A 115,343-nucleotide genomic window follows, 5' to 3' on the forward strand; every position below is an offset into this window, starting at 1 on the left:
TACTTCGCCGCGACGGAAGTGGAGATCATGCTGTCTCTTTTGCGCGTGATCGACAATCCGTTGCAGGACATCCCTCTGGCGGGAGTATTGCGCTCGCCGCTGGTAGGGTTGTCCGAGGAGCATCTCGCCCAGATTCGCATGCAGTACCCGGCAGGCACATTCCATCAGGCAGTGCTGCAATACGCCGAGGAGCAGCCCGTGAGGAATCAGTGGGAGCGCAGGCTGCGCACGTTTATGCGGCAGTTGGACGACTGGCGGACGCAGGCGCGGCGAGGAGCCCTGTCCGAGCTGATCACCAGGCTGTACCGCGATACCGGGTATTTCGACTATGTGGCGGCGCTGGAAAACGGCCAGCAGCGGCAAGCCAACCTGCAAGCGCTGTACGACCGGGCCAAACAGTACGAATCCGGCTCGTATCGCGGACTGTTCCGCTTTTTGCGCTTTGTGGACAGGTTGCAGGAGGCCGGCAACGACATGGGCGAAGCCCGAACGATCGGGGAAAATGAAGATGTCGTTCGGGTGATGACGATTCACAAAAGCAAAGGCTTGGAGTTTCCCGTCGTCTTTGTCGCCGGGATGGGCAAACAATTCAATACGATGGATTTGAAAAGCTCATTTTTGTTGCACAAGGATCTCGGGTTTGGACCGCTGGCAGTCGATCCCGACAACCAGGTGCGGTATCCGAGCCTCGCAGCATTGGGAATCCGTCAGCAGCTTCACCGCGACCTGCTGGCCGAAGAAATGCGCGTCCTCTACGTGGCGTTGACGCGGGCGAGGGAAAAGCTGATTTTGCTCGGTTCTGCCAAAGATTTGGCCAAGAGTGTCGGCGACTGGGGCGTGCAAGGGGACGGCGAACGCCTGGCTGACGAAGAACTGATCCGCGCCAGAGGGTATCTCGATTGGGTCGGCAGAGCGCTTTTGCGCCATCCGCAAGCCTCTCCGCTGCGTTCCTACCCGCATACGCGCGGTACGGGAGAGGAGGTTCGGGTCCGTACTGTAGTGGATGATTCGATCTGGTCGTTTCATTTTTATCAGGCGGAGGAGCTTCGCGCCCTGACCGAGCCGTCAGCGGATGAGAGGCTCGTCTGGGAGAAGCTGACCCGGCGCGAGGAAGTCGCTGACAGGCCGGTGGATGAAGCGGCCAGAAGGGTGATCGAACAGCGGCTGGGCTGGCAGCATCCAAATCCGCTGACCTCCCAGGTAGCCGCCAAGTGGAGCGTCAGCGAGCTGAAACGACGCGCCAGCGCAGGAAAGGGCGGTCGTACGTACACACTGCCTGCGATCACGGACAAACCGAAATTTCTGTCCGCAGATCGGACTCATCGGCTGAGTGGAGCAGAAAAAGGGACAATTACCCATCTGATCATGCAGCAGCTCGATTTGAGCCGACCGCTGGATGAGGCGGATATAGCCGAGCAAGTGGCTTCACTGGGCGCCCGCCGCTTTTTGACCGAGGAACAGATCCAGGCTGTTGACCAGGTACAGATTGCCCGTTTCTTTGCCAGCCCGCTGGGGCAGCGAATACTGCGGGGCAGGCAGGTCCACCGCGAGCTGCCGTTTACGCTGGCGATCCCTGCGCATGAGGCCGAGCCGGAGCTGGGGACGGACACGGACGAGCAGGTAATTGTGCAGGGCGTGATCGACTGTCTCGTGGAGGAGCAGGACGGAAGCCTGCTGCTGATCGATTTCAAGACGGACTGGATCGCGCAAGAGCCTTCGCCCGAAGTGGTCGAGGAGCTGACCCGCCGCTACGAGGAGCAGATTCGGCTGTACGCGCGGGCCGTACGAGAGCTTCTTCAGACAAGCCAGGAGCTGGAGTGCTGCTTGTACTTGCTGACAGGCGGCTTTTCCATCCAGATCAAATAGCGCCATGCATGAAAAAAAGTCGGTCAGGTGTGGCCGGCTTTTTATACAACAGCCATGTACAACTTGCAGACGCCCAACGCAGCCGTGGCTGCCGTGAGCGTGGCGGTTTCTGTTGTGGTACAATGGTGGGGTAGATTGGCGCTATGCCAGTTCGAGTGGAAAATGGTATAATAGCAAGCAGTTTTTGCTGAAATTCATGGAGGAGAGTAAATCATGCATCGATTGTCAGAGAGAGAATGGCTGGCGTACAAGCAGAAAAACAAGGATCGGGCGCGCATGCTGATTTCTTGCGAGGATCGCCCGGGAATCGTAGCCGCTGTTTCTCATTTTCTGTTTGAGCAGGGAGCCAATATCGTTCAGTCCGACCAGTACACGACCGACCCGGAAGCAGGACGCTTTTTTATGCGTATCGAATTCGACCTGATCAATTTGACCGAGCGTCTGGATGCGATCAAGTCTTCGTTCGCACCGGTGGCGCACAGCTTTGGCATGGAGTGGTCGCTGGTAGAGGCGAAAAAACGGAAAAAGGTAGCCATTTTTGTCTCCAAGGAGGATCACTGTCTGCTGGAGCTTTTGTGGCGCTGGAAAGCAGGCGAGCTGCACGCGGACATCGCCATGGTCGTCAGCAACCACCCGGATATGAGAGAGACTGTGGAGACGTTTGGCATCCCGTACCACCATATTCCGGTGACCCGGGACAACAAGGAGCAGGCGGAACAGGAGCAGCTGGCTGCTTTGGCTGATGGCGTGGACCTGATCATTCTCGCCCGCTACATGCAGATTTTGTCGCCGCGTTTCCTGAAGGACTACCAAATGCGCATCATCAACATCCACCACTCGTTCTTGCCCGCTTTCGTCGGGGCCAAGCCGTACGAGCAGGCGTACCGCCGCGGTGTGAAGCTGATCGGTGCAACAGCTCACTACGTCACCGAGGAACTGGACGCAGGCCCGATTATCGAGCAGGACGTGCAGCGCGTGACCCATCAGGAAGACGTAGAGACATTGAAGCAGTTGGGTCGCCAGGTGGAGCGTACCGTTCTCGCCCGTGCTGTCGGCTGGCATCTGGAGGACCGCGTTCTGGTGTACGGCAACAAGACGATCGTCTTTCCGTAAAATACGGTACGGATCGGAGCAGCACATGCAAAAAAAGCAGGGAGCCTTTGCAAAACAGGCTTCCTGCTTTTTTGTGCTTTAATCCGGATAGGAAATGACGACGCTTAGGCGGGCCAGGGAGTCGCCCGTATTGGTATATTCGTGGACGCGGTCGGATTTGAAGCGGATGGAGTCTCCCGTCTGGAGGGGATAGTCTCTGCCGTCGATATGGACCGTCAGCTCACCTTCAAATACGACCAGGAACTCTTCCGTTTCCGGGCTGTGCGGATCTGAATGGACGCGCAGTCCAGGGTCGACCTCGACGGAATACATCTCAAAGCGCCTTCCTTCCTCAAAAGGAAAGTAAGGGTACACTCGGTATTTGCCTTCATTGCTCTGGAACTGCCGGACGTCATTGCGGGTGACGACAACCGTATCGGGCTGCGTCTGGTGGACCAGGGAGGTGAAGGAGACGCGCAGACCGCTGGCGATTTTCCAGACTGTCTGAATGGTCGGGCTGGACTCGCCGCGCTCAATTTGCCCCAGCATCGCCTTGCTGACCCCTGTCAGTTCAGCGACCTTGTCCAGACTGAGCTTTCGTTTGGTCCGCAGCGCTTTCAAATTTTTGGCAAGTACAAGATTGATCGGTTCCATAGCGGAAAACCTCCCATTTTTCGTGCGTTATAGTATACAAGTATTGCAACATCACACTCTTGTGCGTTATTATTTTGTTGTGTGCGTTATAACATACAAAGGAGTTGGTCGCTTTGCAATGGGTTCCGTTTTTGCTCTATGTTTTTGTCACATCGTTTACGCCGGGCCCAAACACGATGATGTCGATGGCGTATGCGAGTCAGCTCGGGTTTCAGAAAACGCTCCGCTTTATCCTCGGCGTAACTTTGGGAACGACTATTTTATCGCTTGTCAGCAGTTATTTCAATCTCGTGCTGCATCACTACATCCCGCAAATTCAGCTCTGGTTGAGCATCGTCGGTATCGCCTACATGGTGTACCTCGCTGTCAAAATCATGCTGAGCAAGCCGGGCGAAAAATCGAATGAACCGGGAAACAAAACACTGTTTTTGTCGGGCGTACTGATCCAGTTTATCAACCCAAAGGCGATTTTGTACGCAATCACGGTCATTCCGATGTTTGTATTGCCCACCTACGCTTCGTACGAAAGCCTGTTTTTGTTCGCGCTGTTTTTTGGCTTCGTCGGTTTTATGTCCTGCACGAGTTGGGCCGTTTGCGGCGCATTGTTCCAGCGGTTTGTTAACCGGCACCAACGTGTGCTAAATGTGGTGATGGGCCTCTTGCTGATGTACAGCGCTTTTTCCATGCTTCCGGAATAGAGTTTCGGCTGTTTACAGAATCATCTGCAAAAAGCGCGAAACAGCGGGCGAGAGGGGGCTATCCTCATCGCGCTGGCAGAGGTAGACCGGACGTGTGATTTCGATGCCGGGGAGAAACACGCGACCCACTTCGCCACGTTCGACCCATTCGCGGACAGCCAGCTCGGGAGCCAGCATCGTGCCGTAACCGGCTCTGACAGACTGGATCGACTCGACCAGACCGTGATAGCGCAGACCGACGCGCGGCTGGTTGACCCCGTGCTCACGGCACAGCGCAACGAGAAGCTCTCGTGTCGAGCTGCCCTGTTCGCGCAGCAAAAACGGCTCCTGCACCAGCTCTGAAAGCGAGACTTCCTTTCCGGCGAACGGATGTCCGGCTGGCACGATAAACCAGTAGGCGAGAGTGGCGATATGGTGGCGGCGAATCGGGCGGCTATCCCATGATTCGTTGGTGATGATGGCGAGGTCTGCCTGGTAGTGCAGCAGACGCTCGATCGATTGCTGGGAGTTGCCGGTGCGGACCTCGACATCTACATGCTCGAACTGCTTTTTGTACGCAGCCAGCCATGAGGGGAGCAAGTAGTGGGAAGGCATGTAGGTGGAGGCGATCCGCAGTTTTCCGTACTCGCCGTGTTTCAGTGCTTCCAGTTGCTTTTCGATCTCCTGCTCGATATCGTAAATTCGCCGCGCCCGTTCGTACAGAAACTTTCCCTCGGAGGTGATCGCGATGCCCCTGCCCCGCGCCTCTACCAGGGAGATGCCGAGCTCGCTCTCCAGCTTGCGAATCTGTGCCGTGACAGCGGGTTGGCTGATCGACAAGGCGGCGGCAGCAGCGGTTACGCTTCCCCGTGCAGCGACTTCGCTGAAAATGCGCAACGCATGCAGATTCATACCGTCTCTCCATTCATAAGGATTAGTGATGATTGCGGCAATAAAATGTATTGGAAATGATGATTTCTCCTTTTGTACTGTATATACCATAGAAACCGATCAGTGCAAAGGAGCAGGTCATGCAAATGGATGAGAAGGATCGTGGCAAAAGACAGGTAATCGCCGTAGCGCTCGTGACCGCATGTTGCCTGCTGGGAGATTCGATGCTGTACGTCGTGCTGCCGATTTATTGGCGGGAGGCAGGGTTGTCATCGCTGTGGGAAGTGGGGGTATTGCTTTCGGTCAATCGACTGGTGCGTATTCCGCTGGGGCCGCTCATCGGACTTTGGATGCAGCGAATCGAAGGGCGCACAGCTCTTGTCATTGCCGTCGCGCTCGCATGTATGACGACGTTTTCCTACGGTTTTCAAGGCTTTTGGCTATGGCTGGCGATGCGCTGTCTGTGGGGGATCGCCTGGACGATTTTGCGCATCGGCGGCTTGTCCCTGGTCGTCTCCGCTTCGACAGGGCACAATCGCGGTGAATGGATGGGATTGTACAACGGGTTGTACCGCTTGGGAAGTCTGGGGGGAATGCTGGTTGGCGCCGTACTGGTGGCGGTGTACGGCCTGGGGACGACCTCGCTTCTGTTTGCTCTTTGCGCCTTGCCCGCACTTGTGCTGATTTACGCGTACATCCCGCGTTCCTTCCTCTCCGGTCGGCCGGGTGGCGCTCCCGCCGCAGCAATGCGGACGCCCATCTGGAAAAAGGGGAGAGTACGGCTGACGCTTGCGACCGGACTGTTGCTCGCACTCACGTACCAGGGCGTGTTTGCCTCCACAATCAGCCGGTTGTTTGAGGAACGCCCACCTGTCATGCTCATGGGCGGGATTGTGATCGGCGCTGCCGTCATGGCGAGTGTGCTGCAGGGAGTACGCTGGGGATGGGAGCCATGGGCTGCTCCCTGGTGCGGCAGGTGGGCAGACCGCTACGGGAAAAAAGCGATCTTCATCGGGACGATGGCTGCGGCCTCCTGCCTGTTTGCCTTGCTGCATGTCCCTGTCTCCCTCGCCATCTGGCTGGGGATGCTGGTGGTGCTGCAAATGACGGCGACGATCTTGACGACGGTCATGGACACATGGGCGGCGGATGTAGCGGCGCGCCACTCCAATCGTACGGAGGTGATGACGATGTACACCGTCATGTGCGATGGCGGCGCGGCGCTGGGACCGCTGCTTGCATACTGGCTGGATGGACAGTTTGGCCTGCCGGTCGTCTATGTCGGCATGGCTGTTATCTTGATGCTGCTGGCGATCGTCTGGATGCGCGTGTCCGAGAGCGTATCCCTTAGCAGAGACAATACGTTTTGATGGTCTTGCGAATATCTTCGATCGCCGCCTCTTTTTCCGGGCCGAAGAGGAGCAGGTGATTGGAGCGTTCATACCAGTTGATCTGCACCGTTTCCGCCTTTTGTATGCGTTCGGCGAACAGTTCTGCACTGACTGCATGCGTGGTGTCGTCCAGCTTGGACTGCAGCAGGACACAGGGAACGGAGATGTGGGGAAGCAGGGATTTGGTTTCCGACAGAAGCAGTCGAAACTGGATCGCGCTGCGAAACGGAATTCTCCCGATGCCCTGCAAATAGCGGCGTGCGTGCGTAGTAAAATCGTCGCGCAAATAGCGCATGGCCTGTCTGACGTTCCAGTATTTGTAGGGGGCATTCATCGTGATCACCAGTTCTACCGGATAGACGGCTGTCAGGTGAAAAGCGAGCAAGCCTCCCATCGAAAAACCGATGATGACGATTTTGTCTGCACGCTTTGCCAGGCGCTTGTACGCTTCGTCTACAGAGCGCAGCCAATCATGGCGTGTGCTTTTCGCCAACTGGCGTCGAGTTGCTCCATGTCCTTCCAGAGTGGGACACTCCACTTGATAGCCGTCCTCGCGCAGCGTTTTGGCTAGCGGCAGAATGTCAGTAACATCTCGTGAAAAACCATGTATAACGAGGCAACCGACCCGTTGAGACATGATGCAATGATGCTCCTTTCTGAAAAAATGTTTCTTTATTTATTATATAACGAAAAAAAGCAGGAAGCGAACAGGCGAAAGGCTTGCAAGTGTCTGCCGCCAGCGCAGTAAACGCAAAAAAAGCAGTCGGACGGGAACGCTCCCGGCACGACTGCCTTTTGTGTTTGCTTACAGTTGAATCGTCTTCAGGTGAGGAGAGACGATCAGCTTCGGTTCTGTACATGCCTGAATATCTTCAGCGGTATAGCCTTCCGCTACTTCGACGAGAAGCAGTCCCTCTGGCGTGACGTCGAGTACAGCGCGGTCCGTGATAATCCGGTGCACGACCTTCTTGCCCGTGAGCGGCAGCGAGCATTGATTCAAAATCTTCGTCTCGCCGTGCTTGTTGACATGGTCCATGATGACGACGATTTTTTTCGCGCCGTGGACGAGGTCCATTGCACCGCCCATTCCTTTTACCATCTTGCCGGGGATCATCCAGTTGGCCAAATCTCCTTCGGCGGACACCTCCATCGCCCCGAGGATGGCCAGATCGATATGACCGCCGCGAATCATGGCGAACGATTCGGCGCTGGAGAAGTACGCAGCTCCCGGGATCGCGGTCACGGTCTCTTTGCCGGCGTTGATCAGATCGGGATCAAGCTCGTCTTCGTTCGGGTAGGGGCCGATGCCGAGCAGCCCGTTCTCCGATTGCAGTACCACTGTTTTTCCTTCGGGAATGTAGTTGGCGACCAGTGTCGGCATCCCGATTCCCAGATTTACATAGAAGCCGTCCTCCACTTCTTGGGCGGCGCGAATGGCGATTTGTTCACGCGTCAGCGACATTTTTGCGTTTCCTCCTTTGTAAAGGTCTTTCTCGAAAAGATGGACAACTAGGAGCGGATGGTTCGCCGCTCGATCCGTTTTTCAAACGAAGGAGCTTGAATCACGCGCTGCACGTAGACGCTTGGCGTATGGATCTGATCCGGATCAAGCTCGCCTGTTTCGACGATTTCCTCGACCTCGACGATGGTAATTTTGCCGGCCGCAGCCATCATCGGATTGAAGTTGCGCGCCGTTTTGCGGTATACGAGGTTGCCCATTTTGTCCGCCTTCCACGCTTTGATCAAGGCAAAATCGCCGGTGATCGCATGCTCCAGCAGGTAATCCTTGCCGTCGAAGGAGCGTACTTCCCGTCCTTCTGCGATTGGCGTGCCGACGCCAGCCGGCGTGTAAAAGGCGGGAATTCCTGCTCCGCCGGCGCGGATGCGCTCTGCCAGCGTACCTTGCGGAGTCAGCTCGACCTCCAGCTCGCCCGCGAGGAATTGGCGTTCGAATTCTTTGTTTTCTCCCACGTAGGAAGAGATCATTTTCCGGATTTGCTTCTCGCGGAGCAGAAGGCCAAGTCCCCAGTCGTCGACACCACAGTTGTTGGAGACGACAGTGAGATTGCCAACCCCTTTGTCGCGCAGGGCGATAATCAGGTTTTCCGGGATTCCGACGAGTCCGAATCCGCCGACGAGCAAGGTAGCGCCATCGTGAATATCGGCTACGATGTCCGCGTAAGATGAGTAAATTTTTGCCATGACGTTCACTCCCACCATGAAAAAATGATGATGCACAGTGATTTGTAAGCGCTGACAAAGGAATCGTCAGCAGCCATAAAGATTTCTTCTTATGCACTATCATACCGGAGCGGAGTTACAAAGGAGATACAGAATTGCAAACTTTAACGGTTGGGCGTTTTTTCGCAAAAAATAAAATCAAATAAAAATGACAGAAAAATGATACAACTCTATCAATTTTAAGTAAAATATATTTTGTCAATCAGAAAGACAAGAATAGCCTGTTGCAGGAGTTGAGGGTATGAAGCGCAGGGTCAGTCTGTTGCTGGCTGTTTTGCTGGTCACCGGATGCCAAAATCTGGACGGCAAAATCAATCAGCTTCGAAAACTGGAAGAAGAGACATATATCCAGGTGAAAACAGTTCAGGCATATACAGTGGCAGCCAGCCGGGAAGGAATCAGGCTGGAGGTGGCGGGGGTGGTTACGCCGCGCCGGGAATTGCCGCTTTCCTTTGGTACGGCTGGGAAAATCGCCCGTATGTACGTCGAAAAAGGGGAGGCTGTCGCGGCAGGACAGACGCTTGCCACGCTGGAGGCGGAAGTCTGGCAGCAAGGTGTGAGGGCGGCCGAGGGGCAAATCGCCAGTGCCGCGATTCGCAGAAGCCAGGCGCTGCAAGGGGCGGAGCGACACGAGATCGAAACGCAGCGGCTGCAGGTGGAAAAAGCGCGGCAGACAGCGGAAAAAGCTGAGCAGGAGCATCAGCGGGCGCAGACTCTTTATGCCAACGGAGCGATCTCCCGGGACGAACTGGAGGGGGCGGCGCTGGCACAGCAACAAGCGGCGCTTAGCCTGCGGGAGCAAGAGGTGGCGTACGACAGGCTGTTGCAGGGGACAGATCAGCTCGATGTGGAGGCGGCCAATGCAGTCGTCGAGGAAGCACAGCTTCAGTTGGACCGGGCGCGACAGGAAGCGTCTGCGGCTGTGCTGAAAGCCCCGTTTAGCGGTGTGGTAGCCGCGATCGGGCAACGGGAAGCTGAACAGACCGGGCCCGGAGCAGAGGTCATTCGGCTGGTCGACACGTCCCAGTGGCTCGTACAGCTTCAGTTGGACAGCGAACAGGTTGCAAGCTGGCAGCAGGGGGCTGTCGTGACGGTAAGAGCGGCGGACGGGACAGAGGCAGAAGGCAAGGTCAGCTTTATCTCGCCCGTCGTCGATCCGGCGACAGGCGCCTTTCCGGTCGAGGTGACCGTCACCGACAGTACGTTGAACTGGCGTGGCGGGATGACGGTCTCATGCGAATACACGCTGCAAAAGGACGATGCCCTGCTCGTTCCCGTGACCAGCGTCGGCGTCTCCGAGGAAGGCTACTACGTCATGCGGATCGGGGAGACAGCAGTGCAAAAAGTGCCGGTACAAGTCGGAGCGCTGCACGGTGCCTACTACGAAATTGTCGACGGCTTGCAGCAGGGGGATGTAATCGTCCGTTCCGGGCTTTCATACGTGGTGGACGGCGAGGCGGTGAACGTACACCATGACTAATCGCACATGGCTGTCCATATTGCCCACGCTGGCGCGCATAGGCGCTCTGCTATGCTGCCTGTTGACAGTCGGGGCGCTACTCCGCATGGATGTCGTGAAGTTTCCCGATCATCCTGTGCCTGTGTACGTCATCCGCCTGCTCGCTCCCGAACTGACGTCCCAGCAGGTGGATGAATCGATCACACTGCCTGTCGAGGCTGCCGTGCGATCATTGGGCACTGCCGGCAGCAAGATCGTCTCGGAATCGCGTCCCGGAATGGCGACGATCACAGTAGAAACATCGGATCTGCTTGACCGGGACTTCCGGGAAAAACTGGAGCAGACGCTGGAAACATCAGCCGCGATGCTGCCGGTCGGGGAGTGGAGCATCAGCCAGGACAATCAGGCAGATCAGCGAATCGGGTACTTTCTGCTGCACGGTGCAGATGTCCAGACGTTGGCTGATGTAGCGCGGCATACTGTCTACGAAACCTTGATCAGCCTGCCCGGTGTGGCCCGCCTGGAGATCGAGGACGACGTGGTGCGGCAGGAGGTGCAACTCGTCTTTCGTCCTTCTGCGCTGCAGGCATACGGGTTGACCCCGGGTGATGTGCTGGCCCAGCTTCCCCCGGAAGCCGCAGCGGAGGAAGTCGGCACGGTTGGGCGAGGAAAGGAGCAGACCTCGATCCAGTGGCACAGCCAGACAGAAGGTCCGCAAGCTCTGGGCAGCAAGATGATCGCAAGCGAAAAAGGATACGTGCCGCTGAAGACACTGGCTGAGATCCGCGACCTGCGCGGAACAAAAGGCGAGCAAATTCAGGTCTATCAGGGTGAGCCTGCGATTGGCATCACTGTATTTGCCGCACAAACCGGACAGCTCCCCGCGGCTCGCGAGGTCGTGCTTGAGACTGTCGATGCCTTGAACCAAGCAGCAAACGGACGCTACCGGATGGACCTGTTCGCTGATGATGCGGCACCGCTGACGGGGGCGATCGGACAGATCAGCTTCCTGCTCGGCCTGGCTGCTGTCCTCTGCGCTGCATGGATTGGCTGGAGGCAGAAAAGCAAATTGACAGCGCTCTTGTCTTTGCTCGCAGTCTTGCTCGCCGCGGGTGCCTTGCTCGGCGGGATGTGGCTGGGGGGAATTCCGCTTTCCCTTTCGACGATTGGTCCGTACTCGCTGTTTGTGCTGCTGGGCATCGGAGCCGGGCCATTTCTCTTCCAGCGGGTGAGCCGGCAAATGGAGATGACACCACTCACTTGTCTGCGTCAGTCCTGGGGGCTGATACGACCGCTGCTTGTGACGATCCTCGTTCTCACGGCAGGCTGGTTTGCTGTGCTCGTGACAGATTATGTGGAGCCGGTCGACCGGAGCTTTCTGCTTGCAGCCTGGCCCATTTTTCTTCTGGGAACGATCACGCTGCTTTTTGTGTACGGATTTGTCATACCGGTACTGGCTGCAAGCTGGGGCGTAAAAAAGCCGTCCCCTCTCACGGCAGATGCAATCCCTTTGGCAAAGCGGCCGACGATCCGGTGGGCTGGCTACGTGCGCGGGCGCTGGGAACAGACCGTGCGCAAAGGGTTTCTCCCCTACGCGGTGCTGCTGGCTGTATCGCTTGTCACGAGCATGCTGCTCCATCCGTTTCTGGACGTCGACTCCTACGAAACAACGGCGGCGGAAGAAAAAAGCCTCAGCCTGGCCATGGTGCGTGGCAGTACGGTCGACGATGCGATCCGTGCGGCGCAAATTGCCGAACAACGCCTGCGCGGCATCCCCGAAGTCCGGGATGTGTACACGGTAGCGGAGCGTGAAGGGCTGACATTTCATCTGCTCCTCCACGACATCGGGAAGTGGACCCGGACGCGGTACGAGCTGGAGAAAGAACTGGATCGGCAATTGCGCGATATTCGCGGGACCGATCCGTACGCCTTTGTCGTCAATAAGGAGCAAAAGTTGCGGCTGGAGTTTACCGTGAGAGGACCATCGCGGCACATGACCGAGGAAATCGCGCAAAACGTGCTGACCATGCTCCAGGAAGTGAGAACCCGCGACGAGAAAGGAAGAGAAATGATCACCGACGAACGCATCGGGGACGAGCGGAGCGGGACGTATCTGGACATTCGCCCGAGACAGGAAATGCTGCTTCGCTATCGTGTTTCGGAAGCGGAAATCAAACGTCAACTCGCCAGCTATCTGGGAAATCAGCCGGTGGGCAGCGTCAATTGGAATGGTCGCGAAGTGGCTGTTCTGGCCCGTTTTCCGGAAGGCTGGATGGAGCATGAAGACCAGGTGAAAAACACGATGATTCGTACGCCGCAAGGGATGGCTCGCCTGCGCGATCTGGTTGATGTTTCATACGGGACCCAACCGACCGTCTACAAGCGCGAGGATGGCTGGTACGTCATGCAAGTCAGCAGTGCGGTCTCTGACCCCGGGCGCATCGAAACGCTGTCCTATGCGCTACCGTTGCAAATGAAAGAACGGATGACCATGCCGGAAGGGTACCAGGTGCTCAACGCCAACGAATGGGAAAAGCTGAAGGAAGCCGAAGCGATTCGGGCGGATGGGAGCGGGCGCCTGTTGACGATTGCCGGTCTGGCTGCTTGTATCGTTGTGGGCAGTGTGCTGCTGCAAGCGCGAACGAGGGACGGATGGATCGCCATTGCCTTGCTGCCGCTGACCGCAGGTGCAGTGATCGTCGGCCTGATGGCGACAGACCGGCCGATGAATCTGCTGGGATTCTACGGAATTGCGGCTGCGATCGCACTCATGGTGCAGCAAGCGCTCTTCCACCTGGATGAGATCGTACAGACGAACGATGAGGACACACCGCTCTGGCAGCGGGTTGTGCGTGGTTCTGCCAGCGCCGTATGCAGTCTTTCCGGCGCATTTGCAGCCGTGGCGGTAACCAGTCTGCCGTTCGCCGCGGGCTGGCTCGGTGGCGGGTATACGGCGTCGTACACGAGCAGTCTGTTCTTCGGCATCCTGCTCGGCGCTTATGCTGCGATCGTCCTCGTGCCGGGCATGCATTACGCCATCGAACTGCGACATGCGCAAAAGGCAGTGATTACCCTACCCATTGTCATCGAAAAGCTGCGCGTCTGGTGGGAGAATGAACAGGTCCGCCGCCAGGATCGTCGAGCAGACAGGATGAAGCGTGCCAGCACAGCGGGGAAAACGCAGGAAAAAGAAGCGATGTCCGCTGCTGGCAAGAGCATCGAGAATTTGTCCAGCGAGGATTTCCTGCCAATCGCCGCCACGGAGCGGGACGGGGCACAGCACTAAGCGTCTGCAGAACGGCCACGGCTTTACATGCAGCCGCTTCTCTAGTACCCTTGCAATCAGGAAACGAGGCGAAAGGAGCGAGCGGGTAGGCGTGTTCAAGAAGTGGTTGCACATCATGTTGCTGGCAGCGATGCTGGTCGGGCTGTACATCTCCTCATCGCAGCCGTACGAGGATCAGGACATGCGCGGTTCCATCTCCGACATGGTCGATGAAGGCAAATGGAAGGAGCGGCTGCAAGACGTGAAGCTGGAATACGGAGGCAGGGAGATCAGCCTCGATGAGCGCGGTACGGCGGGAGTCATTGAATTTTTTGTTCGCAAAGGGGTTCATGTTGTCACCTTCGCTGCTCTCGCACTCTTGTGGTATCTCGTGCTTCGCCATTGGCTTGCTGCGTCGGCTGCTTTGCCCTGGAGCGGTTTTTTGAGCGTGATGACAGCCGTATTGGACGAATGGCACCAGACATTCACCCCGAACCGGACAGGGCTGGTCCACGATGTTTTGCTGGATGCCTGTGGAATTGTCGCGATGATGGTGCTGATCGGACTGTCCAATATGTGGTCAGGCAAGAAAAAGCGTGATAAAATAAGAGCAAGTGATCCATTCTGATATATGAAAGGATGGAAGATAAACGAAACGAATATGTTGCACCCTCTACAAAGAATAGGCTTTTCAGTATTTGATTCTCTCTGCTATACTTAGAGAATGAGGCTTCTGTTGGAGGTTCTCACCATTTTTTGGAAATCATAAAAGGAGTGCAAACTGAATGGCAGTACAAGTGGGAAGCATCATCGAGGGAAAAGTGACAGCAATTAAACCGTTTGGGATGTTTGTCGCAGTCAGTGAAACGGAACAGGGGCTCGTCCATATTTCCCAAGTAGCAAACGGTTTTGTAAAAGATATCAACGATCACTTTTCCGTGGGAGAACAAGTAAAGGTAAAGGTGCTCTCCATTGATGATGCAGGAAAAATCTCGCTTTCGGTTCGCGCCGCACTCCCAGCGCCTGAGCGTCCTGAGCGTGAAGAGCGTCGTGGTGGTGGATATCGTGGAGGCGACCGTGGAGGGAACGCAAAACGCGACAGTGCGTCTTCCTTCGAGGACAAACTGAAAAAATGGTTGAAGCACAGTGAAGAGAACCTTGCTACGATCAACAAAAAGAATGCAAAACGCGGCTACTAAGCCTTGTGATAACTAAAAAGGACGGGGAAACCCGTCTTTTTTGTTGCCGTTTGCTGCTGTGTCGCAAGGAAGGCTTTTCGCCGCTTGTCCATACTATGTGAGAAAGAAGTGCAGGCGTTATCGCTTTTTCCGTACGAAGTAGCGCATCATGCCAGAAAGGAGGAGGAATGTGAAGACGATTCATCTGGACCCGAAGCCGTTTTTGGATATAGTCCCAATACCCGCGTGCCAGCCGGATGTCGCCTTGTACACGGTAAGCTATTTGAGCCAGGGGCTGGTTGTCAAAGCGATGCTCGCCGTACCAGAGGGACAGGCTCAGGAGCTTGTACACGGTATGCCAGCCCTTCTCTACTGCCGTGGCGGGATCCGAGGTGTGGGCAAGGTGAGGGCGGAGCGAATCAGCCAATTGGCGTCCTTCGGCTACGTCGTACTTGCGCCGCACTATCGCGGCAACGAAGGCGGAGAGGGAAGGGACGAATTTGGCGGCGAGGATCGTCACGACGTCTTTGCCGCTTACGAGATGCTGCGCCAGCTTCCGCAAGTGGATGCCGGCCGGATCAGTGTCTACGGGTTTTCCCGCGGCGGGATCATGGCCTTGTTTGCGGCGATAGAATGTCCGGGCATGCTCGCTGCCGTCATCTGGAACGGGGTGAGTGACATGTTCCTCACTTATGAAGAGCGGGTCGATTTGCGCCGGATGCTGCGGCGGATCGTCGGCCATCCGCGCAAGCAGGCGGAGGCGTACCGGATGCGCACGCCGCTGTACCGTATCGCGGAAATCGCCTGTCCCGTACTGATTATCCACGGGACAGAGGACCAGAACGTGGGAGTCGAACACGCCCATAGGCTGGCCAAGGCGCTGGAGCGAGAGAACAAGCCGTATGACTTCTGGCTGGCAAAAGGAGCGAGCCATCTGTTTGCAGGCCAGGACATGGAAGTATATACGAGGAGCATGTTTGGCTGGCTGGACGAACAAGGAAAGCGGATTCGTGCCGACTAGACAGGCTGTGGCTGCCGCGGCAGCGAGATCGTGATCTGCGTTCCTTCTCCCACCTTGCTCGCAACCTCCAGATTTCCCCCGTGATTTTCCACCATGCGACGGGAGATGGGCAGTCCCAACCCCGTCCCGTTTTCCTTCAACGAGAAAAAAGGATCAAAAATCCGGATTAAATATTCGGGAGAGATGCCAATCCCGGTATCCCGGACGGTGATGTATACATAGCTTCCGTCGATCTGGCTCTCGATCGTCAAAATGCCTCCCTCGCTCATCGCTTCGATGCCGTTTTTCATCAGATTGAGCAAAATTTGCTTGAACTGCTCCATATCGACGTGAATTTTCGTCTCCGGCGAACAGCGGTTGACGATCTGTACCCCGTGCAACGTCGCCTCAGCGTTCATCAGCGGCAGGATGGAGTGCAGCAGGTCGCTCAAGTACACTTCCCGGTAGTTCGGGATGGAAGGCTTGGAGAGCATCAGCATTTCGTTGACGATGTGATTGACGCGGTTAATTTCTTCCAAAATCAACGGCAAATAGTAACGGTCGCGCTCCTTTTCGGGCAGGTGCTGCTGCATGAGCTGAATAAAACCGTAGATCACAGCCAAAGGGTTGCGAATTTCATGTGCCGCTCCGGCAGCCAATTGCCCGACCATGGATAGCTTTTCGGACTGATTGAGGAATTCTTGCACCTTTTCCTGCTCGGTTATATCCAAAAAGGAGATCATCCAGCCGGTCCCCTGGTTTTGCTGATGGTACAGCGGCACATAGGACACCAGTGCGCTAAACGGCGTGGAGTCGTGCTTGTACAGTTTCATTTTGCGATTGACGAACCAGTTGTCCTCATCGGTTTGGGTGATGACCGGAGTGTCGTCTGGTGCAAGCGGGAATCCTTTGCTGTCCAGCTTCACCGTGTCTTGCGCCAACCGGTTTACGTGAATCTCTGCCGCAGGGTGGGGAGAGGTGATGATCCCGACCGGAAGCGAATTGAGAATCTGCTCCCGCAAGTTTTTCTCTTCGGTCAAAATTTGCCGCTGCTTCTGGTCCTGCTCGAACAGGATGGCGATGTTGCGCGACATCTTGTTGAATTCATCTGCCAGTTCGCGGAATTCATCCTTGTTTGTATAGACAATTTGCTGCCCGAATGTTCCGCTCGAGACATCCCGCACCTGCTCCATCAAGGACTGGATCGGGCGCAGCAGCTCTCTGCGGAAGTAAAAGGTGCAAAACGATCCGAACAAAATAGCCGCAATGGAGACGGTATAGGTCACGATGAGCGATACCATCGTGTTTTTGGCTGTCTGCTGAAACTCCTGGTTTGTCTTGTCTTCGAGGTGATCCAGTGAAAAGGACAGGTCGCGTTCGATCTGGTTGATCAGCGGCTGCACCTCGTTGGAAAGAACGTAAGTAACGGCAGTTACATTTTCCGCCTCCAGCAGCGGATTGATCTTGTTGAGGAACAGAAAATCAAGCTGACGGATCGAATCAATCGTCGAAAACAGGACGCTGTTCTCCGCCGAGGGCGTCAAACCGGCGAAGCTGGAACTGTCGATCGGATTGGTATAGTACTTGTCGAGATAGGAAGCGTCCCGGGTCAGCGTGTACATTTTCAATGCGTTCGTCTTGGTGTAGACCTGATTTTTCAACTCGAACAGCGCGCTCGTCTGCGGGAGCAAGGTCTGGGTCAAATACATCTCGTCGGCAGTTACCTTTGTCATGTGGTAGGAAAACATCAAGGTCACGCAGCCGATCAAAAGCATCATAACGAGGAAGCTGAGCATGATTTTATTTTGAAAACCGAGGTTGCGAAAAGGCGACATGATTATTTTCCTCCATGCAGATCGGGTTGCTGGATAAGCCGTTGCAACTCTTGTCTGATTTCGTCACGTATCTCCTGCGGGACCATGGGACCAAATGGACTGAAGTAGTTGACGCCTTCGGACAGACCGTACATGACGGTTCCCGTCGGGAGATTGCCTTGCAAAAACTGCTCCATAATCGTTCGGTAGCATTGGTCCACATCCTGGATGAGAGAAGCGAGCACGTAGTCAGGGGCAATGTAGCGCTGATCGGCGATATACCCGATCGTGTACACTTTGGATCGTTGGGCTTCCGTGATGACCTCCAGATTAAAGCTGTCTCCGGTGGTGTATATCACATCAATATCAGAGGCGATCATTTCTTTGGTGACTGTTAATGCGGAGGGAACATCGTTAAAGTCGGGGACATACCCGACGGAAACCTGGGTTGTCGGTGAATGAACCATGACACCCTGAAGAAAACCCTCGATCTGGTCGATCTCGGGTGGCTTGTCTACTGCGATGTAGCCTACTTTGCCTGTTTTGGACATGCGTGCGGCAAGAAGCCCGACGAGGTATCCGGCCGGTTTCATGTCATAGCGGATCGTCGTCTGGTTCGGGTGATGCGCCTCTCCGTTAAAGGACACAAAGCGAGTCTCGGGGTAGTAGGGGGAGACCTGTGTGAAAGGCTCCGAAAAAATAACGCCGTGTCCAAGCAGCAGGTCGTATCCGTTGGAAGCGTAGGTGCGTGCGACGGTAGTAATTTCCTCGGGTTTGAGATTGCTGGCGATTTCCAGAGAAAAGTTATGTTCTTGCTGCAGGGCGATCAGACTTTCCAGAGCAGTGATATTCCAGCCCTGATCGTACGTTGGACCTTCCAAAAGCAATGCGACACGCTGTTTGTAAAGCGACTGCCCTTTTTCTTGAAAATCTCTGACATGCTGCAGGCTGGTCAAATACTGGTTGCTGATGAGAACCAGCATACCGATGACCAGGCATGTGAACAGAGCCGGGAAAAGTTGCAGCTTGAACATGGGAAAACTCCTCCATAACGAATGTGCCAAAAGCAAAAAATTCGCTATTGTAGTCAAAAAATCCTGCTTGTTAAAAAATAAAACAGGAATCCAGCAGGATAGCATCCCGAACGAATGTCTGAGTTGCTTCAGGGGAAGATAAGCAGGAGAAATGTGATGGAAGGGAGGGACGTGACATGGAAAAAGACATGGTAGAAATGCCGCAGATTGAAATTCCCGATGAGGTAAGGCAGGTAGAGATCCCCGAGATCGGCGAAACAACACCCCATCCCAAGCCGGAGAGTCCGCTGGCGACGTATACTTCATCAGAAGGACTGGAGCAAGAGGAGTCGGAAGCAGAACGGATCGGCTTTTTCTCCTGATTTTTCGTTTCGACAAAACTAGTCATAATCTCTCGTGGACAAGCCCGGCTATTTCTGCAAAAGTAAGAGGTAGATTGAGGTGTAAAGCGAGGGGATTGTGTACACCATGGCCCGACTCCTGATTGTTGACGATGCGGCATTTATGAGGCGTATGCTGGCAGATATGGTGGAAGGACATCACGAGGTTTGCGGGGAAGCGAGCAATGGTCTGGAAGCGATTGAAAAGTACAAGGAGCTGCTTCCTGACATTGTCACGATGGATATTACCATGCCTCACATGCATGGAATCGAGGCAATGCGCGAAATCCTCGACTACGATGGAAATGCCAAGGTGCTGATCTGTTCGGCGATTGGCCATAAACAAAAAGTATTGGAAGCGATGAAGACAGGAGCGCGTGATTTTGTCGTAAAGCCGTTTCAAAGAGAGCAGCTTCTGGATGCAATCGCGCGGTTGGTGTAAAGGACGTGTTCTACAGCCAGCTCGATACGGAAATCCACCGTTGTCGGGCTGGTTTTGTTGTGTGCAAACCATGCTTTTTGCACTGCTTTTCCGGTATAATAAAAGGAATCATACTGCTTCTGTGAGGTGGCCAGCATGTCGATCGATCCCAACTATTTTCAAAAGTACCAGCATGCTGATGTGGATGAGCTGGCGGACATAATCGGAGACTTGCTGCAAAATCCGATTACGATTGAAGACTCGGACCACAAGCTGATCGCATACAGCTCGCATACGGACAGCACTGATCCCGCCCGCTGGTCTACCATCATGGGGCGCAGAGTCCCGGAAAAAGTGCTGACTCGCCTGTGGAAAGACGGCGTGTTCCAGGAGCTGTGGACAAAGGGGGACCCGGTGCACATCTCGGCCAAGGATGAGATCGGATTGGGCAAGCGGGTCGCGATCGCAATCAGACGCGGTCAGGATATTCTTGGCTATATATGGGCCCAGGAAGTAAATCGGGCGTTTACCGAAGAAGATGATGAAATATTGCGACAGGCGGCGCGCGCAGCGGCATCCCGGCTCGTTCAGCGCCAGGGCAAACGCAAGGCCGAAGAACAGCGCCGCAGGGACTTTTTGTGGGAGCTGCTGCTGGGAACCTTGAACAGCGAAGCGGCGATCCGGCAAAAGGCTGAGAGCCTTCACATGCAGATGTCTGCTCCCTATCTGATTTGCATCGTAGAGGCGCCGGAAGCGAGGCTGGACCAGTACCTGTACCCGCTTCTGATGCGCGACAAGCTGTACTGGGTGATGGACGGCTCGCAGCTTGTGCTGTTGATCAGCTTGCAAGGGGGAGCGAAGGCAGATCGCGACGAGCTGATTCGCAAAGTGGAGCTTTTTTTGTCGGACTCGCTCGGCAAGCTGGTCGCCCATGTCAAGGAAGGGCAGGTCATCGCCGGCTACGGTCGCCCGTACAAAGGATACACGCAGCTCGTCAAAAGCTATCGCGAAGCGCTGCACGTGCTCAAGGTGAAAAAATTGTTTGCACGTGAGACCGAAGACATATACGGCTACCATGAATTGGGCATCTACCGCTACCTGCTGCAAATCAAGCAGTGGGGGGATGAGACGGGTTACGAGAATGAACGGCTCGAACGGCTCAAGCAGTACGATCGGGAAAACCAGACAGCTCTTTTGGAGACGTTGGAAACATTTCTGGATGCGGCGGGCAAAATGAATGTAACGGCTCAAACGCTCCACGTGCATATCAATACACTCAGCTACAGGCTGAGACGGATCGAAGAAATCATGCAGGTAAATCTGGAAAATATGAATCAGCGAACTGCGCTGTATTTGGAGTTGAAAATGGACAAACTAGACAAGGAACATTAGTTCGTTTGTGGGTTTTCACAAATGGATTCAGATAGGATTAGAGGGAATCTCCAAGGTAGGAACGGGAAAAACACGATACAATGACAGTAATACTAAAAACGGCCTTTCCAAGGAGGACTTGCCTGTTATGATCGTAGGGATCCCAAAAGAAATAAAAAACAATGAGAATCGTGTCGCCATCACTCCAGCCGGCGTGGCTGCCTTGGTGCAACATGGCCACACCGTGCGGATCGAAAGCAATGCAGGACAGGGCAGCGGTTTTACCAACGACGACTACACCGCACAAGGAGCGACAATCGTCGAGACTGCAGCAGACGCATGGGCTGCCGATATGGTGATGAAAGTAAAAGAGCCGCTTCCGTCTGAATACGGCTATTTCCGCGAAGGGTTGATCCTGTTCACCTACCTGCACCTGGCGCCGGAGCCAGAATTGACGAAAGCGCTGATGGACAAAAAAGTAGTCGCGATCGCCTATGAAACGATCCAGCTCGACAACGGAGCACTGCCGCTCTTGATGCCGATGTCTGAGGTTGCAGGACGCATGTCTGTGCAAATCGGCGCGCAGTTCCTGGAAAAACAATACGGCGGCAAAGGTGTATTGCTGGGCGGTGTTCCGGGCGTACCAAAAGGAGAAGTTGTCGTCATCGGCGGCGGTATCGTCGGTACCAATGCAGCGAAGATGGCGGTAGGTCTCGGTGCCAACGTAACGATCGTCGACGTCAACGCAGATCGCCTGCGCCAACTGGATGATCTCTTCCAGGGACGCGTGCAAACACTCATCTCCAACTCCTTCAACATCGCCAACGCAGTGAAAAAAGCAGATCTCGTGGTTGGCGCTGTACTGATTCCGGGTGCGCGCGCTCCGCGTCTGGTTACGGAAGCGATGGTAAAAGAGATGTCTCCGGGTTCGGTTATCGTCGACGTGGCGATTGACCAGGGCGGTTCGATCGAAACAGTAGACCGGATCACCACGCATGACCAGCCTACGTACGAAAAACACGGTGTCATCCACTATGCGGTTGCCAATATGCCGGGTGCCGTAGCGCGTACTTCCACGCTCGCCCTGACGAACGTGACGGTTCCGTACGCATTGCAATTGGCGGACAAAGGATACGTGCAAGCGATCCGCGACAACCGCTTCCTGGCCAAAGGGGTAAACGTCATCGACGGAAAAATCACCTACAAAGCGGTAGCTGACGCCCACAACCTGCCGTTTACGCCAGTCGAGGAAGTCCTTCTGGTAAAACAGTAAAACAACCAGTACCTAGAAGAAAGCTGTCCCAGCCTTGGGGACTGACCCCATAACGTGAGACAAATTAAAACACCTTCAAGTGAACGGAACCATGTCGTAAGATATGGAAAACAACTTGGAGGTGTTTTTGCGTTGGCAACACGAGTTAGTTACCCCGTAGAAGTGAAAATGCAGGCAATTAAAATGAGATTAGCAGGAATTCCGGTAAAGGTGGTCATGGACGAGCTAGGGATCAGGAATGTAACACAACTGAAAGTTTGGATGTCATGGTATCGTAATGGTGAGCTTCATCGGCTGGGGCAGCCTGTCGGTAAGCAGTATAGCTTTGGGAAAGGTCCTGAGTTTGCCTCAGAGCTTGAACAAGTAAAGGCAGAAAATCGTTACCTGAAACAACAGCTAGATGTACTAAAAAAGTACAAAGAATTGGAGAGGAGGTGTCACCAGAGGCCGTAGTCGCCTGGATGGAATCTATTCGAGATGAAATGTCGGTCACGCAAGCTTGTGAACTGCTAGGGGTTGCTCGTGCAACATACTATCGCTGGAAAGCAGCTTTTGCCACAAAACAAGAAAATCTGCTCGCCGAGAAGATTCGTCAGCTTTGCACCCTTCATAAATTCCGCTATGGTTACCGGAAGATTACTGCGCTGCTTCGAAAAGAGCAGTCCATTAATCACAAACGTGTGCAGCGAATCATGCAACGTGAGGGACTACAGTGTCGAGTCAGGGTAAAGAAGCGCAAGCCAACAGGACAGCCAGCCCATGTAGCGGAACATCAGTTACAACGTCAATTTGAGGCGAATGCACCGATGCAAAAACTCGTGACGGATATCACCTATTTACCGTTTGGAGGAAAGACGTTGTACCTGTCGAGCATTTTAGACTTGTTTAATGGGGAGATCGTGGCGTACAGTATAGCAGATAAACAAGACACAGCATTTGTATTAGATACGCTGAATCAGCTGCCTCTCACAGAAGGTTCAATGCTTCACAGCGATCAAGGCAGCGTCTATACGTCACAGGCATATCAAGAAGCGGTAAAAGAAAAAGGGATTATCATGAGCATGTCCCGTAAGGGTACGCCTGCTGATAATGCCCCCATCGAATCGTTCCATTCCACACTAAAGTCTGAAACGTTCTATCTCGAAGGTTTGACCTGCACAACGACTGCAATCGTTGAGCAAACCGTTCGAGACTACATTCACTACTATAACTCAATTCGCATTCAAACGAAACTAAACAACCAGTCGCCGATGGATTACAGGCGACTGGCAGCTTAACTTGAAAGGTGTTTTGATCCCTGACTCACAAACGGGGGTCAGTCCCCTTGTGCGGGGGACAGCTTTTTTGTTGTGCGAGGAAAGACCTGGTGAAACCCGTACGTGATCCGTCACCCTCGACCCGACAAGCTGCTTATAGAATTTGACAGCAGCGGTGGAATTATGTATCGCGGATAGAGGTTACCCTTTCGCGAAAAGTGTGGTATTCTACTAGGCAGAATAAAAGGTGTTAGGAGTGCAGCCGAAGATGTATCAGCTTGTGCGAAAGTACCTCTTTAAACAGGACGCGGAAGAAATCCATGAAAAAACGGTGCATGCCTTAAAACAGGCGCAAGATTCACCCTGGGGGAAGCGCACGCTGAAAGCCATGTATCATTTTCAGGACGAGCGTTTGCAGACAAAGCTGTGGGGACATGTTTTTCCCAATCCGGTCGGGCTGGCGGCAGGTTTTGACAAAAACGCGGAAGTCTACCACGCTCTTGCAGCGCTGGGCTTTGGTTTCATAGAGGTCGGGACGATTACCCCGCAAGGGCAGCCGGGAAATCCGAAACCGAGATTGTTTCGTCTCCCCGCACACGAGGCTGTTATAAACCGCATGGGATTCAACAATCAAGGTTCCTTCCTGGTAGCGAAAAACCTGGTGGACTACGCCTATGCGGATGTACCGATCGGGATCAATATCGGCAAGAACAAGGCGACGCCAAATGAAGAAGCGGCGTCTGACTACAGCAAGTGCATGGATTTGCTGTATTCGTACGGGCATTATTTCGTCATCAATATCAGTTCGCCAAATACTCCGAATTTGCGTGATTTGCAGGAAACGCAAAGCCTGCGTGCGCTCATCCGCGCTGTCAGGGAAAAGGCTCGGGAGCTGGAGATGCGCGGCATCAAGCAAAAGCCAATCCTGCTCAAGGTCGCTCCCGACATGGCGGACGAGCAGATGCGCGATGTCGTCCATGCAGCCGTCGAGGAAGGCATAGCCGGTATCATCGCCACCAATACGACGCTCTCCCGTGAGGCGGTACAGGATCACCCATATGCGGAAGAAGCAGGCGGATTGAGCGGCAGGCCGTTGACCGGGCGCTCTACGGCGTGGGTGAAGGAGATTTACCAGGAAGTCGGAGACAAGGTGCCGATCATTGGCGTGGGCGGTATCTTTACCGGTGAAGATGCGTATGAAAAAATTCGCGCCGGCGCGAGCCTGGTCCAGGTGTATACGGGAATGATTTACCAGGGACCGGGGATTGCCAAGCAAATCAACAAAAAACTGCTGCAGCTTATGGCTCGGGATGGCTTTTCCCACATCAGCCAGGCGATTGGCGCAGATGCGAGCAAGTAGCGGGGTGCAGGGATTGTTCACATGTCCGGTGGGGCGGGTGAGCAATCCCTGCTTTATTTTTTTGGCGGATCTGGTTTATAATGGAATCGGACAAGTCAGAGTTGTCCGATAATTGAACAGGATGGCATTAGGTGCCCATATGGTTAATACATCCATAAGGGATAACAGGGAATCGGGTGAAAGTCCCGAGCGGTCCCGCCACTGTAACCAGGGAGTTCTCTTTGCGTGTAGTCCACTCATCCATACAGATGGGGAAGGAGCAAAGAGCGCGATGATCTGGAAGCCAGGAGACCTACCTAACTGCTGCACCAAAAAATCCTTCGCGGAAAGGAGAGGTGGCAAACAGGAAATTCGGCTTCCAGCAAGTCGATTGTTTTCGTGTGCGCATTTCCCATCCGTACGTTCGGGTGGGATATTTTTGTTCTATCACAAGAAAAGGAGGAGCAGGTGCATGAATAAGAAGCGTTCCCGCATTGTCTCCAGCGTTTTGCTCGTCGCCGGATTCGTATTGTACTTTCTCGTGAACGAACCGCAGACCGGTCATGCCATGCATATCATGGAAGGCTATCTGCCTTTTGGTTGGGCGATGTTCTGGTGGGGATTGTTCCTGCCGTTTTTCGTCATCGGCTTGCGTTCGATACGCAAAGTCATCGTGCAGCATCCCGAGGTGAAGCTGTTGGTGGGAGTGGCTGGCGCGTTTGCCTTTGTCTTGTCGGCATTAAAAATACCTTCGGTGACAGGCAGCAGCTCCCACCCTACCGGAACGGGGCTGGGATCCATTTTGTTCGGGCCCTTTGCGATGTCGGTGCTGGGCAGCATGGTCCTGCTGTTTCAGGCGTTGCTTTTGGCGCATGGCGGGCTGACTACGCTGGGAGCGAACGCGGTTTCCATGGCAGTCGTCGGCCCCTTGGTCGCTTACGGAATCTATCGCCTGATTAGCAGTGCCAACGGCGGAAAGCGGCTCGCGGTTTTTGCTGCTGCCGCGACAGCGAATCTGGCTACGTACGTTACGACCTCCCTGCAGCTAGCGCTCGCCTTTCCCGCGGAAACGGGCGGAGTGATGGCGTCATTTGCCAAATTTGCCGGCATTTTTGCTGTTACACAAATACCGTTGGCAATCTGTGAAGGATTGCTGACCGTGCTCGTCTGGAACTGGCTGCAAGCCTACAATGCCAAGGAACTGGTTCAATTACGGCTGCTGAAACAGGAGGAATCGCTGTGAAAAAAGGGATGAACTGGCTTTTGCTCGCAGGTGTTGTCGTGCTGGCGATCATTCCGTTATTGATCGTCAGCGATTCCGAGTTCGGAGGGGCGGACGGAGCTGCAGAAGAGGCGATCGTGGAAATCGCGCCCGCGTATGAACCGTGGTTTGAGCCGCTGCTCGAACCGCCGGGCGGGGAGACGGAGAGTTTGCTGTTCGCCGTTCAGGCTGCTCTTGGCGCCGGAGTGATCGGGTATGCCGTCGGGTTTTACAAAGGTCGGTTGGGCAGACAAAAGTAATGATGTGGCAATGGCTGGACACCTATTCCTACCAGAACCGGTTGCGATTTTTGCCGCCGTTGCAAAAAGCCATGCTCGGATGTATTGTGTTGCTTTTTGCCATGCTGGGCCATGTGCTCGTACAAGCCTTGGTCTTTCTCTGGATGGGGTTGTGGGTGGTAGGATACGCCCGCATCCCCGTGCGGCTTTATTTGCTCTTTTTGCTCGTTCCCATGGGTTTTTTCGCGGCAGGAATGCCGGCTTTGCTGATTGACGTGACGCTTCACGGGGCCGATTCCGGTACGGTGCATCATCCTGTTTTGGCGTGGACGGTCGGAGCGGTTCAGTTTTCTGTCTCGCAAGCGGCTATTGAGCAAGTAGTGACGCTGTTTGCAAGGACACTCGCCAGCCTTGCCTGTTTTTCCTTTTTGCTGTTTACGACGCCGTTTACGGAGATTTTGCAGCTCATCCGCCGCTTGCGAATACCTGTGTTGGTATCCGAGCTGGCGATGATTATGTACCGCTTCATTTTTATTTTGCTCAAGACTAGTCACCAGCTCTGGGTCGCACAGAAGTCGCGCGGCGGCTTTCAAGGATTCCGGGCCAGCTTGCGCGATGCGGGATTGCTCGCTTCTCAGCTTTTTGTCCGGTCGATGAACAGGTACGAGATGCTGCAACGAGGCATGGCAGCGCGGGGAATGAGCGATGAGATTCAGGTGCAGAGCAGAGGCAGTCATGTCCGTTCCCGGCGGTATGAGTGGGAGTCGGCAATCGGCTGTCTCGTACTGGCGGGAATCCAGTGGTGGATGGAGGGAGTGCGGCTTTGACGACGTATGTGATGGAGTTTTCCGATGTGTACTACACCTATCCAGGCAGCAGGTCACCGGTATTGCAAGGGGTGTCGCTGGGGATTCCGGAGGGGAAGAAATGCGTGCTGCTCGGGCGCAATGGCTGTGGGAAGTCGACGCTGTTTTTGCACGCCAACGGGATTTTGCAGCCGCAAAAAGGGACGGTGTCCTGGAGAGGGTCAGCGTTTGTCTACCGGCGCTCTTTTTTGCAGGAGATGACGAAAACAATCGGGCTGGTGTTTCAGGACCCGGAGCATCAACTGATCGCCAGCACTGTGGCAGAGGACATCTCATACGGGCTGTTGAACCGCAAACTTCCAGCGGAGCAGATTCGCGCCAAGGTCGATCTCATGCTCGATGCGTTTGGGCTGAGGGAGCACGCGGATTCCCCGATACATCACCTCAGTCTGGGACAAAAGCGGCGTCTCGCTCTCGCCGGGGTGATGGTCATGGAACCGGAATTGCTGCTGCTGGACGAACCTACGGCATATCTGGACCGCGATCAGACGAAAAGCCTTCTGCGCAGGCTCGATCACATCCATGCCAACGGCACGACAGTCCTGATGGCCACGCACGATCTCGACATTGCGTTCGAATGGGCGGAGTGGATCTGTGTCATGGATACAGGCAGGATACTGTTCACGGGCCTGCCTGAAACTTTGCTGGCGAATCGAGAATTGTTGCAGACACTCGAGCTGGGTCTCCCTCTCATCGCGGAGCTGTGGGAGAGCCTGCCGGATTCGCTCAAGGAGAGCTGGGGTGGGAGAGCTCCACGCTCACTGGCGGAGTGGAAGGAGCGCGTGCGCACCGACCCGGCTGCGTTTCACGTCAGCAACTAAGGAGTCCCCACCCGATTTCAAGCGGATCGGATGGGGACTTTTGCTGTGTTACTCCATTACGGCTCACTCTTCAAGGATTCCAGCCAGTCTGCGTAACAAGTGTCACACAGTAGCTCGTCACGCTCTTCTGTTCCCTGGAAGAACGTGATCATATGAACCGATTCCGTCTCATGCTCGCAGTAGTAACAACGATAGTGGGACGACATGGCGCTCCTCCTAGTTGAGTGTTTCAGACGAGTAACGATATGTATTGTGCCCGAATGCGGAATCTTCATGCAGGAGGCCGCCTTGGGCAAAAGAACCCTGGCGAACAGCGGGAATAAAATGCTTCATGCCGTCCATGCGCCATAGACCTTCGCTGAGCCGATCCAGGTTATCAACAAGCGAAAGCTGGAAGAGTTGTCGCCAATTCCGCTTTTACCTTTCCTGGCGATTTTACAAACATTTGAAACTCTATCCTGTTGTGAAAGGCAGTGGATCCGAAATGTATAGCCCAAAAGAAGTTTGGGCATGCTTGCATATGTACACTGTTAACAACCTTTTTAGGGCCCTCGCGAGATAGCGAGGGTTTTTTTCTTATTCCTCCCAGGGTTATCCAGAGGAGGGGGTTTCTATGGACGGAAAATCGGGAAAACCATTATTAATTTTGTTAAAGCGATTTCAAATCATAGTATTCCTATGTTCATATGTATTAAAATTGGGAATACAATCATATTTTACATAGGACTGAGGAGGCATCTTATGAATCTAAGCATCGGTAAAAAATTGATGGGGGCATTTTTGGTAATTGCCCTGCTGTTAGGGATATCGAGCAGCATTTCTTTTTACTATTTGAAAAAGATTAATGATCTGGACGCCGATCTGATCTCAAGGAGAGCTGTCATTTTAGCGAATGCTCAGGAAATTCAGGTAGAAGCGGCTAAGCAATCGGGTCGACTGCGGGCATATCTGCTCGTACATGATCAAGAATTCCGGGATAACATGCAGGTGTCAAATGACAATATTAACCGGATTATTGATGAAACCTACGGAATGATCCGACGGCCGGAAGAGCAGGCAAAGTTGCAGCAGCTGCGAGAACTGAATCAGCAGTTTAAACAAGAAGCCGATAAATTGATGCAAATGTTCGACGCCAATCAGCTTTCCCAGGATGTCATGGATTATTACACAGATGTTCTCCTCCCGGTCGGAAGGGCGATGGACCCGTTGGCAGAGGAAATTGCAATCAGTCAAAAGGAACATATGGAGCAAGGCAGGGAAGAAAATACAGTGCTGACCAGCCAGGCAACGACGTACATCCTGGTTACGAGCGGGTCTGCGCTGATTTTGGCGCTTTTGATCGGGTACTTTGGTTCCCGGATGATCGCAAGACCGATTGTTGCAGTGGCGAAGGCGGCAGAGGAAATCGCGGCAGGCAACCTCGTGGCAGAACCGATTCGGGTGAAAAACAACGATGAGATTGGCAGCCTGGCTCAGTCCTTCAACAACATGAAGGAAAATCTTCGGACGATGGTTCAGCAGATTCAAAGCAGCTCCCAGCATATCGCTTCTTCCTCGGAGGAGCTGACAGCCAGTGCCGAGCAATCGAGCCAGGCGTCGGAGTTGATTGCCACCACGATTCAAGGGGTTGCCACACGAGCGGAAAAACAAGCGCATGATGTAGACGGAGGTGTACGCGCAATCAACGAATTGTCGTCAGGGGTGCAGGAAATCGCATCAGGTGCGCAAACGACGGCATCTTTGTCGACGCAGACCGCAGACAAAGCAACAGAAGGAAATCAGGCTATCCAGGTTACGATCAAGCAGATGGATTTGATTCACACGACGATGAATCAACTCGCTGGCGCAGTGGGACAAATGAACGATCATTCCAAGCAGATCGGTCAAATCGTCGATGTGATTGCGGATATCGCCAACCAAACCAACCTGCTCGCACTCAACGCAGCGATTGAAGCGGCAAGGGCAGGCGAGCACGGACGAGGATTCTCGGTAGTAGCCGAAGAGGTGCGAAAACTGGCTGAGCAATCCTCCCAACAGGCCGTACAAATTACGCAATTGATTGGAATCATTACCGACCATACTGAACAGGTCGTACAGTCGATGGACCAGGGTGTCAAAGAAGTGGACGAGGGCATTCATGTCGTCAATACGGCAGGCCAACTGTTTGAGGAAATCAAGACGAACGTTGACGAAGTTTCGATTCAAATACAGGGCATCACCGCATCCTGTCACCAGATCGCGACGAATGCCGAGCAGGTCGTATACACCATTGAAGAGATCGCAAAGGAATCCAAGGAGGTTGGGGCGGATTCTCAAAATGTTTCGGCTGCGACCGAAGAACAACTTGCTACGATGGAAGAAATTTCTTCGTCTGCTGCCTCATTGGCGGGAATGGCGGAAGAACTGCAACATTTGGTACAGCGATTTAAAGTATAGTTCGCGGTTTGGGAACGTCCCTGTAGCGTGGACATAGGAAAACACCTTCAAGCGAACGGCTCTATTAGGATGAGATGGAGCCGACTTGGAGGTGTTTTTGATGGGTGCAAAGCGAGGCAGAGGACGTCTTGTGTACTGGTTTCGATCGCCCGGAAGTGCTGATCTACGCAGTCCAACCTTATGTGCATTCAACGGCAATAACGAGATGTATAGCGCGAGATTGTTTTGGGGGTGGAGCGATTAGTTTAACAAACTGTGCAGTTTATCAAATCAGCTAATCATTGGGATTCCCAATTACAGGATAAGTCTCTATCAACATTTCAAGTTGCTTTATAAGGTGGGGGAGAAACGATTGATCCGAGGTAAAGGAAAAGCTCAAATTGGCACCTGTGAAAGGAGGATATGAAGTTCTGCATTCCCACTCAAGAATACCTGTTTTAGTAATTTTACAAGTAAGGTCAATGTAACTATCCATCGATCGGAAATTTGCAGTTCCATTTAAATTACTGTCAATTGATATGAGATCAACCATGAAACACTGGAACTCATCTGTTCTAAGGTCGGCTGGAAATGCGGCAGTATATCCAGGGATGTTGACCTTAATTTCGCAGTTCAACCAGTTCCCATCCCAATAATCCTGCTGATATGGATAGCTTCGATTGACAGCAATGATATCGATCTGAGTATCTTCACGTCCACTGATGGTTATTTGCACTATGATCACTCCAACACGGTTTTCAATTATTTTACCTGTGTAGTCAGACAAATAAAGCAGTAGCCAACTAAGGGTATGGTACTGGAGTCAGTGGTTTGCCGTCTTGACGCCACCAAAGGGCCTCACCGTAATAAATTGTATTTGCCCAATAATGAGGTAGCTCATGGTATGCCATATTGCATCATCACAAGCACATTCATACTTTCTGACTTGCACATCGGTAATTTTGAGACATTCAAAGGCATTCAAGACACCTAATTTGGATAATTTCGTCTTCACAAATCTGAATATCCTCATTATCGACTTCTCGGAGGATATAAAAAAATGTCTTTCCATCGTAGACAAAATTCATGTCAGGTATGATTGTCCCTATAATGTGAGTGTTCGCGCTAATTTCAATATCATATCGTTTATTTTCCTCAAGAAGAGACTCGCAGTTGAGGAATTTCACAACAAAACTCTTGGTCATGCGACAACACCCCCAAAAACATTGTAGCAGATAGGAATTCGTCCGAAAAATAATTAACACAACGAAGATTTGTCTATAATGATGCAAATCACATTGATCAGCTAGAGTGAACGACATCAATGTATATCTGAAATTGTGACTGCTGAAAGACCAATACTATATCAAAATGCGCGAGGTAGGCAGGATTATCTAATGTTTACGTGAAAAGGTTCACTCTTGTTTTGTATTCCCTGAAATCAAAATTCTTGCGCGTACAAATGGGCTTATCCTAGAGGTGTATGTGGGTGATTCGAGCAGACTGGAAGTTTTACAAAAAATCTGTTTAACACATGGGCTTTATTTAAGGTGACTATACAGCGACAAAACCCGATTCTACGAGATCGGGTTTTTTAAGTTTATCTGTTGGGGGAGGTAAAACCGCATGCAGACGATGCTCCTAGAGCAAAAAAACGAGATTACAAATTGATGCGTCAGTATGCATTTCAAAAGATCCCTTCTCATCTCCGAGAAGGGATCTTTTATGTGCAGGCTTCTGAGCTCTGCCAGGTGGACGGCATCCACGTATCAGGATCATGTGAGTTGCGCTGTATTTTTCCACGCTGTTGCTGATTGGGTTTTGACCTGGAGTTATCTGTATTATTTTGATTGTTTGAGATCGCTTCCTACTGACAAGAGGTACTTGATAAGTGCCTCCTGCTCTTCCTTTGTAAACTGTGTTGTAGAGTCAACCCAGTATTCGTGTCCAATTCCACTAACATGGGTAAATTGGAGATCTTTCGATGACTTGTTGGCCGCAATTACCTTTTGTCTCAGCTCCTTATCAACCAATGCGCGCAAACTATTTGCCGGGTCTGGATAAATGCCTTTCATTAGCGTACCTTGTATCCCTAGTTGGGTAGCTGGGTCAGGACCTACAGCGACTCCGCCGTCATGTAAGTATGGAGCAGTCCAATAAAGACCGATCAAACTAGGAACTTTATATCCACCTTGCGAATCACCGTGTGCAAATGCCAACTTGATCTGCTCAGGGTCAAGATGTTGCGTAGGCACCTTTAGGGGAGTTGCATTTTCTGGTAATGGCACGGGTGTATCAAAACCATATAAAACGGCCTCTGTAAATAGCTTTTCCGTCTTTTTTAGTGCCTTCGCTCGAGATGGTTCAGTTTTAATGACATTGACAGGAATTACTTGGTTATTCGTTAATGCATCACCAGCATGGCATGCAATACAACCGGCACGGGAAAATACCTCTTGTCCGAGTGCAACTGTTTTTGTATCAACTTTCTCTGGCTGCTTAGGAGGCGCTATTGTATTCTGCCATGCTGCCATACTGTTTACTTGTTCCCCGAATCGATAGCCCGGTGAGCTTAAAAACAGGCCATCTGGAGCTACTAATGTCAATTTGGGGAAAGTTGGCGGTTTAATCATTTCGTTTACGCCCGGAACACCAGGTGTCGGATCGACACTTGCAAAAAAATCGGATGGTTTGATTATGCTGTTTACTTTATAACGAAACTTGGGATTTGCGGAGTTTTGCAAGATTGTTCCGAGATAAACCTCCTTGTCCATTCCAAACAAAACATGGCTAACATCGGCTTGAGACAGGGAATCTGAGTTTTGAGCATGGACGTTATTACTAAACACACTCAGCCCCTTAAATGGCCCTGCTGCCGCAAACCCACTCCAGCCATAAGGATGGTCACCAAGCGTAAAAGAATCGGGTATTTGGGCAGGATTTGCCTTCATATCGATTGTGGAATCGAAATTACCCGGCGACCACTTTAAAAAAGTTGAGTCTACGGCTTCCTCTATCGCTATAGGATTGGGCAATGACGCTTTTTTTCCATCGGTTGTCACAACTGTACGGTCTAACGAATCCATATATTTTTTTATATTGCCTATTTCTGCGTGAGTAAGGTATGCCGTAGAGTTTGTTGCCAGCGCCAAAAGTAAACCCGCGTTAAAATCGGTGTTTGGGGCTCCCTCGATCACCATTTTTGTTTCCCTATCAACCGTTGCATGACAGGCAGCGCAGCTTATCCCGACTCTTAGTCTCCCATCAGCATATTTTATAGGCAGTCCCAAAGGGGTATAAGCTCCCCTGGGGACATCGATACCGGTATCAATCATGCTTCCTTTGTTGAAGGTTCTTCCCGCAATTGTTACGGTTTTTGCCAGCTCAACCTGTAAATTGGTTGTTCCTTCACCGCGTAATGACACTATTGCCTTTGCAATATTCGGTATGGTAAAAGCTCCGTCCACGATTCCCGCGATATCAGTCATAAAGACTTCATTGCCAAATGTCTCCTGATAAAATGTTTTACGCCCTAATTGTAGTAATGAGTCGTTAATGTGTACTGCCCCATTGCGAGGAGAGGGTGTTGAATGATCACCCTTTGTGTGTATCGTCTTGGCTTCCTCTTTAGAAATCGTCGTACCCCAAACATCATAGCCTTCAGTCTGTACGGATTGAACTGACATCTGATCATTAAGTGTTTTTTCACTCGGGGGGAAATACGCATATTCAGGTTCAAAGATGTTTAGCATGCTTATTCCAAATACGAAAATAGCTAAAACCGAAAGCAGAGCCCAAGTCATCGACTTCATACCAGCATTCCCTCCAGAATTATCAATAACCACAAGGGTTAGTATTGAGGGATGCATCCCAATTTATTTATCTAGCAATGATTTCGGCTATCCGGTTCAGTCTGAACCATGAACAGAGCCCCTCTCAATCGAGAAGGGCTCCGTTTATTTTGTGGATGTATAGCTGCCTTGCAGCCGCTATATACCGATGTTTCTTACAGATCGTAATACAGCTCATACTCTTTCGGATTCACAGTGCGCTCGACTTGTTGGATCTCGTCGCGCTTGTGGGCGATCCAGCTATCGATCAGGTCTTTGGAGAAGACGTCGCCAGCGAGCAGGAATTCATGGTCGGCTTCCAGCGCATCCAGTGCTTCTGCCAGGGAGCCTGGCAAGCTCTTGATTTCGTTTTTCTCGACGTCGGACAGATCGTAGATGTTTTTGTCCAGTGGACCGAAGCCCATTTCGCGCGGGTCCAGCTTGCGGTTGATACCGTCCAGGCCAGCCATCAGCATGGCGGAGAATGCCAGGTATGGGTTGGCAGTGGAGTCTGGCGTACGGAACTCGATACGAGCTGCTTTTGGCGTAACCGCAGCGACAGGGATGCGGATGGCAGCAGAGCGGTTTCCTTTGGAGAAGACCAGGTTAACCGGCGCTTCGAAGCCAGGAACCAGACGTTTGAACGAGTTGGTGCTCGGGTTGGTCAATGCGATCAGCGCAGGTGCGTGATGCAGGATACCGCCGATGTAGTAGAGAGCCGTTTCGCTCAGGTTGGCGTAAGCGCCTTTTTCAAAGAAGAGCGGCGTGTCGCCGTTGAACAGGCTTTGGTGTACGTGCATGCCGGAGCCGTTGTCGCCGACGATTGGCTTCGGCATGAAGGTAGCGGTTTTGCCGTATTTCGCCGCGACATTGCGCACGACGTATTTGAACAAAAGCAGGTTGTCGCCAGTGCGAGTCAGCGTATCGAAGCGGAAGTTGATCTCGCCTTGACCAGCCGTTGCCACTTCATGGTGATGACGCTCCACTTTGAGGCCAGCTTGTGTCAGCAGGGTGCACATCTCGTTGCGGATGTCTGCTTGCGTGTCAGTCGGCTGTACCGGGAAGTAGCCGCCTTTGTTGCGCACTTTGTAGCCCAGGTTTTGGCCTTCCTTGCCCGTGTTCCAGTACGCTTCTTCGGAATCGATGTGGTAGAAGGAGCCGGATGGACCGGATGCGTAGCGGACGTTGTCGAACAGGAAGAACTCGGCTTCCGGACCGAAGTAGGCGGCTGTCGCCAGGCCCAGATCCTTCAGATATTCTTCCGCTCTCAATGCGATGCCGCGAGGGTCACGCGTGTACGGAGTGTTGTCAGGGTTGAGAATATTACACACGATGTTCAAAGTTTTTTCCGCGACAAAAGGATCGATGAAGGCAGTTGCCGGGTCAGGCATAGCCACCATGTCACTTTCTTCGATCGATTTGTATCCAGTCAGGCTGGAACCGTCAAAAGCAACACCGTTGACGAACGTGTCCTCGTCCACCGCATAGGCAGGTACGGTTACATGGTGTTGGCGTCCGAGCAGGTCGACGATGCGGAAATCCACGTATTGTATGTTTTCCGATTCAATGATTGAAAGAACTTTTTTCGAATCCATGCAAAACACTCCTATTCACGAATTATTTTCTTAATATTGGATATAAAGTTCGTATTTCGTGTTTTTCTATATCTCGAATTATAGCGATATTTCAGATAGCGAGTCAAGAGGTTTTATGACTTTTCGTGTTAGAATTTCTAACATTATATTGCGCTCTTTTGAAAAGGGTACCCGTTTTGTAAAATAGAGGCAGGCCATTTTGAACAGAAAGCAGGGGAAAAGGATGAAGGTACTTGTCTTGGGAGCAGGAGCGATTGGTGGTTATTTTGGCGGACGACTGGCGGAGCGGGGCGTGGACGTGACCTTTCTCGTGCGGGAGGGGCGGCGCCGGCAGTTGGAGCAGCGCGGGCTGCGCATCGAAAGTATTCACGGCGCGTTTCATCTGGAAAAGCCGCAGCTATTGGCAGCAGGTGAGATGGCAGACTCGTTTGACGTGATCTTGCTGGCAAACAAGGCGTACCATCTGCCGGACAGCATTCAGGCCATCTCTTCCTACGTCGGGGAGCAGACGGTTGTCATTCCGCTGCTGAACGGGATCGCCCACATGGAGCTGCTCTGGGAGCGGTTCGGTCGGGAGCGTGTACTCGGGGGACTCTGCTTTATCGAGAGTACCTTGAATGCGGACGGGGATGTGATCCAGACGAGCAAGACGCATGACGCCGTGTTCGGGGAGTGGGGCGGTGGAAAAAGCGACCGCGTCCTGCGCATCGAGCAAGCCTTTTCCGGTATCAACGGAGTGATGCGGGCAAGCGAAAACATCCAGCAGGAAGCGTGGCATAAATACTTGTTCATCACAACCTTGTCAGGAATTACGACACTGATGAACGCGGCAGTCGGTCCGATTGCCGCATCGCAGTACGGGTTGGAGCTGACACGGCAGTTGGCAGAGGAGGTGGCAGCCGTCATGCACGCCTGCGATGCCCCGATCTCGCCTGATATCGTGGACAAACAGATGGGGCTGTTTTTGAAGCAGGCGAAGACGATGAAATCGTCGATGCTGCGGGACATGGAAAAAGGCCTGCCGGTCGAGGGTGACCACCTCCAGGGGTACTTGCTGGAGCGGGCGGAGCAATTCGGAATCTCGACGCCCCTGCTGAAAATTGTGTACAACAATCTGAAGGTTTACGAACAGAAGCAGGAAGACGTCAAATAAGGTATAATAAGGGCGAAGTTGATACTGACTAGAGGAGGGGTACGATGGAGGTCATCAAGATTTCCCCCCGTGGATACTGCTATGGAGTCGTCGACGCGATGGTCCTGGCAGTGAGGACAGCACAAAACAAGGATCTTCCACGCCCGATTCACATACTTGGCATGATTGTGCACAACGCACATGTCGTTGAGGCGTTTGAACAAGAAGGAATCAAGACGCTGGACGGGGAAGACCGTCTCGCCCTGCTGGACCAGGTAGACGAAGGGACCGTCATTTTTACCGCGCACGGCGTCTCGCCGGAGGTACGCAAAAAGGCAGTGGAAAAAGGTCTGACGGTCGTGGACGCGACCTGTCCGGATGTGACGAAAACGCATGATTTGATCCGCGAGAAGGTAAAGGACGGCTACCACGTCATCTACATCGGGAAAAAAGGTCATCCTGAGCCGGAGGGGGCAGTGGGCATTGCACCGGATCACGTGCACCTGGTGCAAAAAATCGAGGATTTGAACGCGCTCGACCTGCCGCAAGACAAGCTGATCGTGACCAACCAGACGACGATGAGCCAATGGGATGTCCGCCATTTGATGGAGGAGATCGTCAAGCGTTTTCCGCGCGTCGAGGTGCATAACGAAATTTGCCTCGCCACCCAGGTGCGCCAGGAGGCGGTAGCCCAACAGGTAGGAGAGGCAGAACTGTGCATCGTCGTTGGCGATCCGCGAAGCAACAATTCCAACAGACTGGCCCAGGTGTCGGAGGAGATCGGCGGTGTGCCAGCCTACCGGATTGCCGATCTGTCCGAGCTGGATATAGAGTGGCTGAAAGGGAAGACAAAGGTGGCGGTCACGTCCGGAGCGTCTACACCTACGCCATTGACCAAAGAAGTGATTGCTTTTTTGGAACAGTTTGAAGAAAGCGACCCAGCGACATGGGAGAAAAAACGGACTGTGAACATGGCAAAAATATTGCCAGCCGTAAAATAGAGGCGCACATATGGCAGAAGTACATTCTGGCAATCAAAAAAGCGGCACTGGGAGTCAACTGATGACTCTCAGTGCGCTTTACCTGTTTATCTACTATGGATTGGGGGCTTTTACCCCGCTTATTACGCAATATTACAAATCGATTGACCTTTCCGGAACGCAAATCGGTCTGATCAGCGCCGTGACCCCGATCGTCTCCATCGTCACCCAGCCGCTCTGGGGAATGATCTGCGACAAGTTCCAGATACGCAAAGGAGTGCTCGTCCTCGCACTCTTGGCATCCGGTCTGGTCGGGCTGTTGTTTCCGGCCGTGTCTACGTTCGCCTTCGTTCTGCTTTTATACACGCTTTTATCGGTTTTCCAAAGTGCGATCGTACCCGTGTCGGACAGCATTGCCCTGGGGTTCGCCAAAAAGCACAACATGGCCTTTGGCGACATCCGCATGTGGGGCGCTGTCGGTTTTGCTGTCGCTGCGTTCGTCACAGGCTTGCTGGTGCAGCGCTGGGGACCTTCGATGATTTTTTACTCCTACTTCCTCGCATTGCTGGTGGCCGTACTTTTTTTGCGTCCTGTACCGGAAGAGGTGGAATCAGCGCCAAAGCTGCAGGCTGGCGTGCTGCGAGGGGTAAAGGATTTGCTGCGTCTGCCTCGCTTTATCCTGTTTTTGATCGCAGCTTTCTTTATTTTCGGATCGGTCAACGCCAACAACGTCTGGTTTTCTCTCTACTACCAGGAAATCGGCGGCAGTGTGGCTGGCGTAGGGGTGGCGTTCCTCCTGTTTGCCGGAAGCGAAGCGCCGTTTATGAAGCTGGCGGGCTTTTTTGTGCGCCGCTGGGGGCTGGAGCTGACGATTCTTCTGGCTGGTGGCGTATCCGCCGTCCGCTGGTTTTGGTACAGCACAGAGCCGAGCACGACGGCCGTCCTCGCACTCTTCTTTGTCCAGGGGATTTCGGTCGGCTTTTACCTGGCGACGGCAGCCCAGTTCGTCCGGGAAAATACGCCCGCGTCCTTGCAGGTAACGGCACTGGCCTTGTTCTTTTCCGTGGGGCATGGGCTGGGTACGATGGTTTGCAATCTGACGGCAGGCATCATCAAAGACTCCTTTTCGATGCTGTCCATCTACCTGTTTTTCGGCGTTGTGACCACTCTGGGTCTGATCCCGTTGCTGCTGATCCGCTATGGACCGTGGAAGCAGCAAACAGAGGAACAATTGCAGTCTACTCAATGATCAGCAGACCCTGGTAGCCGGTCTCGGGATAGCCCGGGATGTCTGAGACGAATGTAAATTGCCCTTTTGTGCTCGGGGTAAACTGGAGTATCGTCGATTGGCTTGGCATCAGCTCGATGGATTTGATATGCAGCGCCGGAATCGCCAGGTTGTGCGGCTTCACATCCGTATTGACGATCATCAGCGAAGCGGGTTCGCCCGCGCGAACGGCGATCCGGCTGGGCAAAAAGCCTGCGCTGGAAATCGTTACGGTCTGGGTGCGCTGCTCGGTATGTACAGCTGCATAGGCCCGGTTGTAATGGTGCAGAGCGAGCAATGTGGCGATCGCGATCAATGCGATAAGCGCATAGCGAAGCTGTCTGGACCGATCAAAATACATGTTATCGCCTCCTTCTAGGTGTGCCACTAGGAAAATCCAATCCGCCGACGGATTGGATTTTTTACATAAACAGGGACAAAATCCAGTAGACTACGGCAGCGATCAGCGCGGAGATCGGCAGCGTGATAAACCAGGTAATGACGATCCGCTTGGCTACGCCCCAGTTGACGCCTTTCAAACGCTTGGCCGAACCTACCCCCATGATCGCGGAGGAAATCACGTGGGTCGTGCTCACCGGCAGGCCCAGTTTGGTGAACGTCAAAATGATCGTCGCCGATGTCAGGTCAGCAGTCGCCCCGTTAATCGGCTGGATTTTGGTAATTTTCCCTGCCACAGTCTTGATGATCTTCCAGCCGCCGACAGAAGTTCCGAGCCCCATGGCGAGGGCGCATATAAACTGGACCCAAAACGGGATGTGGGCGGGATCGCTCTGCAAGCCAGCCGCTACCAGTGCGAAGACGATAATCCCCATCGCTTTCTGCGCGTCGTTGGTTCCGTGGGTAAAGGCTTGCAGCGACGCCGTCAAAATCTGAAAGTAGCGAAAGCCCCTGTTTGCCTTGGTTGGAGGAGGAGCCAGCTTTCGAAAAAGCAGGTATATGAGGTTCATAATGATAAAGCCGGCGACCAGTGCGATGACGGGCGAGATGATCAAGCCGCGGAAAATCTCGGCAAACCCGCTCCAATGGATGCTGCCCAGTCCCGCCGATGCGATGACAGCGCCGACGAGCGAACCGATCAGCGCGTGCGAAGAACTGCTGGGGATGCCATACCACCAGGTGATCAAATTCCAGGAAATCGCAGCGATTAACGTGGCGATGACGACGATGACCCCGAACTGCAAGGTAGTTGGATCGGCGATTTTCCCCCCGATCGTTTTGGCGACCCCGGTGAACGTCAACGCTCCTACAAAGTTCATAACGGCAGCCAGAATGACCGCGATCCGCGGCGGCAGTGCTTTGGTAGAGACCGAGGTGGCAATCGCATTGGCGGTATCGTGAAAGCCGTTGATAAAGTCGAAAGATACAGCGAGAATGACAACGATGACAACCAAAGGAAGACTTATTTCCACACCGACAAGCTCCTTCTCTTAATTATGTATTGCCCATGATGACAGTCTCCAGCGCGTCAGCCACATCCTCGCAATGATCCGTGACTTCTTCCAATACTTCGTAAATCTCTTTGTACTGCATGATGTGGATGGGATCTGTAGAGGTTTTGAACAAATGGCGGATACTGTTGCGGAGCAGTTCATCACCCTGGCTCTCCAGTTCATTGATGCCGATGATGTACTCCTTCATCGCCGCCAGTTTTTGCTGCTGCAACAGGCGTATAGCCTCGAGAATTTGCTGTGTCGACTCCTGGATGATTTGCGCGAACTTCTTCATCACTTCATCACCCTGCGAGATGTCGAACATGTAGAGACGGGCAGCACAGCTTTCCAGTCCATCCAGCACGTCGTCCATCTTGATTGCAAGCTCCATTACATCTTCCCGTTCGATCGCGGTTATGAACGACTTGTTGATCTGCACGATGATTTGATGGACGAGTTTGTCGCCTTTTGATTCGTATTCATTCATTTCCTCGGAAAAGCTTTTGACATTCTCCAACGACTCTACCTTGTACTGGTTGAAATAGATCGCGGAGTCGTGGACGTTTTGGGCAATCTCCAGCAAAGCATCCAGCAGCGCGTCTGACTTGGCAAAAAACATGGACAACCCCCACCTTATTTCGTTGTTCCTGTTCGATCTGGGTAGGAGTTATTTTCCGTGGAGGAGCCCGAGATTATTCACCGTATGACAGATTCCCGGGCGCAAACAGGTTCCACGCCATGTACAGCGCCATGCCCCACATGATCAAAGCCGAGGCAATTTGAAACCCGCGCAGCAGCTTTCCCGATTTGTCCAGGCCGCCGACGAGCCGCCCTGCAATGCTCAAGCTAAGAAACCAGATGCAGGAGACGATGATGCAGGCGATGGTGAACGCCCATTTGGCACTGCCGGAGTACGCCAGCGAGCTCGTGCCGATCACCCCGATCGTATCGAGAATCGCATGCGGGTTGAACAAGGAGACGGAAGCGGCGAACATCACTTGCCGTTTGGGGGAGAACAGTTCTGTCTGCGTCTGCTCCAGGTTGGGGCGGCTGCGCCAGGTCAAAAAACCCATGTAGAGCAAAAACAGCACGCCGATCGCATACAGCAGCGTTTTTAGCCAGGCGAGGCTGAGCACAATCAGCGATACGCCCATCACGGCGAGCAAAATCAACGCGGCATCGCAAAAAGCGGCTGTCACCACAACGGGCATCGCCCGCCACAACGTCGGTTGTACAGCCCCTTGACTAAAGACGAAAACATTTTGTGCTCCGAGCGGCAAAATAAGGCCGAAAGCGAGCACGATTCCATGGATGAGTGCTTCCCACACGATGATTTCCCTCCTGATACGAGTGTAGGTACCACAGCCATTATTCACGTTTTTGCGTCTCTTGTCTCCAGCCAATTGGTTTGCCCGAAAACCAACCAATCTGTACAATTGGTGTAACAGGCAAATGAAAGAAAGGCGGGAGGGCAGATGGACTGGAAGCCAAATAAGGCGAGTGGTGTACCGATGTATCAGCAGATCGTGGCGTACATGAAGGGGAAAATCGCCAGCGGGGAGTGGCCGGTCAACTACCGGCTTCCGCCGCAGAGGGTGCTTGCCGAGCGGCTTGGCGTCAACCGCAGTACGGTGGTGACAGCGCTGGATGAGCTGAAGGCGCAGGGTCTGCTGGACGCCAATGTAGGCAGCAGCACGCGGGTGAGCAATAACAGTTGGTCCATTCTCGCCGCCACGCCGCCGCCAGACTGGCTGCACTACGTCCAGGCAGGAGCGCATCCCCCCAACCAGCCGACGGTGCAGGAGATCAATCGCTACGAGCCGGACGAACGGTACATCCGGCTCGGTACAGGCGAGCTTTCTGGCGATTTGCTCCCGGTCGCGGAAATGGAACAGGTTTTGCTCGGCTTGCAGGGCAAGCTCACACATCTGGGATACTCGGAGCCAAAGGGATTGCTTTCGCTTCGCCAGGCGATCTCGCATCATCTGCAATGCAGGGGGATCGAGGCGTCGGCGGATTCGATCCTGGTCGTCTCGGGAGCGTTGCAAGCGCTGCAGCTTATTTCCCAGGGGATTTTGCACCCGGGCTCGGCGATCCTGTTGGAACAGCCTTCCTATCTGTACTCGCTGCCGCTTTTTCAGATGTCGGGGATGCGCCTCACCGGGGTGCATATGGATCAGCAGGGGATTGACCCGCAGGTATTGGCGCAGCAAAAGCAGCGGCATAACGGGGCGCTGCTCTACACCATACCCTCGTATCACAACCCTACGGGCGTGCTGATGAGCGACGATCGCCGCGGACAGGTAATGGCAGTATGCGAGCGCGAGCGGCTGCCGATTCTCGAAGATGACGTGTACGGGGAGTTGTGGCTGGATGAGCCAGGGCCGTTGCCGCTCAAGGCACAGGATCAGAGCGGCCAGGTGCTGTATCTCGGCAGCTTGTCCAAAACGGTCAGCCCGGGACTGAGAATCGGCTGGATCGTCGGGCCGGAACCAGTGATCGAGCGGCTGGCTGACGTCAAAATGCAGACGGATTACGGGGCGAGTGCCTTTTCGCAACTGGTGGCGGCGGAGTGGCTGCAAGGGGAGCGGCACGAGCGTCATCTGCGTCAACTGCGCCAGTCGCTGCGCGCCAGACGGGACACGATGTGCCAGGTACTGTCCCGCTTTTTTGCCGATCTGGCACAATGGCAGACGCCTCGCGGAGGATTTTACGTCTGGTTGCGTTTGCGGCGCGCTGTTTCCATGCGCACCTTGTTTGCCAGAGCATTGAGCGAAGGAATCTTGCTCAATCCTGGGTATATTTACGATCCGCAGGACAGCCAGCATTTGCGACTGTCTTACGCATACGCGAATGAAGCCGAGATGGAGAGGGCGTTATATCGTCTTTCTCGATTGATTCGGGGTATGGAATAGGGGAATGGCTCCAGAGCTGCACGCCGTATTGCGCTTCCCCCGGGATCGTTGTGGAGCGGACAGTTTAACTCCCTTGCAGGACGTAGACCGGAGCCCTACATACTCGACACACGTAAAACCCCAGTATCGAAAAGCACTGGGGTTTGAAGGGCAGGATGTTCTCTTAGTGATAAGGGAACTGACTGGAGTATCCGCTGAACTGCTGGTACGCCTGATCGAGCTTTTGCTGTTCTTCCGCTTCGAGTTTGTACCATCCTTTGCGAAACATCAGCTCGTACGCTTCCCGCGCGCTCTGCTGGGTCTCAATCAAAATCTGCATCAGGTCAGCGTGCAGCATCTGGTGGCTGGCTTCAAAAGCAGCGATGTTGAAGCTGTTCGTCAAATGTTTGCACGTGCTGAGGCAATCGTTGAGAAAATCACGGTCATTCATCTCCGGCCCTTTCACTTGTGGCAGACTGCCGGATTGCGGATTGGCAATTTTCGATTGGTTTGCAGCCATTTGTACGCCCCCTTACTGCATCTGCTGCTGTTGTTGTTGCTGCTGTTGCTGCTGTTGGGATTGGGTCTGTGGCAGGGCTGCCATCGCGCCTGCGTTGTTCGTTTGCATATGGCGAAGCAGCATCTGATAATGTGTCTGGTGCAGCCGGCCTGCCTTTTCCAGATGCTGCTTCACTTCAGGGTCTTTCGCTTGCTGGGCATAAAAGTGGAACTTTTTGAAAGCGAGCAGCTCCCACGACATGGCGTCTTTCAGATAGAGATAGTCCTTCGTCGAGATGACGCGCGGCGGTTCAGGGATCGGCACTTGTCCTGACTGCCCGGAAGAAAGAATGGAGGGCATCCGAATGCTCCTTTCGTCAGGGGATACACCCCTAGGATGGGCAACCCGGCGTGAAGTATCCGCATAGCGAGCATAGTAAAAAAATCCGGTGCAGGCACCGGATTTTGCTTATGTCTGGTCTGTAAAACGGATGCTTCCGATCTGCACGTCAATGCTTGCCGGAGCGATGTTCAGGCAGTAGCCCACTTCCTTGTACAGCTCTTCCTGGAGGGCATGTACCTTCCGCGGAAGATTGGTGCCCATGGGCAGGGCCAGCGCCAGTGTAAGCTCCAGTCTGGGCAGGTCATCGAATGAAGCATTGGATTTGAGTATGCGCTCCACGTATCCGAGCCGCTCACAAGTTGCTTGCACCACTTTGCGCATCACCTGAGGATGGATGAAGATACGTCCTCCGGAAAAAGGCGGGTGAACGATCGTCGTCTCCCCGGTAGCATCCCGCTTGGAGGAGAAGATCCGCTGCGCCGAGAATAGCAGCCGGTGCAGGAAGTCTTTTTCCACTTCCACGCGGGGAATCGGAATCGCGTGTCTGCCCATTGTCTCCCGAACGTAGCGGGCAGCCTCAATATCCTGCGGCGGTTTGACGGATTCGATCGGGATCAGCTCGACAGGCTGCGGCAAGTGCAAGGCTTGTACGATCCGTCCGATCATTTTCAGCGAGGTGCCGAGAATCAGCAGGCGCTCTGTGTTCAGGTTGGCGAGCGCCTGTCGCACCTCTTCGGCGTGGTTCGGGTCGAGAAAAATGGCCCGCTTCACAGCCTGGATTTTCGTCTTTTCGTACTTCGCGGAGGCTCCGGCCAGTTTTCGTCCTTGATAAATCAAAATGCCGTCATCGATGATCGCGGAAATGCCCAGCTGATGGGCGAGTTTCAAGGCAATCGTGCTTTTCCCCGTTCCACTGATTCCGTACAAAGCGTATGTTTCCATAAGCACCTCCATTGCCTCGTAGGCTACCGGCTAGCGATACTGTGCCCCCAGTTCGCGCGACCGCTCTGTAGCGCGCAGGATAGCGGCGGTTACCGCCTCCTGGAACTGGTATGTTTCCAGCACTTCCAGACCCGCTTGTGTCGTTCCGCCCGGACTCGTTACTTTTTTGCGCAGCAGGGCCGGTTCTTCGTTTGTATCGAGCAGCATGTGCGCGGCTCCCAACACCGTTTGCAGTGTCAGCTGCCGCGCGACCTCGCGGGTAAGCCCTGCTTTTGTGCCCGCACTGACCATGGCTTCGACCATGTAGTAAATGTACGCCGGACCGCTGCCAGACAAGCCGGTGACGATGTCCAGCTCATCCTCTTCGACGGGATAGACCTCTCCGATCGCCCCCAGCAGTTGTGTCGCCGTACGCAATTGCTCCTCGCTGACGTGGCGGTTGCAGGCGATGCCGGTAGCCGACAATCCGACAGCCGAGGACGTGTTGGGCATCGTGCGGATAATCGGGCAGGAGACGTCCAGCCACTGTTCGATTTGCGCGGTCGAGACCCCGGCGATGACGGAGATGATCAATTGATCGGAGTCGACAGAGCCGCGCAGCTCGATGATCGCTTCCGCCGCATCCTTCGGTTTCATCGCCAGGACGAGGATGCCAGCCCTGCGGCATACGTCCTGTTTTTCCTGGCTGACCTGGACATTGTAGGTTTGCGCCAACTGCTTGAGTCGTTCCTGGTTGTTGCGGTTTGTCACCACAATTTGTTCTGCATCAAGCAGGTTTTTTTTCAGTATGCCCGCCACAATCGCTTCTGTGATGGAGCCTGCTCCGAGAAAGCCGATTTGCTCCTGAATTGCGCATGTTTGCTGCTTGCTCATCGCTGTCATTTCCTCCCTCGCTGTCGGATTTATCGGATTTGCCCGGTGCCACGCACTACGTACTTATAAGAAGTGAGAGCAGGCAGCCCCATCGGACCGCGCGCGTGCAGCTTTTGCGTACTGATGCCGATTTCGGCCCCGAAGCCGAATTCGCCGCCGTCGGTAAAACGGGTGGAGGCGTTGTGGTATACCGTAGTGGCATCGACGGTTTGCAGAAAACGGTCGGCGTTCGCCTTGTCTTCGGTCACGATTGCTTCCGAGTGCCCCGTGCTGTGCAGCGCAATATGCTCGATCGCCTCGTCGAGCGACGCGACTGTACGTACTGCGATCGTCAAATTGGAAAATTCGGTGTCCCAGTCTTCTTCACTGGCAGCTTTCAACTGGGATGCGAGCGAAGGATGAAGGCTTCGCGTGATCCCGCAGGCGCGCACCTCGACTCCTGCCTGCAAGAGTGCGGACAGCAGGCTGCGCTGCGATTCGAGCGGCCACTCGCGATGGAGCAGCAAGGTCTCCGCGGCGTTGCAGACGGCAGGACGGCTCGTTTTGGCGTTCAGCACGATCGCTTCTGCCATTTCGTGCCGGGCAGTCTGGTCGACGAAGATGTGGCAATTGCCGACCCCTGTTTCCAGTACGGGTACAGTCGCTGTCTTCAGGACACGGGAGATCAGCCCGGCGCCGCCGCGGGGAATGATGACATCGACAAAGCCGTTTGCGGTACAAAGCATGTCGACTGACTCGTGTTCAGCAAAGGGCAGGTACTGAACCGCTTCGGTGGGCATTCCAGCCAGGGTTAGCGCTTCACGCAGGCTTTTTACCAGCGCCAGATTGCTGTTCACAGCGCTGTGGCTGCCGCGCAGGACGATGGCATTGCCTGTTTTCAGGGCGATTGCGGCAGCGTCGACAGTCACGTTGGGACGTGCCTCGTAGACCATCCCAATCACGCCGATCGGCACGCGAACCTGATCGATCAAAAGACCGTTGGGACGCGTCCAGGATGTGATCGTTTGACCTACAGGATCATCCAGCGTGACCAATTGGTTGAGACTGTCTGCCAGGTCGCGTATCCGGGCGGGGGTCAGGCGCAGCCGGTCGAGATAGGAGTCCGGCTGACCGTCAGCCTGTGCACGAGCCAAATCCAGCTCGTTTGCTTGCAAAATTGCTTCTTCATCTGCCAACAGGCGCTCGCCAATCGCCGCCAACGCCTTGTCTTTCTCTGCCCGGGTGAGAATTGCCAACTCTTTTGCAGCTTGCTTTGCCAGGCGCAATTGTTCATGCATTTGCTCTTTCCAGTTCCCCATGCCTTCCATCTCCTTTTTGTGAAAAAATCTGTCTATCTATGTGTTCATGCTGTCTACATGATCTGTGTCCATTGATCGCGGTGGATCACCGTTCCGCTGCGTCGCATTTCCGCGGCAGCAGAGAGGGATTCGGCGAGCTCGCGGGCATCGTAGCGGCTGACGCCACGGCCGATCAGCTCTCCCTCGCAGTACACCTCAATGACTTCTCCCTGCGAAAAGGTGCCACTTACATCGCGGACACCGGCGAGGAGCAGGCTGCCGCTTTTTTGCAGCATCGCTTCCGCCGCACCCCGGTCGATGGTGATAGCGCCGCGGGTCGGGGAGTGCAGGGCGATCCACTGTTTGCGCGTCGGCAACGCGTGCGGAGTCGGTTCATCGGGACGGTAGCGCACATAGGTGCCATTTCCTTCACCGTCGATGACCTTGACCAGATCAGCCGGGTGATCGAGCTTTCCGATGAAGCTCGGAATGCCGAGTCCCTGTGCTGTCTTGGCAGCAATCAGCTTGGAGCGCATCCCGCCAGTACCGAGGCGCGACGCACCGCCTGCCAATGCCTCGACTTCCTCCGTCACTTCCGGCAGCCAGGTAATCCGTGTAGCGTCCGTGTGGGTACGCGGGTCTTTGTCGTACAGCCCGTTGGTGTCAGTCAGAATCATGTACAGATCGGCGTGAACCAGGCCCGCGACGAGAGCGCCGAGCATGTCGTTGTCGCCAAATGTAAGCTCAGCGACGGATACGGTGTCATTTTCGTTGATGATCGGCAGGATGTTTTTGTCCAGCAATAGCGACAGTGTCTGAAACGCGTGCTGATACCGTTCGCGGTCGGAAAAATCGCTTCTCGTCAGCAAAATTTGCGCCACGCAGATTTGATGGGCGGAAAACAATTGTGTGTAGGTCTGCATCAGCAGGCTTTGTCCGATCGCCGCCGCAGCCTGTTTGGCCGCCAGTGTCTTCGGCCGTTGCTGGTAGCCGAGACTTTGGTATCCACTGGCTACAGCACCGGAGGAGACGAGCACGACTTGATGTCCCTCAGCGCGAAGCTGGCTGACAGCAGCGACAAGCAGAGCCATTTTGTAAGGATCGACGCCACCGCCAGCAGCAGCCAGTGAGCTGCTGCCGACCTTTACGACCAATCGCATTTTTCCTTTCTTCATGGGTGTTTCCTCCTGCATCCGTAAAAAATGAAAAGCCCTTTCGTCTCTTGAAATAAGGACGAAAGGGCATAATTGACCTCCGCGGTACCACCTTACTTGACGTTGCGGGCGAGGGAATGCTTTCGTCCGGACAACGTCCAGCTTTCTTTCATTGGTAACAGGTGAAAGAATCCTGTCCAGGTCATCCCTGGCAGCTCAAGGGCGGGGGTTCAAACTGATTCGAAGGACGAAATCTCGCAGCCAATGGATTTCGCTCTCTGGACCTGAAAGGCAGTTTTACTTTTCCCTATCATTGCAGTTGCCATATGGATCTTGTCAACACTTTACATAATACGTGACGAACGATTTCTTAATTCATAATTATTCACCTGTACACATGCAAATGTCAAGGAGTTTGTGTGTGTATGCGTAAAAAAGGAAACAGGAATAGGGTTGTCTCGCGCCTGGAATATGTCTATCATGGAGAGAGTGATTACAGATCGATCGATTGAGGTGGAGAACACGATGTTTGGATTTGGAAAAAAGGCAAAAAAATTGAATGGCACTGACGTTTTGATCGTGAAGACGACCGATGCGAAAGCTCGTAATTTTTATCAGGTTTCGTTCCCTACGATGGTAGCGAATGACGTCGTGTCGATGCTCAAAAAATTGGAAAAGTCAAAACTGAACCGAAAAGAATACCTGGGTGACATCGGCGGTTTTCACCTGGCAACCCACTACGAGGGCTTGAGCAGCTTCGAAGTGTTGGATGAGGCCGATCTCGAATCCCAGCTTGTTCCGATTCAGGATTTCTCCAGCATTTTGCTGCGCCGACTGCAGGCTGTAGAGCAGAGCGGAGAGTTGGAAGATTCGGAAGACCTGGCGTTTATCATGGGTGAATTGACCATGCTGCGCGACGGAAGTTTCGTACAGCCGGATTGATCCAGGACAGACAGATTGGGGAAAGAATGCCTTGCACCGATGACTGTGGGTGTTACCCGGAGTCATTTTTTCTTTTTTCCGGGTTGCGGGCTGGCTATCGACCAGCATCTTTTGGCAGCAACTTTTTCGGAGCAACTTCCGTACATGTATAAAGGAAAATAAGGTCTGTAAACCGACGGAGAGGTGGGACATCATGATCGAGTTGATAGGTGTCAGCAAGAGTTATAACGGTTCCGTGCAGGCGGTAAAGACGATGGATTTGACAGTGCCCAAGGGCGAGATTTTCGGTTTTTTGGGTCACAATGGAGCCGGAAAAACGACAACGATTAAGATGATGACCGGTATTATTCGCCCGGATACCGGACAGGTGAGAATCAATGGCAAGGACATGCGAGAAGAGCCGCTTGAGGCGAAAAAGCAATTCGGCTACGTACCGGACAGCCCGGACTTGTTTTTGCGGTTAAAAGGATTGGAATACTTGAATTTCATGGCTGACATGTACGAGGTCGAGCCGGAGGTGCGCAAAAAGCGGATCGTGAAGCTGGCTGAGCGCTTTGAGATGACAGATGCCTTGGGCGATACGATTCATAGCTACTCCCACGGGATGCGGCAAAAAATCATCATCATGGGCGTACTCGTACACGAGCCCGAAGTGTGGATTCTGGACGAGCCGATGACCGGGCTGGACCCGAAATCTTCATTCACGCTGAAAGAAATGATGAGGGAGCACGCAGACAACGGCCGGACTGTCTTTTTCTCCACGCATGTGCTGGAAGTGGCGGAAAAGCTGTGTGATCGCGTGGCGATCATCAACAAGGGGGAAATTTTGTTCTGCGGCACTTTTGCCGAGATGCAGCAGCATTTTCAATCAGACGCTTCGCTGGAAAAACTGTTCCTGGAGCTGACCAGCCATGAATAGCAAGACGTGGAAACTGGCTCAGATCATGTTGAAAACAGCGGAGCCGATGTGGTCGAGCAAAAAGGGAAGCCAGTGGAAACAAGTGCTGCTAATCGCCTTGATTGGGATGTCGATGTTGCCGCTTGTGATTGCCGGAGTCTCCTTTATGTCGAGCTTGTACGACGGTCTGGCACTGGTCGGACAGGAGTCGGTACTGCTCGGACTCGGATTTGCGCTCGCTTCTCTGGCGATTTTGGTGTTCAGCATCTTTTACGTCATCTCCGTGTTTTATTACTCACAGGATGTCGAGCATTACCTGCCCCTGCCACTAAAGCCTTCCGAGATTTTGGGGGCGAAATTTCTCGTTGCGATGTTGTATGAATACGTGACCAACCTGCTGTTGCTTGCTCCCTTGCTGATCACGTACGGAGTCAAGAGCGGGGGGGGCGTGCTGTACTACCTGTACGCACTGCTGTTGTACCTGTTGTTCCCCGTTTTGCCGCTGGTATTGGCTATCATCATCGTGATGCTGTTTATGCGCTTTACCAATGTCGGCAAGAAAAAAGACCGGTTCCGCGTGATCAGCGGAGTGTTCGTGCTCATTCTCGTGATTGCGTTCCAGTTTATTATCCAGGGGAGCTTGCGAGATTTCACCGACACCGAGCGATTGCAGCAAATGATTTTGTCTGGGGAAGTCAATTTCTTGGAGATCGTTACCCAGTTCCTGCCCGCCAGTGAATGGGCTGCGCTCGCTCTCGTGCAAAACGCCACCCTGGGCGGGTTGGGGTATCTGGCACTGTTCACACTGGTGTCTTTTGCAGCGATTGTCCTGTTTTTGTTCCTTGGCAACCGGCTGTATTTTTCCGGTGTCATCGGTTTCAGCGAATCGACCGCCAAGCGGCAAAAGCTCGACGACAGCTCGCTGCACAAGTTTTCCCGTCCTCGTCGGCCGTGGCTCGCCTACGCGGGCAAGGAGTGGAAAATCCTCTGCCGCACCCCGGTGTACCTGCTGAACTGTGTGCTGTACAGCTTGTTTATGCCGGTAATCCTGATCGTTCCCTTCCTTGGGAAAGGGGACGAAGCAGACGGGGGCATGGCTGTTCTCCGTGACCTGATCCTCGGGGAGTCGAATGCCGGCATCAGCCTGGCGATCGCAACGGCAGCCTTCCTGATCATCGCCGGGATGAACGGCACATCGGTGACAGCGATCACGCGGGATGGGCAAGGATACTTTGTCAACAAGTACCTGCCGGTGCCGTACAGCCAGATCCTCATCGCCAAGCTGCTTCCCGGGTTTTTGCTCAGCCTGCTCTGTCTCGTGCTGCTGATTGTGGAGGCGACGCTGTTCATCGGATTGCCCTGGTCGTTCAGTGCGCTGCTGCTGTTGGCGGGAATACCGGCGATCCTGTTCATCAATATCCTCTCGCTATTCGTCGATTTGCGCATGCCTCGACTAAACTGGGGGTCTGAGCAGGAAGCGGTCAAACAAAACCTGAACACGCTTTTCCCGCTCATTTTTGGAATTGTGACCGGAGCACTACTCGCGCTCGGAGGATTTGCGCTCGGTGGGTCTCTCGGCGTATCGGCGGCGATCGTAACTGCCGTGTTCGCAGTGGCTGATCTGATCTTGTATCGCATCCTCGTCACCAGGGGCGCGCAGTGGATGGAGAATATCGAATAACATTCCAGGTATAGTGAGACTGAAACAAACCGCCTGAAGAAATAGGAAGTCGAGTATAAAATCGCATCGATTTATACTCGATTTTCTGTTATGCAGGAACGGTCTGCGCGGGCAAAAGGGACAGGCAGGAGAAAAGAAGGGAGAGTGTGTCTGAGTGTCGACAATCGCCCCCAGGCCGATTACAGCCGTTCTGGTGATAGCGCTCGTGCTGGTTGCAGTGGCTTCGTTTCTGCTCATCACGTATAGCTATTTGAATACGAAAGAAATACGTTCGCTGACGGCACAGTGTTACGAGGAGAAAGGAACGGTTCTCCTGGAAATTCACAATGATGTAACAAGCAGCTATTCCTTCGCATGCCAAAAACATTGATTTGTCTACAAGCAACGGGGGGGTGAAGCGGATCACCCTCGTTCCAAAAGCTCAGGGCTATCGCAACTCTGAGCTTTTTTGTTTAGGAAAATATGAGCAGGGCCGATCCTGCGTGATCGCATCTGTGTAGGAATATATAACTAGAAAAGAAAAAAGTGAAAAGGGTCTGAATTGTCTGGTAAACTTTACATGTTGCGCCTTCATTGGTATTTTATTGATAAGAAATGGAATATTCATACCATCTACGGAAGGTTTGCGAAGGAAGATTGGCTAAAGGAGAAGAAGTATGCACAAACGATTACTAATCTGTTTCCTCATGGTAATGCTTGTTGCACAAGGTATTTTTTCCGGCAGCTCCCAGGCAGCAGGCTTTTTTACCGACGTACGGGGCCATTGGGCGGAGCAGGAGATCGAGGAGTTGGCTAACCTGGGAATCGTGAAGCGGGAAGGGGCTCAGCCTTTTTACCCGGATCGACCGATTACCAGGGGAGAGGCGCTCGTGATGCTGAATCGTGCCTTTGAGTCTGTCTACGGTCCGTTGGCAAGGCCGGAGCGCAAGAAAAACATTGACCACCGTTACCCTCCTCACGGTGAAGTCGAACAGCTCCTCGCGAACGTGCGCGCAATGTACCAGATCGAGACGCGAAATGCCAGCGACTTTGACCCGGGGGACCGGATGCTGTACTACCTCCATGTGGCAGAGTCAGGTCAATTGATGCGAAAGCCGCAAAAGGAAAACCCGGACTGGTGGCTGCCGGCACACGCGTTTCAGCGGGCATTGACGAGGGAAGAGGCGAGCATGCTGCTCTTTCACGTGCTCAGTCCGCAAAAGTACCGTGGGATCGACATCCGGCCGGAAGACGCCAAAGCGTACTTCAACAGCTTCTACGAGTGGAAGCAGCCGAGCAACTACCGGGACACGTTCTCGCCTTACGCGACGGCAATACGGGAATTCGGCCTGTTTGCCAATCCGCAAGAGTTTTACCCATATGAAGTGATGACCCGGGCGCAGTACGCGACCGTGCTAACACGGCTGCTTGAGTATTACAAGCGGGACGCGGCAGCTCAATTCAAAGGCAACAACGAGCGGTTGAAAAATATCGCAACGATTTATTTGCGGGCTGCAAGCCTGGCCCAAGAGAACAAGGACGAAGCCAGACTGGCGACGTATTTTTCCGACAGCGCTCTGGAAAAGCTGTCATCCTTTCCGTTTGTCCCGAAGCATACGGAGCATCAATCGATCAGCGTTCGGCAGGATGACGGCATCGACAAGAACCTGATCGTGACGGGTACATACCGTGACAATGCAAACGGAACGTATCAGATTGAATACGTCTTTTCCGCTGATGCCAAGCAAGTGTTTGGCCGAAAGATCACAAACGTGAACTACAAGCAAAGATAAGCGAAGAGGGGAGGAAGTGGGCCTCCTTCGCTCTTGCAACTGACAGAATTTTCGATTACAATCAAAAATGAACAATGATTCAGTAAACCAAACATCCTGTGGCTGCAGGGCCAGTTCGCGGGATGTGTTTTTTCCCCTTCGTTATGAATGAGTATTCATTCAATAGTGTTTCTGAACGCAACAGGAATATCGACAGAATAGACGAATTAGTATGAAAAAGGTTAAAAGTCCCACCTTTGCCTACATCTGATTTTACATACAAGGAGGATGGTAAGATGGAGCGCAAAATTCGCAAAGCCGCCGTGCTTGGTTCGGGGGTAATGGGTGCCGGTATCGCCGCACACCTGGCCAATGTCGGGATTCCCGTCTATCTGCTGGACATCGTGCCGCGTGAATTGACAGAAGAAGAGAGCAAGAAAGGCTTGAGCCTGCAAGATCCCGCCGTACGAAACCGCTTGGCGCAAGCAGGCAAAGACAGGCTGCTGAAAGAAAAGCCGGCGCCGCTGTACGACAAGCAGTACCTGCAGCGGATTACAGTCGGCAATTTCGAAGACCACCTTTCCTATCTGGCCGAAGCCGACTGGATCATCGAGGTAGTCGTAGAAAATCTGGAGATCAAGCAAAAGGTTCTGGCTATGGTCGAAGCGCATCGCAGACCGGGAACGATCGTCTCTTCCAATACTTCGGGCGTCTCCATCAACGAGATGTCCGCAGGCAGGTCGGAGGAATTCCGCAAGCACTTCCTGGGCACGCACTTTTTCAACCCGCCTCGCTATCTGAGGCTGCTGGAGATCATCCCCGGAGCGGACACGGACCCCGAGATCACCGCTTTTATGATGCGCTTTGGCGAGGATGTGCTGGGCAAGGGAACGGTACTGTGCAAGGATACGCCGAACTTCATCGCCAACCGCATCGGCACGTACGGTCTGCAGGTTTCGATCCATGAGATGCTGGATCTGGGACTGGGGGTGGACGAAGTAGATGGCTTGACAGGACCTGTTCTCGGACGCCCGAAAAGCGCAACCTTCCGCACGCTCGATGTCGTCGGCCTGGATACCTACGTGCACGTCGCCAACAACGTCAAAAACAAGAGTACCGATGAAGCGGAAAAAGCCGTTTTCGAAGTGCCTGCATTTATCCTGCAAATGGTGGAGAAGCGCTGGATCGGACAGAAGGCGGGACAAGGCTTTTTCAAGCAGGTCAAAACCGCGCAGGGAAAAGAGATTTTCGCGCTCGACATCGAGACGATGGAGTACCGTCCCAGCGTCAAGGCGAAGTTCGCTTCGCTCGATGCGGCCAAGACCAGCAAAAACCTGCCGGATAGGCTGAAAGCGCTTATTTCCGGAAAAGACAAGGGCAGCCAGTTTGTCTGGAATGTCTTGAAAAAGGTGCTGCTGTACTCCGCTGACAAGGCGCATGAAATCGCTGACGACATCGTGGCCGTCGATCAGGCGATGAAGTGGGGCTTTGGCTGGGAGCTTGGACCGTTCGAAACGTGGGATGCAATCGGCGTGGAGAAGTCGGTCGCACGGATGCGCGAAGAGGGCGAGACGATTCCGGCGCTGGTCGAGGAGCTGTTGTCCAGCGGCAAGCCCTCCTTTTACCAGAAGCAGGACGGACGCAGCGCGGTCTACTCCATCGGCGGGGCGTATAAGGATGTAGAAAGCAAGCCGGAGACAATCAACCTGGCTGCGCTCAAGGAGCAGGGCAAGCTGATCCGCAAAAATGCCGGAGCGGCGCTGATCGACCTGGGAGACGGCGTAGCCTGCCTGGAGTTTACCTCGCCGAACAATGCGCTGGGTCACGACGTCCTGCAAATGGCCAACTACGCCGCAGAAGAAGTGCAGAAAAACTTCCTCGGGCTGGTCATCGGCAACCAGGGCAAGAACTTCTGTGTCGGCCTGAACCTGGCGATGGCCTTGATGGAGGCACAGGACGAGAACTGGTTTGAGCTCGACATGCTGGTCACCAATTTCCACAAGACAGCGCGGGCGATCCGCTACATGCACCGTCCCGTCGTCGCAGCGCCATTTGGCATGACACTGGGCGGCGGCGTGGAGGTGATGTACCTGGCTGACCGCGTGCAAGCCTCGGCGGAGACGTACATGGGGCTTGTAGAGGTAGGCGTCGGTCTGTTGCCGGGTGGCGGCGGTACGAAGGAAATGCTGTTCCGCGCCATGGAGCAGGTGCCAGAGGGCGGTACTGTTCCGGTCGATCCGTTCCCGTTCGTCGCGCGCGCCTTTGAGACGATCGTCATGGCGAAAGTCTCGACGAGCGGCCAGGATGCGATCAACCTCGGCTACCTGCGGCCAACTGACCGGATCAGCATCAATCCCGATCACCTCCTGTACGACGCCAAGCAGCTGGTGCTGGCGATGGACCGCGAAGGCTACACGCCGCCTGCGCCGCGAAAAATCCGCGTGATCGGCGAGACCGGATACGCCACCCTGCGGCAAAACGTATACGCGATGAAGAAAAGCGGCTACATCAGTGATCACGATGAGCTGATTGCGAGCAAAATCGCCTACGTCATGTCCGGCGGCAACCTGCCCGCAGGCACAGAAGTGAGCGAAGAATACATTTTGCAACTGGAGAAGGCAGCGTTCCTGGAACTGATCAAGACGCCGAAATCGCAGCAGCGGATGCAGCACATGCTGACGAAAAACAAGCCTTTGCGCAATTAGGGGAGGGAAAACAATATGAGAGAAGCAGTCATTGTCGCAGGAGCCCGCACCGCGATTGGCAAAGCGAAAAAAGGAAGTTTGCGGGACGTACATCCCGTCGATATGGGGGCAGCGGTCATCCGTGATTTGCTGCGCCGCGTACCGCAGCTCGACCCCGCCGAGATCGAGGACGTGATCATGGGGACGGCAACTCCGGAAGCGGAGCAGGGAATGAACATGGCCCGGCTGATCGGACTTCGCGCAGGGCTGCCGACCAATGTTGCGGGAATTACGATCAATCGCTTTTGTTCCTCGGGGCTGCAAACGATCGCCTACGGAGCACAGCAGATCATGGTCGGCGGCGCGGATGTGATCGTCGCGGGCGGCGTGGAGAGCATGAGCCTTTTGCCGATGACCGGACACAAGGTAGCGCTCAACCCGACCTTGGTGGAGACGATGCCGGAAGCCTATATGAGCATGGGACACACGGCAGAAGAAGTGGCCAGACGCTACCACGTGTCGCGCGAAGACCAGGACGCGTTTGCGCTGACCAGCCACCAGCGGGCTACGGCTGCGATCGCCTCCGGGAAGTTCCGGGATGAAATCGTGCCGATCACGGTCAAGCAGCACAGCTTCGATGGCAATGGCAAGCTGCATGTAACGGAACGGCAGTTTGCCACGGATGAAGGGCCGCGTCCCGACACGACACTGGAGGCGCTGGCGAAACTCAGACCGGTGTTCCACGTACAGGGAAGCGTCACCGCCGGCAACTCCTCGCAAACGAGCGACGGCGCTGCAGCCGTACTGATCATGTCAGCGGAAAAGGCGGCAGAGCTCGGTGTTGCGCCGATCGCTACCTTCCGTTCCTTTACGGTAGGCGGCGTCGATCCTGATGTCATGGGGATCGGACCTGTCGTCGCCATCCCCAAGGCGCTGAAGATGGCGGGCCTGACGATCGACGATATTGATTTGTTCGAGTTGAATGAAGCATTTGCATCGCAGTCGATTGCCGTCATTCGCGAGCTCGGACTGGACCCGGAAAAAGTAAACGTAAACGGCGGTGCCATCGCATTGGGCCACCCGCTCGGCTGCACAGGGGCGAAGCTGACAGTCTCGGTACTGAACGAACTGAAGCGGCGAGGCGGGAAGTACGGCGTCGTGACGATGTGCATCGGGGGCGGCATGGGAGCTGCCGGCGTGTTTGAAATCACCTAATAACCAACCACTTTACGATAAAGGAGAAGGTTGAATATGGGAGAGACAAAAGAGCTGATTCGCGGTGGAAGTTTTTTGATCGATGCTGGTTCCCCTGATGATGTGTTTGTGCCGGAAGAGTTCACCGAAGAGCAACTGATGATCGCCAAAACGACGGAAGATTTCGTCGTCAACGAAGTTTGCCCTCACCTCGAGGAGATCGAGAACCATCACTTCGACATCTCCGTTCGCTTGCTGAAAGAAGCCGGCGAGCTGGGCTTGCTGGCGGGGGACGTGCCGGAAACGTATGACGGCCTGGGACTGGATAAGGTCAGTACGGCGCTGGTGACGGAGAAGTTCGCCCGGGCGCGCGGGTTCGCGCTCAGCTTTGGCGCACACGTCGGGATTGGCTCGCTGCCGATCGTCTATTTCGGCAACGAAGAGCAGAAGCGCCGCTACCTCCCCGACCTGGCTACGGGCAAACGGCTTGCAGCCTACTGCCTGACCGAACCAGGCTCAGGCTCCGACGCCCTGGGGGCCAAGACGACGGCTGTGCTTTCCGCAGACGGCAAGCATTACATCCTCAACGGGGAGAAGCAGTGGATTACCAACGCCGGATTCGCTGATGTCTTTATCGTATACGCCAAAATCGACGGTGAGAAATTTACCGCCTTTATCGTAGAACGCGACTTCCCGGGTGTATCCTTTGGCGCAGAAGAGAAAAAGATGGGGATCAAAGGCTCCTCTACGCGCACCGTTATTTTGCAGGACGTCCCTGTACCGGTCGAGAACTTGCTGGGCGAACCGGGTCGCGGACACGTCATCGCCTTCAACATCTTGAACGTCGGGCGGTACAAACTGGCGGTAGGCGCTGTCGGCTCCGCCAAACGGGCGCTGGAGATCGCCACGACCTACGCCAAGGAACGGAAGCAGTTCAAGACGCCTCTTGCCAACTTTACGCTGATCAAAAACAAGCTGGCCAACATGGCGATCAAGACGTATGCCGCAGAGAGCTCCGTGTATCGCACGGTCGGGCTGTTTGACACGGCTCTCGGAAGCCTCGGAGACAAGGCGGAGGAAGGGCAGGAGATCGCCAAGGCGATTGCCGACTACGCCATCGAATGTTCGATCAACAAGGTATTTGCGACCGAGGTGCTTGACTACTGCGTCGACGAAGGCGTGCAAATTCACGGCGGGTACGGCTTCATGTCCGAGTACGAGATCGAAAACATGTACCGCGACTCCCGGATCAACCGCATTTTTGAAGGTACCAACGAGATCAACCGCTTGCTCATCCCCGATACGCTGGTGAAAAAGGCGATGAAAGGGGAGCTTCCGTTGCTGCAAGCGGCTGCCGGTTTGCAGGAAGAGCTGATGAGCTACTACCCCGAGGAGATCGAGGATGCGCCGCTGGCCGCAGAAAAGCATCTGCTCGACATGACCCGCAAAATCATTTTGATGGTCGCAGGCTCTGCCCTGATGAAATACCAGCAAGCGATCTCCAAAGAGCAGGAGCTGCTCGCCTTCGCCGCCGACATGCTGATCGAGCTGTACGCGATGGACAGTGTCGTGAAGCGGACGGAAAAGGCTATCGCGGCAAACGGGCTGGAAAAAGAACTGCAGAAGCTCGAACTGACGGCAGTGTACGTACACGAAGCCTTCGATCGCGTGGAAGCGTGGGCGAAGGAAGCGCTGGCCGCGATGGAGGAAGGAGACGACCTGCGTCTGCGTCTGTCGATTTTGAAAAAGCTGACCCGTCGCACCCCGATCAATACGGTTCACCTGAAACGGGCGATCGCCGACCGGGTGATCGAAGCGAACGGTTATGTGGTATAGTTATCTGTACAACGAGAATCAAAGGAGCTGAGATGCATCTCAGCTCCTTTTCATACGCCAGGCTGCCTGACACGCACGCGTGTCGAGTACCTGGGAGGGAGTTTACGTCCAACATGAGGGGGGATGCCGGGTGAGTGAACTGGATGCTCTGTTTCGCAAACGAATCGGGTTTTCGGAAAGCGAGCAGATTTCATTTGATACGCTCAACCACGTTCTGGAAAAGACAGCGCGAACGATTCCTTTTGAAAACCTGCGCATCATTCAAAACAGAACGACCGCGATTACGCGGGAAAACCTGATTGAAAAGATTCTTGCAAGGGGAGAAGGCGGACTGTGCTATGAACTGAACCCCCTTCTCTATCTGTTCCTGGTTGAACACGGATTTGACGCAGTCCTTGCCCTCGGAGTCGTCTACAAGCACGATGAGCAAAGGTTCCAGTCTATCGGGAGTACCCATGTGACTATACTTTGCACATATGAGGGGCAAATGTATGTGATCGATACCGGCTTTGGAGGAAACCTGCCGCTCATGCCTGTTCCGCTATCGGGAGAGACTGTGTCCTCTGCCAATGGCGAATTCCGCATCCGAAAAGTGGACACGGAACATGGCGACTACGCGCTGGAAATGAAGCTAAGGCACAAGGATACGGACTGGAGAGTAGGATATGCCTTCAATTCCACGAGGACGATCACGGATGTGGAAGCATGCGATGCGGTCAGGACGATTATCGAGCAGCATCCGGAGTCTCCGTTTAACAAACACCCGCTGATTACGAAGCTGACAGACAGGGGCAGCGTAACCTTGACGAACCGGTCGATCACGCAGTGGACAGATGGACAGGTTACAAAAGAAAACATCGAGAGCGCACGCTTCAATGAATTGGTAGAACAGCATTTTGGCAATTCCTTTGTGCGAATCGATGATACGCTGTCTCGCTGAATCGTGCGCGAAGCCGAATGAAAAAAACATCGTCGCTGCAAATTGTTCATGCGGCGACGATGTTTCTTTTTTGAGCGAGATATGGTGCCAACTGACGGATTAATAGATCGCTTCCCAGCCGGCAGGAGTGACGAACAGGCGGATCGCCTTGATTTTGCGGTCGTCCATCAGCGTGAAGTAGTGACGGTAGTTCGGCGGTACGGAGATCAGGTCGCCTGGCTCCAGTTCGACGTCGAAATAGCGGCCGTCCTCTCCCTTGATCGCGAAGATGCCGTGGCCGTCCACGCAGAAGCGGCATTCGTCATCGGTGTGGTGATGCTCCTTTTTAAACTTGACGATCAGATCGTCGAGGTTCGGCGTCTGGTCGGAGAGGACGATGATGTCCGCTGTCAGGTAGCCGCGGCGTTTGCTGATCGCCTCGATTTCCGGCTTGAAGGCGTCGAGGATTTGCTGCTTTTCCTCTTCGCTTGGGCTGTAGTTGTCACGCAGATGCGGCTCCAGGCGATCAACGCCCCAGTTTTCGTAAATGATTCCTTTGGAGTCGAGGAAGCTGATGACTTCCTGCGGGTCGCTGATGTACTCGTTGTTGTCGTGGAAACGTACTTGTGCCATGGGAAAATCCTCCTTTTAGATAGTGGTTGTGGTTGTATGGGTATTCACGGCTGCCTGGCGAAGCTGGAGCCAGCGCGCGTGGTACTCAAACAGGAATTCAAATGCTTCGAGATGCCGTTTGGCTTCGAAGTCGTTGCCGCCCCAGGCGTAAATGCCGTGATTGCGGATCAGCACTCCTGGCACCTCTGCCGTAATGACTTTTTTGATGGCAGCAGCCAGGGAAGGGATGTCGGCGAAATTCTCGACGATCGGTACGGTGATCTGCGCATTTTCCTCCCAGATGCCAAGCCCTTTGATCAGCTCTTGTCCCTGGATGGTAAAGGCGCGCTGGCCAAAGTACAGTTCGGAGATCAGGTTGTTCCAGACGGTGTGTACGTGAAAGCAGGCGCCTGCTTGTGGAAATGCTTTGTACACCACAGCGTGGATCAGCGTCTCCGCTGACGGCTTCAGTGAGGTCGCATCGACCGGACGGGAATCCTGGTCGACGATCAGATAGTCCTCAGGCGACAGCTTGGTTTTGTCCTTGCCGCTCGCGGTGACGGCGAATTGCAGCGGATCGTCGGAAATTTTGATCGACAGGTTGCCGCTCGTACCGGGGAACCAGTCCCGGCGGGCGAAGGTCATTTTCACGTCGTCCAGACGGCGGAACGCGTCCAATCGTTGCTCCAGAGTTGTGCTCATTGCTTACGAGACCTCCTGTTTCAAATCGCGCAGAACCGTGATCACGTCGTGGAACGTGCTGAAGGTGCTGTGCGGCAATTGCAGTTCCGCTGCCTTTTGCGCCAGCAGGGAACGGGCGATGACGTAGTCGGCAATTTTGGCCCCGGCCAGATCGGTGATCGAATCGCCGATCACGACGCGATAGTGCTGCGCCGGGTCGTAGCGGCGAATGATCGTCGTCTTGCACATCCCGCAGCCGTTGTCGCAATGCTCGTCGCAGGAATGAGGCCAGGTGATGCGGATGCGTTCGCCGGAAAAATCGCTGCCGTTGCAGTAGAGAGGTACACCCGCCAGGTCGAAGGGAGCGAGCAGGGGCTCGAGGAAAAAGTCGATGCCGCCGCTCGTAATCAGCCATTCGATGCCTTCCTCCCTGCAAAAGCGGATGAATTCGGGGAAGCCGTCACGAATTTTGGCTTCCTCCAGAATAAACTGGATGATCTCTTCCCGCTTGTCGGAGGGAATAAGCGCAAACAACTGGCCGACCCCCGACTGGATCGTAATTTTTTGCGTCAAGATTTGCTCGATCAATGTTTCACATTCGGGAGGAGCGAACTTTCTCACGATGGATACAATATTGTCTTTTTCGGTAATGGTTCCATCGAAGTCGCAAAACAGGACGAGCTTTTTGCTCATCGTCCGCCACCCCATTTCTCCAGGGCTAGCGCCAGCTCGGGCGATTCGCTCGCCGCTTCGGCGAGGCTTTGGCCAGACTGGACAGCCCGGATCGCGTCGACGAAGGCCTTCCCTCCGGCGGCTGCGCCACCGGGATGACCGTGGATGCCACCGCCCGCGTTGACAATCTGGTCTGTGCCGAAATCAGCGTACAACTGCGGCACGAGACCCGGATGAATGCCGGCGGACGGGACAGGGAAGGAGCGGCGCACGCCTTCCAGCGGTGCTGTCAGGTTTGCAGCAAGCTGCAGCGCCTCTTCTTTGTCCAGTGCCACATTGCCGTATGGCGAAGGGAACAGGACCAGGTCTGCTCCGGCGATCCGCATCAGCTTGCCGAGAAGGAGCGGCGTGGCGATTCCGTAGTCCGGCGACGGATAGTACGCGCCGGCCAGCGCCGGATGCGCCATGATCGGCACGTGTACATCGGGGTCTGCCGCCAGCCGGTGCAGGGCGTCGAAGCCAAAGGCAAGCACGTTGAACAACAGGCAGTCGGCGCCGGCATCGACTGCACGCTTCGCCTTTTCGTTCAGTTCGTTTACCGGTCCGGTCAAATTCGCGGCGTAGAGGACCGGCTTGCCCGTTTGCGCCTCTGTCTCGATCGCGATTTGCTTGAACGCTTTGATCCGCTCCAGAAACGGCGCGCGCTCGTCGGCAAAGAAAATTTCGTCGTCCTTTACCAGATCGACCCCGCCCAGCGCCTGGGCGCGAAACTGCGTTTGCAAGTCGTCAAAGGGCATTCCCAGGCAAGACTTGAAAATGCTCATCAACAGGGGCCGACCTTCTGCTTCCAAGCGGCTGCGTACACCCTCGATGCCGAATTTGGGTCCGGGAAAGGCGTCCAAAAGCGCGTCCGGGAGCGTGATGTCTACGAGCTTGATTTTGCCGTCCATGGACAGCTTGCCGAAGATGCCGGTCAACAGGGACGGAATATCAGCGGTAAAATTGCGAACCGGATAACTGACCGTAACCAGTCCTCTTTGTTGTCCGTCCGGCAGCGTTTCCAGCACGTCTGCTTGCACGGCCCGGCCGAGATACGGCTGCAATTCTGCCTGTTTCGCCGCAGGAAGGTCCGTCCAGGAGCCCACCGTCATGCCGACAGCGATTCCTTCTGCTTTTTTGAACAGGTCTTTGGCTTGGGTCAGATACGTTACCAGAATGCGTTGTTCACTCATTGGCGGTAAAAAGCCTCCTTTATGGCTTCCAGAAGCTGGATGATCGTCTGAACTTGACCACGAAAAAAGCCTCCCCAATTGGATAGGGAGGCGGTGACTGCATGCAAAATGCTCTTGGTATCGCCTCTCATCTCTCGGGTCAGAATGCAAGATGGACGAAAATGTGTCACGCCACCTTGATTCTTATCCGCTGGAATTAGCACCGTTACGCTCTTCGTGCAGAAGCAGCGCCGGTTGCCGGGCATCATAGGGCCAGTCCCTCAGCCAGCTCGTGATAAGAGTTATAAGATTCATCCGTTACGTCGCGTTTCGGATTACACCCATGATATGACGAGATGAAACGAGAGTCAATTGCGATTTTTTGAAAAAAGCAGGTGAAACTTTTTTCCGCGTTTTGCGTGGTAGGAGTGGAAAGGGTGTGAAAATCTTGGGGATGTAGGCTTGGAAGACGTGTACCGGATGTACGTAAACGATATTTTCCGCTATCTGTATCGACTCACTCGGGACGTGGGACAGGCGGAAGATTTGACCCAGGAGACATTTTTTCGCGCCTACCTTGCCTTGGACGATTACCGCGGTGAAAAGGTGCGTCCCTGGTTGTTCAAGGTAGCCTACCACGCTTTCGTGGATTGGCACCGCCGGCGGATAAAAAGTCCGCTGCAGTTGACGGGATGGTTGCCGGAGCAGGCTGACCGCCATGCGCAAGACCCGCAGGATGCTTTGGTATCAAAGGAGCAGATGGATACAGCCATCCTGTACCTGGAGTCTTTGCCGGAGCTGCAAAGGCAGTGTGTGGTCCTGTCTGCCATGCACTTGAGCTACGCGGAGATCGCCGAGGTACTTGCCGTGGAGACGACAGATGTCAAGCGGGCACTGTTTCGCGGGCGGCAGAAGCTGCGAAAGATAAAGGAGCGTGATCGGGATGACGAATAGGGAGAACGAAGACAGGGAAAAGCGAATGCTGGCCTATTTGCGAGGCGAGCTGCCTGCTGACGAGGAAGAGCGGCTGCGGGAAGAGCTGCTGCGCGACGAGGAGTACGCAGAGCGGATGGAGCGCCTGCTTCTGGGTGAAGAGGAGGGAGTACGGCCGACGACAGAGGAGGTCAGGCTTCCCGAGGAGCGCCAGCAGCTTCTGCTGCGCCGGGGAAAGTGGCGGATGCGCTTTGGCAATGCGGGCTTCACGCTGGGGATCGCATTTTTTGCCGGCGTGGTGATCTGGTTTGCCAATGTATTGTTTGGCTACCCCATTTACGACGATATGCACCGGGTTGTGAAGAGCGTCTTCAACTTTACCCAGCCGGGTGTCAGTGTCGGCAGCAGCGGATCGCAGATTGGCCTGTTCTACGGCAACATCCGGATGGAATTGCGTGAGAGCGTAGGCAACAGCCAGCGCAATGCAGGCTATCTGGAGAGCAAGAATGTTTTGTGGAATGTTCAGGTACAGCCGAAATGGACGAATGGCGCCAGAGACATGAAGCTGTTTTTCCGCTATCCGACAGAGGCGTCAGCCGGTGAAGAGACAGATTATCTGCGCAGCTCCGCCTGGAAGACGATGGACACACTGCCGGAAGGAACGGTATCGCAACTGGCGATTTCCTTCGACCGCTTTTTGACGTATCAGCAGTATCAGCAGCTCATCTCTCGCCATCTCGGTGCAGATGAGCACCAGTCTATCTGGTTTGCGGTCGATACGGGTCAGGAGGCAAAGGATCACGATGAGAGTGCAGGCAACGTGCTGCTGTCCGCAGGAGATGTATGGGGATTTGCTGAAAGGGAGCTTCATTACGGCGACAAACCGATTCTCGAAAACGGCGAGGGAGAGCGCAGGGAGCAAGCCTTTTTGGACGAGATGAAATTTCTCGTCGAGAAGAAAAGCATGGCTACGAGCATCGCCAGACAGTTGATGTACAACGAGCCCGCGATCGAGGAGCGCTATGAGTATGTGCGGGAGAACGGACTGCGCATTTACGGCGCTGTCATCACCGGACCTACGAAGGAACTGCTTGCGCTCAGGGAAGAGCCGTCCATTACTGCTGCCATGCTGGGAGAGGTGGACTGGTGGAACTGGGACATGCCGCCAGCCTCGGGGCGTCAGTACAGCCGCTAGGGGGCATCTGTCCCAAAATGGGTGTTGACAGTCTCCGCATCATGGTTGTATGATTCAAACTAATCAAAACCGCATATGTTGGATACCTTATCCAGAGAAGGTGGAGGGACTGGCCCGATGATACCCGGCAACCGACATGCCGCTTGTAGCAGCTTTGGCTGTACGCATAGCGCATGCACGGTGCTAATTCCTGCAGAAACAAAAGTGGTCTGGAAGATAAGGGGGAGACTCACGTTGCAACATTACGTGTACGTACAAAACCTCTTTTCTTCGTGAAAAGAGGTTTTTTTATTGGCTATTGGCGTTGATTGAACAGGCTTGCACCACCTGAACATTTGGATGATACAGCTTGGGAACATAGGAAATCGACAGGAACGAAGGGAGAATGGGAAGCATGGCATATCGTGCACTAACGGAGAAAGAAGCGGTCGAGTACGTCAAAGGAATTCCCGGGCTTTTTTCCGAGGGAGCGCAGTTTTCCAGCCGGGAGATCGGCGATGGAAACCTGAACCTTGTATTTGACATTCGCGAGGAAGCGACAGGAAAAAGAGTAATCGTCAAGCAGGCCCTGCCGTACGCGCGGGTAGTCGGCGAATCGTGGCCGCTTACGGTGGACCGTGCGCGGATCGAGAGCGAAGCGTTGCAGCTCCAGCACAAGTACGTGCCAGACTTGGTGCCGCAAGTGTATCACTTCGACAAGGAATTGGCCCTGACCGTGATGGAGCATGTCGGGGACCACGTGATCATGCGCAGAGGGTTGATCGAGGGCAATACCTACCCGCTTTTCGCCAAGCAGATTGGTCGTTTTCTCGCCTACACGCTGTTTTACACATCTGATCTGGGTGCGCATCCATACGAGAAAAAGGCGCTCGTCGGACGGTTCATCAATCCCGAATTGTGCAAGATTACAGAAGACTTGGTATTTACTGACCCTTATGAAGACGCGCCGACCAACAATTTCAACCCGCTGATTCGCCGGGAAGTGGAAGAGATCTGGCAGAACAAGCCGCTGAAGCTGGAAATTGCCAAGCTGAAATACGATTTCTTGACACGTGCTGAAGCGCTGCTGCACGGCGACCTGCATACAGGCAGCATCTTTATCTCGCCGACCAGTCTCAAGGCGATCGATCCTGAATTCGCCTACTACGGGCCGATCGGCTTCGACATCGGAGCGGTGATCGCCAACCTGTTGCTCAATTTCGCCGGTCAGCACGGCTTGCAGCCGGATCGGGAAAAGCGCGAAGCGTACCGCGAGTACCTGCTGGAAACGGTGGAAAACGTATGGACGGAATTCGTTTCGCAATTCGTCTCACTGTGGCACAAGCATGCGAAGGAACGCAGCGCCCATGTGGAAGGTCTGTGGGAGAGCTACGTCAATCGCCTGATTCAGGATACTGCCGGATATGCAGGCTGCAAAATCCTCAGACGCGTCATCGGTCTTGCCGGTGTAGCGGACCTGAACGATATCAAGGACGACCAGACGAGGGCAGAAGCCGAGCGTTTGGCTCTGGAGATCGGGCAAGCGCTGATTCTCGAACGCGGCAATGTGCAAGCCTCGACAGACATCACCGATCTGGTACGCACCGTTACAGCGAGATACTATGAGGGGGCAGCGATTGTATGACGACGAGCACAGCATTGTCACCGGTCAAATGGGAAGGAGATGCGCTGGTCTTGCTGGACCAGACGCGTCTGCCGGTGGAGACGGTTTATTTGACCTTGACGACCGCAGAAGAGGTATGGGCGGCGATCCGCCATTTGCAGGTGCGCGGAGCGCCGGCGATCGGGATGGCGGCAGCGTATGGACTGTATCTGGGAATTCGCAACAGTGAAGCGGCGAGCGAGGAAGCGTTCTGGAGCGAGCTGACCCGGCAGGCCGAGTATTTGGGCACATCCCGCCCGACTGCTGTCAACCTCTTTTGGGCGCTGGAGCGGATCAAAAATCGCGTGCAGCAGGAAGCGGGAAAAGCTGTAGGCGAGCTGAAGGCCGCTGTTCTCGACGAGGCACTGGCGATCCAGCGGGAGGACGCGGAAGTGTGCCGAACGATTGGCGAGCATTTGCTGACGCTTTTGCAAGACGGTATGGGCATCCTCACCCACTGCAATCCGGGGGCGCTGGCAACCGCTGCGTACGGGACGGCGACAGCTCCTTTCTACCTGGCCAAAGAGCGCGGATGGGATCTGAAAATTTACGCCGACGAAACCAGACCCGTGCTGCAAGGCTCCCGTCTCACCGCTTACGAATTGCAGCAGGCAGGCATCGATGTCACGCTCATTTGTGACAACATGGCGGCGATGGTCATGGCTCAGGGCAAAGTGCAGGCAGTCATTGTCGGCACGGACCGGGTAGCAGCCAACGGAGATGTTGCCAACAAAATCGGCACCTACGGCGTGGCTGTTCTGGCGAAGGCTCACGGAATTCCGTTTTACGTCGCAGCTCCGCTTTCTTCGGTCGACCTGGAGACAGCGACAGGAGCAGACATTCCGATCGAGGAACGTCCCGGCGAGGAGATTACGCATGGCTTGGGCAAGCAGGTCGCACCGGATGGAATCAAGGTGTACAACCCCGCTTTCGATATTACGCCGGCTCGCTACATCACCGCGATTGTGACCGAGACAGGCATTTTCAAACCGGAAGAGATTCAAAACAGCAAACGGTAAAAAAGTCGAACAGCGACATCCTGGCTCTTGCAGGAGGTCGCTGTTTTTACTAGAGTGGAGGTATTCATATAATAAGGAAAGTAATCAGGAAAGAGCTGGGGGGCGGCAAAGCATGACGGCAAAAAGGAGCATTGGCGTAAAGGCGGAATGGCTGGGCGAAAAGCAGTTTCGGGCGGTAGGACCGAGCGGGTATAGCGTAATGATGGATTCCAGCGCGAAGATCGGCGAGGGATCGACTGGCAACAGTCCGATGGAGTTGTTGGTAGTAGCGCTATGCGGCTGCATGGGCATGGGCGTAACGAATATTTTGAAAAAAATGAGGCAGGAACTGGAATCGTTGCAGATCGAAGCGGACGCTTTGCGCAGCGATGATACTCCCGGAGCGATCACGGAGGTTCACTTGACGTTTCACGCTACGGGAGCAGTGGTCCCTTCCCGCATCTGGCAGGCGATCAGGCTGGAGAGCGAGCAATACTGCCCGGTGGCTGCTTCCTTGAAGGCAGTAATCGTACCGCATGTCGTGCTCAATGGAGAGAATGTGCCGATGCCGGAACAGCCTGCATCAGCAATCGACCCGGAATAGAGAGGAGCATGGGGATGAGAGTGCTGCCGATGACCGAAGATTCGTTTCTCAAGCAATTGGAGCCAGGCGATGCGAGCGAGATGTTCTGGCTGATTGACACCAATCGCGCCTACTTGCGCCAGTGGCTGCCGTGGCTCGATTACAATACAAAGGTGGAAGATAGCGCGCAGTTTATCGCCATGACGATCGACCAGCACAACAACAACCAGGGCACGCATTACGGCATCTGGTACAAGGGGCGGCTGGCGGGAACGCTCGGCGTGCACAACATCGACTGGATCAACAAAAAGACGTCGCTCGGCTACTGGCTGGGCTCCCAGTTTCAAGGCAGGGGGCTGATGACGCAGGCTGTCGTGACGTACATGGATCGATTGATCTTCGGCTCCTGGAAGCTGGAGAGGCTGACGATTCAAGCAGCGACCGGCAATGCCAGGAGCAGGGCGATTCCCGAGCGGCTCGGTTTTCAATTGGAAGGAGTCATGCGCCGCAACGAGTTTTTGTACGATCACTACGTCGATCACGCCGTCTACAGCATGCTGCGCAGCGAGTGGCTGGAGCTACGGGGTGGAAAAACAAAACTTATTGACAAGGAAAATTTGGTAAATTACGATGTTAGAAGTGAAGGAGGACGTAACTTTTGACGCTCCTCCTTTTGTTTTTTTACAGGGGCCATGCAACTTCCATGAGGTGAGCTTTATGCGAATATTACGAGAATTATCCTGGTTTTTCCGGGCATATTGGAAGCGTTATACGATAGGGATCGCCTGTCTGTTTCTGATAGATGTGCTGATGTTGTGGCCGCCGCGTCTGATCGGCCAGATGGTCGACAGCATGCGCAACGGCACGTTGACGCCGGCTATTTTGACGCAAAATGTGCTGATTTTGCTGACGCTTGGGTTTTCCCTCTACGCGATGCGCTTTCTCTGGAGGTATTTGCTGAACGGAGGAGCGCTGATTTTGGAGCGAATTTTGCGACAGCGGCTGTTTTCCCATCTGACGCGGATGACGCCCTCCTTTTACCAGCGCAGGCGCAGCGGCGACTTGATGGCGATCGCCACCAACGACATTCCGGCGATTGAGCAGACCGCGAGTGTGGGTGTGCTGACTCTGGTCGATTCGCTGTTTATGACGCTGTTGACTCTCAGTGTGATGATGATCACGATCGATTGGAAGCTGACCGTAGCAGCCTTGCTGCCGCTGCCTTTTGTGGCCTGGGCTACGGCGTATTACGGCCGGCTTTTGCATGAGCGCTTTTACCTGGCGCAGGAGGCGTTTGGCGAGATGAACGACCACGTCCAGCAGTCCGTTTCCGGGGTGCGTGTGATGCGTGCCTTTGTTCAGGAAAAGGAAGACGTCGCCGCGTTTCGCCGGGTGAGCGAAAAGACATTGGAGCGCAATGTAAACGTGTCGCGGGTGGACGCCCTGTTCGATCCGACGATCAACCTCATCATCGGGTTCAGCTTTCTCATCGGCTTTGGCTACGGGACCTACCTCGTGTTTACCAGCGCGATTTCCCTGGGTGATCTGATCGCCTTCAACATGTACCTCGGCTTGTTGATCTGGCCGATGCTCGCTTTTGGCTGGCTGATCAACGTGCTGCAACGGGGGAGTGCGTCCCATTTGCGGCTGTCGGAGTTTTTTGCGGAGGAACCGGGCATCGAGGAAGTGAAGCAGCCCGTCACAAAAGTAAGCGAAAATTCACTGGAAGCGCGCAGCTTTACCTTTGCGTATCCCGGCAGTGAGACGCCTGCCTTGTCCGACATCAGCTTTTCGCTGCAGGAAGGCGAGACGCTGGGCATCGTCGGACGGACAGGAAGCGGAAAGTCGACGCTCTGCCGTACGCTGCTTCACCAGTTTCCGATAACACCGAACACGTTGCTCGTCGGCGGAGTACCAATCGAGCAGCTCTCATTTGCCGCGCTGCGGGAAAAAATCGCCTACGTGCCGCAGGAGCACCTGCTGTTTTCGCGCTCGATCGCCGAAAACGTCGCCTTTGGCAAACCCGATGCGACGGAGGCAGAGGTGCGGCGAGCGCTGGCATTGGCTGAGATGAGCGGCGATATTGCCCATTTTCCCGAAGGCCTGCAAACGATGGTCGGGGAAAAGGGGGTCATGCTCTCCGGCGGCCAAAAGCAGCGCATTTCCATTGCCCGCGCCCTGCTGATGGATGCGGACATCCTGATTCTCGACGATTCGCTGTCCGCTGTAGACGCGCGTACGGAGGAGCGGATCATCCATCATCTGCGCGAGGAGCGGACCAACAAGACGACGATCATTACGGCGCATCGACTCTCCGCGATCCAGCACGCACAGCTTATTCTCGTGCTGGACGAGGGACGAATCGTGGAGCGTGGCACGCATGAAGAGCTGATGCAGCTCGGGGGCTGGTATGCAGAACAGTACCGGCGTCAGCAGATGGAAGAGGACGTGACTGGCTAGGCGGCAAGAGGAGGACTTTCAATGAGTGGACAAAAGGTATGGGGACGGCTGGTGTCGTTTGCCAAACCGTTTCAGAAACAAATAGCAGGGGCGCTCGTGCTGCTTGTGCTGGGGACGGGTGCAGAGCTGGCAGGTCCGTTTCTGGCGAAAATTATGATCGACAATCACATTTTGGCGATCCAGCAGACGTGGTATGAAGTCGAAGAAGAGGCACAAACGGCGGTCGAGGCAGCAGCGGTAGAGGTAAACGGCAGCTTGTACGTGCGGGAAGACAGGCTGATCGAAGCAGGATATTCGACCGAAGAACGGGATGCAGCAAAGGTGTCGGTCCTGGCAGAAGGAACTGCCTACTATCTGGTCGAGGGAGAGGTCAATCCCAACGCAGGTTGGCAAATCGTCTCCCAGGCGCAAGCGGGCGACCGCGAGCGGGTAGAGGTGGAATCGCCAGGCGGGAGTACGGCAGGCATCCGCCTGACAGCAGAAGAGGTCAAGGCGATGTACGCCGCAGACATCCCGCCGATCATCGGGCTTAGCGTCGGCTACGCCGTCCTGATTTTGCTGTCTGCCGGATTCAATTACTTGCAGATCTTGTGGCTGCAGACGATTGCCCAGCGCATTATCCAGCAGATGCGGATGAAGCTGTTTGCCCATTTGCAAAAGCTGCCCGTCTCGTTTTTTGACAAGACACCGGTCGGTGCTTTGGTATCTCGTGTCACCAACGATACGGAAGCGATTCGCGAGCTGTATGTGAGCGTGCTGGCTACGTTTGTGCAAAACGGGCTGTTCCTGATCGGTATTTTGGTCGCGCTGTTCATCCTCCAGCCGCAGCTCGCCCTGATCTGCTGCCTCACGGTTCCGGTGCTCGCTCTGCTGGTGTATTTCTACCACCGCTTCAGCTCGCGGTACTACGCGGCGATTCGCACCCGGCTGAGCGACATGAACGTGACGATCAACGAAATGATTCAAAATATGGCGATCGTTCAGGCGTTTCGCCGGGAAAAGGGCGTGGAGCAGGAATTTGCCAAGATCGCCGACGACTATTTCAAGGTGAGGCTGAAAGAAAACAACCTCGAATCTTTTCTGCTGCGCCCGGCGGTGGATTTGATCTCGAAGATCGCCTTGACGCTGATCGTCTGGTACTTCGGCTCGGCTTCCTTCCACAGCGTCATTTCCTTCGGGACGCTCTTTGCCTTTATCGATTACATGGGTCGTTTTTTCGAGCCGATCAACATGATTATGAACCGTCTTTCGCAGCTTCAGCAGGCGACCATTTCTGCCCAGCGCGTGTTTGAAATCATGGACTTGCCTGAGGAACAGACAGAACCGAGCAAGGAGATCGGACGTCCGCGCGGCGAAGTGGCGTTCGAAAACGTCTCGTTTGCCTACTCCGGCGACCAGTACGTGCTGAAAAATGTTTCGTTCACAGCAAAGCCGGGGGAGACGATTGCCTTGGTCGGGCATACCGGCTCGGGGAAAAGCTCCCTGATGAACCTGCTGCTCGGCTATTATCCGGTGACAAAAGGGCGCATCCGCATCGACGGAAACGAGATGAGCGGCGCCGATATCCAAAAGCTGCGCCGCCATATCGGGCTGGTGCTGCAAGATCCGTTTTTGTTTACCGGCAGCATCGGATTCAATATCCGCATGTACAACGCGCAGATTACGGATGAGCAGGTGCAGGCAGCAGCCCGGGCGGTACGTGCCGACGAGTTTGTCAACAGGCTGCCGAACGGGTATGAAGAACCGGTGGTCGAGCGGGGCGCGACGCTTTCTGCCGGCCAGCGCCAGTTGATCTCGTTTGCCCGCGCGCTTGCTGCCGATCCGGCGATCCTGATTCTCGACGAGGCGACCGCGAGCATCGACAGCGAGACGGAGCTGGCGATCCAGGAAGCCTTGCACGTCTTGTCACGGGGACGGACGACGTTTATCATCGCGCACCGTCTGTCCACGATTCAGCACGCCGACCAGATTCTCGTCCTCTCGCGGGGCGAGGTGGTGGAGCGCGGCCGCCATGAAGAGCTGATGGAACAGGGTGGAATCTATCGGAAAATGTACCAACTCCAGCAAGGCGACCTTTCTGTTAAAGTGAGTGGATAAACGAAAGGTTGGCATATCTGCATCAATGCAGGCAGTGTGGAGAAGGAATGTGGAGGTTTCTGAAACGATGCAGTCATCACGATTTACGTTTTGGGCATTGATTGTTGTAGTGGCGGTAGCCGGGGCAAACCAGGGATTGACGATCCCGCTGCTTGCGGTCATGCTGGAAAACCAGGGCGTCTCCTCGGTCGTCAACGGGTTAAACGCAACCGCATTGTACATCGGTATTGTACTCGTCTCTCCCTGGCTGGAGATCCCGCTGAGGCGGTTGGGATACCGCAGCACGATCTTCTGGGGCCTGGTTCTTCTCACAGGGGCGACGGTGCTGGTTCCGCTGTTTTCGTCGCTGACGGCCTGGTTTGTGCTCCGATTGCTGATGGGAGTGGGCGATTCGACGCTGCATTACGCCAGCCAGATGTGGGTGACCAAGATCGCCGAAAAGAAAAATCGCGGGCGTGACCTGTCGATATACGGGCTCAGCTTTGGTATCGGCTTTGGTGTCGGTCCACTGGGCTTGAACTTGCTGCCGTACGGGATTTGGGCTCCATTCGGCGCGTTGCTGCTCTTGTATGCCGTCGCCTACGTACTGTTGAGCCGGATCAAAAACGACTTTCCCGAAGAGATCAGCCAGACCGAGAAAAAGCAAAACAAGTATGCGACCGTGTTGCGCATCGGCTGGCTGGCGCTGATCCCGTCGTTTTTGTACGGGTACATGGAGACGACGCTGAACGGGAGCTTCCCCGTATTCGCCTTGCGCACCGGGCTGTCGGTAGAGTGGGTATCGGTACTTTTGCCTTCCTTTATTCTGGGCAGCATCATTCTGCAAATGCCGCTCGGCGCGCTCAGTGACAAAGTGGGGCGCAAACAGGTGATGTTTTGCTGCGCCCTGATCGGTGCGGCAGCCTTTTTCTTCTTCCCGATGGCTGGCGACAACGTCTGGATAATGATGTTCCTGTTGGCTGTCGCGGGGGCGGCAGTAGGCTCCTTTTACTCGCTGGGCATGGCGTTTGCCGCTGATATTTTGCCTGGGTCGATGATTCCCACGGCGGGGATCGTGGCCGCGATCAACTTCGGCGTCGCCAGTATTCTCGCTCCAGGAGTCAATGGGTACATGATGCAGGCGTGGGAGCCATGGACGATATTCTGGGTGATGGGCGGACTGCTGCTCGCTTTTGCGGTCGCCTGTCTGTTCCAGCGCAGGTCGCTGTCACACGGGTCGATTGAATGGCAAAAGCAAGGCTAAGCTATACGTTTGTACAAAAAAGAGATTGTTTGTGACAAAAAGACGCATAAACGGGCGGCAGGATGGAAAGCGTATGGTATAGATAGAACGATGTTTTGGAAGGAGCTGATCCATATGATGACTCCGTCCGTGTTCAAACGGGGGCTCATCTGGATTCTGTTTTTCATCGTCAGCCTGGTGGTCGTTCCGTTTTTTTCCGACGACAGTCCGACGCCGCCTGCAGTACCACAAACGACTCAGCAATAAGCGATGGAGAAAAAGACTCGCTTTCGTCTGCCAGGATGTAGCTCCTGCGGCGATCAGCGAGTCTTTTTTGTTGTGTCATCAGACGAACGGCTTTCAGGAAGATCGTCGTTCCCAGACGACATATGTATTGGCGATCAGATCGTGCCAGCCTTGTTTTCGCTTGGTCCAGCCAGCCCACAAATAGCCAAGGCCAAAGGGAATGGCAGAGAGGGTTTTGCCGAGCACTTCGCGCAGCACCACTTGCCCGAAAGACAGTGTTTGGCGAGCGGCCTGGCCGGTCGTGACGACGCGAATACCGAAAACCATTTTGCCCAGGGTCTGGCCGCTCCACCAGGTCAACAGACATGCGTACAAAAAGCCAAACGCGACTTCCAGCCCGTCCACAACGGAAAAAAGGGCGCTGGAAAAGCCGAGCGCGCGCCGCAGCGGCTGAAAGATCAACAGGCTCGTGCCCAGGAGAAACAGGGAATCCAGAAAGAGTGCGGCCACGCGAATCCAGAAGCCGGCGTAGTGAACGGCGACTTCCTTGGGAGCATGAACATGATCGATCGTGGTCTCATGCATGGGGCAACCCTCCCGTCATGGATTCATCTGGTACAGCAGGCGATGGGTAGACTGGCGATCGAGCACACGTGCGATGCCCAGAGGATCGGGATTGGACCAGTGCTGCCTCAAGGCGAAGAGCAGGCTTCTCAACGAAAGCTGCTCCTTGTAGCGGACGACGATCGCTTCTGTCTCACCGCTCAGGGCGAGCGCATACTGGGTAGCCTCGTCCAGATCGCCAAACTGGTCGATCAGCCCCAGGTCTTTCGCCTGCTCTCCGGAGTAGATTCGGCCGTCGGCGATTTCCAGCACTTTTTCGCGTGGGAGATTGCGCCCATTGACGATGACGTCGACAAACTTGTTGTAGCTGTCATTGACCAATGTTTGAAAAATGTGTTGCTCCTGCGTCGTCATCGCCCGGGCCGGACTGCCGATGTCTTTGAAACGACCACTTTTGATCGCATATTGATGAACCCCCAGCTTGTTGATCGCTTCCCCGTAGTTGAGCAAGTTAAAGATCACTCCGAGGCTTCCGGTCAGCGTGTTCGGATTGGCAAAAATCGAGTCTCCGGCTGTCGCCAGGTAGTAGCCGCCTGATGCTGCCGTGGAGCCCATGCTGATCACGATTGGGAGGTTGCGCTCCTTTTTGAGATGGAGCAATTGGCTGTGGATCTCGTCGGTCGCTACGACTTCGCCGCCAGGACTGTCGATCCGAAGTACGACCGCCTTGACACTCGGATCAGCCTCGACCCTTCGCAGTTGCTCGTGCAGCACTTCGGCCATCGAGGGCAGACCGCTCGCGTTGCGCTGCCCGGATATGACCCCGTTGACAAAAAGCTGGACGATCTTGTTTTCTCCTGAACCGGACAGGACCTCTTCCTCCAGGTAGTAGCCGGAAGAATCAGCGGCTAGATTGGAGCTGCTCAATCGCTCCACGAAAATTCCCGCTATCAGCACGGCAAACACCGTTACAAGGGCCGTCATTCGTTTTCGTACCATGGAAGTCACCTCATTATTAGCATGAACCGCAGCGGCGAGAGTTACACATTGGCGGAGAACGAAAAATGGGGATTGACGAAATGAGATGCCTACATTAGAATAATTATAAATTCTTTGCCTCTACACAAAAAAATTCACCTAAGCAAAGATATGGATAATCATTATCAATTAGGATGCTGTTGCCTGCGGGCAGCAGCTTCCACTGTTTTTACGGGAGAAATAAGTCTGATTCTCTTTCTCAATGAGAGTGCCAAAAAAGGAGATGGAAACAAATGTGGGAAAAATGGGTGATGGCGATATCGGCAATCGGATTGCTGGTCAGTTGGCTGTACGGAGAAGTCGGGGGATTTGATCTGTCCTGGTTGGCAGTGCTGTTGTGCGGTATCCCGATCGCCTGGTCAGCGGGAAAGGAGCTGTTCCAGGAGAGAACGGTCAACAGCGATGTGCTGGTAACGATCGCGATCATCGCGGCTGTATCGATCGGCGAGACGTTCGCGGCCGGTGAAGTGGCTCTGATTATGATGCTCGGCATGTGGCTGGAGCAGCGGACTGTGGCGAAAGCAGCCTCTGCCTTGGAAGAAATGGTGCAAATGGCACCGCAAACGGCGACTGTAAAACGGGGTGACGACTGGATGGAGGTGCCGCTTGAAAAGGTCGTGCAAGGCGATCTGATCCTGGTGAAGCCAGGCGAGAAGGTGCCGGTAGACGGCGTGGTAAAAAGCGGTCAGGCAGCACTCAACCAGGCGGCGCTGACAGGCGAGTCCCTGCCGGTCGACAAACGGTCCGGGGACGAAGTGTTCATGGGTACGCTCAATACGAACGGCGTTATTGAGATTGAAGCAAAACGGGTCGGCGATGAGACGACATTTGCCAAGGTGACGCGCCTGGTCGCGGAGGCGATGGAGCGCAAAGCACCCGTACAGCGTCTGTTGGACCGCTGGGCGGCGTGGATCGTCCCGACGAGTTTGGTCGCAGCGGTCCTGGTGTACCTGTTCACCGGAGATTTGGTGCGTGCCGTTACCATCCTGATCGTCTTCTGCCCGTGTGCGCTCGTGCTGGCGACACCTACCGCGATCATGGCCGGGATCGGCAGCGCCGCCAAACACGGCATCCTGATCAAAAGCGGTGTCGCTCTCGAACAGATTGGTCTGGTCAACGCCTTGCTGTTTGACAAGACGGGTACGTTGACGGAAGGAAAGTTGCAAGTCGCTGGCGTTGCCCGCCTTCACAATCAGGATGCCGATGAAGTAATTCGTCTGGCAGCAGCGTTGGAGCAGCACTCCGAGCACCCGGTCGCACAGGCGATCGTCAAAGCCGGAGAAGAACGCACTGTCACTTTGCCCAAAGTCGATTCCTTCCTCGTCCATCCCGGCAACGGCGTATCGGGTCAGATCGAGGGACAGCAGGTTCTGGTGGGGAACCGTCGCTTTTTTACCGACATGGGAGTAGCGACCGAGGAATTGGAGCAGATGAAGGAAGAGCAGGAACAGGCGGGTCGTACGGCGGTGTTCGTTGCCCGCGGCGGCAAGCTGATCGGGATGATTACGCTGGCTGACCGCGTGCGGACAGAGGCGCGGGAGACGATTGGATTGCTTCGTCTGCACGGTGTCGGGAACATCGCCATGCTCACCGGCGACAACCGCGGTGCTGCGGCACAGATCGCCCAGCAGGCCGGAGTGACTACCGTATACGCGGAACAGTTTCCCGAAGCGAAGTACCGGCATGTGGAGGAGTACCGCAAGCAAGGTCATGTCGTCGGAATGGTAGGCGACGGCATCAACGACGCCCCGGCCCTGACTTCTGCCCACGTCGGCATTGCCATGGGGGCAGGCGGGACGCAAATCGCGGCGGAAGCGGCCGATATCGTTATTATGAATGACGACCTGTCCAAGGTGGCCGACGTCGTCCGGCTGGGCCAAAAGACGCTGCGCGTCATCCGCGAAAACCTGATCGTCTCCAGTGTAATCAATCTCGGCGCTGTCGCTCTTGCCATGTGGGGCGTGCTCGGACCTGTAGGGGGAGCCTTTGTGCACAATGCCACTTCGGTCCTCGTCGTCCTCAACTCTGCCCGGCTGATCCATTACCTCTCCGGGCTCAACAAGCACAAACGGCCGACACCTCCGTCGCTCGCTTCCTGTTCATCCTGTACCTGCAAAGGCGAATGTGAGATGTCGAGATAACGGACGCTTTGATTTGGGTCGTGCATCGCAGTCTGTCAAAAGGCTGCGATGTTTTTTGTGCCACGTCATGGATTTTTCCAAATATTCATGTAAACTATAAGAAGATAGAACTGTTCGTGGGGGATGATGCCATGATTATCCAGGTACAGGATTTGACAAAGAACTACGGTTCGTTGCAAGTGTTGAAAGGAATCACGACACAGGTACAGGAGCGCGAGGTTGTCTGCGTCATCGGTCCCTCGGGTTCGGGAAAAAGCACGTTCTTGCGCTGTCTCAATCAACTGGAGGAGATGACGAGCGGCAAAATCGTCATCAACGGGCACGACCTGTCTGATCCGAAGGTGGACATCAACAAGGTGCGCGAAGACGTGGGAATGGTGTTTCAGCGCTTCAACCTGTTTCCGCACAAAACGGTGCTGGAAAACGTGATGCTGGCGCCTGTCAAAGTGCGCAAGATCAATGCAGAAGAGGCGCGGGAAAAAGGGATGACGCTTTTGCGAAAAGTGGGCCTGGAGGAAAAGGCCGATGTGTATCCGGAACGGCTTTCGGGAGGACAGATGCAGCGGGTGGCCATCGCCCGTGCGCTGGCGATGAATCCGAAGGTGATGCTGTTTGACGAGCCGACCTCGGCGCTCGACCCGGAGCTGGTCGGAGAGGTGCTCGCGGTGATGAAGGATTTGGCCCGGGAAGGCATGACGATGATTGTCGTCACGCATGAAATGGGTTTCGCCCGGGAAGTCGGCGATCGCGTCATTTTTATGGACCAGGGCGTAATCATGGAAGAAGGAAAGCCCGAGGAAGTGTTTGAAAATCCGAGACACGAGCGTTTGCGTTCGTTCCTGGGAAAAGTCATGGTCTCCTGACATACATACGGCACCAGTCGTTCCCGATACGGAACCTGGTGCCTTTTTTGCATATTCAGTTGGAAGCCTCCAGCAACTGGCTGACTGTGACAAAGCGGTATCCTTGCTGGCGCAGATAGGTGATCAGCTCCTGCAGCGCCGCTACCGTTTGCCGCTGGTTCAGCCCGCCGTCGTGGAAGAGGATAATGTCGCCAGGCGAGACGTCGCGCTTGACGCTTTTGGCAATCACCGATGCGGTCCGGGCCAGCGACCAGTCGCGAGGATCGATCGACCAGTGAATCACATCGTAGCCGCTCGCCTGTACCGCGTTCATCACGTCGTGGGTCATCACCCCGCCCGGAGGACGGTAATACTGGGCCAAAATCCCGGTCGTGCGCAAAATCGAGCGCTCTCCCTGCTTGATGTCATCGTACACTTCCTGTTCGGTCAGCTTGTGCAGATCGTGATGCCGATAGCCGTGATTGCCGATTTCATGGCCGGCCTTGGCGATCCATTGCATCACCTTGGGGTATTTGTCCACCTGAGAGCCGAGGACAAAGAAGGTCGCCGGTACATGATTGTTGTGCAGTACCTCGAGAATCTGCGGCGTGTAGACGGCATCCGGCCCGTCGTCGAAGGTGAGAGCCACGACCTTTTTGGGCGTGTCGATGCGATGGATCGGTTCATAGACGGGATGGACAGAAACAGCCGCCGTCGATGTCGCAAAAAAACAAAAAACGATAGCGAGAACGCATGCCAATCGTACACATCTCATAGCGGGACTCCTTCTTTAACAGGTATGAACATAGGGTTTGCCGCTTTCCGGGCAAAACATGCTGCCAAATGAAAACAGCGATGAGCGAGGCTTGAGCCATATGATAAAATGGTATGGATCGGATGACGGAGAGGAGAGAGTGATGTGCAACTCCGCGGTTTACTGCATGGATTGACACACCAGTATTACGGGAAGGACAAGCCCGTAGACTACTACATGAACATAGGAGAGGATCGTCTGCCGCTCAATGAGTTCCTGGGCAGCGAAGTGAACATTACATTTTTGGGCGAAAAAAACTGCATCGCCTGTGGACGCAAAACGAACAAGACATTTAACAGCGGGTATTGCTATCCCTGTTTTACCAAACTTCCGGAAAATGACCTGTGCATCGTCAAGCCGCACGAGTGCCATTTTGACCAGGGGACATGCCGTGACGCGACCTTCGGGGAAACGCACTGCATGATTCCGCACTACGTCTACCTGGCTGTATCCAGCGACATCAAGGTCGGTCTGACCCGCAAAAACAACGAGCTGAAGCGCTGGGTGGACCAGGGTGCGATCCGCGCCATTCCGATTGCCGAACTGCCGACGCGACGGATGGCAGGCGAACTGGAGGTGCATCTCAGCCAATTTTTGCCGGACAAGACCAACTGGCGAAAGATGCTCAAGGGCGAGGTCCGGGAGATCGACCTGTTGGCCATGCGCGACGAGGTGTACAGCCACTTCCCGGACGCGTTCAAACCGTTTCAGTACCGTGAAGACGAGTGGGTCGAGATCACGTATCCGATTCTGGAATCGCTGGACAAAATTACCTCCAAGACGCTGGACAAGGAGGAGACAATCAGCGGCCGGCTGATCGGCGCGAAGGCGCAGTACCTGATCTTCGAAAACAGCGTGTTTCATGCGAGAAAACACGCGGGCTACCAGGTAGAAATTTCGTTTGGGGGGTAAAGGAACATGACACTGAAAGCGTATCTGTACGACAAATGCGGTACGTGCCGCAAAGCCAAGCAGTGGCTCAAGCAGGAAGGAATCGGCTTCGAGGAAATCCCGATCGCCGATACCCCTCCCGGCAAGGAAGAGCTGCGGGCGATGTGGAAGGCAAGCGGACTGGATTTGCGCAAGTTTTTCAATGTAAGCGGAGTGCAGTACAGGGAGCTGGGGTTAAAAGACAAGCTCCCGACGATGACGGAAGAGGAGATGCTGGAGCTGCTCGCGTCCAACGGCAAGCTGATCAAACGCCCGCTGCTGTTCGATCAGGACAAGGTTACCTTGGGCTTCAAAGAAGAAGAGATGGAGAAAGTCTGGGGAGGAAAGTAACATGCGCAAACCTTCACAGCGGCTGCAGCACCTGTCAGCCGCTATCTTTTCCCAAATGGCACAGCGCAAACGGGCAGTGGCGCAAACGCGCACCGTTTACGATCTGAGCATCGGCAGCCCGGATCAGGCGCCCGACCAGGAGCTTTTGGATGTGCTCGTGCAGGCGGCACGCGAGCCGGGGGCATTCGGCTATGCGCTCAGCGAAGGCACCGCTGCCTTTCGTGCAGAGGTCGCCCGCTGGTACGAGTTCCGTTTCGGCGTGGAGCTGGACGCCGACACAGAAGTACATTCGCTGATGGGCTCCCAGGATGGTCTCGCTCACTTTGCACTCGCCTGGACGGACCCGGGGGATCTCGTGCTGGTCCCAGACCCGGGCTACCCGATTTACGCCGGGGGTGTCCAACTCGCGGGAGCTGTGCCTTATCCGATGCCGCTGACGGCAGACAACGGCTTTTTGCCCGATTTGCAGGCGATCCCGGACAGTGTCGCCGCCCGTGCCCGCTTCATGATTCTCAACTACCCCAACAACCCGGTTTCAGCCGTAGCGACGCTCTCTTTTTTCGAGGAAGTCGTCGCCTTTGCCAAGCGGCACGACATCATCGTCGTGCACGACCTGGCGTATTCGGAAATGGCCTTTGACGGCTACAAGCCGCCCAGCTTCCTGCAAGCACCAGGCGCTAAAGAGGTGGGCATCGAGTTCAACTCATTTTCGAAGAGCTTCAACATGGCCGGCTGTCGGATCGCCTATGTCGTCGGCAACGCAGAGATCATCAAACCGCTTGCTGTGGTCAAGTCCAACGTCGACTACGGCGTATTCCTGCCTGTCCAGCAGATGGCGATTGCCGCTTTGCGCAAAGACCGGCTCACTGGCGGGGAAAACAGCGTAGCCGCCCTGTACCAGGAGCGACGCGATGCCCTGCTCGCGGCACTGGCCGAGGCGGGCTGGAAGATCGATCCCCCGAAGGCGACGATGTTCGTCTGGGCACCTGTGCCTGAAGGCTGGACTTCCCAGCAGTTCGCGTTTCGCCTGCTGGAGGAGACGGGTGTAGTCGTCATTCCCGGCGATGCATTTGGCGCACAAGGTGAAGGCTACGTGCGGATCGCCCTCGTACAGCCGCCCGAGCTGCTGGTAGAAGCTGCGCGAGAGATTGCGAGGTCAGGTATTTTACAGCGCAACCAAAAACAGGAATAATAATCTGACGAATGGGAATACTGGGACTGTAAGCGCTTTAGATGTGGCAGCTTTATTGAAAATAAATAACAAGTAACAATTATTCCTTCTTTATATTGACTATAAACAAATAGATTGATATGATGTGAGAGGTAGTTTATGAACAAAAACATGTAGGAGGTCGTTACATATGGCACAACGTCTCGTTGGACTCCCAGCTCCAGATTTTACCCTGGAAACTGCACTGGGTAACGGCAAAGAATTCGGCAAGGTTTCTTTGTCTGATTATCGCGGCAAATGGTTGGTTATGTTCTTCTATCCACTCGACTTTACTTTCGTTTGCCCGACTGAAATCATCGCGATGAGCGATGCAATCGAAGAGTTCAAAGATCTGGATGCTGAAGTTCTCGGCCTGTCCGTTGACTCTGTTCACTCCCACCGCGCTTGGATCAACACTCCTCGCGACCAAAACGGTTTGGGTGGCCTGAACTTCCCGCTGGCTGCTGACTTCAACAAAACAACTGCACGTGCATACGGCGTTCTGGATGAAGAAGCAGGCGTTGCGTTCCGCGGTCTGTTCATCATCGATCCAGAAGGCATCCTGAAATACCAAGTTGTGACCGACCTGAACGTAGGTCGTTCCACTGAAGAAACTCTGCGCGTGCTGCAAGCACTGCAAGCAGGTGGCCTGTGCCCAGCGAACTGGAAGCCAGGTCAAGAAACGCTCTCCGTTTAATTGCAGACGGATGCGACGAAAAGAGCCTAACGTCAGTTAGGCTCTCAGCCTGTAGACAAAGTTCCGTAAGGAACAGGGTCTGCAGGCTTTTTTGTTGAATATAGAACATGTTACGTTTTCAAAAGTTATTTTTTAGAGGTGGCATTATGCTTAATAAGCAAGAGGCCGAAGGGCGTTATCAGATATCTGCATTCTCGCTAGATGAGTTGGTGCCAGAAGATCATCTCGTAAGAAAAATTGAAAATGCAATCGACTTTTCGTTCATCTATGACTTGGTGGAAAGCCTCTACTGTCATGACAATGGCAGACCCAGTGTTGACCCTGTAGTCTTAGTTAAAATTGCTTTCATCCAATATATTTTTGGAATTCGTTCCATGCGACAAACGATTAAAGAGATCGAAACCAATGTTGCCTATCGGTGGTTTATTGGCTATGATTTCAGTCAGCCCATTCCCCATTTCACGACCCTAGGCAAGAACTATGTTCGCCGTTTTCGGGATACTCAACTCTTCGAGTCGATCTTCCTTCGAATATTGGAGGAGGCGGTTCATCATGGATTCGTGAAGCCTGATGTGCTTTTCATTGATGCTACGCATGTAAAAGCCAGTGCGAATAAGCATAAATACGTGAAAGAAATCGTTGAAGAACAAGCGAAGAAATATCAAGAGCTGCTGGACGAAGAAATCAATCAGGATCGTATTGCACATGGAAAGAAGCCCCTTGAAAAAAAGACAGAAACTTCGAAGAAGGAGGTGAAAGTCAGCACAACTGACCCGGATTGCGGATTGTTTGTAAAAGGGGAAAAGGAACGTGTATTTGCTTATAGTTTTCATACAGCATGTGATCGAAATGGATTTGTGCTTGGTGCCAAGGTAACGCCAGGCAATGTGCATGACAGTCAGGTTTTTGAGGATGTTTTGAATCAAGTGCGAAAGACGTTTGCACAGCCTCAAGCTGTGGCAGTGGACTCGGGATACAAGACGCCTTACATCAGTAAAACACTCCTTGATGACCAGATTCGCCCCGTTATGCCCTACACAAGACCACGCACCAAAGAAGGTTTTTTTAAAAAGCACGAATATGTGTATGATGAATATTTCGACTGCTACATCTGCCCGAACGAGCAAATCTTAACATATGAGACAACAAACAAGGATGGGTACCGTATCTATCGATCAAATTCTCAAGTTTGCCGAAGTTGTCCGTTCTTGAAACAATGCACGGAAAGTAAAGACTACACAAAGAGAGTGAGTCGCCACATCTGGGCTGATTACCTCGAAGAGGTAGACCACCTCCGGCATACCGAGGAAAACAAACAAATCTATAGCAAACGGAAAGAAACGATTGAACGTGTATTCGCTGATATGAAGGAAAAGCATGGCATGCGTTGGACGACCTTACGAGGACTGGAGAAGGTCACGATGCAGGCGATGCTTGTTTTCGCTGCCATGAACTTGAAAAAAATGGCGACCTGGCTATGGAAATCAGGTCGCCAAAAGGTGAACGATCAAAACACCTTCGGTATTTTCATCAAATTATTAAACAAACTCCCTCTGCTGTTCGTTCAGCGAGGGAGTTTGTCTGCAATCTGAGAGCCTAACGTCAGTTAGGCTCTTTTTTGCTGCTGAAAAAAAGATTTCAATCGATTTTTCGGTCAGGAAGAGGAATCCTAAAACGAGCGTCAAATATGTTTAGGGAGACATGGATTGACCCTGATAGGAGGATACGTGAACGATGGAATTCCCGAAAAATCTGCGTTACAGTGAAGAGCATGAGTGGGTACGTGTGGAAGGAAACAAGGCATACATCGGCATCTCCGCTTTTGCTCAATCGGAGTTGGGTGACATCGTGTTCGTCGAATTGCCCGAAGTCGGCGCGACGATCCAACAAAACGAAGCGTTTGGCAGCGTGGAGTCTGTCAAAACCGTTTCGGAACTGTACGCTCCCGTAAGCGGTAAAGTAATCGAGGTAAACGGAGAACTGGAAGATGCACCGGAGCTGGTCAATTCTTCGCCGTATGAAAAAGCGTGGATGATCGCGGTGGAGCTTTCCGACCCTGCCGAACTGGACAAACTTCTCGATGCAGACAAGTACGCGGAGATGGTAAAAGAATAAGTGTAAAACCGCAAAAGGCTGCTGTTTTCCATCGAGAAGACGGCAGCTTTTTGGCGTATGGGAGCACAGGTAAAAATTTCAAACTAATCAGAAAATAGTGGTCATCCACCTTTTGATCGAGTACAATAGAAAAACCATTCCAAACGCAATTCAACAAATTTGGAATGATTTACGGGTAGGACTTTAGTCTGGGTTGCGTTACAATTGCAGGTACAAGGAAAAAAACTGGACCAGACAAAAAGCAGTTCGTGTGGTCAAAAGGAGGAAGGCACAATGGGGTTTTGCTGCGGAGCGGGAATGGTAGGTTCAGTAGGGTCTGTCCGCCATCAGAAAACACTGGTGCATAATGTCCCCATCATGTTTTGTCCGGTATGCGACAGAATCGAGGTTCACCCCGCTATTGAGGGAGAATACGAAATTCTTGTAGAATACGCACAGGGAGATAAAGCACCGGAAGTTGATTTTACTGACTTCGTGAGTGTTGACAATACAGGTGAGTTGTTCGAGAATTGTACCATGACTGATGAAGCGGCTAGTTTCGCCGACGTGCTGAAACAGCAGATCGACGTTGCGCTTGATCTGTTGGTGGTCGCCAAGGATTTGCACGATGAAGAATGGCGCGAAGCCTTGATGCACCGGTTGAGAAGACTGAGCGAGCGCCTGGAGAACTACAAGCGTCGCAAGCAGGTCGCGGAAAGAAGCGCTTGATCAGAGTTGACGTGGGAGGCAGTGTGAATGTTTCATTTGAAAGATGTTCACCACATCGCCCTTAATTGCAGTGATGTCGTGAAGATAGCTCGTTTTTTCAAAGATATTTTGGAAGTCCCCATCCCAGAAGAAAACATCGTAGAGGGAGAGCATGTCTACTTTCAAATCGGCACATACACACGGATTGGACTTCACCCGTACGGTGGGGAACCAGGCAAGGGCGGAGTGGGAATGGTAGACCACATCGCGTTTTCGGTAACCAGCCGTGCAGAGCTGGATTACCTCGTAGACAAGCTGGAAGCAGAAAATATCTGCTATCGCGGCCCGATTAACCGTCCGACCAGCTTTAATCTCTATTTTGAGACACCGGACGGCCATCAACTGGAAGTGCGTCTGGACAAAGACGAATTGGATGAATTTGATGAGTGAAAGCATCTGCGCTGGTACGCAGGTGCTTTTTTCGTTTCTTTTGCTGTCGAGAAAAAAAGGCGACGGTGACAACAGCCGACAGAGCTTCCTACCTGTCGTCAAAGGATTCGACTCGCCCTCGCCCGAACTCCTCAGGCAGAATGGAAAGGAGCGGTGAGCGGATGAACGCAATAGGGATGCTGCTGGCGGAAGTAACGGAACGGGTGCGCGGAAAAAAGCATGTACAATCGATGGCGAGAGGCTGGGAGCGACGGGTCGGCATCGTTGTGGACGAGCAGCAGACGCGCTGGCAGCTTGTGTTCGCACAGGGGGAAGCGAGCTTCGGGGAATGGAGCGACGGTACTCAGGCAGACCTGGTCCTGCGCGGAGAGGAACAGGCCATGGTGCAATTGTTTGCCGGCAATGAACTGGTCTACACGGCGGCGAAACAAAAGCTGCGCATTGACGGGCCGTTGCGGGATCAGTTGAAGCTGGATGCCATTTTGCGCCTCGTCTGCAAGTGATTGCTGGTGCTGGACTGACAGTGTGCTATAATGGACAAAATACGGTATCAACGAGGAGGAACGATGATGGCAGCGGCAGTTACCTTAAAAGAGGTTGTCACTTCACGGGCACAAACAATTGTCGAAACATTTGATCATTTGCACGCAAATCCGGAAATTAGCTGGAAGGAAGTGCAAACGACCCGTTATCTCGCTGAGCGGATGCGTTCCCTCGGACTGCGTGTCACGACGTTTGACGACTGTACCGGTCTTGTCGCCGAATGGGGAGAGGGGCGGCCTGTCGTCGGCTTGCGGACAGATATCGACGCCTTGTGGCAGGAAGTAGACGGGGAGTGGCGAGCCAACCATTCCTGCGGACATGACGGGCATATGACCGTGGTGCTGGAGACGGTAGAAGCGCTGATCGCATCGGGCTATCAGCCGCCCGGCAAGCTGAAAATTCTCTTTCAGCCTGCCGAAGAGAAGGGGAACGGCGCATTGAAGCTGATCGAAAAAGGTGTTGTAGACGACATCGAGTACCTGTACGGCCTTCATCTGCGCCCGATTCAGGAGATGGCAAGCGGCGACTGCGCCGGAGCGATCTACAATGGCGGCGCGATGTTCATCAGCGGTGAGATTACCGGTCTTTCCGCGCATGGGGCACGTCCGCATCTCGGTATCAACGTACTGGAAGCAGCCGCTGCCATCATCCACGGACTGGGCCAGATCCACATCAATCCGATGGTTCCCGCGACAGTGAAAATGACGATGCTGCAGGCAGGCGGAGAAAGCTACAACATCATCCCCGACAAGGCCCGCTTTGCCCTCGACCTGCGCGCGCAGACCAACGAAGCGATGGACGAGCTAATCAAACGGGTGAACCGCTTGATCGAAGGAGTCGCCCTCTCCCATCAGGCGGAAATCAAGCTGGAGTACGGCTCGCGAATGGTAGCTGCGGTCGTCGATGAAGAGGCAAAGAAACTGATGGAGCAGGCGATTGTCGACGTGTTGGGCGAGCAGCATCTGAAGCCGGCACCCGTCACGCCAGGCGCCGAGGACTTCCACTACTATCCGGTCGAACGGCCATCGATCAAGGCGACGATGCTCGCATTGGGGTGTGACCTGCAGCCGGGGTTGCATCATCCACACATGAAATTCAACAGAGACGACCTGATCAAAGGTGTCGAGATTATGGCACGCGTGGTCGTCCGGACATTTGAACAACTAGAGAAGCAAAACGCCTGACTGAAAAGCCCGCGTTTGGATGCGGGCTTTTTCTTTTCTATAGCAAGAAGAAAGGAAGTTCGCAGTTTATTCACACATTATTCATACGATGCCGCAAAATTATGTAGCTTAATTATCTAAATGTGATATACTAATTACAAAATCCAAGAGCTGATAAAGCTTGTGCTTTCGGTTATATATATGGGAAGGAGATCGTTCACACATGGAAATCAACACGGTTCAAAAGCTTGCTGACATTTTGGGAGCAACAAAGGTGTACCGCAACCTCCCTGTTCCACAACTCGTGGAAATGGCAGTGAAGCGTGGCGAAGGGGTTTTGACCGACAAGGGGGCGCTCAACGCGCTAACAGGGAAGTTCACAGGCCGTTCGCCAAAGGACAAATTTGTGGTGGACGAAGCTTCCGTACGCGATAAAATCAACTGGGGTCCTGTTAACCAGCCTATCCCGTCGGAAAAATTCCAGCTTCTGCAACAGGATGTACTGAACTATCTGCAAGACAAGGAATTGTTTGTCTTTGACGGCTTTGCCGGCGCTGATGAGACGTACCGTCTGCCCATCCGCGTGGTAAACGAATACGCGTGGCACAACCTGTTTGCCCGCCAGTTGTTTATCCGTCCGTCTGCGGCGGAGCTGGAGCAGCATCAGGCCGAGTTTACAGTCGTATACGCTCCGACTTTCAAAGCCAATCCGGCTGTGCACGGAACCAACTCGGAGACGTTCATCGTACTCAGCTTTGAGCAAAAAATGGTCTTGATCGGCGGAACCGAGTACGCGGGCGAGATGAAAAAATCGATCTTCAGCGTGATGAACTACCTGTTGCCGGAACAAAATGTTCTGCCTATGCACTGCTCCGCCAACGTCGGCAAAGAAGGCGACGTGGCGTTGTTCTTCGGACTGTCGGGTACCGGCAAAACGACGCTGTCCGCTGATCCTGAGCGCTTTTTGATCGGTGACGACGAGCATGGCTGGTCGGACAACGGCGTGTTCAACATCGAAGGCGGCTGCTACGCGAAGTGCATCAAGCTGTCCGAAGAAGGCGAGCCGCAAATCTGGAACGCCATCCGTTTCGGTACCGTTCTGGAAAACGTGGTAGTGGACGAAGCAACCGGCATTGCCGATTACGACAGTGACAAATATACGGAAAACACTCGTGCCGCATACCCTGTCGATGCTATCAAGGGGGCGGTGATCCCTGGGGTAGGGGGGCAGCCAAACGCGATCATTTTCCTGACCGCAGACTCGTTTGGCGTGCTGCCGCCGATCTCCAAACTGAGCAAGGAACAGGCGATGTACCACTTCCTGTCTGGCTACACCAGCAAAATGGCAGGTACGGAACGTGGCGTAACAGCGCCGCAGACAGAGTTTTCGACTTGCTTCGGTTCGCCTTTCCTGCCGCTGCATCCGGTCGTATACGCCGAGATGCTGGGGCAAAAAATCGATCAGCGCGAGGTGCCTGTCTATCTGGTAAACACCGGCTGGACAGGTGGACCTGCAGGCGTTGGCAGCCGGATGAAGCTGGCGTACACGCGTGCGATGGTGACGGCAGCGCTGAGCGGAGAGCTGGAAAAGGTCGAGTACGTGACCGATCCCGTCTTCGGTCTGCAAGTACCGACTACCTGCCCGAACGTCCCGGCGGAAGTGCTGCAACCGCGCAACACGTGGCAGGACAAGGAAGCGTACGACAAGCAAGCCGCTGATCTGGCTGGCCGCTTTATCGAAAACTTCCAGAAAAAATTCCCGGAAGCTGCAGAGATCGCAAAAGCGGGTCCAAAAGCGCCCGTACAATAATGATCCGATCAAGAAACGGCTGGACGATACGTCTGGCCGTTTTTTTTGTATCCTGCACTATTAGTAGACTTCAAGTCAGCGAGAAGAAAAAAAGTTTGGTAAATTTTGACGAATCTATGTTGCAAATAAATATTATGAAGTATAGTAGATGTATATCAGGTAAAGGAGGAATACGATGGAGCAATTCGTAAAGTGGTTGAATGATTTGGTTTGGAGTAATGCACTTATTTATCTGTGTCTGGGAACCGGACTATTTTACTCGATTGCGACACGCTTTCTGCAAATCCGCTACCTCAAAGACATGATTCGGCTGACCTTTCAGGGAAAAGGTTCTGATGCGGGTGTATCTTCTTTTCAGGCGTTGTCGATTGCGTTGTCAGGACGAGTAGGGACAGGGAACATCGCGGGGGTTGCGGCAGCGATTGCCTACGGAGGTCCGGGCGCGATTTTCTGGATGTGGGTCGTTGCGTTTTTGGGCTCGGCATCCGGATTTGTCGAAGCGACTCTCGGTCAACTGTACAAGACAAAGCTAAACGGCCAATTTCGCGGTGGACCAGCCTATTACATCGAAAAAGGCTTGAAGGCGAAATGGTACGCTGTCTTGTTTGCGATCGTTACGGTGATTGCAACCGGGCTGCTTCTGCCAGGCGTTCAGGCAAACAGTATTGCAGCCGGGATGAAAAACGCTTTTGGTCTGAATCCGTGGATTACCGGAATTTTTCTCGCACTGGTTCTCGGGTTTATCATCTTCGGCGGAATCAGGCGCATTGCCAACGTCGCGCAGGTCGTCGTTCCGTTTATGGCGCTCGGCTACATTCTCGTAGCGCTGCTGGTAGTTCTCTTGAATATTACGGAAGTTCCGGCAATGATTTCTCTCATCTTCCGAAGTGCATTTGGTGCTGAGGCTGCATTTGGCGGAATTCTCGGCGCAGCGATTGCCTGGGGTGTCAAGCGTGGGATTTACTCGAACGAAGCAGGTCAAGGGACCGCTCCTCACGCCGCCGCGGCTGCAGAAGTATCTCATCCAGCAAAACAAGGAATTGTGCAAGCGTTTTCCGTTTACGTGGACACTTTGCTGGTCTGCTCTGCAACGGCTTTTATGATTTTGATCACGGGGGCGTACAACGTCCATCCGGAGGGAATGGCGCCGATCGTTACGACAATGGGCGATGTGGAGGCAGGACCGATCTACACGCAACAGGCTGTCGAAACGGTGTTGCCCGGATTCGGAGCGCCGTTTGTCGCGATTGCCCTGCTGTTTTTCGCGTTTACGACGATCATGGCCTACTACTACATGGCTGAGACCAATCTCGCCTATTTGAACAGCAAGACCCGACGCGTCTGGCTGGAAGTTCTTCTGAAGCTCGTCATCATGGGAATGGTCATCTTCGGCAGCGTGAAGTCTGCCGGTCTGGCCTGGACGCTCGGCGACATCGGCGTAGGCAGCATGGCGTGGCTCAACATCATCGCCATTTTGCTGCTCACCAAGCCGGCCCTGCGCGTGCTCAAGGATTACGAAACGCAGAAGCGGCAAGGACTCGACCCCGTCTTCGATGCGAGCAAAGTTGGAATTGAAAATGCAGAAATATGGGAGCCTAAGAACCGGGACTACTCGGCGGGCTGATCAGCGTTTTTTCTGGTGAAATCCCCGGATGGCAGCGATGCTGCGCCGGGGTTTTCTTTTCGCACGCCTGTGGGCGGAATGACTGTCACGTTGAATAGACTTTCTAAATATAATGATTTAAAAATTACAGATATGTTTCATTCCTTGATTTAAAATAATTATTATTATAAGATGGGTATTGAGAATGGAATGAGAATCAACCACTCACTTTACTTGTTTATGGAGGGAAAACAGATGACAGCAACACCGCATTTGCAGATAAAAAACCTTCGCGCCCGCATCGAGGATAAAGAAATCCTCAAGGGACTGAGCCTGGAGATCAAAGGCGGCGAAGTACATGCGATCATGGGTCCGAACGGTACAGGTAAATCTACCCTGGCATCGACCTTGATGGGCCACCCGAAATACGAAGTGACCGATGGCGAAGTGCTGCTCAACAACGAAGACTTGCTGGAAATGGCGGTCGATGAGCGTGCTCGCGCAGGGCTGTTTTTGGCTATGCAATATCCATCTGAGATCAGCGGGGTAACCAACTCCGACTTCCTGCGTTCCGCGATCAACGCGCGCCGCGGCGAAGGCAATGAAATTTCGCTGATGAAATTTATCCGTGAAATGGACAAGAAGATGGCGACGCTGGAAATGGATGAATCCTTCTCCCACCGTTACCTGAACGAAGGCTTCTCCGGCGGGGAGAAAAAGCGCAACGAAATCCTGCAGATGATGATGATCGAGCCAAGCATCTGTATCCTTGATGAGATCGACTCCGGTCTTGACATCGACGCGCTGAAAATCGTTGCCAATGGCGTAAACGAAATGCGCTCTGCAGACCGCGGCTTTTTGATCATCACCCACTACCAGCGCTTGCTGAACTACATCAAGCCTGACTTCGTACACGTGATGATGCAAGGACGCATCGTCAAGTCCGGCGGCCCTGAACTGGCTGAGCGCCTCGAAGCAGAAGGCTATGACTGGATCAAGGAAGAACTGGGCATCGAGGACGAAACCGTTAACGCCAACGTGTAAGAAGAAGGAGGCAGCAGTGAGATGAGTGTGGATGTACAACTCCGCTTTGACCGTGAAGCGATTACCGGGTTCTCCCAGGCGAACCAGGAACCGGCTTGGTTTTTGGAAAAACGCCTTGCCGGATTGAAAGCAGTGGGAGAGCTTCCGTTGCCGGTCTTGGAGAAAACAAAAATAGACAAATGGAATACGATGCAGTTCGAGCCATTCCAAACGGCTTCGCTGGCAGCTTCTGTACAGGAGCTGGACGAGGTCGTCAAGGCGCAGATCGATCTGGACAGCGTCACCAACCTGATCGTGCAAAAAAATGCAACGACGCAGTTTTACGCTGCTACCGATGAGCTGCGTCAGCAAGGCGTCATTTTCGCTCCTTTGGCGAAAGCGCTGCAAGAGCATGGCGATCTGGTGCAAAAATACATGGGGAACGTCGTGGCGTACGACGAACATTCCCTGACAGCGCTGCATACGGCAGTCGTGAACGGCGGAGTTTTCCTCTATGTTCCGAAAAACGTAGAAGTGAACGTACCGCTGCAAGCTGTGTACGAAGTGGCCGGGGACAATGCACTGCTTTGCCCGCATGTCATTATCGTGGCAGAAGCGAACAGCAAGGTAACCTATGTAGACAGCTTCGTCTCGGCTGAAGGCAAAGAGATGGTCGCCAACAGTATCGTTGAAGTATATGTAGGCCCTGGGGCAAACGTGCAAGTCGCATCAGTCCGCTCCTTGTCGGCAGATGTACACGACTACAGCTTCCGTCGCGCCACAGTGGACCGCGATGGTCATGTAGCGTGGATTCTGGGTGAGATGAACGACGGAAATACCGTTGCCAACAACACGTCCATCTTGAAAGGAACGGCTTCCACTGCCGAGACCAAGACAGTTGCGGTAGGAACACAGGCACAGCGTCAAAACCTGACTTCCCAGGTACAGCATATCGGTACGCACTCCGAGTCCAACATGGTGAGCAAGGCCGTAATGACAGGCGAAGCTGTCTGCGTGCTGAACGGAATTACCAAAATCGAAAAGGGCGCTGAAAAGGCAAACGGCGAGCAAGCCGAAAACATTCTCATGCTGAGTGACAAGGCACGCGGCGATGCCAACCCGATCCTGTTGATTGACGAGGATGACGTAAAAGCGGGTCACGCTGCCTCTGTAGGCCGATTCAGTGAAGAGTCGATCTTCTACCTGATGTCTCGCGGAATCAGCAGAGAGCAAGCCGAACGTCTGATTATCCTGGGCTTCCTTGATCCGGTCGTCGCGGAGATTCCGATCGAGGAAGTGAAGAACAGACTTCGTCAGGCGCTGGAAAGGAAGTTGGGCTGATGGATGCCAAGGAGATTCGGAAGTATTTCCCTATCCTCCACCAAGAGGTAAATGCTCATCCGTTGGTATATCTGGACAACGGAGCAACGTCGCAAAAGCCGATTCAAGTCATTGAAGCCGTGGACAATTACTACAAAAAGTACAACTCCAATGTGCATCGCGGCGTACACACCTTGGGCAGCTTGGCAACAGACGGCTATGAAGGCGCGCGGGAAAAAGTCCGCGCCTTCATCAATGCCCGCGAGGCGGCTGAAGTCATCTTCACACGCGGTACGACGTCAGCGATCAACACGGTGGCATACGGCTACGCCCGCGCTTTTCTCAAACCGGGTGACGAGATCGTAACGACCGTGGCAGAGCATCACAGCAATTTTATCCCGTGGCAGCAAGCAGCCAAAGTGACAGGTGCCACGTTCAAGTTCATTCCGCTGGCAGAGGACGGCACGGTTACGCTGGAAGCAGTCAAGGAGACGATTACGGACAATACGAAAATCGTCGCCATCCACCATATTTCCAACGTCCTCGGAGATACGACGCCGATCAAGGAAATCGCCCAGATCGCCCATCAGCACGGCGCTCTCTTGTTCGTCGACGGTGCCCAGGGTGCCCCGCACAAGAAGATCGACGTGCAGGACCTGGATTGCGACTTCTACGCGTTTTCCAGCCATAAAATGGGCGGACCGACCGGCGTAGGGGTACTGTACGGCAAGCGGGAGGTTCTGGAGCGCGTCGAGCCGATGGAGTTCGGCGGCGAAATGATCGATTTCGTGGAGTTGTACGATTCCACCTGGAAAGAGCTTCCCTGGAAATTCGAGGGCGGTACGCCGATTATCGCCGGGGCGATCGGTCTGGCGGCGGCGATTGATTTTCTCGAAGAAATCGGAATGGACAACATCGAGCGACACGAGAAAAAGCTGGTGGCATACGCCATGGAGCGCATGCGTGAGCTCGACGGCATCACCATTTACGGCCCGCAGCAGGACCGCAGCAGTTTAATCACATTCAATCTGGACCAGGTACATCCGCATGATTTGTCGACTGTACTGGACAGCTATGGCATCGCCATCCGGGCGGGTCATCACTGCGCCCAACCGTTGATGCGCTGGTTTAATGTCTCGGCTACGGCACGGGCGAGCTTCTACATGTACAATACAGAGGAAGAAGTAGATGTATTTGTTGACGGATTGAAGAAGACAAAGGAGTACTTTGGCAATGTCTTCTCTTGATGATCTGTATCGTCGCGTAATCATGGACCATTATCAAAAGCCGCGCAATCGCGGCAAGCTGGATGAAGCAGACGGGCTTGTCGTCAATTTGAACAACCCGACCTGTGGAGACAGCATCTCGCTTTCCCTGAAGGTAGAGGACGGCAAGGTGATCGACGCCCGTTTTCTCGGTGAAGGCTGCTCGATCAGCATGTCTTCCGCTTCGATGATGACGGAAGCGGTAAAAGGCAAATCCGTCGATGAGGCTATCAAATTGTCCCACCTCTTTTCCGATCTGATGCAGGGCAAGGACATCGATGATTCGGTCGATCTGGGAGACATCGAGGCATTGTCTGGTGTAGCGAAGTTCCCGGCCCGGATCAAGTGTGCTACGCTGGCGTGGAAAGCGCTGGAGCAAGGCATTCGGGAGTCTGAATAGGAATAGTCATACAGCAAGTGAAAACATCACATAAAGGAGTGATTGACGATGGCAAAAAAAGCCCCTGAAATACAGGATTACCAATACGGCTTTCACGATAAGGACGTATCTGTATTCCGTACGAAAAAGGGTCTGACCCGCGAGATCGTCGAAGAGATTTCGCGCATCAAGGAAGAACCGGAATGGATGCTTGAGTTCCGTTTGAAATCGCTGGACATTTTCAACAGTATCCCTATGCCAAAATGGGGCGGCGATCTGGACGGCCTCAATTTCGACGACATCACCTACTACGTGAAGCCGTCCGAAAAGCAAGGACGCAGCTGGGATGAGGTGCCGGAAGAAATCAAGGCCACCTTTGACAAGCTGGGTATCCCGGAAGCCGAGCAAAAATTCCTCGCCGGTGTATCCGCACAGTACGAATCCGAGGTTGTGTACCACAACATGCAGGAAGACCTGGAAAAACTCGGCGTTCTCTTCTGCGACATGGATTCCGCTGTGAAACTCTACCCGGACATCGTGAAAGAGTATTTCTCGACGGTTATTCCTCCGGCTGACAACAAATTTGCCGCACTCAACTCGGCAGTATGGTCCGGCGGTTCCTTCATTTACGTGCCAAAAGGCGTAAAAGTGGAAACTCCGCTGCAAGCGTACTTCCGCATCAATTCGGAGAACATGGGGCAGTTCGAGCGTACCCTGATTATCGTAGACGAGGACGCTTTCGTACACTACGTAGAGGGCTGCACGGCGCCGATCTACAGCACCGACTCCCTGCACTCCGCAGTAGTGGAAATCATCGTCAAGGAACGCGCGCGCTGCCGCTACACCACGATCCAGAACTGGTCCAACAACGTATACAACCTCGTAACCAAACGCGCGGTTGCATATGCGGATGCAAACATGGAGTGGATCGATGGCAACATCGGCTCCAAGCTGACGATGAAATATCCGGCGGTCATTATGAAAGGGCCACGCGCCAAAGGTACCGTTCTGTCGATCGCAGTAGCGGGCAAAGGGCAGCATCAGGACGCAGGGGCAAAAATGATCCACCTGGCGCCTGACTGCACATCGACGATCATTTCCAAGTCGATCTCCCGCGACGGCGGAAAAGTAACCTACCGCGGTCTGTCCCAGTTTGGACGCAAGTCGGAAGGCTCCAAGTCCAACATCAAGTGCGACACGCTGATCCTCGACAAGCTCTCCACGTCGGATACCATTCCGTACAACGAGATCCTGAACGACAAGATCACGCTGGAGCATGAGGCTACCGTTTCCAAAGTCTCCGAAGACCAGCTCTTCTACCTGATGAGCCGCGGCCTGAGCGAAGCGGAAGCGACTGAAATGATCGTCATGGGCTTCATCGAGCCATTCACCAAAGAGCTGCCGATGGAGTATGCGGTTGAGATGAACCGTCTGATCAAGTTCGAGATGGAGGGAAGCATCGGGTAACCCTTGCGCGACAAGGGTTTCTGGGCTTTAAAAGCGGGCTTGCCCACCTTCAACTTCTCTGACACCAAGATACGTGTCCGTAGTGACTATCCACGCTTTCGTTGCGTGACAAAGTCGCTCGGACACGTATTTTTTATTTGCATTGGATTCGAGGAGGTCGTTTTGGGCAAATAAAATCCCATAAATCAGCTCATCCTATACGAAAGGCTATAAATGACCAAAGGGATGTGACTCGACTGAACCAGATTACACTTGCGGACGGACATGTTACCTCTTTTCAGCTGTTTGGAAGTGGTACGCCGCTACTGTTGATTCATGCACCCGCTATCGGGCACGTGAATTTTTTCGCCCAAGAGTCCTTGTCAGACCAATTTCAACTGATCATCCCCGATCTGCCGGGCCACGGCGACAGTTCACCGATACATATGCCCTTTTCTCTATCTGCCATTGCGAGGCAGCTATGCGAATTGCTCACCCGCACCACCGATCAAAAAGCAATCGTCTGTGGCTATTCACTGGGCGGTTCACTCGCATTGGAATGTTTGCTCGAGTCACCTGAGCTTTTTGACGGCGGGATTGTGGTGAGCGGATTTTCCGAGGTAAACGAATGGTATCTGCATACGCGATTTCTTATGGCCGAAGCTTTGACTGCGCTGCATGGTGTCGGGTTTCTTGCCAGATCCATCGCGTCTTCTCATGTCGATGATCCGGTGATCCAGAAACAGTGGATTTCCCATATGGAAAATACAGATTCAGCGACACTGCTGCATCTGTATCGGGCAGGTCATGCCGCCAATTGCACAGCGCGTCTGTCGGAAATCTCCTCGCCCTTGCTTCTCTTGTATGGTCAAGAAGACACACGGATGCATCCTTATGCTCAGTTGATCGAAAAGCATGCGCCAAATGCTCGCATCTGCATCCTGCCTGGTGTACAGCATCAGATCGTGACGAAGGTGCCGGATCGGTTTCATAACGAGGTCAGACGTTTTGCCGCATCCCTTGCATTGGATCGGCAGAGTCCGAAAGTTCCTGTGCCATGATATACAAAACTGGTCAACGAACGGGGATTCCGGTTTACAAACAAAAAAGCCGGTCGAATAGTTCCAACCGGCCGGCTATTTTCGTTTTATGGTTTACCATCATTGGCTAATCAGCAGCTTCTACCATCTCAGAAGGGAAAAACCCTTTTCCTCGAGAATTTCTATTAACTCATTCGGGAACCAGCAAAGACACACGGTAAAGTTTACTCGAGTTTTAGGTTACCTAGCTCAACTTCTTTATTCCCAGTTCCTCTAAAATGCTAATTGAATCTACGTTGTCGGATTTGCCAGCGGTAGTAATACGTGACTAATTTCCAGTTCCCGTATAAAGTATCTCTTGTTTGCGTAACCTGACATAAGGTTTACACAAACGGACAAACATGGACACTTCCGGATATTTTCCAAAATCATACAATGCCGTTGCTATAATAGGGATAGACCAAAACAAGCCATTCGATTAGCGGGTGGCTTGTTTTTGTTTGCCCAGAACGCGGATTCAGGGCAATGATTCTATCGTTAAAAGGAGTGATTGACAATGAGCAAAAAAGGCTGGATTGCGCTTCTGCTCCTGATTTGTACGTTTCTCAGCGGCTTTTCAATTCAGCAAGCAAATGCTGTCAGTGCTGTGGAGAACGTGAACAATCAGGGAGAGGCAGCGAGGGAGGCCGAGAGCGGCAACCCGATCATCTCACCGATGGCCGCAAGCCCGGTTCTTACGATTACCCCGACGCAAGTAGAAAAAGGCAATAATCTGACGCTGAACTGGACCACGTCTGCTTCCTATTACACCTACGAGGTATGGATTGGAACCAGTTCCCGAAAATCGGATGTCTTCAAGCGAGATGTCGGATTTCGATCGTCGTATAGCTTCAACACGTTTGATCTATCGCCGGGAACCTACTACGCCATGATCGTCGGCTTTCACGATGATGGGAGTAAAAACTCAAACAGTCAACCGTTTACCGTGATCTCTTCCAGCGACACGCAGCCGCCGACAGCACCTGTGGCTTCGACGACAAGCATTACTGAAAAAAGCGTGGCGATCAAATGGACGGCTTCGCGGGACAATGTCGGACTGAAAGAATACCGCGTGTTTAAAAATGGACAGCAGGAAGGGGGCGGCCTGTCCACGAGCACGACTACCTACACGTTTCACCTTTTGAATTCAGGAACACCCTACACCTTTTATGTCATGGCAGTGGACAGGGCCGGTAACACCTCGAAGAGCAACGTGTTGTCGGTACAGACACCCGGGCCAGACACGCGTCCTCCGTCTGCTCCGGTGATTACTACTGTATCCAAGACGCATAACTCTATTACTCTGTCGTACCCGGCTACCGACAATGTCGGGGTCGTGAACTACCAGATCAGGGGATCGGTGAATGACCGGTATTTTTACGACCACTATACCACAGAGAGTACACACACCATCCGCGATCTGCTGCCCAATCAATACTACCTGTTTCGGGTTACGGCTTTTGATGCAGCGGGCAACTCCACGGTCAGCGCTTGGCATACGGTAAAGACAGATCCGCAGCCGGCGGATACCCAGCCCCCGACCGCTCCGGTTCTATCGTCTACTTCCAAGACCGCTCAATCTGTAACCCTCTCGTGGACGGCTTCCACGGACAATGTCGGCGTCACCGGATACGATGTCTACGTAAACGGAGCCTACCATGCGACGACCACCAACCGCACGATGGTCATATCCGGTCTGACTCCGTATACGAGCTACCGGTTTATGGTGCGGGCTAAGGATGCCGCCGGCAATACAGCATCCAGCAACACCCTGACCGTCACGACGAGCGAGCTTGCAGTTTCCCTGTCACTGGGAAGCAGCACACTCATGGAGGCGGAAGCAAATGACGGGTCGTTTTCGGCACAGCAGATTGTCACGCTGTCCGGGTCCACGTTTACGAACAGCTTGTCTGGCAATGTATCCGTCACTAACTTGCCGCCCGGTTTGACCATTTCCGTAACCAGAAAGAGCAACACGCAAATCGCAATCTCGTTTCTCGGAAAAGCGGTCAATCATGCCAGCCAAAACGACGTGACCAACGCGACTGTACGCATTTTGCCGGCGGCGATCAATGGGGTCGGGACGACGAAGACATCGGGGACGTTTGCTTTTCGGTTTCGCGATCCCGTACCGGTGACGGGCACGTACACCTACGAATACGACAATCTGAACCGGCTGGTGCGGATCAAGCAAGGCAGTACAGTCATTTATGAATTTACTTACGACAAAAACGGAAATGTGAAAAGCAAAGTGAAACGCTAAACAATTCGAATGGAGGTACGCCATGATACAGAAGAGTATTCGCATATTGTTGCTGGTTGTCGTCTTTTTTGGCAGTGTAATGCCGCAATTCGCCTTTGCGCTGGAGCAGACGCAGCCATCTTTCTCCTCGTCCGAGGGTGAAAAGCAGAAATCGACTGTCGAGTGGATCGCAGATGAGTTGAAAAGGCAGACAGCAGAGACATTTGAGAAAAAACAAGTGCCGCAGTTTACGCAAGAAGAAATCGCACAGCTCGAGTGGGATCAATTGCCTGTCGAAGATGTGCAGAACCTGTACGGCTCGGCTGACAGGAACACATTGCAGATCGCGGCTTATTTTTACAGCAACCTCGAGCGATTCTTGTCTGATGCAGAAGTCAAAGAGATGTATGGGTGGAGCGATCGCGAAGTGCTGAAAAAGACCGGTGAGCTGACGGACGATCAGTTTGCCGCTTTGAGCCGCTATACGCCAGCTATCGCAGCCATTTACAGGGATGCCACCGCAGAATCAAAGCAGAACTTGAGAACAAAGGCTGCGGAGCTGACCGCGCTGCCTGACGATGTACAATATACGCAAAAAGACCAGAAGTGGAATTACGAAGCGAAACATGCGCTGGACCCTGTAGACAACCTGTACAAGACGGCTAATCTCACAGAAGTTGACCTTGTCCTGGAGGGAAAACACGGCCTGGATTTTGTTCTGGAACGAAGATACAATTCGATGAACAGCCAGGTACTGTACCCCGGATACGGCGATGGGAGCAATAGAGCGTACAGCGATGTGTCTCCACATGGTGACGTGGTTTTTGCCGCGGGCTGGACGTTCAACCTGCCCAGTTTTTCATATACCACCTATGACATTACGACCAGATACGAGAATGGCACCGGATCAGAGAGATACTCGCGCACAGGTGAGCGCTTCGACAACTGGAGAAAGTTCTTTATTTCGCTGGACGACGGCAGTACGTATACGAATGCAGACGGATGGAGGAACTACGTCTATGACGGGATTCGTTTTCAAGGCTACCAGCACAGTGCGACGCTGACCAAGGACGGGATCACCTATTCGTACCAATACGATCCTTTTCAGTCGACGACGATCACCAAAACCAACCCTCAAGGTGACCGCATTACTTATTACATTCCGGCCAGCAATTCGCGAGACATCGAAATTACCGATTCTGTCGGTCGCCTGATTCTTTTGAAAAAGAACGGTCCTTACGGAAGCATTTCCGATGTGGAGGTGTACGCGGACAAAACGAAGCAACAGTTGCTGAAGCGAATTCAGTACGAATTAACCGCTTATACATTCGGATCGAGCAGTTCGAATCGGTACATCCAACTGGAGAGTGTTACTGAAATTTCTCCCGATAACGAATCGAAGGTCGTCGCTCGCTACCAGTACCACGATCCATCGGTAAAGGGGCGCGCCGAATTCAACTACGAGGCCGATTACGAGCTGCCCAAGATTGACGGCATCGTCGATATCAACGGAATCGAGTCGCAAACCTACATCAACCGAGACAACCAAAAGCGGGACGAAATGCGCTATCTGCTGCTCAATCAGGCAGAGTACCCGGTCCACGGATTGAAGGTGAACTACCGGTACAGCACGTACAATCGTACTGCGAACATGCTGGAGCGGGGAGTGGTTCGGCTGTACCAGGATGACTATGCGATCACCTATGTGTCGTATCATCCGGTTACCTCGGTAACCTATTCCTATCTGCCGATGAGCCCGAATCCACTTGGCACGTCTCTGGCAGAGACATCGTACTCGACCGACTACGTCATGCTGAGTCCGGAAATCTGGAAGTCGTCCCAGTCGGAAATTCCTCGTCTGGCCAATGTTGAAGGACGCAATGGCGATACCGTCGTTTCCAAAACATTGCCCAATGGGCGCCCCGGCTACGAAGAGGAAGTATCGTACAAGCTGAACCCCAGCAAAATTCATGTGCTGAGCCTGGTCAAGCAGACCGGAGAAGAGGCGGCAACGACGATTCACGACGGCAACAAGCAGTACATCTATGTGCCGACTACGTACACCAGCTACAAATACACTGGCAACCATACGAAACCTGCGTATGTGTACACGTTTGCCGATCCGCAGGGCACTGCTGTCAATCGGCAGGTGTACGACTATCTGCTGCATGTTACGGAGCAAAAACCAGCCGATAGCGACATCCGGAAATACGCCAATTACGTGTACCGGACGTACAACAATTACGGCGATGTCACGCTGGAGCAGGACACGCAAGGAAATCAAAAATCGTGGGTCTACTATGTATACAACAACCAAGTTGCCCCGGACCTGCGTCTGCTCACCAACGAAACGGCGCAAGCGTACAATGATTCGGCACATAGCCGTACCGCTACCTATACGTACAATTCCGACTACCTGCTAAGTTCGGAAACGATTGTCGACACGTACCCGGGAAGAACGGCAACGGACAAGGTTGTTCGCACCTATACGTATAAAGACAAGCTGCTTTCCAGTATCCTGGAGGAGACGTACGGCGCGGAGCAAAAGACGAGCGTGCATACGATCAACTCCTATGACCCATACGGCTTGTACCCGACGAGCCTCACTTTGTCAGCACGACTGGCTTACGGGCAAACTGAGACGCCTGTAACAGTCACGTATCAGTACGACAGGCTCGGCCAATTGCTCCGCCAAGGCTATCCGGACGGCAGCCATGCCGAGTATGCCTACGATGTGCTGGGACGACTGATTCAGGACCGCTTTGTCGGCAAAAACGGTGATGTGCGCGAGGTTGCCTACAGCTATGACGATGCGAAGCGCAAGGTAACCAAAAGGCTGCCGGACGGTTCGCAATTGGTGACCGTATACACGCCATTTGGCGATACGGAATACCAGGCGCAAATCGGGACGAACGGAATAGAGAGAGCGCTGGTGTTCAACCAATATATGAGCGACGGAATGTATCTGCAGGCTTCCTATCCGTTCGCTTTGCCTGAGCGCAAGACAACATATGTCTACAATGCAAACGGTACGCTGTATGCGCAAACCGACCCGATCGGCACCACCTACTTCGGACGCGCGAATGTCAGCAAAGATGGGACGAGCTATTTGCCGGAACAAGCCACTGTCGCCTTGCAGCCAAACGGTCTTGAGCAGTACGCTTTTGCAGACCGTTACGGCAACCAGGTCAAGACGATTGCCAAGACAGGTGACGGAAGCCAGGAAACGACCACCACATTCCGCTACGATGGTTTTGGCTATCCGCTGGAAAAGCGGGAAACGTCCAGTTCCGGGCAGACGCGCAGATGGGAGTACCAGTACGATCTCCGCGGTCAACTGCTGTACGTCATGGATCCGGAATTGAATGTATACCGGTACGAATACGATTCACTGGGCAATCTCGTTCACGTCCGGGAAAACAACACACTGACGACACGCTACCGCTACAATGCCCTTTCCTGGAAGCTGCAAGAAGAGTACCTGCCTTCGGGCGAAAAGGAAACCTTCACCTACGATGTGAACGGCAACCTGCAGCAGTACACAGATAAAGCGGGCAATCGCCACGAATACACGTACACGCCGTTTTACGACCTGGCTTCGATCGTTTCCAAAAATGTTTCGGGCAGCGTCGTGAATACGGAGACATGGGAGTACGTAGCCAATACGTCGTTGGTCAGCAGGCAGACAAACAGCAACGGCCCTGGCACGAGCAGCAGGCAGGAACAGCGTTTTGCGTACGATCCGTTCCACCGCCTGGCCAGCCAGCAAGTATTTGGACGGACGTACCAGTTTGTTCACAAGGATCGTGACGGTCAGATCGATGAACTGGTCTATCCGGACGGCACGAAAGTATCGTACAGCTATGACCAGGCTGGACGGCTGAAGACAGTGACCAGCCCCCTGACCGGCAGCATAGCAATGAACTACAGAACCGATCAAACCGGGGAAACGCTCACCGTAACCTACCCCAACGGTCTGGCACATGAAAAGCGGACCAATTCGTTCGGCCAGGCTATCCGCGTCGAACATCGCAAAGGCGGAAGTGCAGTCTGGAACGAGACGAACCGATACGATCTGGGCAACCTCATCTCCAGCACGAAAAATGGCGTGACAGCTACGTATACGTACGACAAAATCGACCGTCTGCGCGCTGAGCAGCACCCAACCGAAAGCAAGAGGTACACATATGACAATCGCGGCAACCGCAACAGCTACGAAGGAATCCTGCCGCAAGATGCAGGCAATCTCGCCTACACCTTTGACGAGCGAAACCGGCTGCGCAAAGTACAGAATCAAACGGTCGGCAATCAGCTAGACTATTTGTATTTTGCAGACGGTCTGCGTGCCAGCAAGAAGGAAAACGGGCAGGAGACCAAGTATGTATACTACAATGGCGTCGTCATCGAGGAGCTGGATGCCTCCAACAGGGTTAAGGCACAAAACGTCTGGGGCAACCACTTGTTGTTCCGCAAAGATGCTGCCACAAACAAGCAGGGCTACTACAGCTTCAACAGCCACGGCGATGTCGTCTCCGTTACGGATAGTGCCGGAAATGCGCTAAACCGGTACGAGTACGATTCCTGGGGCAACCCGACCCTGCAAGTGGAGGGGATGAGCAACCCGTTTTTGTACAGCGGGGAGATGTACGACAAATCAGTTGGGCTGTATTACTTGCGTGCGCGGTATTACGACCCGGTCGTAGGGCGGTTTATTTCGGAGGATACGTATAAGGGGCAAGTGGATAATCCGTTAAGCTTGAATCGCTATACGTATACTCATAACAATCCGTTGCGGTTTGTGGATCCGACAGGTTATTGGAGCACGGAAGTGACAGCTAACTGGACAATAAACGAAATGAAATGGCAATATCAAAAAGCTTCAACTGATGCTGAGAGATCATATTGGGCTAGTCAGGCGGAAGCACTTCGTGACAGAATGAGAGCGGATGGATACGCAGAATCTGATATTATGCAGAGTGGAGATTACGCACTTCCCGAAGAATTTGTAAATCAACTTGCCTGGGCTTCGGTTAACTACCAGATTGAAAATGACCCAACAGGATTTGGCTTTTATGTGAAAGATTTATAAAGTGTTTGTCAAGTTGCTTAGTGTTTGGTTTATTGGTTGTATTGTACGCCCCTGTTGCTTGGATGTAAACCCGGTTACATATTTTCTTCCTCATGAAACCGGGCAAAAAGAACACCCAATGGGTAGTTGATTACCCGTTTGGAGTGGTAAACCGATGAACTTAGTAAATAGTTAAGTAGTCGTCCTCTACCTCTCCTGTTAAATTAAAGACCATTCTATACATACCCGCTGCTTTACCCTTATACTGAAACCGAATAGAAATAACAACATGATTATAATCTTCGTCAGGCCAATTCGTAATGGTAAGAGAAACTGTGTCTACAAAAAGTGTTATATGCATACTGTCATAGTCTTCAAAATCCTCCTGAAACGCGTCTAAATGTCCTTCTTTATAATTATTAAATGCATTCCAGAAGCCCTTTATAGTCCTCTCATCTAATTTATTTGTCAGAACCCACTCCTTAAGTCCTTTAATATCCATTATGTCACCACCTTTTTAATGTTTACCTTTATCAAAGTAATCAAAAACGTAATGACCAGATTTTTTGTCGTAGTTTCCATAAATCCTCCAATCTCCGTATCTCTTATCCATAACCTTAATTTCATATTGATATGTTTTACTGCCAAATTTTACTCCATTACCCGATAGCCTTTTTATCCCATTCATGCCGTCAGGTCCAACGATACCTTTTTGCATAGCCTTAACAAATACGCCTATACCTTCTTTACCAAATCTATTCCTTACCTCATTATAAACCTCGTGTTTAATCCAACTTGAACCATGAGGAGGAATAAGCCTTTTTCATGTCCAAAATCAAAGGAGGAAGAAGACAAATGGCAAAGAAGGTACGGGAAGTAAAGGAAACACGGGGTCTAATCGTAGAAGCACAAGCAGAGTATGGAGCACTAATAAATGAAGCTCATGATTATTGGGAGCAGGCGAAGGCTTTGAGAAATCATGCTATGGAATTAATAGCTTCGGGGAGTACGGATTCGCAGACCGCAATAGAGATCAGCCAACTACTTAGAGCGAGCTACATACATCAATTTGTTGGGAGATGAAAAATTAGACGCTTCCAAGACTGGAAATCCTCCGTCGAAACCGTAAATTACAACGTGAGGCAGAAGGATTTAGAGAAACGATCATTTTTTAACCAAGGTATATTGAAGCAGAAGGAACTGAAACTCATTGAAGCAGAGCGGAAGTGGTATTCATGGTAAATAGGGTACAGGAAAGTATTCGAAAAACCAAGCAGCTATAGCGTCGAAACGCACAAGGTTGACAAAATTGGAGGGGAATTTATTTGGAAAACAAAAAGTGTACAGTTCGGCAAACATTTTATGCATGGCCTTGCCAGGCTAATATCCTAATTTTACGGTGGGAAAGAGCATGCCGAAGGCGATAGCTCCCTCCTGTGAAGGTTACGATGTGATCATGTGTACATGACGGTCAATCAAGCGAAGACCTTGATGGCTCAAACCATGTCAAGGCTTTGAATATCTGGGGCAATGAGTTATTGTTCCGAAAAGATTCTGGAAGCAACCAGCAAGAATACTACAGCTTGAACAATCACGGTGATGTTGTGGCGATAACGGATAGTGCATGGAATCTACTCAACCAATATGAATATGATTCCTTGGAAATGTTACTTCTCGTGTGGAGGGAATGGCCAACCCGTTTTTATGCAGCGGGGAGATGTACGATGAGAAGGCTGGGCTGTACTACCTGCGGGCAAGGTATTATGATCCGAGCATCGGGCGGTTTATCTCGGAGGATACGTATAAAGGGCAAGTGGATAATCCGTTGAATCTCAATAGGTATACGTATGTGCATAATAATCCGTTGAGGTACGTGGATCCGACAGGTCATGCGGCTGAGATTGGCGGTTCATCTATTAACAGACCCGGGGATATGCTCTTGGACGAAAGGAAAAGAGCTGCTTTACTAGATATCTACAAAAGATATGGATTAGAGGCTGTTCCCGAAATGTATCGGGATGAGGTCCAAATACTCTCGGGTGATGTTATTCCAGGTGCCGCGGGAGTAAGAATTGTTCGTAGTGCAGGTAAGGCTGTTATTACAGCAATAAACGGGGCGAAGGTGTCTCAAGTAGTCCAACTTAGTAAGAATGATATTGCACATATATTAAATAGGCATTCGGTGAGTAGTGTTAAACAACAAGTTCAGTATTGGCAAAAGAAGATGAGTAACGACCAAATTAATGAAATGCTTAGTAAAAGAACATTTTTTAATAAGGATTGGTCTGAAGAAAAAATTATACAAGCATCACAGACAGCTTATAATTATTTTAAAAATGAAGGTGTAAAGGATGGTTTGCATATTGTTAAGGTGTTTGGAGAAGAACTAAGGGTATTTATCAGGTGTCAAAATCGGTTGTAAAATCCCCAATATCAGCGGTTTAAAATTCCCCAGAAAAAGCCGACATACTCTCCGGGAGGAGAGTAAATATGGTGAAGAATGGGGAGTTTTTTGTGATCAAAGAAATGCGTCTGAAAGGTATGAGTATTACCCAAATTGCTGAAGAAATGGGACGGGATCGAAAAACGATTCGAAAATGGCTCCTGAAAGAAACGCCAGAGAGCTATCCTTCTCGCAAACCACGTCCCAGCAAGTTGGATCCCTTCAAGGATTTCATCCGTACTCGAATGTCTGAGGGCTGTCAAAATGCCCGCATCATCTTCGAAGAAATAAAAGCCCGCGGCTATACCGGAAAGGACACCATCTTACGAGACTTCATGAAGCCGCTGCGCCCCCACTTTCGTTCAAAAGCAACTGTGCGTTACGAAACGAAGCCTGGACAACAAGCGCAAGTAGATTGGGGACATTTTCGAGCAAATGTCAACGGAAAACAAAAGCGTCTTTACGCTTTCGTCATGGTGCTGGGTTATTCACGCATGATGTATGTAGAATTTACCGAGGACGAAAAACTGGAAACACTCATCGGTTGTCATCTTCGGGCTTGGCAGTACTTTGGGGGTGTGCCTCAAAGTTGTTTGTACGACAACATGAAAACAGTTGTTTTTGGTCGAGATGACAATGGTAGGGTGATCTGGAACGAGCGTTTCGCCCGCTTTGCCAGCCACTATGGGTGCAAACTGCTGAGCTGCAAGCCCTATCGGGCTCGAACGAAGGGAAAAGTGGAGAGTGGGGTGGGTTATCTCAGAAAGAACTTTTGGCCTCGCATCGGCACTTTTACCGGGCTGCAAGATCTCAATCAACAAGTACGCTTTTGGCTGGACACCGTTGCAAATTGTCGCCTTCACGGAACCACCCATCAAATGCCGAATGAACGATGGAAAGAGGAAGACCTCCAACCTTTGAACCTCGTGCCTTTTGCTGTTGTGGACCGGCATTACCGGAAGGTGATGAGTGACGCTTATGTTTCTTTTGAAGCCAATCGTTACTCTGTTCCATGGGAGCACATCGGTCGAGTAGTAGAAATTCAAGATGAGAAAAATGGAGTCTTGCGATTTTATTGCAATGGCCATCTTATCGCGGAACACCCCAAACAGTGGGGGCGTCATCAGACCGTAAGCATAAAAAAACACTTCGAAGGAATTCGCACATCTACGAGCAAACCGGTTCCCCAACCTACACCCCGTTATATGGCGAATTCAACACCCGAAGTGTTGGAACGCTCTCTCACGGCGTATGAAGAACTGGCGGAAGAAGAGGTGACGCTGCAATGATCTTGCAAGAACGCCTGTTGGAAGCGTCCCGACATTTTGGATGGGTACGCATCCCCGAGATCCTCCACGATCACGCCGAAGAAGCATCCAAACACAACATATCGTATTTGGAGTTTTTGGACAAGCTTTTACAGGAGGAATTAGCCGCTAAATACGAACGATTTTTGCATACAAGAACGCGATTAGCACGGCTTCCGTTCAAAAAAACACTAGATGAATTTGATTTCTCTTTCCAACCCTCCATCGATGAAAGACGTATCCGTGACTTGGCGACTCTGGGTTTTATCGAGCATCAGGAAAACCTCATCTTCTTGGGCCCACCCGGTGTTGGTAAAACTCATTTGGCCGTTGCGCTTGGATTGGAAGCAATCAAGCAACGCTATACGGTTTATTTTATCACCGCCCACGATCTGGTGCAGTCGCTTCAGACGGCCCATGGCAATCGCACGATTGCCCAAAAAATGCGCGCGTTCACCAAACCAGATTTGTTGATTATCGATGAGATTGGTTACCGCAAAATGGACGAAACCGCTGCTCACTTCTTTTTTCAGATTGTATCCGAACGATATGAAAAAGGTTCATTGATCTTGACTTCAAACAAATCGTACGGAGCCTGGGGAGAGATTTTCGGAGATACCATTTTGGCCACTGCGATTCTGGACCGACTTCTTCACCATTCCAGTACGATCAATATCAAAGGGGAGAGTTATCGCATTAAGGAAAAGAAAAAAGCAGGTTTCTTCCGACCAGAGCCTGCTGAAGTAAACAACCAGTAGCGACAAAAATGGGGGATTTTCAACCGATAGTTTTGGGGAAAATTAAATCGATATTGACATCAGGCAGGGTAAATTGGATTCTGTAACGGGTGTTCATAAATATGATCTAACTGATTTATTGGATTAGGTGGTGAGTGATAGTGTTTGCAATTAATTTCAAGGCTTATGATAATTTTGATCAATTAAAGCAAATATCCGCACAAGAATTTGATCAAGATTATCGAGATATAGAAGGGATAATTGAAATTGATTTTGATGGGCATAAATATGGGTATTTTTATGAAGATTGTCCATTTGGGGAGGAACGATTAGTACGTTGGTTTAAAGACTTATTGACAATAGTGATTTACGTAAACGAGTCAGATTATGTAGCATATAAGATTCCCGAAAATCCCAATTGTGAATGCTAATCTAATAATTGACCACCTAGTGGTACATTGCTCATAAAAAAGTTGACCACCTGAGCACCTCTTTCCTGTATCTTGAAGTTGTCGGACCACAAGATATAGGAGGAAAGGAAATGCTTCAGATGGCTAATTACGAGTTTATCAGGAAACAACACATTCTGCTAGGAAAGTCGATTCGCCAAATTTCTCGAGAGACCGGCTATTCCCGTCAAGTGATACGAAAGGCTTTGAAATCCTCTGAGATTCCTGTGTATCAGCTTTCAAAACCGAAGCCAAAGCCAGTCATTGATTCTGTCAAGCCCATCATCTTGGAGTGGCTGCATCAAGATGAACAAGCTCCCCCGAAGCAGCGTCATACTGCCAAACGCATTTACCAGAGACTCGTTGACGAACATGGATTCACCGGCGGTGAATCTACTGTACGACGCTACGTCAGAGAGTTGCGGGTTTCTCCCCCTAAAGCATTTGTCCCTCTCGATTTCCCGCCAGGGCGCTTTGCTCAATTTGACTGGGGTGAGGTTACGGTTCATTTACAAGGGAAACAAGTAAAGGTTCAAGTCTTTTGTATGCGTTGCACATACAGCAGAAAGATTTTTATCAAAACATTTGCTCATCAGAAGCAAGAGGCTCTTCTCCAAGGTCATGTAGATGCTTTTGAATTTTTCGGTGCTGTTCCCCAAGTCATCACATACGACAACCTGACAACAGCCGTTAAGAAGGTATTGGAGGGTAAAAATCGCGAGGAACAAGAGCGATTTACTCAGCTACGTGCCCACTACCTGTTTGAAAGCTATTTCTGTGATCCCGGAAAAGGGCATCAAAAAGGCCAGGTGGAAAACCTCGTACAGTTTGCTCAGAGGCAATTTTTTACCCCTGTACCCAGTGTTTCTTCTCTGGAGGAGCTCAATCAAATCCTCCTCGAAAAATGTATCTCTTACGAGAATACAACCGTTCCAAGGTCTTCACTAACGGTTGGAGAAGCATTTGCTCAAGAGTTGCCTATCATGCTTCCATTGCCTCCACGGCCATTGGATTGTTTCCGTGTTGTACCCGTGAAAAGCAATACGCTATCCATGATCCACATTGAGAAAAATGCCTATTCCGTCCCCGTTTCCTATGCATCGACCCAGCTTACTTGCCGAGTGTTTGCTGAAAAAGTTGAGGTGTATCACGGAAAAAGCCTGATTGCGACGCATGAGCGGTGTTTGGAAAAGGGAAAGGAGATTTTGCAATACGATCATTATCTGGATTTACTTCTTATTCGTCCAGGAGCAGTTCTTTATGCTAGACCATTGCATCAGGCAGGATTACCCGCCATTTACCAAAAGTTCTTGGACAAGTGCCGCAACCGACCAGGAGGGATGAAGGAGTTCGTTCGACTCTTGCTTTTGCACCGTGAATTCGATACTTCTCTTGTCGAAGAAGCACTGGAGGAGGCCTGCCAAAAAGGGATGTTCCAATATGATGCCGTAAGGCAATTATTGTTTCAGCGAACATTGCCGGAACACCGTCTACCCCAACTCTCGTTGGTGGAGGATAGCTCTGTTCCACGTATTCAGGTAAAGGCCCCAGATCTTAGCCAGTACAATCGTTTGTTACAGAAAAGGAGTGTGGTTCATTGAGTACGAGTTTCTTGCTTGAAACCTATGCGAAACGCCTTCGCTTACCTGCGATTAAACGTGTCTATAAGGAAATTGCCCATGATGCTGCTGAACGGCAAATTCCCTACGAGGAGTTCCTCTTAGCCCTACTAGAGCAAGAAGTTCAGCAAAGGGATGCTAACCAAATCGCCAGTCGCATCAAGCATGCCAAATTCCCTTCTATGAAAACGATCGATCAATTTGAATTCTCAGCCATTCCGTCTCTCAACAAGCCCAAATTGCTTCAACTGGCTCGCTGTGAGTACATCGAAAAGACAGAGAACATCATGTTTATCGGAAACTCTGGCACTGGCAAAACTCATCTCTCCATTGCACTCGGGAACGAAGCTTGCCATCATGGCTATTCCGTCCAGTTTTGGACTGCCGCTAAAATATGCAATGAGCTTATGGAAGCTCAGTCCCAAAAGCGAATTCTCCAGCTAGAGAGGCAATGGTTGAAAACAGATTTGATTATTTTGGATGAAGTCGGGTTTGTCCCTCTCAGTCGGACCGGGGCGGAGTTATTATTCCAATTTTGTGCGGCCCGCTATGAGAAAGGAAGCATGATCATTACCAGTAATCTGGAATTTACGGAATGGACACAGATTTTCAAAGATGAGCAAATGACGTCAGCCCTGGTTGATCGGCTTACCCATCGTGCCCACATCTTTGCAATGAATGGGGACAGTTATCGCTTTAAACAGAGCATTCAAAGATCGTGATCATGAAAAAGTTACCCACCCGACGGGTGGATTGATTTTTGCCATGGTGGTCAATTTTTTGATGAGCACTGTGGTCAACATTTTGGTTGACATTCACACCCAATCTTTGGTTCGAACTTGTTTCTAAAGGAGATGAGGTTATTGTTAGCTTAGTTGAAGATATTGAAAGAACTAGACTGTTTGATTTGTTTATTAAAGAACCATTCAAAGAATTTAAATATACTGAATGGAAGAATGTTTCTTTGGACAAGGATGAATTTAAGAGAGAAGTAATAAATAACACTAAAAAATTGTTGCATTTTATCGAGGTATTAAACCCGCAAATATTAAAAAGCAAAAGCATTGAAGGTTTGGTTTTGCTTATCAAAAAAGCCACTACAACTATCTCTTAGTTGATAGTCCCTCAAACGAGTAATCAAATACTCGTTTGGGGGATTTCTAGTATTGCGGCTATGGAAGAGGGTGGGGCTCTTAGAATAATCGGCAAGTGGATAATCCGTTGAGTCTCAATAGGGATACGTATGTATATAATAATTCGCTGAGATATATTGACCCGAGTGGGCATATAACGGTTGAAGAAGGCTGGGACTCTTTCCAAAAAGGGATAGGGGGGTTATTTGACGGAAACAACTGGAAGCGCAGTTGGGAAGTCGTTGAAACAGATTTACCCAAAGGGTTGGAATTGTATGCACAAGAGCAAATTGGCGTAGAGAATTATCAAACCCTCACTGACGGTCAATTGACGTTTGATGATGCTATAGCAGTTGCCGCGGCTAGTGGCGAACTCGTGGTTGGCAGAGTTAAAATTTTGAACAATGCGGGTAAAGTCTCTGATGGAGCGCGTGTCATTAATAAAGCATGTAATTGTTTTACAGCTGGCACAAAGGTTTTGACAGACGAAGGGGAGAAACCTATCGAGGAAATCGAGGTAGGGGATAAGGTTCTCGCTAAGGATGAGTTTAACCCTGATGGAGAATTGGCTTATAAGGAAGTCACCGCTTTATACCGTAACCAACGTGATTAAATTGCATGTTGGGGAACAGATCATCGAGACGACAGACAACCATCCGTTCTGGGTTGAAGGTAAAGGCTGGGTCTTCGCAGATGAACTTCAGGTGGGCGACAAACTCCAAAAGGCTGATGGAAGCAACCTGACGATTGACAAACTAGAGTTTGTTAAACTCGATAAGCCAGTTACGGTGTATAACTTTACGGTTGCGGACTTCCACACGTATTATGTAACGGATATTGGAATTTGGGTGCATAATACGAATTGCGACCTTCCCGATTTACTTTAAGTCTTTGGGGAAAGGTTCGACAGGTAGGACAACTCCCAATAATCTGAATGAGCAACTGGCAATGAAACAAGTATTGTCAGACCCGCTTAAAGGAGCAACAGAACTTACAAAAGTCACAATGACAGATAAAAGATGGTTAGCACAAGATGGATGGGTTAAAATGAGCCAAAACGTAAATGGAATTGAGATACATTTCGTTTATAACAAGAAGACAGGGCAATTTGATGACTTTAAGTACAAGTAAAGAGGATGATAAAAGTATGGGTGATAGGATAACAATTTTAAGTACGGAAAAACACTGTTTGACTGTGGAGCATTTGTATACTGTTGAAGGATACCTTACCTTAGCGATTAGTATTAAGTCTGGGGAGTTTATGGGAAAGTCAAATTTCTGTATCTCAGAGGAACATCTCTCAACTTTTATTCAATCCCTCAAAGAGATGGGTGCAAGACTTTCGGGGGATTCAAAGATTGTTGACTACGATTCAGACTCTTATATCATTATTGAGGTGAATAAGTTGGGTCATGTAATCATCTCGGGTCAGGTTGGTGGAAGTCATGAGGAACACAGTATGAAATTCAAGTTTACTACTGACCAAACAATATTAGAGAGTTTTGGACGGGTTCTTGGTTCACTCATAGCGTAAGCAATAATTAATTGACCTTGGGGGTGATAAACCTCCAAGGTCTTTCTTTATTCCCCCCACCCGGTGTCGAATGAATCGGGCGGCTACATCCAATAGAACTTACCTCTCATCACCTCCATATCATATTCCCCAATTACGCCTTAACGCACATGAAGGACCTGGAAAAGTTGACTTCTTGGAGCAATTCCCTATTCTTGCAAAAGTAGTCATCGTATTGTCCAACCTATTGCAGCCTCTTCTAATCCTGGCCGCACAAGAGCCCCATCAAAACATTAATTTCACCCAAGGAAAATGGTGGTATTATATAGTGAACAAGTACCGTTGATCGCCATTGAGAGGAGCAATACCAAATGAGTTTCTTTCGCAACCTGAAATGGTTCGTAGAAGATCTGCATGATGCCAACAAAGAATTGGCGCAGGGTGTAAGAAATGACCTCAAGGAAT

General features: G+C 52.9%; 106 protein-coding genes and 3 riboswitches (2 of these 109 running past the window's edge). Of the genes, 77 read left to right on the forward strand and 29 right to left on the reverse strand.

Annotated elements, in window-relative coordinates; all coding sequences use genetic code 11:
• Positions 1 to 1,866 carry the 3' portion of a helicase-exonuclease AddAB subunit AddA gene (gene addA / locus ACAF76_RS02900; RefSeq protein WP_400162552.1) on the forward strand. Its footprint begins 1,980 nt before the window's first position, so only the last 1,866 of its 3,846 coding nucleotides appear in the window; its start codon lies beyond the left edge, outside the window; its stop codon occupies positions 1,864 to 1,866.
• 213 nt (positions 1,867 to 2,079) lie between these two features.
• Positions 2,080 to 2,979, forward strand: a complete 900-nt coding sequence (gene purU / locus ACAF76_RS02905) for a formyltetrahydrofolate deformylase (protein ID WP_400162553.1) — start codon at positions 2,080 to 2,082, stop codon at positions 2,977 to 2,979.
• 78 nt (positions 2,980 to 3,057) lie between these two features.
• Here purU and ACAF76_RS02910 read toward each other — a convergent pair whose 3' ends face one another.
• Positions 3,058 to 3,612 carry a helix-turn-helix domain-containing protein gene (locus tag ACAF76_RS02910; RefSeq protein ID WP_400162554.1) on the reverse strand — a complete coding sequence of 185 codons (555 nt, stop codon included), beginning with the start codon at positions 3,610 to 3,612 and terminating at the stop codon, positions 3,058 to 3,060.
• Between the two features lie 113 nt (positions 3,613 to 3,725).
• On the opposite strand from ACAF76_RS02910, the gene ACAF76_RS02915 reads away from it, so the two are divergent.
• Positions 3,726 to 4,310, forward strand: a complete 585-nt coding sequence (locus tag ACAF76_RS02915) for a LysE family translocator (protein ID WP_400162555.1) — start codon at positions 3,726 to 3,728, stop codon at positions 4,308 to 4,310.
• Between the two features lie 12 nt (positions 4,311 to 4,322).
• Here the strand turns inward: ACAF76_RS02915 and ACAF76_RS02920 are convergent, their stop codons facing one another.
• Positions 4,323 to 5,201: a LysR family transcriptional regulator gene (locus ACAF76_RS02920; protein WP_400162556.1), complete on the reverse strand. Its 879-nt coding sequence runs from the start codon at positions 5,199 to 5,201 to the stop codon at positions 4,323 to 4,325.
• Positions 5,202 to 5,320: 119 nt separating this feature from the next.
• Between ACAF76_RS02920 and ACAF76_RS02925 the strand changes: the two genes are divergently transcribed.
• Positions 5,321 to 6,550 carry an MFS transporter gene (locus tag ACAF76_RS02925; RefSeq protein ID WP_421617411.1) on the forward strand — a complete coding sequence of 410 codons (1,230 nt, stop codon included), beginning with the start codon at positions 5,321 to 5,323 and terminating at the stop codon, positions 6,548 to 6,550.
• Here ACAF76_RS02925 and ACAF76_RS02930 read toward each other — a convergent pair.
• The 3 genes from ACAF76_RS02930 to ACAF76_RS02940 all read right to left on the reverse strand — a co-directional run bounded on the left by ACAF76_RS02930 (position 6,528) and on the right by ACAF76_RS02940 (position 8,773).
• Entirely contained in the window at positions 6,528 to 7,208 is a 681-nt protein-coding gene (locus ACAF76_RS02930) for an alpha/beta hydrolase (RefSeq protein WP_400162558.1), read from the reverse strand. The two genes, ACAF76_RS02925 and ACAF76_RS02930, sit on opposite strands and share 23 nt — an antisense overlap.
• Positions 7,209 to 7,376: 168 nt before the next feature.
• Complete coding sequence (locus ACAF76_RS02935) at positions 7,377 to 8,033, reverse strand: CoA transferase subunit B (RefSeq protein WP_400162559.1); 657 nt, start codon at positions 8,031 to 8,033, stop codon at positions 7,377 to 7,379.
• A gap of 47 nt (positions 8,034 to 8,080) precedes the next feature.
• On the reverse strand, positions 8,081 to 8,773 hold the full coding sequence (locus ACAF76_RS02940; RefSeq protein WP_400162560.1) for a CoA transferase subunit A: 693 nt from the start codon (positions 8,771 to 8,773) through the stop codon (positions 8,081 to 8,083).
• 280 nt (positions 8,774 to 9,053) lie between these two features.
• On the opposite strand from ACAF76_RS02940, the gene ACAF76_RS02945 reads away from it, so the two are divergent.
• The 5 genes from ACAF76_RS02945 to ACAF76_RS02965 all read left to right on the forward strand — a co-directional run bounded on the left by ACAF76_RS02945 (position 9,054) and on the right by ACAF76_RS02965 (position 15,735).
• Positions 9,054 to 10,292, forward strand: coding sequence for an efflux RND transporter periplasmic adaptor subunit (locus ACAF76_RS02945; RefSeq protein WP_400162561.1), 1,239 nt, complete (start codon positions 9,054 to 9,056; stop codon positions 10,290 to 10,292).
• Positions 10,285 to 13,557 (forward strand): efflux RND transporter permease subunit, encoded by a 3,273-nt coding sequence (locus tag ACAF76_RS02950; protein WP_400162563.1) that lies wholly within the window; start codon positions 10,285 to 10,287, stop codon positions 13,555 to 13,557. The genes ACAF76_RS02945 and ACAF76_RS02950 overlap by 8 nt, the downstream gene beginning before the upstream one ends.
• A gap of 91 nt (positions 13,558 to 13,648) precedes the next feature.
• The gene (locus tag ACAF76_RS02955) at positions 13,649 to 14,164 is read left to right on the forward strand and encodes a VanZ family protein (protein ID WP_400162564.1); all 516 of its coding nucleotides are present in this window, start codon (positions 13,649 to 13,651) and stop codon (positions 14,162 to 14,164) included.
• Between the two features lie 157 nt (positions 14,165 to 14,321).
• Positions 14,322 to 14,735, forward strand: a complete 414-nt coding sequence (locus tag ACAF76_RS02960; protein WP_400162565.1) for a S1 RNA-binding domain-containing protein — start codon at positions 14,322 to 14,324, stop codon at positions 14,733 to 14,735.
• A gap of 178 nt (positions 14,736 to 14,913) precedes the next feature.
• Entirely contained in the window at positions 14,914 to 15,735 is an 822-nt protein-coding gene (locus tag ACAF76_RS02965; RefSeq protein WP_400162658.1) for an alpha/beta hydrolase family protein, read from the forward strand.
• On the opposite strand, the gene ACAF76_RS02970 is transcribed toward ACAF76_RS02965, so the two are convergent.
• Both ACAF76_RS02970 and ACAF76_RS02975 read right to left on the reverse strand, forming a co-directional pair.
• Positions 15,732 to 17,549, reverse strand: a complete 1,818-nt coding sequence (locus ACAF76_RS02970) for an ATP-binding protein (RefSeq protein ID WP_400162566.1) — start codon at positions 17,547 to 17,549, stop codon at positions 15,732 to 15,734. The genes ACAF76_RS02965 and ACAF76_RS02970 overlap by 4 nt on opposite strands.
• A gap of 2 nt (positions 17,550 to 17,551) precedes the next feature.
• Positions 17,552 to 18,562: a BMP family ABC transporter substrate-binding protein gene (locus ACAF76_RS02975; protein ID WP_400162567.1), complete on the reverse strand. Its 1,011-nt coding sequence runs from the start codon at positions 18,560 to 18,562 to the stop codon at positions 17,552 to 17,554.
• 176 nt (positions 18,563 to 18,738) lie between these two features.
• Between ACAF76_RS02975 and ACAF76_RS02980 the strand changes: the two genes are divergently transcribed.
• The 10 genes from ACAF76_RS02980 (at position 18,739) to ACAF76_RS03025 (ending at position 27,789) form a co-directional block, all read left to right on the forward strand.
• Positions 18,739 to 18,924 (forward strand): hypothetical protein, encoded by a 186-nt coding sequence (locus ACAF76_RS02980; protein ID WP_400162568.1) that lies wholly within the window; start codon positions 18,739 to 18,741, stop codon positions 18,922 to 18,924.
• Positions 18,925 to 19,030: 106 nt separating this feature from the next.
• Positions 19,031 to 19,384: a response regulator gene (locus ACAF76_RS02985; RefSeq protein ID WP_400162569.1), complete on the forward strand. Its 354-nt coding sequence runs from the start codon at positions 19,031 to 19,033 to the stop codon at positions 19,382 to 19,384.
• Between the two features lie 135 nt (positions 19,385 to 19,519).
• Positions 19,520 to 20,755, forward strand: a complete 1,236-nt coding sequence (locus ACAF76_RS02990; RefSeq protein WP_400162570.1) for a PucR family transcriptional regulator — start codon at positions 19,520 to 19,522, stop codon at positions 20,753 to 20,755.
• A gap of 127 nt (positions 20,756 to 20,882) precedes the next feature.
• Entirely contained in the window at positions 20,883 to 22,007 is a 1,125-nt protein-coding gene (ald, locus tag ACAF76_RS02995) for an alanine dehydrogenase (RefSeq protein ID WP_400162571.1), read from the forward strand.
• Between the two features lie 132 nt (positions 22,008 to 22,139).
• Positions 22,140 to 23,284, forward strand: a protein-coding gene (locus ACAF76_RS03000; protein WP_400162572.1) for an IS3 family transposase whose coding sequence is annotated in 2 segments (ribosomal slippage) — positions 22,140 to 22,413 and positions 22,413 to 23,284 — 1,146 coding nt in all. Because the reading frame shifts where the segments join, the coding sequence is not laid out codon by codon here.
• Between the two features lie 247 nt (positions 23,285 to 23,531).
• Complete coding sequence (locus ACAF76_RS03005; protein WP_400162573.1) at positions 23,532 to 24,623, forward strand: quinone-dependent dihydroorotate dehydrogenase; 1,092 nt, start codon at positions 23,532 to 23,534, stop codon at positions 24,621 to 24,623.
• A gap of 112 nt (positions 24,624 to 24,735) precedes the next feature.
• Positions 24,736 to 24,937: riboswitch (cobalamin riboswitch) on the forward strand.
• 137 nt (positions 24,938 to 25,074) lie between these two features.
• A complete protein-coding gene (locus ACAF76_RS03010; RefSeq protein WP_400162574.1) occupies positions 25,075 to 25,845 on the forward strand; it encodes an energy-coupling factor ABC transporter permease in 771 nt (256 codons plus the stop codon).
• The gene (locus ACAF76_RS03015; RefSeq protein WP_400162575.1) at positions 25,842 to 26,123 is read left to right on the forward strand and encodes an energy-coupling factor ABC transporter substrate-binding protein; all 282 of its coding nucleotides are present in this window, start codon (positions 25,842 to 25,844) and stop codon (positions 26,121 to 26,123) included. Before ACAF76_RS03010 ends, ACAF76_RS03015 begins: the two co-directional genes overlap by 4 nt.
• Entirely contained in the window at positions 26,123 to 26,929 is an 807-nt protein-coding gene (cbiQ, locus tag ACAF76_RS03020) for a cobalt ECF transporter T component CbiQ (protein ID WP_400162576.1), read from the forward strand. Before ACAF76_RS03015 ends, cbiQ begins: the two co-directional genes overlap by 1 nt.
• A complete protein-coding gene (locus ACAF76_RS03025; RefSeq protein WP_400162577.1) occupies positions 26,926 to 27,789 on the forward strand; it encodes an energy-coupling factor ABC transporter ATP-binding protein in 864 nt (287 codons plus the stop codon). The genes cbiQ and ACAF76_RS03025 overlap by 4 nt, the downstream gene beginning before the upstream one ends.
• Positions 27,790 to 27,845: 56 nt before the next feature.
• Here ACAF76_RS03025 and ACAF76_RS03030 read toward each other — a convergent pair whose 3' ends face one another.
• Positions 27,846 to 27,995: a hypothetical protein gene (locus tag ACAF76_RS03030; RefSeq protein WP_400162578.1), complete on the reverse strand. Its 150-nt coding sequence runs from the start codon at positions 27,993 to 27,995 to the stop codon at positions 27,846 to 27,848.
• A 535-nt stretch (positions 27,996 to 28,530) separates the two neighbouring features.
• On the opposite strand from ACAF76_RS03030, the gene ACAF76_RS03035 reads away from it, so the two are divergent.
• Positions 28,531 to 30,225, forward strand: coding sequence for a methyl-accepting chemotaxis protein (locus ACAF76_RS03035; RefSeq protein ID WP_400162579.1), 1,695 nt, complete (start codon positions 28,531 to 28,533; stop codon positions 30,223 to 30,225).
• Positions 30,226 to 30,499: 274 nt separating this feature from the next.
• On the opposite strand, the gene ACAF76_RS03040 is transcribed toward ACAF76_RS03035, so the two are convergent.
• The 3 genes from ACAF76_RS03040 to glnA form a co-directional block, all read right to left on the reverse strand.
• Positions 30,500 to 30,940 (reverse strand): WapI family immunity protein, encoded by a 441-nt coding sequence (locus ACAF76_RS03040; protein ID WP_400162580.1) that lies wholly within the window; start codon positions 30,938 to 30,940, stop codon positions 30,500 to 30,502.
• 1,105 nt (positions 30,941 to 32,045) lie between these two features.
• The gene (locus ACAF76_RS03045; RefSeq protein ID WP_400162581.1) at positions 32,046 to 34,016 is read right to left on the reverse strand and encodes an electron transport protein; all 1,971 of its coding nucleotides are present in this window, start codon (positions 34,014 to 34,016) and stop codon (positions 32,046 to 32,048) included.
• Between the two features lie 194 nt (positions 34,017 to 34,210).
• Positions 34,211 to 35,629 (reverse strand): type I glutamate--ammonia ligase, encoded by a 1,419-nt coding sequence (gene glnA / locus ACAF76_RS03050; protein WP_400162582.1) that lies wholly within the window; start codon positions 35,627 to 35,629, stop codon positions 34,211 to 34,213.
• Positions 35,630 to 35,852: 223 nt separating this feature from the next.
• Between glnA and ACAF76_RS03055 the strand changes: the two genes are divergently transcribed.
• Genes ACAF76_RS03055 through ACAF76_RS03065 form a run of 3 tightly spaced genes read left to right on the forward strand, consistent with a single transcriptional unit; the run spans position 35,853 to position 38,990 of the window.
• The gene (locus ACAF76_RS03055; protein WP_400162583.1) at positions 35,853 to 36,782 is read left to right on the forward strand and encodes a ketopantoate reductase family protein; all 930 of its coding nucleotides are present in this window, start codon (positions 35,853 to 35,855) and stop codon (positions 36,780 to 36,782) included.
• Between the two features lie 44 nt (positions 36,783 to 36,826).
• Positions 36,827 to 37,762, forward strand: a complete 936-nt coding sequence (locus tag ACAF76_RS03060; RefSeq protein ID WP_400162584.1) for a 4-hydroxy-3-methylbut-2-enyl diphosphate reductase — start codon at positions 36,827 to 36,829, stop codon at positions 37,760 to 37,762.
• A 10-nt stretch (positions 37,763 to 37,772) separates the two neighbouring features.
• Positions 37,773 to 38,990: an MFS transporter gene (locus ACAF76_RS03065; protein WP_400162585.1), complete on the forward strand. Its 1,218-nt coding sequence runs from the start codon at positions 37,773 to 37,775 to the stop codon at positions 38,988 to 38,990.
• On the opposite strand, the gene ACAF76_RS03070 is transcribed toward ACAF76_RS03065, so the two are convergent.
• The 4 genes from ACAF76_RS03070 to ACAF76_RS03085 all read right to left on the reverse strand — a co-directional run bounded on the left by ACAF76_RS03070 (position 38,980) and on the right by ACAF76_RS03085 (position 41,787).
• The gene (locus tag ACAF76_RS03070) at positions 38,980 to 39,369 is read right to left on the reverse strand and encodes a cupredoxin domain-containing protein (RefSeq protein ID WP_400162586.1); all 390 of its coding nucleotides are present in this window, start codon (positions 39,367 to 39,369) and stop codon (positions 38,980 to 38,982) included. The genes ACAF76_RS03065 and ACAF76_RS03070 overlap by 11 nt on opposite strands.
• Before the next feature lie 61 nt (positions 39,370 to 39,430).
• The gene (locus ACAF76_RS03075) at positions 39,431 to 40,438 is read right to left on the reverse strand and encodes an anion permease (RefSeq protein ID WP_400162587.1); all 1,008 of its coding nucleotides are present in this window, start codon (positions 40,436 to 40,438) and stop codon (positions 39,431 to 39,433) included.
• Between the two features lie 22 nt (positions 40,439 to 40,460).
• Complete coding sequence (locus ACAF76_RS03080; protein ID WP_400162588.1) at positions 40,461 to 41,078, reverse strand: DUF47 domain-containing protein; 618 nt, start codon at positions 41,076 to 41,078, stop codon at positions 40,461 to 40,463.
• 73 nt (positions 41,079 to 41,151) lie between these two features.
• Complete coding sequence (locus tag ACAF76_RS03085) at positions 41,152 to 41,787, reverse strand: LysE/ArgO family amino acid transporter (RefSeq protein ID WP_400162589.1); 636 nt, start codon at positions 41,785 to 41,787, stop codon at positions 41,152 to 41,154.
• 147 nt (positions 41,788 to 41,934) lie between these two features.
• Between ACAF76_RS03085 and ACAF76_RS03090 the strand changes: the two genes are divergently transcribed.
• A complete protein-coding gene (locus ACAF76_RS03090; protein ID WP_400162590.1) occupies positions 41,935 to 43,374 on the forward strand; it encodes a PLP-dependent aminotransferase family protein in 1,440 nt (479 codons plus the stop codon).
• A gap of 163 nt (positions 43,375 to 43,537) precedes the next feature.
• On the opposite strand, the gene ACAF76_RS03095 is transcribed toward ACAF76_RS03090, so the two are convergent.
• The 6 genes from ACAF76_RS03095 to proB all read right to left on the reverse strand — a co-directional run bounded on the left by ACAF76_RS03095 (position 43,538) and on the right by proB (position 48,461).
• Positions 43,538 to 43,873, reverse strand: coding sequence for a spore coat protein (locus ACAF76_RS03095; RefSeq protein WP_400162591.1), 336 nt, complete (start codon positions 43,871 to 43,873; stop codon positions 43,538 to 43,540).
• A gap of 12 nt (positions 43,874 to 43,885) precedes the next feature.
• Entirely contained in the window at positions 43,886 to 44,212 is a 327-nt protein-coding gene (locus ACAF76_RS03100) for a ferritin-like domain-containing protein (RefSeq protein WP_400162592.1), read from the reverse strand.
• Positions 44,213 to 44,320: 108 nt separating this feature from the next.
• Positions 44,321 to 45,136, reverse strand: coding sequence for an isopentenyl transferase family protein (locus tag ACAF76_RS03105; protein ID WP_400162593.1), 816 nt, complete (start codon positions 45,134 to 45,136; stop codon positions 44,321 to 44,323).
• Between the two features lie 30 nt (positions 45,137 to 45,166).
• On the reverse strand, positions 45,167 to 46,009 hold the full coding sequence (proC, locus tag ACAF76_RS03110; protein WP_400162594.1) for a pyrroline-5-carboxylate reductase: 843 nt from the start codon (positions 46,007 to 46,009) through the stop codon (positions 45,167 to 45,169).
• 29 nt (positions 46,010 to 46,038) lie between these two features.
• Entirely contained in the window at positions 46,039 to 47,307 is a 1,269-nt protein-coding gene (locus ACAF76_RS03115; protein WP_400162595.1) for a glutamate-5-semialdehyde dehydrogenase, read from the reverse strand.
• 53 nt (positions 47,308 to 47,360) lie between these two features.
• A complete protein-coding gene (proB, locus tag ACAF76_RS03120) occupies positions 47,361 to 48,461 on the reverse strand; it encodes a glutamate 5-kinase (protein ID WP_400162596.1) in 1,101 nt (366 codons plus the stop codon).
• 504 nt (positions 48,462 to 48,965) lie between these two features.
• Between proB and ACAF76_RS03125 the strand changes: the two genes are divergently transcribed.
• The 9 genes from ACAF76_RS03125 (at position 48,966) to ACAF76_RS03165 (ending at position 60,366) form a co-directional block, all read left to right on the forward strand.
• Complete coding sequence (locus ACAF76_RS03125) at positions 48,966 to 49,382, forward strand: hypothetical protein (protein WP_400162597.1); 417 nt, start codon at positions 48,966 to 48,968, stop codon at positions 49,380 to 49,382.
• Between the two features lie 193 nt (positions 49,383 to 49,575).
• Entirely contained in the window at positions 49,576 to 50,301 is a 726-nt protein-coding gene (locus ACAF76_RS03130) for an ABC transporter ATP-binding protein (protein ID WP_400162598.1), read from the forward strand.
• On the forward strand, positions 50,294 to 51,961 hold the full coding sequence (locus tag ACAF76_RS03135; RefSeq protein ID WP_400162599.1) for a putative ABC transporter permease subunit: 1,668 nt from the start codon (positions 50,294 to 50,296) through the stop codon (positions 51,959 to 51,961). The genes ACAF76_RS03130 and ACAF76_RS03135 overlap by 8 nt, the downstream gene beginning before the upstream one ends.
• Before the next feature lie 154 nt (positions 51,962 to 52,115).
• Positions 52,116 to 52,331 carry a hypothetical protein gene (locus ACAF76_RS03140; protein WP_400162600.1) on the forward strand — a complete coding sequence of 72 codons (216 nt, stop codon included), beginning with the start codon at positions 52,116 to 52,118 and terminating at the stop codon, positions 52,329 to 52,331.
• Between the two features lie 286 nt (positions 52,332 to 52,617).
• Positions 52,618 to 53,733, forward strand: a complete 1,116-nt coding sequence (locus ACAF76_RS03145) for an S-layer homology domain-containing protein (RefSeq protein ID WP_400162601.1) — start codon at positions 52,618 to 52,620, stop codon at positions 53,731 to 53,733.
• Positions 53,734 to 54,008: 275 nt separating this feature from the next.
• Complete coding sequence (locus ACAF76_RS03150) at positions 54,009 to 56,417, forward strand: 3-hydroxyacyl-CoA dehydrogenase NAD-binding domain-containing protein (RefSeq protein ID WP_400162602.1); 2,409 nt, start codon at positions 54,009 to 54,011, stop codon at positions 56,415 to 56,417.
• A 15-nt stretch (positions 56,418 to 56,432) separates the two neighbouring features.
• Positions 56,433 to 57,611: an acetyl-CoA C-acetyltransferase gene (locus ACAF76_RS03155; RefSeq protein ID WP_400162603.1), complete on the forward strand. Its 1,179-nt coding sequence runs from the start codon at positions 56,433 to 56,435 to the stop codon at positions 57,609 to 57,611.
• 36 nt (positions 57,612 to 57,647) lie between these two features.
• The gene (locus ACAF76_RS03160) at positions 57,648 to 59,426 is read left to right on the forward strand and encodes an acyl-CoA dehydrogenase family protein (protein WP_400162604.1); all 1,779 of its coding nucleotides are present in this window, start codon (positions 57,648 to 57,650) and stop codon (positions 59,424 to 59,426) included.
• A 130-nt stretch (positions 59,427 to 59,556) separates the two neighbouring features.
• Positions 59,557 to 60,366 carry an arylamine N-acetyltransferase gene (locus ACAF76_RS03165; RefSeq protein WP_400162605.1) on the forward strand — a complete coding sequence of 270 codons (810 nt, stop codon included), beginning with the start codon at positions 59,557 to 59,559 and terminating at the stop codon, positions 60,364 to 60,366.
• Between the two features lie 99 nt (positions 60,367 to 60,465).
• Here the strand turns inward: ACAF76_RS03165 and ACAF76_RS03170 are convergent, their stop codons facing one another.
• The 4 genes from ACAF76_RS03170 to ACAF76_RS03185 are packed head-to-tail and all read right to left on the reverse strand — an operon-like array spanning position 60,466 to position 63,542.
• Positions 60,466 to 60,978 (reverse strand): 1,2-dihydroxy-3-keto-5-methylthiopentene dioxygenase, encoded by a 513-nt coding sequence (locus tag ACAF76_RS03170; protein WP_400162606.1) that lies wholly within the window; start codon positions 60,976 to 60,978, stop codon positions 60,466 to 60,468.
• A gap of 15 nt (positions 60,979 to 60,993) precedes the next feature.
• Positions 60,994 to 61,659, reverse strand: a complete 666-nt coding sequence (locus tag ACAF76_RS03175) for a methylthioribulose 1-phosphate dehydratase (RefSeq protein ID WP_400162607.1) — start codon at positions 61,657 to 61,659, stop codon at positions 60,994 to 60,996.
• Positions 61,660 to 61,662: 3 nt separating this feature from the next.
• Complete coding sequence (locus ACAF76_RS03180; RefSeq protein WP_400162608.1) at positions 61,663 to 62,331, reverse strand: 2-hydroxy-3-keto-5-methylthiopentenyl-1-phosphate phosphatase; 669 nt, start codon at positions 62,329 to 62,331, stop codon at positions 61,663 to 61,665.
• A complete protein-coding gene (locus ACAF76_RS03185) occupies positions 62,328 to 63,542 on the reverse strand; it encodes a 2,3-diketo-5-methylthiopentyl-1-phosphate enolase (RefSeq protein ID WP_400162609.1) in 1,215 nt (404 codons plus the stop codon). The genes ACAF76_RS03180 and ACAF76_RS03185 overlap by 4 nt, the downstream gene beginning before the upstream one ends.
• Before the next feature lie 124 nt (positions 63,543 to 63,666).
• A riboswitch (SAM riboswitch) is annotated at positions 63,667 to 63,823 on the reverse strand.
• Positions 63,824 to 63,992: 169 nt separating this feature from the next.
• Between ACAF76_RS03185 and ACAF76_RS03190 the strand changes: the two genes are divergently transcribed.
• From ACAF76_RS03190 to ACAF76_RS03235, 10 genes are all read left to right on the forward strand, one after another.
• Positions 63,993 to 64,475 (forward strand): sigma-70 family RNA polymerase sigma factor, encoded by a 483-nt coding sequence (locus ACAF76_RS03190; RefSeq protein ID WP_400162659.1) that lies wholly within the window; start codon positions 63,993 to 63,995, stop codon positions 64,473 to 64,475.
• Positions 64,465 to 65,649, forward strand: coding sequence for an anti-sigma factor (locus ACAF76_RS03195; RefSeq protein WP_400162610.1), 1,185 nt, complete (start codon positions 64,465 to 64,467; stop codon positions 65,647 to 65,649). The genes ACAF76_RS03190 and ACAF76_RS03195 overlap by 11 nt, the downstream gene beginning before the upstream one ends.
• 84 nt (positions 65,650 to 65,733) lie before the next feature.
• A riboswitch (SAM riboswitch) is annotated at positions 65,734 to 65,872 on the forward strand.
• 171 nt (positions 65,873 to 66,043) lie between these two features.
• Positions 66,044 to 67,273 carry an S-methyl-5-thioribose kinase gene (mtnK, locus tag ACAF76_RS03200; RefSeq protein ID WP_400162611.1) on the forward strand — a complete coding sequence of 410 codons (1,230 nt, stop codon included), beginning with the start codon at positions 66,044 to 66,046 and terminating at the stop codon, positions 67,271 to 67,273.
• Positions 67,270 to 68,310 carry an S-methyl-5-thioribose-1-phosphate isomerase gene (gene mtnA / locus ACAF76_RS03205; protein ID WP_400162612.1) on the forward strand — a complete coding sequence of 347 codons (1,041 nt, stop codon included), beginning with the start codon at positions 67,270 to 67,272 and terminating at the stop codon, positions 68,308 to 68,310. The genes mtnK and mtnA overlap by 4 nt, the downstream gene beginning before the upstream one ends.
• Positions 68,311 to 68,422: 112 nt before the next feature.
• Positions 68,423 to 68,893 carry an OsmC family protein gene (locus ACAF76_RS03210; protein ID WP_400162613.1) on the forward strand — a complete coding sequence of 157 codons (471 nt, stop codon included), beginning with the start codon at positions 68,423 to 68,425 and terminating at the stop codon, positions 68,891 to 68,893.
• A 14-nt stretch (positions 68,894 to 68,907) separates the two neighbouring features.
• Positions 68,908 to 69,534, forward strand: coding sequence for a GNAT family N-acetyltransferase (locus ACAF76_RS03215; RefSeq protein ID WP_400162614.1), 627 nt, complete (start codon positions 68,908 to 68,910; stop codon positions 69,532 to 69,534).
• Between the two features lie 55 nt (positions 69,535 to 69,589).
• On the forward strand, positions 69,590 to 71,332 hold the full coding sequence (locus tag ACAF76_RS03220) for an ABC transporter ATP-binding protein (RefSeq protein ID WP_400162615.1): 1,743 nt from the start codon (positions 69,590 to 69,592) through the stop codon (positions 71,330 to 71,332).
• 21 nt (positions 71,333 to 71,353) lie between these two features.
• Complete coding sequence (locus tag ACAF76_RS03225) at positions 71,354 to 73,429, forward strand: ABC transporter ATP-binding protein (protein ID WP_400162616.1); 2,076 nt, start codon at positions 71,354 to 71,356, stop codon at positions 73,427 to 73,429.
• A gap of 67 nt (positions 73,430 to 73,496) precedes the next feature.
• Positions 73,497 to 74,672, forward strand: coding sequence for an MFS transporter (locus tag ACAF76_RS03230; protein WP_400162617.1), 1,176 nt, complete (start codon positions 73,497 to 73,499; stop codon positions 74,670 to 74,672).
• Positions 74,673 to 74,786: 114 nt separating this feature from the next.
• Positions 74,787 to 74,918, forward strand: a complete 132-nt coding sequence (locus ACAF76_RS03235; RefSeq protein WP_400162619.1) for a hypothetical protein — start codon at positions 74,787 to 74,789, stop codon at positions 74,916 to 74,918.
• 93 nt (positions 74,919 to 75,011) lie between these two features.
• Here the strand turns inward: ACAF76_RS03235 and ACAF76_RS03240 are convergent, their stop codons facing one another.
• Both ACAF76_RS03240 and sppA read right to left on the reverse strand, forming a co-directional pair.
• The gene (locus ACAF76_RS03240; protein WP_400162620.1) at positions 75,012 to 75,482 is read right to left on the reverse strand and encodes an RDD family protein; all 471 of its coding nucleotides are present in this window, start codon (positions 75,480 to 75,482) and stop codon (positions 75,012 to 75,014) included.
• A gap of 15 nt (positions 75,483 to 75,497) precedes the next feature.
• A complete protein-coding gene (sppA, locus tag ACAF76_RS03245) occupies positions 75,498 to 76,460 on the reverse strand; it encodes a signal peptide peptidase SppA (protein WP_400162621.1) in 963 nt (320 codons plus the stop codon).
• Positions 76,461 to 76,732: 272 nt separating this feature from the next.
• Between sppA and ACAF76_RS03250 the strand changes: the two genes are divergently transcribed.
• Both ACAF76_RS03250 and ACAF76_RS03255 read left to right on the forward strand, forming a co-directional pair.
• Positions 76,733 to 78,640 (forward strand): heavy metal translocating P-type ATPase, encoded by a 1,908-nt coding sequence (locus ACAF76_RS03250; RefSeq protein WP_400162622.1) that lies wholly within the window; start codon positions 76,733 to 76,735, stop codon positions 78,638 to 78,640.
• A 131-nt stretch (positions 78,641 to 78,771) separates the two neighbouring features.
• Positions 78,772 to 79,503, forward strand: a complete 732-nt coding sequence (locus ACAF76_RS03255) for an amino acid ABC transporter ATP-binding protein (protein WP_400162623.1) — start codon at positions 78,772 to 78,774, stop codon at positions 79,501 to 79,503.
• Positions 79,504 to 79,558: 55 nt separating this feature from the next.
• On the opposite strand, the gene ACAF76_RS03260 is transcribed toward ACAF76_RS03255, so the two are convergent.
• Positions 79,559 to 80,257, reverse strand: a complete 699-nt coding sequence (locus tag ACAF76_RS03260) for a polysaccharide deacetylase family protein (RefSeq protein WP_400162624.1) — start codon at positions 80,255 to 80,257, stop codon at positions 79,559 to 79,561.
• A 144-nt stretch (positions 80,258 to 80,401) separates the two neighbouring features.
• On the opposite strand from ACAF76_RS03260, the gene ACAF76_RS03265 reads away from it, so the two are divergent.
• The 20 genes from ACAF76_RS03265 to ACAF76_RS03360 all read left to right on the forward strand — a co-directional run bounded on the left by ACAF76_RS03265 (position 80,402) and on the right by ACAF76_RS03360 (position 105,698).
• Positions 80,402 to 81,208 carry a DUF2797 domain-containing protein gene (locus ACAF76_RS03265; protein ID WP_400162625.1) on the forward strand — a complete coding sequence of 269 codons (807 nt, stop codon included), beginning with the start codon at positions 80,402 to 80,404 and terminating at the stop codon, positions 81,206 to 81,208.
• A gap of 6 nt (positions 81,209 to 81,214) precedes the next feature.
• Positions 81,215 to 81,577, forward strand: coding sequence for an arsenate reductase family protein (locus ACAF76_RS03270; RefSeq protein WP_400162626.1), 363 nt, complete (start codon positions 81,215 to 81,217; stop codon positions 81,575 to 81,577).
• 1 nt (position 81,578) lies between these two features.
• Positions 81,579 to 82,769, forward strand: coding sequence for an aminotransferase class I/II-fold pyridoxal phosphate-dependent enzyme (locus tag ACAF76_RS03275; RefSeq protein WP_400162627.1), 1,191 nt, complete (start codon positions 81,579 to 81,581; stop codon positions 82,767 to 82,769).
• Between the two features lie 169 nt (positions 82,770 to 82,938).
• On the forward strand, positions 82,939 to 83,484 hold the full coding sequence (locus ACAF76_RS03280) for a peroxiredoxin (protein ID WP_400162628.1): 546 nt from the start codon (positions 82,939 to 82,941) through the stop codon (positions 83,482 to 83,484).
• Between the two features lie 146 nt (positions 83,485 to 83,630).
• A complete protein-coding gene (locus ACAF76_RS03285; RefSeq protein ID WP_400162161.1) occupies positions 83,631 to 85,076 on the forward strand; it encodes an IS1182 family transposase in 1,446 nt (481 codons plus the stop codon).
• A gap of 142 nt (positions 85,077 to 85,218) precedes the next feature.
• On the forward strand, positions 85,219 to 85,599 hold the full coding sequence (gene gcvH / locus ACAF76_RS03290) for a glycine cleavage system protein GcvH (RefSeq protein WP_400162629.1): 381 nt from the start codon (positions 85,219 to 85,221) through the stop codon (positions 85,597 to 85,599).
• A 273-nt stretch (positions 85,600 to 85,872) separates the two neighbouring features.
• The gene (locus tag ACAF76_RS03295) at positions 85,873 to 86,307 is read left to right on the forward strand and encodes a hypothetical protein (RefSeq protein WP_400162660.1); all 435 of its coding nucleotides are present in this window, start codon (positions 85,873 to 85,875) and stop codon (positions 86,305 to 86,307) included.
• Between the two features lie 27 nt (positions 86,308 to 86,334).
• Positions 86,335 to 86,736: a VOC family protein gene (locus ACAF76_RS03300; protein WP_400162630.1), complete on the forward strand. Its 402-nt coding sequence runs from the start codon at positions 86,335 to 86,337 to the stop codon at positions 86,734 to 86,736.
• Positions 86,737 to 86,897: 161 nt separating this feature from the next.
• The gene (locus ACAF76_RS03305; protein WP_400162631.1) at positions 86,898 to 87,239 is read left to right on the forward strand and encodes an SCP2 sterol-binding domain-containing protein; all 342 of its coding nucleotides are present in this window, start codon (positions 86,898 to 86,900) and stop codon (positions 87,237 to 87,239) included.
• Between the two features lie 66 nt (positions 87,240 to 87,305).
• Positions 87,306 to 88,463 carry a M20 peptidase aminoacylase family protein gene (locus ACAF76_RS03310; protein WP_400162632.1) on the forward strand — a complete coding sequence of 386 codons (1,158 nt, stop codon included), beginning with the start codon at positions 87,306 to 87,308 and terminating at the stop codon, positions 88,461 to 88,463.
• Between the two features lie 202 nt (positions 88,464 to 88,665).
• Positions 88,666 to 90,252 carry a phosphoenolpyruvate carboxykinase (ATP) gene (gene pckA / locus ACAF76_RS03315; RefSeq protein WP_400162633.1) on the forward strand — a complete coding sequence of 529 codons (1,587 nt, stop codon included), beginning with the start codon at positions 88,666 to 88,668 and terminating at the stop codon, positions 90,250 to 90,252.
• 175 nt (positions 90,253 to 90,427) lie between these two features.
• Complete coding sequence (locus ACAF76_RS03320; RefSeq protein ID WP_400162634.1) at positions 90,428 to 91,876, forward strand: alanine/glycine:cation symporter family protein; 1,449 nt, start codon at positions 90,428 to 90,430, stop codon at positions 91,874 to 91,876.
• A 234-nt stretch (positions 91,877 to 92,110) separates the two neighbouring features.
• Positions 92,111 to 92,899, forward strand: coding sequence for a Fe-S cluster assembly ATPase SufC (gene sufC / locus ACAF76_RS03325; protein ID WP_400162635.1), 789 nt, complete (start codon positions 92,111 to 92,113; stop codon positions 92,897 to 92,899).
• Positions 92,900 to 92,920: 21 nt separating this feature from the next.
• Positions 92,921 to 94,219: a Fe-S cluster assembly protein SufD gene (gene sufD, locus ACAF76_RS03330; protein ID WP_400162636.1), complete on the forward strand. Its 1,299-nt coding sequence runs from the start codon at positions 92,921 to 92,923 to the stop codon at positions 94,217 to 94,219.
• Positions 94,219 to 95,445 (forward strand): cysteine desulfurase, encoded by a 1,227-nt coding sequence (locus ACAF76_RS03335; RefSeq protein WP_400162637.1) that lies wholly within the window; start codon positions 94,219 to 94,221, stop codon positions 95,443 to 95,445. The genes sufD and ACAF76_RS03335 overlap by 1 nt, the downstream gene beginning before the upstream one ends.
• A complete protein-coding gene (sufU, locus tag ACAF76_RS03340) occupies positions 95,432 to 95,863 on the forward strand; it encodes a Fe-S cluster assembly sulfur transfer protein SufU (RefSeq protein WP_400162638.1) in 432 nt (143 codons plus the stop codon). The genes ACAF76_RS03335 and sufU overlap by 14 nt, the downstream gene beginning before the upstream one ends.
• A 48-nt stretch (positions 95,864 to 95,911) precedes the next feature.
• Complete coding sequence (sufB, locus tag ACAF76_RS03345; protein ID WP_400162639.1) at positions 95,912 to 97,309, forward strand: Fe-S cluster assembly protein SufB; 1,398 nt, start codon at positions 95,912 to 95,914, stop codon at positions 97,307 to 97,309.
• 227 nt (positions 97,310 to 97,536) lie between these two features.
• Complete coding sequence (locus tag ACAF76_RS03350; RefSeq protein ID WP_421617887.1) at positions 97,537 to 98,349, forward strand: alpha/beta fold hydrolase; 813 nt, start codon at positions 97,537 to 97,539, stop codon at positions 98,347 to 98,349.
• Positions 98,350 to 98,884: 535 nt separating this feature from the next.
• On the forward strand, positions 98,885 to 100,630 hold the full coding sequence (locus ACAF76_RS03355) for a fibronectin type III domain-containing protein (protein ID WP_421617412.1): 1,746 nt from the start codon (positions 98,885 to 98,887) through the stop codon (positions 100,628 to 100,630).
• 22 nt (positions 100,631 to 100,652) lie between these two features.
• Positions 100,653 to 105,698: an RHS repeat domain-containing protein gene (locus ACAF76_RS03360; RefSeq protein WP_421617413.1), complete on the forward strand. Its 5,046-nt coding sequence runs from the start codon at positions 100,653 to 100,655 to the stop codon at positions 105,696 to 105,698.
• A 160-nt stretch (positions 105,699 to 105,858) separates the two neighbouring features.
• On the opposite strand, the gene ACAF76_RS03365 is transcribed toward ACAF76_RS03360, so the two are convergent.
• A complete protein-coding gene (locus tag ACAF76_RS03365) occupies positions 105,859 to 106,179 on the reverse strand; it encodes a hypothetical protein (protein ID WP_421617414.1) in 321 nt (106 codons plus the stop codon).
• A 323-nt stretch (positions 106,180 to 106,502) separates the two neighbouring features.
• Between ACAF76_RS03365 and ACAF76_RS03370 the strand changes: the two genes are divergently transcribed.
• From ACAF76_RS03370 to ACAF76_RS03425, 12 genes are all read left to right on the forward strand, one after another.
• The gene (locus tag ACAF76_RS03370) at positions 106,503 to 106,760 is read left to right on the forward strand and encodes a hypothetical protein (protein ID WP_421617415.1); all 258 of its coding nucleotides are present in this window, start codon (positions 106,503 to 106,505) and stop codon (positions 106,758 to 106,760) included.
• A 604-nt stretch (positions 106,761 to 107,364) separates the two neighbouring features.
• On the forward strand, positions 107,365 to 108,099 hold the full coding sequence (locus tag ACAF76_RS03375; protein ID WP_421617416.1) for an RHS repeat-associated core domain-containing protein: 735 nt from the start codon (positions 107,365 to 107,367) through the stop codon (positions 108,097 to 108,099).
• A 68-nt stretch (positions 108,100 to 108,167) separates the two neighbouring features.
• Positions 108,168 to 109,409 (forward strand): IS21 family transposase, encoded by a 1,242-nt coding sequence (istA, locus tag ACAF76_RS03380; RefSeq protein ID WP_400162873.1) that lies wholly within the window; start codon positions 108,168 to 108,170, stop codon positions 109,407 to 109,409.
• Positions 109,406 to 110,185 (forward strand): IS21-like element helper ATPase IstB, encoded by a 780-nt coding sequence (gene istB / locus ACAF76_RS03385; protein ID WP_421617417.1) that lies wholly within the window; start codon positions 109,406 to 109,408, stop codon positions 110,183 to 110,185. Before istA (ACAF76_RS03380) ends, istB (ACAF76_RS03385) begins: the two co-directional genes overlap by 4 nt.
• 140 nt (positions 110,186 to 110,325) lie before the next feature.
• The gene (locus ACAF76_RS03390) at positions 110,326 to 110,595 is read left to right on the forward strand and encodes a hypothetical protein (RefSeq protein ID WP_421617418.1); all 270 of its coding nucleotides are present in this window, start codon (positions 110,326 to 110,328) and stop codon (positions 110,593 to 110,595) included.
• Positions 110,596 to 110,705: 110 nt separating this feature from the next.
• A complete protein-coding gene (gene istA / locus ACAF76_RS03395; protein WP_024985261.1) occupies positions 110,706 to 112,214 on the forward strand; it encodes an IS21 family transposase in 1,509 nt (502 codons plus the stop codon).
• Positions 112,211 to 112,954 carry an IS21-like element helper ATPase IstB gene (istB, locus tag ACAF76_RS03400; RefSeq protein WP_421617419.1) on the forward strand — a complete coding sequence of 248 codons (744 nt, stop codon included), beginning with the start codon at positions 112,211 to 112,213 and terminating at the stop codon, positions 112,952 to 112,954. The genes istA (ACAF76_RS03395) and istB (ACAF76_RS03400) overlap by 4 nt, the downstream gene beginning before the upstream one ends.
• Before the next feature lie 487 nt (positions 112,955 to 113,441).
• Positions 113,442 to 113,978, forward strand: a complete 537-nt coding sequence (locus tag ACAF76_RS03405; protein WP_421617420.1) for a Hint domain-containing protein — start codon at positions 113,442 to 113,444, stop codon at positions 113,976 to 113,978.
• Positions 113,923 to 114,252 carry a polymorphic toxin-type HINT domain-containing protein gene (locus tag ACAF76_RS03410; RefSeq protein WP_421617421.1) on the forward strand — a complete coding sequence of 110 codons (330 nt, stop codon included), beginning with the start codon at positions 113,923 to 113,925 and terminating at the stop codon, positions 114,250 to 114,252. Before ACAF76_RS03405 ends, ACAF76_RS03410 begins: the two co-directional genes overlap by 56 nt.
• A 61-nt stretch (positions 114,253 to 114,313) precedes the next feature.
• Entirely contained in the window at positions 114,314 to 114,496 is a 183-nt protein-coding gene (locus tag ACAF76_RS03415; RefSeq protein WP_421617422.1) for a hypothetical protein, read from the forward strand.
• A gap of 16 nt (positions 114,497 to 114,512) precedes the next feature.
• Positions 114,513 to 114,899 (forward strand): WapI family immunity protein, encoded by a 387-nt coding sequence (locus ACAF76_RS03420; RefSeq protein ID WP_421617423.1) that lies wholly within the window; start codon positions 114,513 to 114,515, stop codon positions 114,897 to 114,899.
• Between the two features lie 350 nt (positions 114,900 to 115,249).
• Positions 115,250 to 115,343, forward strand: partial view of a lecithin retinol acyltransferase family protein gene (locus ACAF76_RS03425; RefSeq protein ID WP_421617424.1) — the 5' portion only. It continues 485 nt past the right edge of the window; the window shows 94 of its 579 coding nt (coding positions 1–94); the start codon lies at positions 115,250 to 115,252; its stop codon lies beyond the right edge, outside the window.

The organism is Brevibacillus sp. TJ4, from assembly GCF_044627595.2.
GTDB lineage: Bacteria > Bacillota > Bacilli > Brevibacillales > Brevibacillaceae > Brevibacillus.

Coding starts and splice junctions, on each gene's coding strand:
- purU (WP_400162553.1), top strand. CDS start 2,080: ATGCATCGATTGTCAGAGAGAGAATGGCTGGCGTACAAGCAGAAAAAC.
- ACAF76_RS02910 (WP_400162554.1), bottom strand. CDS start 3,612: ATGGAACCGATCAATCTTGTACTTGCCAAAAATTTGAAAGCGCTGCGG.
- ACAF76_RS02920 (WP_400162556.1), bottom strand. CDS start 5,201: ATGAATCTGCATGCGTTGCGCATTTTCAGCGAAGTCGCTGCACGGGGA.
- ACAF76_RS02925 (WP_421617411.1), top strand. CDS start 5,321: ATGCAAATGGATGAGAAGGATCGTGGCAAAAGACAGGTAATCGCCGTA.
- ACAF76_RS02930 (WP_400162558.1), bottom strand. CDS start 7,208: ATGTCTCAACGGGTCGGTTGCCTCGTTATACATGGTTTTTCACGAGAT.
- ACAF76_RS02935 (WP_400162559.1), bottom strand. CDS start 8,033: ATGTCGCTGACGCGTGAACAAATCGCCATTCGCGCCGCCCAAGAAGTG.
- ACAF76_RS02940 (WP_400162560.1), bottom strand. CDS start 8,773: ATGGCAAAAATTTACTCATCTTACGCGGACATCGTAGCCGATATTCAC.
- ACAF76_RS02945 (WP_400162561.1), top strand. CDS start 9,054: ATGAAGCGCAGGGTCAGTCTGTTGCTGGCTGTTTTGCTGGTCACCGGA.
- ACAF76_RS02950 (WP_400162563.1), top strand. CDS start 10,285: ATGACTAATCGCACATGGCTGTCCATATTGCCCACGCTGGCGCGCATA.
- ACAF76_RS02960 (WP_400162565.1), top strand. CDS start 14,322: ATGGCAGTACAAGTGGGAAGCATCATCGAGGGAAAAGTGACAGCAATT.
- ACAF76_RS02970 (WP_400162566.1), bottom strand. CDS start 17,549: ATGTCGCCTTTTCGCAACCTCGGTTTTCAAAATAAAATCATGCTCAGC.
- ACAF76_RS02975 (WP_400162567.1), bottom strand. CDS start 18,562: ATGTTCAAGCTGCAACTTTTCCCGGCTCTGTTCACATGCCTGGTCATC.
- ACAF76_RS02980 (WP_400162568.1), top strand. CDS start 18,739: ATGGAAAAAGACATGGTAGAAATGCCGCAGATTGAAATTCCCGATGAG.
- ACAF76_RS02985 (WP_400162569.1), top strand. CDS start 19,031: ATGGCCCGACTCCTGATTGTTGACGATGCGGCATTTATGAGGCGTATG.
- ACAF76_RS02990 (WP_400162570.1), top strand. CDS start 19,520: ATGTCGATCGATCCCAACTATTTTCAAAAGTACCAGCATGCTGATGTG.
- ald (WP_400162571.1), top strand. CDS start 20,883: ATGATCGTAGGGATCCCAAAAGAAATAAAAAACAATGAGAATCGTGTC.
- ACAF76_RS03005 (WP_400162573.1), top strand. CDS start 23,532: ATGTATCAGCTTGTGCGAAAGTACCTCTTTAAACAGGACGCGGAAGAA.
- ACAF76_RS03010 (WP_400162574.1), top strand. CDS start 25,075: ATGAATAAGAAGCGTTCCCGCATTGTCTCCAGCGTTTTGCTCGTCGCC.
- cbiQ (WP_400162576.1), top strand. CDS start 26,123: ATGATGTGGCAATGGCTGGACACCTATTCCTACCAGAACCGGTTGCGA.
- ACAF76_RS03030 (WP_400162578.1), bottom strand. CDS start 27,995: ATGTCGTCCCACTATCGTTGTTACTACTGCGAGCATGAGACGGAATCG.
- ACAF76_RS03035 (WP_400162579.1), top strand. CDS start 28,531: ATGAATCTAAGCATCGGTAAAAAATTGATGGGGGCATTTTTGGTAATT.
- ACAF76_RS03045 (WP_400162581.1), bottom strand. CDS start 34,016: ATGAAGTCGATGACTTGGGCTCTGCTTTCGGTTTTAGCTATTTTCGTA.
- glnA (WP_400162582.1), bottom strand. CDS start 35,629: ATGGATTCGAAAAAAGTTCTTTCAATCATTGAATCGGAAAACATACAA.
- ACAF76_RS03055 (WP_400162583.1), top strand. CDS start 35,853: ATGAAGGTACTTGTCTTGGGAGCAGGAGCGATTGGTGGTTATTTTGGC.
- ACAF76_RS03060 (WP_400162584.1), top strand. CDS start 36,827: ATGGAGGTCATCAAGATTTCCCCCCGTGGATACTGCTATGGAGTCGTC.
- ACAF76_RS03065 (WP_400162585.1), top strand. CDS start 37,773: ATGGCAGAAGTACATTCTGGCAATCAAAAAAGCGGCACTGGGAGTCAA.
- ACAF76_RS03070 (WP_400162586.1), bottom strand. CDS start 39,369: ATGTATTTTGATCGGTCCAGACAGCTTCGCTATGCGCTTATCGCATTG.
- ACAF76_RS03080 (WP_400162588.1), bottom strand. CDS start 41,078: ATGTTTTTTGCCAAGTCAGACGCGCTGCTGGATGCTTTGCTGGAGATT.
- ACAF76_RS03090 (WP_400162590.1), top strand. CDS start 41,935: ATGGACTGGAAGCCAAATAAGGCGAGTGGTGTACCGATGTATCAGCAG.
- ACAF76_RS03095 (WP_400162591.1), bottom strand. CDS start 43,873: ATGGCTGCAAACCAATCGAAAATTGCCAATCCGCAATCCGGCAGTCTG.
- ACAF76_RS03100 (WP_400162592.1), bottom strand. CDS start 44,212: ATGCCCTCCATTCTTTCTTCCGGGCAGTCAGGACAAGTGCCGATCCCT.
- ACAF76_RS03105 (WP_400162593.1), bottom strand. CDS start 45,136: ATGGAAACATACGCTTTGTACGGAATCAGTGGAACGGGGAAAAGCACG.
- proC (WP_400162594.1), bottom strand. CDS start 46,009: ATGAGCAAGCAGCAAACATGCGCAATTCAGGAGCAAATCGGCTTTCTC.
- ACAF76_RS03115 (WP_400162595.1), bottom strand. CDS start 47,307: ATGGGGAACTGGAAAGAGCAAATGCATGAACAATTGCGCCTGGCAAAG.
- proB (WP_400162596.1), bottom strand. CDS start 48,461: ATGAAGAAAGGAAAAATGCGATTGGTCGTAAAGGTCGGCAGCAGCTCA.
- ACAF76_RS03125 (WP_400162597.1), top strand. CDS start 48,966: ATGTTTGGATTTGGAAAAAAGGCAAAAAAATTGAATGGCACTGACGTT.
- ACAF76_RS03130 (WP_400162598.1), top strand. CDS start 49,576: ATGATCGAGTTGATAGGTGTCAGCAAGAGTTATAACGGTTCCGTGCAG.
- ACAF76_RS03135 (WP_400162599.1), top strand. CDS start 50,294: ATGAATAGCAAGACGTGGAAACTGGCTCAGATCATGTTGAAAACAGCG.
- ACAF76_RS03145 (WP_400162601.1), top strand. CDS start 52,618: ATGCACAAACGATTACTAATCTGTTTCCTCATGGTAATGCTTGTTGCA.
- ACAF76_RS03150 (WP_400162602.1), top strand. CDS start 54,009: ATGGAGCGCAAAATTCGCAAAGCCGCCGTGCTTGGTTCGGGGGTAATG.
- ACAF76_RS03155 (WP_400162603.1), top strand. CDS start 56,433: ATGAGAGAAGCAGTCATTGTCGCAGGAGCCCGCACCGCGATTGGCAAA.
- ACAF76_RS03160 (WP_400162604.1), top strand. CDS start 57,648: ATGGGAGAGACAAAAGAGCTGATTCGCGGTGGAAGTTTTTTGATCGAT.
- ACAF76_RS03170 (WP_400162606.1), bottom strand. CDS start 60,978: ATGGCACAAGTACGTTTCCACGACAACAACGAGTACATCAGCGACCCG.
- ACAF76_RS03175 (WP_400162607.1), bottom strand. CDS start 61,659: ATGAGCACAACTCTGGAGCAACGATTGGACGCGTTCCGCCGTCTGGAC.
- ACAF76_RS03180 (WP_400162608.1), bottom strand. CDS start 62,331: ATGAGCAAAAAGCTCGTCCTGTTTTGCGACTTCGATGGAACCATTACC.
- ACAF76_RS03185 (WP_400162609.1), bottom strand. CDS start 63,542: ATGAGTGAACAACGCATTCTGGTAACGTATCTGACCCAAGCCAAAGAC.
- ACAF76_RS03195 (WP_400162610.1), top strand. CDS start 64,465: ATGACGAATAGGGAGAACGAAGACAGGGAAAAGCGAATGCTGGCCTAT.
- mtnK (WP_400162611.1), top strand. CDS start 66,044: ATGGCATATCGTGCACTAACGGAGAAAGAAGCGGTCGAGTACGTCAAA.
- mtnA (WP_400162612.1), top strand. CDS start 67,270: ATGACGACGAGCACAGCATTGTCACCGGTCAAATGGGAAGGAGATGCG.
- ACAF76_RS03210 (WP_400162613.1), top strand. CDS start 68,423: ATGACGGCAAAAAGGAGCATTGGCGTAAAGGCGGAATGGCTGGGCGAA.
- ACAF76_RS03215 (WP_400162614.1), top strand. CDS start 68,908: ATGAGAGTGCTGCCGATGACCGAAGATTCGTTTCTCAAGCAATTGGAG.
- ACAF76_RS03220 (WP_400162615.1), top strand. CDS start 69,590: ATGCGAATATTACGAGAATTATCCTGGTTTTTCCGGGCATATTGGAAG.
- ACAF76_RS03225 (WP_400162616.1), top strand. CDS start 71,354: ATGAGTGGACAAAAGGTATGGGGACGGCTGGTGTCGTTTGCCAAACCG.
- ACAF76_RS03230 (WP_400162617.1), top strand. CDS start 73,497: ATGCAGTCATCACGATTTACGTTTTGGGCATTGATTGTTGTAGTGGCG.
- ACAF76_RS03235 (WP_400162619.1), top strand. CDS start 74,787: ATGATGACTCCGTCCGTGTTCAAACGGGGGCTCATCTGGATTCTGTTT.
- ACAF76_RS03240 (WP_400162620.1), bottom strand. CDS start 75,482: ATGCATGAGACCACGATCGATCATGTTCATGCTCCCAAGGAAGTCGCC.
- sppA (WP_400162621.1), bottom strand. CDS start 76,460: ATGGTACGAAAACGAATGACGGCCCTTGTAACGGTGTTTGCCGTGCTG.
- ACAF76_RS03250 (WP_400162622.1), top strand. CDS start 76,733: ATGTGGGAAAAATGGGTGATGGCGATATCGGCAATCGGATTGCTGGTC.
- ACAF76_RS03255 (WP_400162623.1), top strand. CDS start 78,772: ATGATTATCCAGGTACAGGATTTGACAAAGAACTACGGTTCGTTGCAA.
- ACAF76_RS03260 (WP_400162624.1), bottom strand. CDS start 80,257: ATGAGATGTGTACGATTGGCATGCGTTCTCGCTATCGTTTTTTGTTTT.
- ACAF76_RS03270 (WP_400162626.1), top strand. CDS start 81,215: ATGACACTGAAAGCGTATCTGTACGACAAATGCGGTACGTGCCGCAAA.
- ACAF76_RS03275 (WP_400162627.1), top strand. CDS start 81,579: ATGCGCAAACCTTCACAGCGGCTGCAGCACCTGTCAGCCGCTATCTTT.
- ACAF76_RS03280 (WP_400162628.1), top strand. CDS start 82,939: ATGGCACAACGTCTCGTTGGACTCCCAGCTCCAGATTTTACCCTGGAA.
- ACAF76_RS03285 (WP_400162161.1), top strand. CDS start 83,631: ATGCTTAATAAGCAAGAGGCCGAAGGGCGTTATCAGATATCTGCATTC.
- gcvH (WP_400162629.1), top strand. CDS start 85,219: ATGGAATTCCCGAAAAATCTGCGTTACAGTGAAGAGCATGAGTGGGTA.
- ACAF76_RS03295 (WP_400162660.1), top strand. CDS start 85,873: ATGGGGTTTTGCTGCGGAGCGGGAATGGTAGGTTCAGTAGGGTCTGTC.
- ACAF76_RS03300 (WP_400162630.1), top strand. CDS start 86,335: ATGTTTCATTTGAAAGATGTTCACCACATCGCCCTTAATTGCAGTGAT.
- ACAF76_RS03305 (WP_400162631.1), top strand. CDS start 86,898: ATGAACGCAATAGGGATGCTGCTGGCGGAAGTAACGGAACGGGTGCGC.
- ACAF76_RS03310 (WP_400162632.1), top strand. CDS start 87,306: ATGGCAGCGGCAGTTACCTTAAAAGAGGTTGTCACTTCACGGGCACAA.
- pckA (WP_400162633.1), top strand. CDS start 88,666: ATGGAAATCAACACGGTTCAAAAGCTTGCTGACATTTTGGGAGCAACA.
- ACAF76_RS03320 (WP_400162634.1), top strand. CDS start 90,428: ATGGAGCAATTCGTAAAGTGGTTGAATGATTTGGTTTGGAGTAATGCA.
- sufC (WP_400162635.1), top strand. CDS start 92,111: ATGACAGCAACACCGCATTTGCAGATAAAAAACCTTCGCGCCCGCATC.
- sufD (WP_400162636.1), top strand. CDS start 92,921: ATGAGTGTGGATGTACAACTCCGCTTTGACCGTGAAGCGATTACCGGG.
- ACAF76_RS03335 (WP_400162637.1), top strand. CDS start 94,219: ATGGATGCCAAGGAGATTCGGAAGTATTTCCCTATCCTCCACCAAGAG.
- sufU (WP_400162638.1), top strand. CDS start 95,432: ATGTCTTCTCTTGATGATCTGTATCGTCGCGTAATCATGGACCATTAT.
- sufB (WP_400162639.1), top strand. CDS start 95,912: ATGGCAAAAAAAGCCCCTGAAATACAGGATTACCAATACGGCTTTCAC.
- ACAF76_RS03355 (WP_421617412.1), top strand. CDS start 98,885: ATGAGCAAAAAAGGCTGGATTGCGCTTCTGCTCCTGATTTGTACGTTT.
- ACAF76_RS03360 (WP_421617413.1), top strand. CDS start 100,653: ATGATACAGAAGAGTATTCGCATATTGTTGCTGGTTGTCGTCTTTTTT.
- ACAF76_RS03365 (WP_421617414.1), bottom strand. CDS start 106,179: ATGGATATTAAAGGACTTAAGGAGTGGGTTCTGACAAATAAATTAGAT.
- ACAF76_RS03370 (WP_421617415.1), top strand. CDS start 106,503: ATGTCCAAAATCAAAGGAGGAAGAAGACAAATGGCAAAGAAGGTACGG.
- ACAF76_RS03375 (WP_421617416.1), top strand. CDS start 107,365: ATGGCCAACCCGTTTTTATGCAGCGGGGAGATGTACGATGAGAAGGCT.
- istA (WP_400162873.1), top strand. CDS start 108,168: ATGGTGAAGAATGGGGAGTTTTTTGTGATCAAAGAAATGCGTCTGAAA.
- istB (WP_421617417.1), top strand. CDS start 109,406: ATGATCTTGCAAGAACGCCTGTTGGAAGCGTCCCGACATTTTGGATGG.
- istA (WP_024985261.1), top strand. CDS start 110,706: ATGCTTCAGATGGCTAATTACGAGTTTATCAGGAAACAACACATTCTG.
- ACAF76_RS03410 (WP_421617421.1), top strand. CDS start 113,923: ATGGAGAATTGGCTTATAAGGAAGTCACCGCTTTATACCGTAACCAAC.
- ACAF76_RS03415 (WP_421617422.1), top strand. CDS start 114,314: ATGAAACAAGTATTGTCAGACCCGCTTAAAGGAGCAACAGAACTTACA.
- ACAF76_RS03420 (WP_421617423.1), top strand. CDS start 114,513: ATGGGTGATAGGATAACAATTTTAAGTACGGAAAAACACTGTTTGACT.